Origin of the sequence: Streptomyces pactum (genome assembly GCF_002005225.1) — a bacterium.
In the GTDB taxonomy this organism is placed as follows: Bacteria; Actinomycetota; Actinomycetes; order Streptomycetales; family Streptomycetaceae; genus Streptomyces; species Streptomyces pactum_A.
The window spans coordinates 2,061,332-2,176,674 of record NZ_CP019724.1 but is presented as its reverse complement, the minus strand read 5'-3'; the positions used below and the strand labels follow the sequence as shown (position 1 = coordinate 2,176,674).

The 115,343-nt window shown below is 70.6% G+C and carries 72 protein-coding genes and 2 pseudogenes (2 of these 74 running past the window's edge); 49 read left to right on the top strand and 25 right to left on the bottom strand.

The features are described from left to right. Together B1H29_RS08980 and B1H29_RS08975 are read left to right on the top strand one after the other, a co-directional pair. Positions 1–634, top strand: partial view of an enoyl-CoA hydratase family protein gene (locus B1H29_RS08980; RefSeq protein ID WP_055419738.1) — the 3' portion only. The gene continues 194 nt to the left of window position 1, outside the view; 634 of the gene's 828 nt are visible here — the last part of the coding sequence; its start codon lies off the left edge, out of view; it ends in the stop codon at positions 632–634. Further along, positions 619–3,060 (top strand): bifunctional salicylyl-CoA 5-hydroxylase/oxidoreductase, encoded by a 2,442-nt coding sequence (locus B1H29_RS08975; protein ID WP_055419737.1) that lies wholly within the window; start codon positions 619–621, stop codon positions 3,058–3,060. The genes B1H29_RS08980 and B1H29_RS08975 overlap by 16 nt, the downstream gene beginning before the upstream one ends. Here B1H29_RS08975 and B1H29_RS08970 read toward each other — a convergent pair. The 3 genes from B1H29_RS08970 to B1H29_RS08960 form a co-directional block, all read right to left on the bottom strand. Beyond that, positions 3,048–3,950 carry a sulfotransferase family protein gene (locus tag B1H29_RS08970; RefSeq protein ID WP_055419736.1) on the bottom strand — a complete coding sequence of 301 codons (903 nt, stop codon included), beginning with the start codon at positions 3,948–3,950 and terminating at the stop codon, positions 3,048–3,050. The genes B1H29_RS08975 and B1H29_RS08970 overlap by 13 nt on opposite strands. An 83-nt stretch (positions 3,951–4,033) precedes the next feature. Then, a complete protein-coding gene (locus tag B1H29_RS08965; RefSeq protein WP_055419735.1) occupies positions 4,034–4,882 on the bottom strand; it encodes a PaaX family transcriptional regulator in 849 nt (282 codons plus the stop codon). A gap of 15 nt (positions 4,883–4,897) precedes the next feature. Next, complete coding sequence (locus B1H29_RS08960; protein ID WP_409350921.1) at positions 4,898–6,619, bottom strand: AMP-binding protein; 1,722 nt, start codon at positions 6,617–6,619, stop codon at positions 4,898–4,900. A 64-nt stretch (positions 6,620–6,683) separates the two neighbouring features. Between B1H29_RS08960 and B1H29_RS08955 the strand changes: the two genes are divergently transcribed. The 3 genes from B1H29_RS08955 (at position 6,684) to B1H29_RS08945 (ending at position 9,473) form a co-directional block, all read left to right on the top strand. After that, a complete protein-coding gene (locus B1H29_RS08955; protein ID WP_055419733.1) occupies positions 6,684–8,114 on the top strand; it encodes an acyl-CoA dehydrogenase family protein in 1,431 nt (476 codons plus the stop codon). Next, positions 8,111–8,509 (top strand): RidA family protein, encoded by a 399-nt coding sequence (locus B1H29_RS08950; protein ID WP_055419732.1) that lies wholly within the window; start codon positions 8,111–8,113, stop codon positions 8,507–8,509. Before B1H29_RS08955 ends, B1H29_RS08950 begins: the two co-directional genes overlap by 4 nt. A 136-nt stretch (positions 8,510–8,645) precedes the next feature. After that, positions 8,646–9,473 carry an alpha/beta fold hydrolase gene (locus B1H29_RS08945; protein WP_055419731.1) on the top strand — a complete coding sequence of 276 codons (828 nt, stop codon included), beginning with the start codon at positions 8,646–8,648 and terminating at the stop codon, positions 9,471–9,473. Between the two features lie 18 nt (positions 9,474–9,491). On the opposite strand, the gene B1H29_RS08940 is transcribed toward B1H29_RS08945, so the two are convergent. Continuing rightward, entirely contained in the window at positions 9,492–9,701 is a 210-nt protein-coding gene (locus tag B1H29_RS08940; RefSeq protein WP_055419730.1) for a DUF5999 family protein, read from the bottom strand. A gap of 238 nt (positions 9,702–9,939) precedes the next feature. Between B1H29_RS08940 and B1H29_RS08935 the strand changes: the two genes are divergently transcribed. Further along, a complete protein-coding gene (locus B1H29_RS08935; RefSeq protein WP_055419729.1) occupies positions 9,940–10,422 on the top strand; it encodes a DUF6299 family protein in 483 nt (160 codons plus the stop codon). Positions 10,423–10,903: 481 nt separating this feature from the next. On the opposite strand, the gene B1H29_RS08930 is transcribed toward B1H29_RS08935, so the two are convergent. After that, positions 10,904–11,770, bottom strand: coding sequence for a DUF2637 domain-containing protein (locus B1H29_RS08930; RefSeq protein WP_167392593.1), 867 nt, complete (start codon positions 11,768–11,770; stop codon positions 10,904–10,906). A 1,089-nt stretch (positions 11,771–12,859) separates the two neighbouring features. Here B1H29_RS08930 and B1H29_RS08915 point away from each other — a divergent pair. After that, positions 12,860–15,634 carry a glycosyl hydrolase gene (locus B1H29_RS08915; protein WP_055419726.1) on the top strand — a complete coding sequence of 925 codons (2,775 nt, stop codon included), beginning with the start codon at positions 12,860–12,862 and terminating at the stop codon, positions 15,632–15,634. 197 nt (positions 15,635–15,831) lie between these two features. Here the strand turns inward: B1H29_RS08915 and B1H29_RS08910 are convergent, their stop codons facing one another. After that, positions 15,832–16,854 (bottom strand): LacI family DNA-binding transcriptional regulator, encoded by a 1,023-nt coding sequence (locus B1H29_RS08910; protein WP_055419725.1) that lies wholly within the window; start codon positions 16,852–16,854, stop codon positions 15,832–15,834. A gap of 454 nt (positions 16,855–17,308) precedes the next feature. Beyond that, positions 17,309–18,313 carry a helix-turn-helix domain-containing protein gene (locus tag B1H29_RS08905; RefSeq protein WP_055419724.1) on the bottom strand — a complete coding sequence of 335 codons (1,005 nt, stop codon included), beginning with the start codon at positions 18,311–18,313 and terminating at the stop codon, positions 17,309–17,311. A 129-nt stretch (positions 18,314–18,442) separates the two neighbouring features. Here B1H29_RS08905 and lanKC point away from each other — a divergent pair, with 129 nt between their 5' ends. The 4 genes from lanKC (at position 18,443) to B1H29_RS08885 (ending at position 26,421) form a co-directional block, all read left to right on the top strand. After that, on the top strand, positions 18,443–21,184 hold the full coding sequence (gene lanKC, locus B1H29_RS08900; RefSeq protein WP_324611026.1) for a class III lanthionine synthetase LanKC: 2,742 nt from the start codon (positions 18,443–18,445) through the stop codon (positions 21,182–21,184). A gap of 315 nt (positions 21,185–21,499) precedes the next feature. After that, on the top strand, positions 21,500–23,266 hold the full coding sequence (locus tag B1H29_RS08895; protein ID WP_055419722.1) for an ABC transporter ATP-binding protein: 1,767 nt from the start codon (positions 21,500–21,502) through the stop codon (positions 23,264–23,266). Between the two features lie 11 nt (positions 23,267–23,277). Further along, positions 23,278–25,245: an FAD/NAD(P)-binding protein gene (locus tag B1H29_RS08890; protein ID WP_055419721.1), complete on the top strand. Its 1,968-nt coding sequence runs from the start codon at positions 23,278–23,280 to the stop codon at positions 25,243–25,245. A gap of 615 nt (positions 25,246–25,860) precedes the next feature. Continuing rightward, positions 25,861–26,421 carry a hypothetical protein gene (locus B1H29_RS08885; RefSeq protein ID WP_199832385.1) on the top strand — a complete coding sequence of 187 codons (561 nt, stop codon included), beginning with the start codon at positions 25,861–25,863 and terminating at the stop codon, positions 26,419–26,421. 399 nt (positions 26,422–26,820) lie between these two features. Here the strand turns inward: B1H29_RS08885 and B1H29_RS38020 are convergent, their stop codons facing one another. Both B1H29_RS38020 and B1H29_RS08880 read right to left on the bottom strand, forming a co-directional pair. Continuing rightward, the gene (locus tag B1H29_RS38020) at positions 26,821–26,991 is read right to left on the bottom strand and encodes a hypothetical protein (RefSeq protein WP_159027804.1); all 171 of its coding nucleotides are present in this window, start codon (positions 26,989–26,991) and stop codon (positions 26,821–26,823) included. Positions 26,992–27,062: 71 nt separating this feature from the next. After that, a pseudogene (locus tag B1H29_RS08880) lies at positions 27,063–27,251 on the bottom strand (MerR family transcriptional regulator); the annotation flags it as partial. 896 nt (positions 27,252–28,147) lie between these two features. On the opposite strand from B1H29_RS08880, the gene B1H29_RS39230 reads away from it, so the two are divergent. The 5 genes from B1H29_RS39230 (at position 28,148) to B1H29_RS08855 (ending at position 34,723) form a co-directional block, all read left to right on the top strand. Further along, positions 28,148–28,306: a hypothetical protein gene (locus tag B1H29_RS39230; RefSeq protein ID WP_234393080.1), complete on the top strand. Its 159-nt coding sequence runs from the start codon at positions 28,148–28,150 to the stop codon at positions 28,304–28,306. A gap of 176 nt (positions 28,307–28,482) precedes the next feature. Then, the gene (locus tag B1H29_RS08870; RefSeq protein WP_079160107.1) at positions 28,483–30,726 is read left to right on the top strand and encodes an MMPL family transporter; all 2,244 of its coding nucleotides are present in this window, start codon (positions 28,483–28,485) and stop codon (positions 30,724–30,726) included. Positions 30,727–30,843: 117 nt separating this feature from the next. Further along, complete coding sequence (locus B1H29_RS08865) at positions 30,844–32,370, top strand: streptophobe family protein (RefSeq protein WP_055419720.1); 1,527 nt, start codon at positions 30,844–30,846, stop codon at positions 32,368–32,370. A gap of 62 nt (positions 32,371–32,432) precedes the next feature. Further along, complete coding sequence (locus B1H29_RS08860) at positions 32,433–33,176, top strand: response regulator transcription factor (protein ID WP_055419979.1); 744 nt, start codon at positions 32,433–32,435, stop codon at positions 33,174–33,176. After that, positions 33,173–34,723 (top strand): sensor histidine kinase, encoded by a 1,551-nt coding sequence (locus B1H29_RS08855; protein ID WP_055419719.1) that lies wholly within the window; start codon positions 33,173–33,175, stop codon positions 34,721–34,723. The genes B1H29_RS08860 and B1H29_RS08855 overlap by 4 nt, the downstream gene beginning before the upstream one ends. A gap of 379 nt (positions 34,724–35,102) precedes the next feature. On the opposite strand, the gene B1H29_RS38015 is transcribed toward B1H29_RS08855, so the two are convergent. Further along, positions 35,103–35,537: a hypothetical protein gene (locus B1H29_RS38015; protein ID WP_159027803.1), complete on the bottom strand. Its 435-nt coding sequence runs from the start codon at positions 35,535–35,537 to the stop codon at positions 35,103–35,105. Positions 35,538–35,939: 402 nt separating this feature from the next. Here B1H29_RS38015 and B1H29_RS08850 point away from each other — a divergent pair, with 402 nt between their 5' ends. After that, positions 35,940–36,779 carry a DUF899 family protein gene (locus tag B1H29_RS08850; protein WP_055419718.1) on the top strand — a complete coding sequence of 280 codons (840 nt, stop codon included), beginning with the start codon at positions 35,940–35,942 and terminating at the stop codon, positions 36,777–36,779. An 816-nt stretch (positions 36,780–37,595) separates the two neighbouring features. Further along, entirely contained in the window at positions 37,596–38,651 is a 1,056-nt protein-coding gene (locus tag B1H29_RS08845) for a beta family protein (protein WP_055419978.1), read from the top strand. A gap of 49 nt (positions 38,652–38,700) precedes the next feature. Here the strand turns inward: B1H29_RS08845 and B1H29_RS08840 are convergent, their stop codons facing one another. After that, complete coding sequence (locus tag B1H29_RS08840; RefSeq protein ID WP_055419717.1) at positions 38,701–39,123, bottom strand: hypothetical protein; 423 nt, start codon at positions 39,121–39,123, stop codon at positions 38,701–38,703. 174 nt (positions 39,124–39,297) lie between these two features. Then, on the bottom strand, positions 39,298–40,059 hold the full coding sequence (locus B1H29_RS08835; RefSeq protein WP_055419716.1) for a DUF6338 family protein: 762 nt from the start codon (positions 40,057–40,059) through the stop codon (positions 39,298–39,300). Positions 40,060–40,340: 281 nt separating this feature from the next. Between B1H29_RS08835 and B1H29_RS08830 the strand changes: the two genes are divergently transcribed. From B1H29_RS08830 to B1H29_RS08815, 4 genes are all read left to right on the top strand, one after another. Further along, positions 40,341–43,061 carry a CHAT domain-containing protein gene (locus B1H29_RS08830; protein WP_159027802.1) on the top strand — a complete coding sequence of 907 codons (2,721 nt, stop codon included), beginning with the start codon at positions 40,341–40,343 and terminating at the stop codon, positions 43,059–43,061. Between the two features lie 277 nt (positions 43,062–43,338). Next, the gene (locus tag B1H29_RS08825; RefSeq protein WP_055419714.1) at positions 43,339–44,538 is read left to right on the top strand and encodes a serine/threonine-protein kinase; all 1,200 of its coding nucleotides are present in this window, start codon (positions 43,339–43,341) and stop codon (positions 44,536–44,538) included. Between the two features lie 104 nt (positions 44,539–44,642). Next, entirely contained in the window at positions 44,643–47,663 is a 3,021-nt protein-coding gene (locus B1H29_RS08820; protein ID WP_055419713.1) for an SNF2-related protein, read from the top strand. Position 47,664: 1 nt separating this feature from the next. After that, entirely contained in the window at positions 47,665–53,181 is a 5,517-nt protein-coding gene (locus tag B1H29_RS08815) for a hypothetical protein (RefSeq protein ID WP_055419712.1), read from the top strand. 45 nt (positions 53,182–53,226) lie between these two features. Here the strand turns inward: B1H29_RS08815 and B1H29_RS08810 are convergent, their stop codons facing one another. Together B1H29_RS08810 and B1H29_RS08805 are read right to left on the bottom strand one after the other, a co-directional pair. Further along, positions 53,227–53,412, bottom strand: coding sequence for a DUF397 domain-containing protein (locus tag B1H29_RS08810; protein ID WP_055419711.1), 186 nt, complete (start codon positions 53,410–53,412; stop codon positions 53,227–53,229). After that, positions 53,409–54,260, bottom strand: coding sequence for a helix-turn-helix domain-containing protein (locus B1H29_RS08805; RefSeq protein ID WP_055419710.1), 852 nt, complete (start codon positions 54,258–54,260; stop codon positions 53,409–53,411). The genes B1H29_RS08810 and B1H29_RS08805 overlap by 4 nt, the downstream gene beginning before the upstream one ends. Before the next feature lie 162 nt (positions 54,261–54,422). Here B1H29_RS08805 and B1H29_RS08800 point away from each other — a divergent pair, with 162 nt between their 5' ends. From B1H29_RS08800 to B1H29_RS08775, 6 genes are all read left to right on the top strand, one after another. After that, complete coding sequence (locus B1H29_RS08800; protein ID WP_055419709.1) at positions 54,423–54,881, top strand: ATP-binding protein; 459 nt, start codon at positions 54,423–54,425, stop codon at positions 54,879–54,881. 70 nt (positions 54,882–54,951) lie between these two features. After that, positions 54,952–56,232, top strand: a complete 1,281-nt coding sequence (locus B1H29_RS08795; protein ID WP_055419708.1) for a DUF262 domain-containing protein — start codon at positions 54,952–54,954, stop codon at positions 56,230–56,232. Next, positions 56,229–57,419: an AAA family ATPase gene (locus B1H29_RS08790; protein ID WP_055419707.1), complete on the top strand. Its 1,191-nt coding sequence runs from the start codon at positions 56,229–56,231 to the stop codon at positions 57,417–57,419. The genes B1H29_RS08795 and B1H29_RS08790 overlap by 4 nt, the downstream gene beginning before the upstream one ends. 55 nt (positions 57,420–57,474) lie before the next feature. After that, positions 57,475–58,434, top strand: coding sequence for a hypothetical protein (locus tag B1H29_RS08785; protein ID WP_055419706.1), 960 nt, complete (start codon positions 57,475–57,477; stop codon positions 58,432–58,434). An 89-nt stretch (positions 58,435–58,523) separates the two neighbouring features. After that, positions 58,524–65,339 carry a DEAD/DEAH box helicase gene (locus B1H29_RS08780; RefSeq protein ID WP_055419705.1) on the top strand — a complete coding sequence of 2,272 codons (6,816 nt, stop codon included), beginning with the start codon at positions 58,524–58,526 and terminating at the stop codon, positions 65,337–65,339. After that, positions 65,336–67,660 carry a UvrD-helicase domain-containing protein gene (locus tag B1H29_RS08775; protein ID WP_055419704.1) on the top strand — a complete coding sequence of 775 codons (2,325 nt, stop codon included), beginning with the start codon at positions 65,336–65,338 and terminating at the stop codon, positions 67,658–67,660. The genes B1H29_RS08780 and B1H29_RS08775 overlap by 4 nt, the downstream gene beginning before the upstream one ends. Before the next feature lie 1,054 nt (positions 67,661–68,714). Here the strand turns inward: B1H29_RS08775 and B1H29_RS08765 are convergent. Both B1H29_RS08765 and B1H29_RS08760 read right to left on the bottom strand, forming a co-directional pair. Next, entirely contained in the window at positions 68,715–70,244 is a 1,530-nt protein-coding gene (locus tag B1H29_RS08765; RefSeq protein ID WP_055419702.1) for a helix-turn-helix domain-containing protein, read from the bottom strand. A 75-nt stretch (positions 70,245–70,319) separates the two neighbouring features. Next, on the bottom strand, positions 70,320–70,517 hold the full coding sequence (locus B1H29_RS08760; RefSeq protein ID WP_079160105.1) for a DUF4236 domain-containing protein: 198 nt from the start codon (positions 70,515–70,517) through the stop codon (positions 70,320–70,322). A 359-nt stretch (positions 70,518–70,876) separates the two neighbouring features. Between B1H29_RS08760 and acnA the strand changes: the two genes are divergently transcribed. Then, on the top strand, positions 70,877–73,609 hold the full coding sequence (acnA, locus tag B1H29_RS08755; RefSeq protein ID WP_079160729.1) for an aconitate hydratase AcnA: 2,733 nt from the start codon (positions 70,877–70,879) through the stop codon (positions 73,607–73,609). 85 nt (positions 73,610–73,694) lie between these two features. Here the strand turns inward: acnA and B1H29_RS08750 are convergent, their stop codons facing one another. Further along, positions 73,695–74,627 (bottom strand): FG-GAP repeat domain-containing protein, encoded by a 933-nt coding sequence (locus B1H29_RS08750; RefSeq protein WP_234393078.1) that lies wholly within the window; start codon positions 74,625–74,627, stop codon positions 73,695–73,697. Positions 74,628–74,794: 167 nt separating this feature from the next. Beyond that, positions 74,795–75,793 (bottom strand): acetylxylan esterase, encoded by a 999-nt coding sequence (locus B1H29_RS08745; RefSeq protein WP_055419699.1) that lies wholly within the window; start codon positions 75,791–75,793, stop codon positions 74,795–74,797. A gap of 261 nt (positions 75,794–76,054) precedes the next feature. Between B1H29_RS08745 and B1H29_RS08740 the strand changes: the two genes are divergently transcribed. From B1H29_RS08740 to B1H29_RS08715, 6 genes and pseudogenes are all read left to right on the top strand, one after another. Further along, entirely contained in the window at positions 76,055–77,047 is a 993-nt protein-coding gene (locus tag B1H29_RS08740; RefSeq protein WP_055419698.1) for an ABC transporter permease, read from the top strand. Next, positions 77,041–77,922, top strand: a complete 882-nt coding sequence (locus B1H29_RS08735; RefSeq protein WP_055419697.1) for a carbohydrate ABC transporter permease — start codon at positions 77,041–77,043, stop codon at positions 77,920–77,922. The genes B1H29_RS08740 and B1H29_RS08735 overlap by 7 nt, the downstream gene beginning before the upstream one ends. A gap of 24 nt (positions 77,923–77,946) precedes the next feature. Further along, positions 77,947–79,593, top strand: a complete 1,647-nt coding sequence (locus B1H29_RS08730; RefSeq protein WP_055419696.1) for an extracellular solute-binding protein — start codon at positions 77,947–77,949, stop codon at positions 79,591–79,593. Further along, positions 79,590–81,104, top strand: a complete 1,515-nt coding sequence (locus B1H29_RS08725) for a GH39 family glycosyl hydrolase (RefSeq protein WP_079160104.1) — start codon at positions 79,590–79,592, stop codon at positions 81,102–81,104. Before B1H29_RS08730 ends, B1H29_RS08725 begins: the two co-directional genes overlap by 4 nt. Then, on the top strand, positions 81,101–81,784 hold the full coding sequence (locus B1H29_RS08720; protein WP_055419695.1) for a hypothetical protein: 684 nt from the start codon (positions 81,101–81,103) through the stop codon (positions 81,782–81,784). Before B1H29_RS08725 ends, B1H29_RS08720 begins: the two co-directional genes overlap by 4 nt. Positions 81,785–81,839: 55 nt before the next feature. Next, a pseudogene (locus tag B1H29_RS08715) lies at positions 81,840–82,110 on the top strand (beta-galactosidase); the annotation flags it as partial. Between the two features lie 92 nt (positions 82,111–82,202). On the opposite strand, the gene B1H29_RS08710 reads toward B1H29_RS08715, so the two are convergent. The 3 genes from B1H29_RS08710 to B1H29_RS08700 form a co-directional block, all read right to left on the bottom strand. Then, entirely contained in the window at positions 82,203–84,143 is a 1,941-nt protein-coding gene (locus B1H29_RS08710; protein ID WP_055419694.1) for an alpha-glucuronidase, read from the bottom strand. 4 nt (positions 84,144–84,147) lie between these two features. Next, entirely contained in the window at positions 84,148–84,678 is a 531-nt protein-coding gene (locus tag B1H29_RS08705) for a hypothetical protein (RefSeq protein WP_055419693.1), read from the bottom strand. 153 nt (positions 84,679–84,831) lie between these two features. After that, positions 84,832–88,638: a GH92 family glycosyl hydrolase gene (locus B1H29_RS08700; protein WP_055419692.1), complete on the bottom strand. Its 3,807-nt coding sequence runs from the start codon at positions 88,636–88,638 to the stop codon at positions 84,832–84,834. Positions 88,639–89,090: 452 nt separating this feature from the next. Here B1H29_RS08700 and ngcE point away from each other — a divergent pair, with 452 nt between their 5' ends. The 9 genes from ngcE (at position 89,091) to B1H29_RS08650 (ending at position 101,336) form a co-directional block, all read left to right on the top strand. After that, on the top strand, positions 89,091–90,539 hold the full coding sequence (ngcE, locus tag B1H29_RS08695; RefSeq protein ID WP_055419691.1) for an N-acetylglucosamine/diacetylchitobiose ABC transporter substrate-binding protein: 1,449 nt from the start codon (positions 89,091–89,093) through the stop codon (positions 90,537–90,539). Positions 90,540–90,624: 85 nt separating this feature from the next. Further along, entirely contained in the window at positions 90,625–91,551 is a 927-nt protein-coding gene (locus tag B1H29_RS08690) for a carbohydrate ABC transporter permease (protein ID WP_055419690.1), read from the top strand. A 3-nt stretch (positions 91,552–91,554) separates the two neighbouring features. Continuing rightward, a complete protein-coding gene (locus B1H29_RS08685) occupies positions 91,555–92,478 on the top strand; it encodes a carbohydrate ABC transporter permease (protein WP_055419689.1) in 924 nt (307 codons plus the stop codon). Positions 92,479–92,672: 194 nt separating this feature from the next. Next, a complete protein-coding gene (locus tag B1H29_RS08680; protein WP_055419688.1) occupies positions 92,673–93,884 on the top strand; it encodes an ROK family transcriptional regulator in 1,212 nt (403 codons plus the stop codon). Positions 93,885–94,017: 133 nt separating this feature from the next. Continuing rightward, entirely contained in the window at positions 94,018–95,121 is a 1,104-nt protein-coding gene (locus B1H29_RS08675; protein WP_055419687.1) for an ABC transporter substrate-binding protein, read from the top strand. A 165-nt stretch (positions 95,122–95,286) separates the two neighbouring features. Beyond that, positions 95,287–96,078, top strand: coding sequence for an ATP-binding cassette domain-containing protein (locus tag B1H29_RS08670; RefSeq protein ID WP_055419686.1), 792 nt, complete (start codon positions 95,287–95,289; stop codon positions 96,076–96,078). Beyond that, complete coding sequence (locus tag B1H29_RS08665; RefSeq protein WP_055419685.1) at positions 96,075–97,367, top strand: sugar ABC transporter permease; 1,293 nt, start codon at positions 96,075–96,077, stop codon at positions 97,365–97,367. The genes B1H29_RS08670 and B1H29_RS08665 overlap by 4 nt, the downstream gene beginning before the upstream one ends. 317 nt (positions 97,368–97,684) lie before the next feature. Beyond that, entirely contained in the window at positions 97,685–99,613 is a 1,929-nt protein-coding gene (dxs, locus tag B1H29_RS08655; RefSeq protein WP_055419684.1) for a 1-deoxy-D-xylulose-5-phosphate synthase, read from the top strand. Between the two features lie 136 nt (positions 99,614–99,749). Beyond that, positions 99,750–101,336 carry an amino acid permease gene (locus B1H29_RS08650; RefSeq protein ID WP_234393077.1) on the top strand — a complete coding sequence of 529 codons (1,587 nt, stop codon included), beginning with the start codon at positions 99,750–99,752 and terminating at the stop codon, positions 101,334–101,336. Positions 101,337–101,413: 77 nt separating this feature from the next. Here the strand turns inward: B1H29_RS08650 and B1H29_RS08645 are convergent, their stop codons facing one another. Further along, a complete protein-coding gene (locus B1H29_RS08645) occupies positions 101,414–101,791 on the bottom strand; it encodes a hypothetical protein (protein ID WP_055419683.1) in 378 nt (125 codons plus the stop codon). 79 nt (positions 101,792–101,870) lie between these two features. Here B1H29_RS08645 and B1H29_RS08640 point away from each other — a divergent pair, with 79 nt between their 5' ends. The 3 genes from B1H29_RS08640 to B1H29_RS08630 all read left to right on the top strand — a co-directional run bounded on the left by B1H29_RS08640 (position 101,871) and on the right by B1H29_RS08630 (position 108,420). Beyond that, positions 101,871–102,890, top strand: a complete 1,020-nt coding sequence (locus tag B1H29_RS08640; RefSeq protein WP_055419682.1) for a hypothetical protein — start codon at positions 101,871–101,873, stop codon at positions 102,888–102,890. A 119-nt stretch (positions 102,891–103,009) separates the two neighbouring features. After that, positions 103,010–104,134 carry a hypothetical protein gene (locus tag B1H29_RS08635; RefSeq protein WP_079160099.1) on the top strand — a complete coding sequence of 375 codons (1,125 nt, stop codon included), beginning with the start codon at positions 103,010–103,012 and terminating at the stop codon, positions 104,132–104,134. 338 nt (positions 104,135–104,472) lie between these two features. Next, complete coding sequence (locus B1H29_RS08630) at positions 104,473–108,420, top strand: bifunctional glycosyltransferase/CDP-glycerol:glycerophosphate glycerophosphotransferase (protein WP_234393076.1); 3,948 nt, start codon at positions 104,473–104,475, stop codon at positions 108,418–108,420. A gap of 151 nt (positions 108,421–108,571) precedes the next feature. Here B1H29_RS08630 and B1H29_RS08625 read toward each other — a convergent pair whose 3' ends face one another. Next, positions 108,572–109,480 carry an endonuclease/exonuclease/phosphatase family protein gene (locus tag B1H29_RS08625; RefSeq protein WP_055419680.1) on the bottom strand — a complete coding sequence of 303 codons (909 nt, stop codon included), beginning with the start codon at positions 109,478–109,480 and terminating at the stop codon, positions 108,572–108,574. 72 nt (positions 109,481–109,552) lie between these two features. Here B1H29_RS08625 and B1H29_RS08620 point away from each other — a divergent pair, with 72 nt between their 5' ends. Both B1H29_RS08620 and B1H29_RS08615 read left to right on the top strand, forming a co-directional pair. Beyond that, positions 109,553–111,007 (top strand): hypothetical protein, encoded by a 1,455-nt coding sequence (locus B1H29_RS08620; RefSeq protein WP_055419679.1) that lies wholly within the window; start codon positions 109,553–109,555, stop codon positions 111,005–111,007. Positions 111,008–111,055: 48 nt separating this feature from the next. Beyond that, on the top strand, positions 111,056–112,564 hold the full coding sequence (locus tag B1H29_RS08615; protein ID WP_055419678.1) for a hypothetical protein: 1,509 nt from the start codon (positions 111,056–111,058) through the stop codon (positions 112,562–112,564). A 67-nt stretch (positions 112,565–112,631) separates the two neighbouring features. On the opposite strand, the gene B1H29_RS08610 is transcribed toward B1H29_RS08615, so the two are convergent. Continuing rightward, positions 112,632–114,761: a 3-hydroxyacyl-CoA dehydrogenase NAD-binding domain-containing protein gene (locus B1H29_RS08610; protein ID WP_055419677.1), complete on the bottom strand. Its 2,130-nt coding sequence runs from the start codon at positions 114,759–114,761 to the stop codon at positions 112,632–112,634. Beyond that, on the bottom strand, positions 114,758–115,343 hold the 3' portion of the coding sequence (locus tag B1H29_RS08605; RefSeq protein ID WP_055419676.1) for a thiolase family protein. The gene runs 632 nt beyond the window's last position; the window shows 586 of its 1,218 coding nt (coding positions 633–1,218); its start codon lies beyond the right edge, outside the window; its stop codon occupies positions 114,758–114,760. The genes B1H29_RS08610 and B1H29_RS08605 overlap by 4 nt, the downstream gene beginning before the upstream one ends.

Genomic DNA, 115,343 nt, shown 5'->3' with positions numbered 1-115,343 from the left:
GGCCGGCGAGGGACGCGGCTTCTGCTCCGGGGGCGACGTCGAAGAGATCATCGGCGCGACCCTGTCCATGGACACCGCCCAGTTGCTGGACTTCAACCGCATGACGGGCCAGGTGGTGCGGGCCGTCAGGGAGTGCCCGTTCCCGGTGATCGCCGCGCTGCACGGCGTCGCGGCGGGCGCGGGCGCGGTCCTCGCGCTGGCCGCCGACTTCCGGGTCGCCGACCCGACCGCCCGCTTCGCCTTCCTCTTCACCCGCGTCGGCCTGTCCGGCGGCGACATGGGCGCCGCCTACCTGCTGCCCCGCGTCGTCGGACTCGGCCACGCCACCCGGCTGCTGATGCTCGGCGAACCGGTGCGGGCGCCCGAGGCCGAGCGGATCGGCCTGATCAGCGAGCTGACCGACGAGGGCCGGGCCGAGGAGGCCGCCCGGTCCCTCGCCCGCCGCCTGGCCGACGGCCCAGCCCTGGCGTACGCCCAGACCAAAGCCCTCCTCACCGCCGAACTGGACATGCCGCTCGCGGCGGCGGTGGAGCTGGACGCCGCCACCCAGGCCCTCCTGATGAACGGCGAGGACTACGCCGAGTTCCACACGGCCTTCACGCAGAAGCGCCCGCCGAAATGGCGGGGGCGGTGACCGTGCCGGCGAAAGGGACGCGGGGCAGTGCCGGTCGCGGGGCGCGGCCGGCCACGGACCACCCGCGGTCGCCGCACGAGACAGACCGCCCCCTGCGTGTGGCGGTCGTCGGCGGCGGCCCCGGCGGCCTCTACGCCGCCGTCCTCCTCAAACGCCTCGACCCCCACCGTCAGGTCACCGTCTGGGAACGCAACGCCCCCGACGACACCTTCGGCTTCGGGGTCGTCCTGTCCGACGAAACCCTGGGCGGCATCGAACACGCCGACGCGGTCGTCTACGCGGCGCTCAAGAAGGACTTCGTCCGCTGGGACGACATCGCGATCGTGCACCGGGGCACCCGCCACACCTCCCAAGGGCACGGCTTCGCGGCTCTCGGCCGACACCGCCTCCTGGAGATCCTGCACGAGCGCTGCCACGCCCTCGGCGTCGAGCTGCGCTTTCGCACCGAGGCACCGGACCCGGTCCTGCTGGCGGAGACGCACGACCTCGTCGTCGCCGCCGACGGAGTGCACAGCACCACCCGCGAGGCCTACCGCGACGCGTTCCGGCCCACCCTCACCGGCCACCGGTGCCGCTACATCTGGCTGGCCGCCGACTTCGCCCTCGACGCCTTCCGCTTCGAGATCGCCGAGACCGAGCACGGCGTGATGCAGCTCCACGGCTACCCGTACTCCCGCCCGTCACCCGGCCACGTTTCCGCGAGCAGGTCCGCCGGGCCGCAGGGCCGGTCCGCGTCGACCGTCATCGTGGAGATGCGCGAGGAGGTCTGGCGGGCGGCCGGCTTCGACGACATGGACGAAGGAGAGTCCGTCGACCGCTGCGCCAAGATCTTCGCGGACGCCCTCGGCGGCCGGCCGCTGAGGCCCGACAAGTCGACGTGGACCACGTTCCGCACCGTGGTCAACGAACGCTGGTCGCACGGCAACACCGTCCTCGTCGGCGACGCCGCCCACACCGCCCACTTCTCCATCGGCTCCGGCACCAAGCTGGCCGTGGAGGACGCCCTCGCGCTCGCCGCCTGCCTGGAGGAACAGCCCACCCTCACGCAGGCGCTCACCGCCTACGAGGAGGAGCGGCGGCCCGTCGTCGCCTCCACGCAGCGGGCGGCCCGGGCCAGCCTGGAGTGGTTCGAGGACCTCTCCCGGTACCTGGACCAGCCGCCCCGCCAGTTCGCCTTCAACCTGCTCACCCGGAGCCGCCGCGTCACCCACGAGAACCTGCGGCTGCGCGACGCCCGTTTCACCGGCTCCGTCGAGCGCGAGTTCGGCTGCCCGCCCGGCACACCCCCGATGTTCACCCCGTTCCGGCTGCGCGGCCTGACCCTGCGCAACCGCGTCGTCGTCTCCCCGATGGACATGTACTCGGCCACCGACGGCGTGCCCGGCGACTTCCACCTGGTCCACCTGGGGGCCAGGGCCCTCGGCGGCGCCGGACTGGTCATGACCGAGATGGTGTGCGTCAGCGAGCAGGGCCGCATCACCCCCGGCTGCGCGGGTCTCTACACCGGCCGGCAGGGCGAGGCGTGGAAGCGGATCACGGACTTCGTGCACGCGCGGGCGCCCGGCACCGCGATCGGCGTGCAGCTCGGGCACAGCGGACGCAAGGGCTCGACGCGGCTGATGTGGGAGGGCATGGACGAACCGCTCCCCGACGGCAACTGGCCCCTCGTCGCCGCCTCCGCACTGCCCTACAAGCCGGGTGGCCAGACCCCGCGCGCCCTGTCCCGGGCGCAGCTCACGGACGTCCGGGAGCAGTTCACGGCCGCCGCCGCCCGGGCCGCCCGGGCCGGTTTCGACCTGCTCGAACTGCACTGCGCCCACGGGTACCTGCTCTCCGGCTTCCTGTCCCCGCTCACGAACCACCGCACCGACGCCTACGGCGGCTCACCGCAGAAGCGGCTCCGCTTCCCGCTGGAGGTCTTCGACGCCGTACGCGCCGTGTGGCCCGAGGACCGGCCCATGACCGTACGCGTGTCCGCCACGGACTGGGCCGAGGGCGGCACGAGCCCCGAGGAGGCCGTGGCGATCGCCCGCGCCTTCGCGGCGCACGGCGCCGACGCCCTCGACGTGTCCACGGGGCAGGTCGTGGCGGATGAGCGCCCTCGATTCGGGCGGTCGTACCAGACGCCGTACGCGGACCGCGTCCGGCACGAGGCGGGCGTCCCGGTGATCGCCGTGGGCGCGATCTCCTCCTGGGACGACGTGAACTCGCTGATCCTGGCGGGCCGCACCGACCTGTGCGCACTCGCCCGCCCCCACCTCTACGACCCGCACTGGACGCTGCACGCGGCCGCCGAGCAGGGCTACGAGGGGCCGGGGGCCGTGTGGCCCGCACCGTACCGGGCGGGCAGCCGCCGGCCGGTGACCGGACGCACCGATGCCCCCAAGCCGAGGCTCACGCTGCGCGGCCCGCGTCAGGACGTGTAGCCCCAGGCCGCGCAGATCCCGCGCAACCGCTCGGGGACCTCGTCCTCCTTCGGCAGCGCGCGCCCCGGCTGCACGGTGCCGGTGCGGATGTTCTCCCGCCAGTCGCCGAGCCCGCGGACCAGCTCACGGCCACTCTTCCTGCCGTAGTTCAGCATCGCCGGCGCGTAGTCGACACCGAGGAACGCGCACAGGCGGCGCATCTCCCGCTCGGGGTCGGCGGTGACGTCCTCATAGCGCACGGTGAATCCCTCGGCGTCGGCCGCGCGGGCCTCCTCGACGGCCGTCATATAGCGCAGGACGTCGGTGACGGCCTTGTCGTACGGCCGCTTGACGGGATCGCTCTCGTGCCAGGAACGGGCGATCGACTCCGGGTGGCGCAGCAGGAAGACGAAGCGGGCGTCGGGCCAGCAGTCCTTGAGGCGTCGGTACATGTACGCGTTGGCCGGAGTCTTCTCGACCACGAAGTCCTTGCCCGACCTGACCAGTTCACGGTGCAGGACGCGGTCCCACAGCAGATGCTCCAGATCACCGCGCTCCAGGCCGAGGACGCCCATCGCGCGCTCGGAGAACCAGTTGGTGCAGGTGACCTCCAAGCGGCCGATGTGCAGCTCGTGCGGGGCGTGCAGCCGCGGGTGGGCGCCGAGCATCATGCGCAGCAGGGTGGAACCGGAGCGGATGGACGAGATGATGAAGACGGGCTGCCGCAGCAGCCGGTCGGTCGCCAGCTCCTCGGCCGACGGACACCGGTACGTGGCAGCCGGCCGCTCCGCGGGCTCCGGCGGCGGGGCGGCCCTCTTCCCCTTCGCGTCCTTAGCTGCCTGGGGGGCTCTCCGTACCTGGAGGCCGGTGGTGACGGTGAGGGCCCGGTTCAAGTTGCGCGCGAGACTCATGCGTCCGCACGGTAGGTGAGAAACCTGAGCAGAGGGTCTGAGAAGCCTGAGGGTTCCCTGATCCCGGAGAAGTGTGACGCGAGTCACGGGTCTGGGCGGTCCGTGGGTGCCCCGGGCGTCGCGTAGACCGCGCCCGCGTCGCGCAGCCGCTCGTGCAGGGCCCGGAAGACGGCCGCCGAGCGGGTGCCCGGCCAGTCCTCGGGCAGCAGGCGGTCGGGCAGCCCCGGGTCGGTGTAGGGCAGGTGACGCCAGGAGTCCAGGGCGAGGAGATAGTCGCGGTACGCCTCCTCGGGCGGGGTGTCGGCCCGGCGCTCCCAGTCGTGCAGCACGCGCGCGTGGCGGTCGAGGAACGCCTCGTGCTCCTTGGCGATCGCGGTCAGGTCCCACCAGCGGGCCGCCGCCTCGGCGGTCGGCGTGAAGCCCAGGTGCTCACCCCGGAAGAAGTCCACGTAGGTGTCCAGGCCCAGGCGGCCCAGCGCGTGCCGGGTCTCCTCGTACAGACGGGCCGGGGCGATCCACACACCGGGGGCCGCGCTGCCGAAGCCGAGACCGGCCAGGCGGGAGCGCAGCACGTGCCGCTTCTGCCGCTCCGACTCGGGCACGGAGAACACGGCGAGCACCCAGCCCTCGTCCGCGTAGGGCGTCGTGGCGTAGATGCGCCGATCGCCGTCCTCCAGCAACTGCCTCGCCTCGTCGGACAGTTCGTAACCGGCCGCGCCCTCGGCCGTGCGTGCGGGCAGGAGCAGCCCGCGCCGCTTCAGCCGGGACACCGACGAGCGTACGGAGGGGGCGTCCACCCCGACCGCGGCCAGCAGCCGGATCAGCTCGGCGACGGGCACCGGGCCCGGCGCGAAACGGCCGTACGCGCCGTAGAGCGTGACGATCAGGGATCTCGGGGCGTGCTGCGCGTGCTGGTCGGACACGTTGATCATCTTAGGTTGTCGTCATCACGCCTGGTCGCCCCGGGGATCGGGATCGGCATCGGGATGGTGCGGGGCCAGGAGCCGGTAGCGCTGCAGCTTGCCGGTCGCCGTGCGCGGCAGCGCGTCCAGGAAGACGATCTCGCGCGGGCACTTGTACGGCGCCAGCTCGGACCGGAGGAACGCGCGCAACGCGTCGGCGTCCCGCTCGGCGCCCTCCTTCAGTACGGCGTGGGCCACCACGACCTGTCCGCGGTGCGCGTCGGGCCGGCCCACCACGGCCGCCTCCACCACGTCCGGATGGCGCAGCAGCGCGTCCTCCACCTCCGGCCCGGCGATGTTGTACCCGGCGGAGATGATCATGTCGTCGGCGCGGGCCACGTAGCGGAAGTAGCCGTCGGGCTCGCGGACGTAGGTGTCGCCGGTGATGTTCCAGCCGCCGCGCACGTACTCCCGCTGCCGCGGATCGGCGAGGTACCGGCAGCCCACCGGCCCGCGCACCGCCAGCAGCCCGGGCTCCCCGTCGGCCACCGGCTCGCCCTTCCCGTCCTGTACGCGCGCGTGCCATCCCGGCACCGGGACGCCGGTCGTGCCGGGCCTGATGTCGTCGTCGGCCGCGGAGACGAAGATGTGCAGCAGCTCGGTCGCGCCGATGCCGTTGATGAGGCGCAGTCCGGTGCGCTCGTGCCAGGCTTGCCAGGTGGCCGCGGGCAGGTTCTCGCCCGCCGAGACGCAGCGGCGCAGACACGTCACGTCGTACGCGTCCAGCTCGTCGAGCATCGCGCGGTACGCCGTCGGCGCGGTGAACAGCACCGACACCCGGTGCTCGGCGACCGCGGGCAAGAGCTGCCTCGGGCCCGCCTGTTCGAGGAGCAGCGCGCTCGCCCCGGCCCGCATCGGGAAGACCACCAGCCCGCCGAGCCCGAAGGTGAAACCGAGCGGGGGGCTGCCCGCGAAGAGGTCGTCGGGGCGCGGCTTGAGCACGTGCTCGGAGAAGGTGTCGGCGATCGCCAGCACGTCGCGGTGGAAGTGCATGCAGCCCTTGGGCCGCCCGGTGGTCCCCGAGGTGAAGGCGATCAGCGCCACGTCGTCGGCCGCGGTGTCCACGGCCTGGTACGGCCGGTCCGGCGCGGTGCCGGCCTGCGTACGGGTGAGCAGGTCGCCGGCCGCGTCCCCGCCGTAGGTGGTGATCCGCAGCCCGGGGACCTCCGCCTCGGCGAGGTCGTCGACGGCCCGGACGTCGCACAGGGCGTGCCCCACCCGGGCGATCTCGCAGATGACGCGCAGTTCGTGCGGGCGCTGCTGGGCCAGCACGGTCACCGCCACCGCGCCCGCCTTCAGCACCGCCAGCCAGCAGGCGGCCAGCCACGGGGTGGTGGGGCCGCGCAGCAGCACCCGGTTGCCCGGGACCACACCGAGGTCGCCGGTGAGGAGGTGGGCGAGCCGGTCGACGCGGTCCCGCAGCCCGCCGTAGGTCCAGCGGTCACCGGACGCGGTGCGGAAGACCGGGCGGTCGTCGGGCGGGCCGGCGAGCAGCTCGGCGGCGCAGTTCAGCCGCTCGGGGTAGCGCAGTTGCGGCAGGTCGAAGAGGAGCTCGGGCCACTGGTCCGGGGGCGGCAGGTGCTCGCGCGCGAAGGTGTCGACGTGGGCCGAGCGGTGCGGATCTGCGCGGTGCGGATCTGCCATGGCGGTTCGCCCCCTTTGTCGTGGTGGGCTCGCGCAAGGAGCGTATCGTGTTGGTGACGACAGTCAACGGTGCGCGATAACCTCGGGCGTGGCCCAGTGGGCGGGGGAGCAGGGGAAGGGACCGGCGATGACCGCATTCTCGCTCGAACCGTCACAACTCGCTTGGTGCGCGGAGCTGCGCGCCCTGGCCGCCGGACGGCTGCGCCCGCTGGCCGAGAAGGGCGAACCGGGCCGCGTGAACCGCGCCCTGCTCACCGAACTCGGCACCCTCGGCCTGCTGCCCCGCCTGTTCACCTCGGGCGCGCTCGACCTGTGCCTGATGCGCGAGTCCCTCGCCCACGCCTGCACCGAGGCCGAGACCGCCCTCGCCCTCCAGGGCCTCGGCGCCCACCCGGTGCACGCCCACGGCACCGAGGCCCAGCGCGCCCGCTGGCTGCCCCGCGTGAGCGACGGCAGCGCGGTGGCCGCCTTCGCCCTCAGCGAGCCCGACGCCGGCTCGGACGCGGCGGCGCTGAGGCTCAGGGCGGAACCGGACGCGGGGCGTTCAGGCCCGGGACGACCCGCCACCGGGTCCCCCGGCCGGCAACGCCCGCCCTCCCCGGACGACACCACGCGCGCCGCCGCCGGCCACCGCGCGGAGGTGGATCCGCCGGTCCCGGACGCCGGGCGGCCCGCCGGGCGGGGCGATGCGGGGTCCGGTGCGGAGGCGGGCGCGTCGGCGGCGGACGCGGCGTGGACCGTCGCCGGATCACCCCCCGGGGAGGCGCGCACGCGGGGCGGCCGCGGCCCTGCCCCGATCCCCGTGGCCGCCGACCGCGACGGCCGCTCCGGCTGGCGGCTCACCGGTGAGAAGTGCTGGATCTCCAACGCCCCCGAGGCCGACTTCTACACCGTCTTCGCCCGCACCACCCCTGGCGCCGGTGCCCGCGGCGTCACCGCCTTCCTCGTCCCCGCCGACCGTCCCGGCCTCACCGGCACCCACCTCGACATGCTCTCCCCGCACCCCATCGGCGCCCTCGCCTTCGACGCCGTGCCGGTCACCGAGGACGACGTGCTCGGCGAGCCGGACCGCGGCTTCCGGGTCGCCATGGACACCCTCAACCTGTTCCGCCCCAGCGTCGGCGCCTTCGCCGTCGGCATGGCGCAGGCCGCCCTGGACGCCGCCCTGGCGCACACCACCGACCGTGGTGCCTTCGGCGGCCGACTGCGCGACCTCCAGACCGTCTCCCACCAGGTCGCCGAGATGGCCCTGCGCACCGAGGCGGCCCGCCTCATGGTGTACGCGGCGGCGACGGCGTACGACGACAGCGCGCCGGACGTCCCGCGACGCGCCGCGATGGCGAAGCTCCTCGCCACCGAGACCGCCCAGTACGTCGTCGACAAGGCCGTCCAACTGCACGGCGCCCGCGCACTGCGCCGCGGCCACCTGCTCGAACACCTCTACCGCGAGGTGCGCGCCCCCCGCGTCTACGAGGGCGCGAGCGAGGTGCAACGCGGCATCATCGCCAAGGAGCTGTACCGAACCCTGGACGCGACTACCGAGGAGGCCGGCGCATGACCGCCGAACGGGTGAACCCGCCCGAACTCTCCCCGCCCACCGGCTTCTCCCACGCCGTCGTCGCCACCGGCACCCGCGTCGTGTTCCTGGCCGGCCAGACCGCCCTCGACACCGACGGCGAGGTCACCGGCGACACCCTCCCCGCCCAGTTCCAGACGGCCCTCACCAACCTCCTGACCGCCCTGCGCGCCGCCGGCGGCACCCCCGCCGACCTCGCCCGCGTCACCGTCTACGCCACGGACGTCGCCGCCTACCGCACCCACGCCGCCGAACTCGGCCGCACCTGGCGCGAGCTGGCCGGCCGCGACTATCCGGCGATGGCGGTCGTGGAGGTCGTACGCCTGTGGGACGAACGGGCCCTGGTGGAACTCGACGGATTCGCCGTACTGCCATAGCCGCACTGCCGCAAGCCCTGCCGCGCCGCAAGCCCTGCCGCGCCGCAAGCCCTGCCGCGCCGCAAGCCCTGCCGCCGTGCCGCCGGCGCTGCGGTCCCTCCTGCCGTACGTCCCGTGCTCGCCCTAGAGTTCCGCCATGCCGGACATCCAACTGACCGCGGGAACCGTCGAGTACGACGACACCGGCGGCGACGGCCCGATCGTCGTCCTCCTCCACGGCCTCGTGCACGACGCGACCGTCTGGCGCAAGGTCCTCGCCGACCTGCGCACCGACCACCGGGTGATCGCGCCGACCCTGCCCTACGGCGCCCACCGCCGGCCCATGTCCCGGCCGCCCACGCCGGACCTGGTCAACGAACTGATCGCGGAGTTCCTCGACCGCCTGGACCTGACCGACGTCACCCTGGTCGAAAGCGACTGCGGACGGGCCCAGACGGTGGCGGCCAGGCACCCCGAGCGCCTCGCGCGGCTGGCGCTCGTCGCGTGCGAGGCCTTCGACAACTACCCGCCGGGCCTGCCCGGCAAGATGATCGGCGCCGCCTGCCGGGTGCCCGGCGGCGTGTCCCTGCTGGTCCGCACCCTGGGGTTGAAACCGCTGCGCCGCCTGCCCGTCGGCATCGGCGCGCTCACCAAGCGGCCCGTGCCGGACGCGGTCGTGGACGGCTGGCTGCGCCCGCTGCGTACCGACCCGGCTATCCGGCGCGACTTCAGGCACTACGGTACGCACGTCCGCCGCGGTGAACTGCTCGAGGCCGCCGAGGGGTTGCGCGGGTTCGACCGGCCCGCGCTCGTCGTCTGGGCGACCGAGGACCTGATGATGCCCCGCGCCCACGGCCGCCGCCTGGCCGAACTCCTGCCGCAGGGGCGGCTGGTGGAGGTCGAGGACACCCGGACACTGATCGCCGAGGACCAGCCGGAGCTGCTCGCCTCCCTGCTGCGGGAGTTCATCGCCGAGAAGCGCTGAGCGCCGCCCGGCGGGCGGTCAGACCGCGATCGCCAGGCGCCCCGCGGGCACCCGGTGCGGCGCGACGACACGGCCGTCGGGCCGCAGCTCGCCGGTGTCGTCGAAGACGATCGTGCCGTCGCACAGCAGGTGCCACCCCTGCTCGGGGTGGGCGGCGACGACGTGCACGGTCACGACCCGCGCGGCGGGCGAGCCGGCTGCGGGGCAGGAAGGCCGGTGGGCACACATGGCGCACCTCCACGTCGGGAGGCCGTCCCGTCGTCGGGACCGTCGCATGTACCGACCGTGCGCCCGGCGGGAAGTCATCGCCAAGGCCCGGGCGGCAAGCGTGACAACACCCGGACAACCCGGCGACGGTTCCACGACGGCCGAGGCGGACTCGCCACCGAAGGGGTGACGGTCACCGCCGCCGGCCCCTCCGTCCGGTACCAGTGGAACCCCCATTCCGACCGACCGGGAGGCCCCCATGCCCGTACGCTCCGCGACCCGCACCAGAGTCACAGCCACAGCCGCGGTCAAAGCCGCAGCCGCAGCCGCCGCCGGCGCCGCCCTGCTCCTGCTGTCCGCCCCCGCCGCCTCGGCTGCCCCCCACGACGCCCGCCACATCACGGAGTCGGTGACGGTCGACTCGACCGGCCGCCTCGCCGCGGACGGCACCGTCACCCTCTCCGGCACCTACCGGTGCACCGCCGCAGTCGGCGCCGTCTTCGTCAGCTCCTCCGTGAGCCAGGGCGACTCGTCCGTCGAGTACGGGATCGGCGGCACCTGGGCGGTCTGCGACGGCCTGGAGCACCGCTGGGTCAACACGGGCAAGTCCTCCGCGAACGACCTGAAGCCCGGCGCGGCCCGCGTGGAGGCGACCCTGATGGAACTGCGGCCCATCGGCGGCCTGCCGCTCCCCGCCTTCCACGCGATCCACGCCCAGAACGTGACCCTCACGGAGGCCTGACCCACCTGTAGGGACCCCTGGAGAGCCACGATTGGAGCGCTTGTCCCGGCAGAAGGGCGCGCGGACGGCGTGTCGCCGGGACAGACGCTCCAATTCCGGGCTCGGGGCCAGAGACGGAGGACAGCAAGGTTACGGTCCGGGGGGCGCCGTCGAGGTTCGGGGGACCAGGGTGGGCGTGGCCACCGGGCGCGACACGGCGTCCTGACCCGCGATCACCTCGAAGGGCGAAATGGCGTGCCACGCCCCGCTCTGCACAGGCACCGACATCGTGTCGATCCACATCTTCCCGCACTTCATCCGAGGCATCCACAGGCCGTCGGACGAGGCCGCTCGGATCGACGGCGCCAATTCCCTTCACCGGCTACCGGAAAATCATCACTACATTCCGTTCCTCCGAATGCCCTCGGAGTCCCGCAGCGTTACATCTACAACGGGCACGCCCATGGGGCCACCGAATAGCGGCGTCCGCGGTCGTCCCCGCTCAGGACCGCCCGCGGGGACCGGCGCCGGACCGCGGGGCGTGCGGGGGACGCCGCCGCTGGTGCGGCAGGGACAGCGGATCGGGGGCCGCGGTGCTCCCCGCCTCGTCGCCGGGCTCCGGCGCGGACGGGCGGCGCTGGCGGTGGCGCGGCACCGCTCGCCGGGGTGGACGGGTGAGCGTGATCTGGCGGACGATCTGCTGGAAGCAGACCAGCGACGCCAGCCCCGGCAGGGCCGCGGCCGCACCGTCGCTGAGTGTTCTGGGCGCCTGGGCGATGCACAGCAGCATCGCGATGGCGGAGAACAGCAGGACCACGGCCCAGGAGTGGACCGCGCGGCGCTGGTGCAGCGCGGACCGCAGGACGGCCAGCGACGCCACCAGCCAGGGCCCGTACACCAGCAGCGGCCACCAGGACACCACGCTGTCGCGGGTGCGGGTCGCGGCTGCCAGGCGCAGCGGTTCGTAGGCCACCATGCCCCCGAACAGGCTCACGGAGGCCGCGATGACCGCGGCGAGCGCCGCGATGAACAGGCTGGCGGCGCGCAGCCGGCTCACCTTCGGTTTGCGGACCCTGCGGTGACTGGCGGGGGATTCCCTCAACGGCGGCAGTTCCGCTGTGATTTCCTGCAGATTGCTCAGCGGCGTACCCGGCACGGGGGCGATCGCCGACGTGTCCGTCGCCCCGGGAACGACGCCGGTCTGCTGTTCCATCGCGTCCTGGAGGAGGAACGCGAGCTCTTCGGCCGGGTCCCAGCCGGGTTCCGGCGGGACCAGGGTCTCCTGGAGGTGCTGCTGAAAGGCGTCCTCGGGCGCCCGGTGGCGGCCGGTGCCGCCCGCGGAAGGGAACGAGCCTTCGCCGTAGGGCAGATGCTGGTGGGTCTGTTCCTCGTACACGACGCCCGGGTCACTCCGCCCGGTTGCACGTCAGAGACCCCTGAGAGCGCCCCCACCGTGCGGCGAGGCCGGTCTCCAGTTCGGTCATGACCTCCAGGAAGCGCTGGAGCACCGGCTCGGTCACCCGGAGTGGGACGGGGAGCCCGCCTCTGGTCAGAGTTCCGTCACTCGGTGACGGACAGTGATTCCTGCCGGGCCTGTAGATGTACGGCCCAAGCGTCACCAATTCCCCGTATTCCTCGGTCATATCCGAAGTAACGTCTGCCTACTCCGTCGGATGCGCGGCAGTCGAGTGAACGATTTATGCGATTCTTACCCCGTCCCGAATTCACACCGGATGGCGGAGGAACTGTACGAAAAACGTCAAATGATGCCGGGTCGGCCGGGGGATGCGCCATCGGGTCCGACCGGTGGTGCGGACCGGCGCGGTGGCCGGTGAGGAAGAGGACGCAGGTCAGGGCCGCGACCAGGACGCCGCCACTGTCGAGCGCCCGCCCGAGAATCAGCGGCGAGAACACCTGCGCCGCCGGACCGGCCTCGCGCAGCGCCTCGCCGAATCCCGGACGTGGATCTGTTCGCCCGCCCAATCGGGAGGCGCGCGGACAGTGAGCGGTCACTGAGCGGGCGGGAGCCGTGGCGGTGGAGCGGCCGGCGCTCAGCAGCCGCGTACACCGACGCCGTCCCCGCCGGCACGTAGTGCCCGAGCACGCGGCGACGGTATGCCGAGATGGTGAGAGCGCTGCCCTGAGAGCGCCCTCAGGGAAGCGCTCCCGGGCATGGCGGGAGCGTGCCCGCGCCGCGTTCGTCCCGTCGAGACTTGAAGAGATGACGAGGGCAAAACAGCGAGATACCCCTCATTCGGCTGTACAACTGCCCTGCCCTGCGCGATGTATTGACATCCGATTTCAGAAGTCATACTTTTCCGCCACCTGAGAGCGCTCTCAGCCGGGCTCCCCCACTCTCCCCGCAACGGTTCCGCCGCCACTCCCAGGTCACTCCACCCCCGGTTGTCGCGGCCGCCGCTGACGAGCCCGTCCCTCTCGACGACACGAGGTGCACCCCATGCCAACTCCCCGATCACGGCCGGCCGCCGCGGTGGTCCTGGCCGCCGCGCTGGCGGCCGTGGGCCTCGGCCCGGCCGCGTCCCCGGCGGCGGCCGCCACCGTCCCCGTAGGAGCCGGGAGTTACTCCGACACCCGGCCGGCGGGCACGACCGGCCCCACGACCAACACCGGTGCGCCGGTCACCCCGAAGGTCACGCAGGCCGCCAAGGGCAGACCCGTACCCACCAACGACTGGTGGTCCTCCCTCGCCTTCCAGCGTTACGGCGACAACCCGTACTCCACGCCCATGTACGGCCACCCGCTCACGTACCAGGCCGTCTCCGGCGGTCTGGAGGTCGGCTACCCGACCAGCCCCGCCGTCGTGGGCGAGGGCCGCCAGTACGAGTACGCGCACAAGCGCGACCTCACCCTCGGCCTGAGCGGGCTCAACTCGCCCGACACCAAGGCCGACGCCTGGTCGGACTGGACGGTCACCCCGTACTGGTCCGACGGCTCCCGCACCCTGCGGACCACCATCGGCCACGGCATGCCCTTCGTCTACGCCCAGGGCTCCGGCGGCAACGCCCAGATCACCACCGCGGCCACGCCGGCCGTCTTCTCCGACCAGGGCAACGTCGTCGGCATCACGGTCGGCGGACACCACTACGCCCTGTTCGCGCCGACCGGCAGCGACTGGAACATCTCCGGCACCACGATCAACGCCGGCCTCGGCGGCAAGGACTACTTCTCCCTCGCCGTACTGCCCTCCACCGACGCGCTCGCGACCTTCCGCAAGTACGCGTTCAGCTTCGTCACCGGATCGCAGGTCGACTGGAGCGCGTCCGGCGGCACGGTCGGCGCCACGTACAAGCTCACCACCGAGGCCAAGGAGGGCACCGAACGCGGCACCCTCCAGGCCCTCTACCGGCACCAGTGGCTGCACACCACCGACGCCCTCACGCCGTACACCTACGTCTCTCCCCGCGGCACCATGAAGGTCCGGGAGGGCACCTCCTTCACCACCCGTCAGAAGGCCGCACCGGTGCTGCCCGCGCTGCCGAAGACCGGCGCGGTCGACACGTCCCGGCTGCGCGGCTACCTGTCCGAGGTCGCCGACTCCTCCGACCCGTTCTCCGGGGCCTCGGACACCTACTGGACCGGCAAGGCGCTGGGCAAGCTCGCCCAGTTGGTGCCACTGGCCGACCAGATCGGTGAGACCGCGGTCCGCGACAAGCTCGTCGGCCTGCTCAAGGGCCGGCTGCAGGAGTGGTTCACCGCGGGCGGGGCGAGCGAGTTCTCGTACGACAAGGACTGGAAGACCCTCATCGGCTACCCCGCCTCCTACGGCAGCGACGCCGAGCTCAACGACCACCACTTCCACTACGGCTACTACGTGTACGCCGCCGCGATCGTCGCCCAGTACGACGCCTCCTGGGCCGCGGACTCCGCCTGGGGCGGCATGGTCAAGGCCCTGATCCGCGACACCGCCAACCCGAGCCGCACCGACGGCGCCTTCCCCTTCCTGCGGGGCTTCGACGTCTACGCCGGGCACAGTTGGGCCTCCGGCCACCAGGGCTTCGCCGCCGGCAACAACCAGGAGTCCTCCTCGGAGTCCACGAACCTCAGTGCGGCGCTGGTGCTCTGGGGCTCGGCCACCGGCAACACCGAGCTGCGCGACCTCGGCAGCTACCTGCTCGCCACCGAGGGCGAGGCGATCGCCCAGTACTGGTTCGACGCCGACCAGCAGGTCTTCCCCGGCTCGTTCACCCACGACACGGTCGGCATGGTGTGGGGCAGCGGCGGGGCGTACGCCACCTGGTGGACCGCCAATCCGGAGGAGATCCACGGCATCAACGTCCTGCCCGTGACCGCGGGCGGTTCCCCGCACCTGGCCGGACACAAGGACGCGATCCGGCGCAACATCGCGGAGATGGAGCGCGAGAACGGCGGGCCCGCCGTGGAATGGCGCGACATCCTCTGGGAGTTCCAGTCGCTGGCCGACCCGGCCTCCGCCAAGGCGAAGTGGGACGCGGGACACGCCGGATACACCCCGGAGCAGGGCGAGTCCAAGGCGCACACGTACCACTGGATCACCACCCTGGACGCGCTCGGTGCCCCCGACCCCTCGGTGACCGGCGACCTGCCCACCTCCGCGGTGTTCAGCAAGAACGGCACCCGCACCTACGCCGCCCACAACCACGGTTCCACGGCCCGCACGGTCACCTTCTCCGACGGCAAGAAGCTCACCGTGCCCGCGCGTTCCACCGCGACCGGGACCGGCACCGACAACGGCGGCGAGGACCCCGGCCCCTCCACCGGGAACACCTTCCGGCTCCGCTCCGGCGGCGCCCTCACCACGGCCACCGGCGGCACGGCCGTCAGCGACACCATCCCCTCGGCCGAGGGCCGCAACCACGACGGCACCCCGAACAAGCCGCTCGTCTACGAAGCCGAGGGTGTCAACGCCACCCTCAAGGCGGGCGCGTCCACCACGTTCCGTCTCCCGGTGGACGCCGGCACCGCGGTCGGCCTCGGCCAGCAGGCCCGCATCAGCTACGACCTCACCGGCGACGGCACCTTCGACCGGACCGAGACCTACCAGTACTTCGCCACCGACCCGGTCACGGGCTGGGAGGAGTACAACCAGACCCGTGGCCTGAAGGCCGCGACAGGCACCCTCGGAAACCTGAGCGGGGGAACGGTGCGGCTGGAGGTCTGGAGCGCCATCGGCAACGGGAGCGCGCTGCTGCGCACCGGCGGCGACACGTCCGTCGTGGTCATTCCCTACGAGTGACGCGGGCGGCGGCCTCCGGCGGATGACGGCGGCGGGCGTGGGGCTCCGGCCCCGTGCCCGCCGCCCCGTTCCTCGTGCGCCGCGGAGGTGCGGCCGGCCGGGCGGGAGGCCTCTCAGCGGTGGGCGCCGGTCAGTACTGAGCGCCGGCCAGCGGCGGGCGCCCGGCAGTACTGAGCGCCGGTCAGCGGTGGGCCCGGTCAGGCCGAGGCCCGGTGGACCAGTGTCGTCCGGGTGATCACGGAAGCGGGCACCTCATCGCCGGGCGCGTCGAGCAGACGCATCAGCAGCTTGACCATGATCCGGCCCATGCCCTCGATGTCCTGGCGGACCGTGGTGAGCGCCGGCTCCGCGGCCCCGACCACGGAGGACATGTCGTCGAAGCCGACCACCGCGACGTCCTCGGGCACCCGCGCCCCGCGCTCGCGCAGCGTGCGCAGCGCGCCCAGGGCCATCGTGTCGTTGGACGCGAAGACCGCGTCGATCCCGGGGCACCGGTCCAGAAGCTCGCCCATCGCGCGGGCTCCGCCCTCCTCGGTGAAGTCGCCCTCGCACAGCAGCCGTGGATCGGCGTCGACCAGGACATCGCGGTAGCCGTGGATCCGGTCCATCGCCGAGGTCTGGTCGCGCGGGCCCGAGATGTGCGCGATGCGGCTGCGGCCCAGGCGCACCAGATGGCGTACAGCGTCCCGGGCGCCGCCGCGGTTGTCGCAGTCCACGAGGGGAATGCCCAGGTGCTCGCTCCCGGCCGGACGCCCCCCGAGCACCGCCGGCACCCCGGTCCGGGCGATCAGGGACGGCAGCCGGTCGTCGTGGAGGGAGAACGCGAGCGCGCCGTCGACGTGCCCGCCCCCCAGATACCGTGCGATCCGCTCGTGGTCGCCGGAGCCCTCCGCCCACAGCAGCACCAGTTGCATGTCGTGCGCGGTCAGCTCCCGGCTGATCCCCCGTACCTGCTGCTCGAAGAACGGATCGGCGAACACCCGGAACTCGGGCTCCGCGATGATCACCGCCACCGCACCGTTACGCCGGGTGACCAGGGTGCGGGCCGCGTGATTGGGCACGTAGTCCAGTTCCTCGACCGCCCGGCGCACCTTGTCGGCCAGCGCGGGCCGCACTCCCGCGCCCCCGTTGACGACCCGCGAGGCCGTCGCACGGGAGACACCGGCGCGCGCCGCGACGGCTTCCAGCGTGGGACGAGCCCTCACGGTCTGCTCCGGCACGGCGGGCGCTCCTTCTGTGCGCGTCTTCGATGGATGACGACTGTTCTGCCGCGAATCCGTGTGCCCCACGATAGACGCAGGCGACGGCGTCTGAGAGCGCTTCCACGACGGCCCTCGTGCGGACGCGGGGCGCCCGGCGGGCGGCCGGCGACCGGCCACGCGCCGCTGGATGAGGATCCGGTCCATCCGCACGGCCCAGGTGTGAATGACCCGGGAGACATGCTCGACGAGCCGGTACGGGACGTCGAGCATGGAAGGGCCGGAACCAACAAGGCCCCGTTCACAGGCGATTCACCCCCGCGGGCCAGGATGAAAGAGGTTCATCGAGTGTCCCGGACCACGGGGGAACCTCACTGACCGGCGGCATCTCAACGAGTCACACGACGCACACCGGTTCCCGTACGACGCGCACCCGAGAACCGCGAAGCACCAGGGGTGCCTGAGGGGCGGTTCCTCACGGGCCGCAGCGGCTCCCCGTACGCGCGAGCCGGAAGTCCGACGGCGCGACCCCGTACGCCTTGCGAAAGGCGCGGCTGAAGTCAGCCGCGTGACGAAAACCCCACCGGGCGGCGATAGCGCTGATGGGGTATGTGGCCAGGTGCGGAGCGGTGAGGTCGCAGCATGCGCGTTCCAGTCGTTGCTGCCGTATCGAGGCGGCCACCGTGATGCCGCGCTGCTGGAAGAGGCGTTGCAGGTGACGGCGCGAGATGTGGTGTTCGGCGGCGACCTGGGCGGGAGTCAACTCGGGGTCCCCCAGACGCTGCTGGATGAACTCCTGGACACGCACGAACAGGCCGTCGTTGGTCCCCTCCGCCGTGGCGTCCTCGCTCGTCTGCGAACCGAGCATCCCGGTGAGGAGTTCCAGCAGAACCCCGGAGAGCCGGTGCCCCTGCGCGGCGGAGAAGCCGGCGGGATGGCGTAAGAGGTCGACGAGCAGGCGCGACAGGGTCAGGCCGAACACGTTGTGCTGCCGCAGGGGTGTATCCACCAGGGAGTCCATCAGGTCGGTCGGCAGCGGGACCAGTTCCTTGGGGATCTGGAGCCGCAGGGCCACCAGGGCCGAGGGCACCACATCGGGATGCTGGTGGGCGCGAGGGACGTCGGCGTGGAACACGGGACGACGGGAGGTGTCGGCCAGGAACATGTCGCCGGGTGTGAAGACCCTGGAACGGGTCGAGTCCCCCAACGTCACTTCGCCTTGCAGGGGGAGCACGAGGTGGTACTGGTCCGGGTCGCCCGCGGCCCCGCGGGGCGGCGTGCCCATCGCTGCCGCCGGCGGCTGGGCTAATCGGAAGAGTCTGAGGGCGCCGAGGTCGAGCCTGTCGGACAGCGTATGGAGGTGCTCGGGTGAGTCGATGGCCAGGTGGGACGGCCAGGGCATCGAGTTGATCTCGTCGTCCCACCGGTCGAACCGCTCGGATGTGGGGAGCTGATCGATACTCAATCGCTCGGCTTGCATGTGTTTTACACCTTCCCCCGAAATGATGGCGTAGACCAGATGACTGTACATGGCGCTTACCGTCAAGAAGAAGTCCCGCTCTGCTAAGGACTACGCCCCGACGCCTTGGCAGACTCGCTGACGTCGCCGATGGAGGCAATCCGGAATCTGCTGCTACGGAACGGGGGGGTTGATCCAATGGATCTCCGTTATCCGGCTTACTGTGTAGCCAACCCAAGATTTTACGAGACCCCGGAGAGAGTGTCTCTGGATGAGGGTTGGCTGGACTATGGAAGCCATATCGAAGCGCCGTCCGGATGGCGTCGCTCGATCGACGAGCAGTGGACCCGAATCCAGCCTCCGGTTGGGACACCGAAACTTCCCGTGCAGGGCTGGAAGATACATGTCTCCAGCACTCCGGAAAATGCCGTCGAAACCTTGAAGAAGGTAGCCGAATACTGCTTCCGCTACACGCTCCACTTCAAGTTCCTCCCGCACTCCCTGGTCATGCAGGCGAGAAGTGCGAAGTATGCGCCCCGCGAGGCCAGCGGAAAGTTCATCACGGTCTACACCAGGAGCCCCGCGGAGCTGCGCAGAACGCTGGAAGACCTTGATCGGGAGATCGGCGGCTGGCCGGGGCCGTACATTCTCAGCGACCTGCGCTGGAACGAGGGGCCGCTGTACATCCGGTACGGAGCCTTCATGCTCCGGTTCGCCCACGTGGACGACGGTACCCAAGTCGCCGCGATCGAACGGCCCGACGGGGTGCTGGTGGCCGACCACCGCGAGCCGCGCTTCGTGCTCCCCGAATGGGTCGAGGTTCCGGACTTCCTCGCGGAATCGGTCCATCCGCGAATGTCCGGTGAGCAGCCCTCGGAATTTCCGTACGATGTACTCGGAGTTCTTCATTTCTCCAACGGTGGCGGTGTCTACCGGGCCCGTCGGCTTCGGGACGGAACAGAGGTCGTCCTCAAGGAAGGCAGGCCCTACGCGGGGCTGGACCGCACGGGCGAGGACGCGACTGCGCGGCTGCGGAGGGAGTACGCGGTCCTGTCCGAACTGCAGGGACTTCCCGGCATCCCGCAGGTCTTCGATTACCACACGCTGGGCGGGCATGAGTTCTTGGCCATGGAACACGTCTACGGCCAGTCCTTGCAGAGCTGGGTCGCACAGAACTACCTCTTCCTCTCGGGAGCCGGCGATGGGAATGAGACTCGGGAATACCGGGACTCGGTGGACGTCATCATGGATCAGTTGGAGCAGGCGGTACGGAACGTCCACGAGAGGGGGTATGTGTTCAACGACCTGCACCCGGGTAACGTCATGATCGACGAAGATCTGAACATCTCGTTGATCGATTTCGAAGCCATGCGACGGGAAAGTGATGACGGGCCGCGACCACTCGGCGTTCCCGGATTCGCCGCACCCGACTCCTTACGTGGATTCCAGGCCGATCGCTACTCGTTCAACGCCATCCGCCTGTGCCTGTACTTTCCGCTGATCTCGCTCCTCGCGCTCTGCCCGGCCAAGGCGGCTACGTTCATCGACACGGCCCGGGACCGTCTGGAGCTGGACGAGGACGTGGTGACGGAGCTGCGCCGTTCCCTGGCGGCTCCCGGCCCGGCCCAGTCAGGCTTGCGACCCGCCGACCCGGAGCTGGCCTTCACCACGGCGGCCGGCCCCTGGCACCTCCAGGAGACCGCGCTCCAGGCGTCGATCCGCCGTACGGCCACACCGGACCGGCAAGACCGGCTCTTCCCGGGAGACATCAATCAGTTCTTCCACGGCGGCGGAGGAATCGCCTTCGGTGCCGCCGGGGTGATCGACGCCCTGCACACCGCGGGAGTCACCGGACTCGACCCCTACGTCGACTGGCTGGAGCACGACACCCTCACCAGCCGCGTCCCCCGGCTGGGGCTGTACGACGGAGCGGCCGGTATCTGCCGGGTCCTGCACCGGATGGGCCGCGCGGACACCGCGTTCGCGATCTACGACAAGGTCGCGGAGGAGAGCGCGGGGCTGTTCGGCACGAAGTTGTTCGACGGCCTGTCCGGAATCGGGCTGACGAGCCTGGACTTCTATCGTCGCTCGGCGGAGCCCCGCTTCCTCGACCACGCCGTCCGTGCCGCGGCCGTCGTCGAGGGGGCCGTCGACTCCGGCCGGTTCGCCGTGGGTGCGGGCTCCCTCTCCGCCGACTCACTGCTCAGGGACCGAAACGGAAACGCCGTCGAGAACTTCTGGGGCGGACTGCTGTACGGCTGGTCGGGACTGGCTCTCTTCATGATCCGGGTGTACGAGGTGACCGGCGAGGAACGCTGGCGGCGAGCGGCCGCTACCGCCCTGCACCGGGACCTGGACGAATGCGAGGCCATGCCGGACGGCACCCTCCAGGTGAAGAACGGTGCCCGGGTGCTGCCCTACCTCGCGACGGGCAGCGCGGGTGTGGCGATGGTGGGTGACCTGATCCTCCGTCATGTGAGCGACGAGCGTATCGAGGGCGCCCTGCCGGAGCTGAGCCTCGCCTGTGTCACCGAGTTCAGCATCGGAGCGGGACTGCTCAACGGGAGAACCGGGCTGATCGGCGCGCTGCACCAGGTGAAGCACCGCCTCGACTGGCCGGATGTGGACAAGCAGGTCGACGAGGGCGTGGCATCCCTCAACCTCCACGCGCTGTGCGACGAGTTCGGCCTCATCTTCCCCGGTGACCAGAACCTCCGCGCCTCCACAGACCTGGGTACGGGATCAGCCGGCGTGCTCCAGCTCATCAACGTACTCGCGGGGAGGACCAGCGAACTGCTGCCGTTCCTCGGCCCCGAACCGTGGACGCCTCCCCACCATGAGCCCTCGGCCACCGCGGCCGGTGCCGGTAGCACCACATCCGAGCACCGCTGACCGCACCTCGCGGCCGGTGCCGCACACGGCCGAGACCACCGCAGTCCTATCGGGGAAGGAGGTGAACACCATGGCGAACTTCGTACTGGGGCTCCAGGGAATGGAGTCCGAGGCGAACAACCAGGACGTCCTCGCGAGCAGCTGGACGTCGGTCTGCTGCAAGTGCAGCTGGGTCAGCACGAGCTGCTGACCGGACTCGGTCGCGCCGGGGGCGGGCTCACTCGCTGCAAGCCCCCGGCGTGGTCGGCCGGGCCATCGGTGGAACGTACGAGAGAGCAGGTGGGACGCCATGCCCTTCCCCTCGGAAGGACGACGATGAAGCAGGCCGGCCGGGTGCGGACTCGTGACCTCGTGCGCTACATGCGTGGGCACGCGCTCGCCATGGCCCTCGCGGCGGTACTCTCCCTCGTCGCCGCCGGCGGGACGCTCCTCCAGCCTGTGCTGGTGCGGTCGGTCATCGACGCCATCTCGGCGTCGCGGTCGACCGCGGCATCCACTGTCGCGCTCGTCGCGTTGCTGGTGGGCGCGGCCGTGATCAACGGGTTCCGGGACTACATGCTGCGGCGCGTCGGTGAGGGCGTCGTACTGCGGATACGACAGCGGCTCGCGGGGCATGTGCTGAGACTGCCCGTCGCCGAGTACGACAGCCGCCGTACCGGGGATCTGCTCTCCCGCATCGGATCGGACAGCTCGATGCTGCGGTCCGTCGTCACCTCGGGGCTGTTCGAGATCTTCACCGGGACGCTGATGATCATCGGCGCGGCGGTCGCCGCGTTCCTGGTCGACCCCCTGCTGTTCGCGGTCACCGCCGGGGGCCTCCTCGCCGGTCTCGCGGGAGCGGCGGTGATCGCGCACCGTACCCGCCCGGCCTCCGAACAGGCCCAGATGCTGCTCGGAGAGATGACGTCCGGACTGGAGCGTGCGATCCGCGGCGTACGGACGATCCGGGCCGCGCGGGGGGAGCAGCGGGAGACCGAGGCGATCGCACACAGTGCCCGCCGTGCTTACGGGATGGGACTGCGGCTCGCCCGACTGCAGGCGTTCACGGTGCCCGTGGCGCACATCGCCACGCAGGGCGTGTTCCTGCTGGTACTGGGTGTGGGAGGGGCCAGGGTCGCCGCCGGCGGGCTTTCGGTCGGTGACCTCGTGGCGTTCGTGCTGTTCCTGTTCTTCCTGATCATGCCGGTGGGCCAGCTCATCGGCGCCTACTCCCAGTTGCAGACCGGCCTCGGTGCGCTGCAGCGGATAGAGGACGTGCTGCGCGTGCCGACCGAGACGGAAGGGGACGTCGTACGCGTCGGGCCGCCGCGAGAGAGCCGGGGGGCTACCCCGGTCTTCGGCGCCGGAGCCGTCCCCGCGCTCGTCTTCGACCGTGTGACGTTCGGTTACGGAGAGGGGGAGACGGTCGTGGAGGACATCAGCTTCACCGTCTCCCAGGGCACCCGCACGGCACTGGTCGGCCCGTCGGGCGCCGGCAAGTCGACTCTGCTGGCGTTGGCCGAGCGCTTCTACGAGGTACGGTCCGGCGCGATACGGCTGAGCGGGGCCGACATCCGCGAGGTTTCACGGGACGAACTGCGCAGCCGGCTCGGCTATGTGGAGCAGGAGGCACCGATCCTCGCCGGAACGCTCCGGGAGAACCTGTCACTGTCCGCGCCGGGCCTGTCCGACGACGAACTCACAGACGTCCTGCGCCGCGTCAACCTTGACGAGATCGTGAAGCGGTCTCCGCTCGGACTGGACGCGCAGGTGGGCGAAGGCGGCGTCCTGCTGTCCGGCGGTGAACGCCAGCGCCTGGCCATTGCCCGTACGCTCCTCGCCGCGCCTCCCATCCTGCTGCTGGACGAGCCGACCAGCAATCTCGACGCCAGGAACGAGCAGGCGTTCCGCGCGGCGATAGACGCCGTCCCCACCGACCACACGCTGCTGATCGTCGCTCATCGACTGGCCACCGTGGTCGACGCCGACCAGATCGTCGTCGTCGACCAGGGAAGGGTGGTGGGCACGGGTACCCACCACGAGCTCATCGAGTCCAGCACGCTCTACCGCGACCTGGCCTCCCACCAACTGCTGGTGGCCTGAAGGGGGGACCGATGAACGAGAACCACCGCGCCCACGGCGCCGACGAAAGCGGCCCGGCCCCGTACCGGGCGGATAATCCGAGCATCGCGGTCATCGGCTGCGGACCACGCGGGACGTCCGTGCTCGAACGCATCGCCGCGAACACACATCTCCTCGCCCCTGAGGAGCGTTTCGACATCCACGTCATCGACCCGTATCCAGTCGGTGCCGGACGGGTGTGGCGCCAGGGCCAGTCACCGCTGCTCTGGTCGAACACCCGGGCCGACGAGTGCACGCTCTTCACCGACGACACGGTCACCTGCCAAGGCCCCGCCGTCGAAGGCCCCACGCTGGAACAGTGGGCGCGGGATCTCGCCGCGGGACGCCTCCACCTTCCGCCGGGCTACCAGCCCGCCCCGGGGACGCGGGAGGAAGCCGCGCGGGTCCACGCCGGCTGGTTCGCCACGCGGAAGCTCACGGGTGACTACCTCGCCTGGTTCTTCTGGCGGAGCGTCGCTGCGGTGGCGCCCCGCGCCCACGTCCGGACGCACCAGGCGTCCGTGCTGTCCCTGGGCGATCTGCCCGACGGCCGCCAGCGCGTCCGACTCGACGACGGCGAGACCGTGGACGTGGACCTGGTGATCCTGGCGCAGGGCCACTTCCAGGTGAAACCGCAAGGTCCGGAACCCCGGCTCGCCCAGCACGCGGCAGCCCACCACCTCAGCTACCAGCCGACCGCGTACACGTCCGACATCTCACTGGACGCGTTCCCCGCGGGCGAGCCCGTACTGATGCGCGGATTCGGGCTGACCTTCATCGACATCATGGTGCTCCTCACCGAGGGACGCGGCGGGCGCTTCCGCCGCGAGCCGTCCGGCGAGTTGCGCTACGTACCGTCGGGCCGTGAACCCACGCTGTACGTGGGTTCCCGCCGAGGTGTGCCGTACCGCTCGAAGTTCGCATACGTCCTGTCGGGGCCCCCACCGCGGGTACCCCGCTACTTCTCCCCAGCCGACTTCGCCGACCACTCCCTGGACTTCGCCTCCGACCTGTGGCCCGCCCTCGCACGGGAGCTGACCGTGGCCGGCTACCGGGAGCTGGCGCACTCCCATCCCCAGCGCCTCGGAGTCGACGCCGGAGAGTTCCTCGACCGGTTGGACGCCGCTCAGTGGCGGAGCCCCGAGTTCAAGGACCTGATCGAGCAGGCCGTGCCCGACAGCCGTGACCACATCGACGTCGACGGGTTGGACAGACCGCTGGCGAACCGCCGCTTCCCCGACGCCGCTGCCCTGCGCGCGTGGATGCTGCACTACCTCGCCGACGACCTCGAGAGAGGGCGGAATCCGCGGTACAGCGCCCACCTGGCCGTCTATCACGCCATCTTCTCGATCTCGCAGGCGCTGTGGGCCGTGGTCCAGCGGGGAGAGGTCGAGCCCGGCAACGGAAGCCACAGCATGACGGCCTTCTTCGACTTCTGCCGGTTCCGTACCAGCGGCCCGCCGGGACCACGCCTCGAACAGCTCCTGGCTCTCGCCCGCGCGGGCGTCGTCGACTTCGTCGGCGCGAACATGAAGGTGACCTGCAGAGGCGGCGTGTTCGAAGCGCGCACCAGCAGCTTGGACCGGGTCGTACAGGCCCGGGCGCTGATCGAGGCCCGTTTGCCGGGACGCGCCCTCACGCGCGTGGCCGATCCCCTGCTCCTCCACCTCGTCGGTGAGCGTGAGATCAGGGAGCAGGTGCAGACCGACCCGACCACCGGCCGACGGCAGCCCACGGGCCTCATCGACACACGCGGAGCCCGCCCTCTGGGTCCCGACGGCTCTCCGCACCCCAGACGCTTCGTCACCAGCCCGGGCGACTTCCCCCGGCCGCGCACCAACGACCCGTTCCTGCACCAGAGCGACGCGGTGGCCAGGGAGGCGCTCCGGGCACTCGTCGAGGCGCGAAGCGGATCCCGCCGTCGGGCTTCGCCGCCCTCTCCGACCTCACATGTGTACTGAGGTTCCCCGTCGTGGGAGCGGACTCGTGCGGGGTGTCCCGACATGTCGGGGTGGTTCGCCCGAAGGGGAGGGCTGGACGGTCGGCCATGACACTCGCTGGACGCTCCGGGCGCCCGCACGTGGGCCAGTGGGCGTGAGCACGTCCGATACTCGCCTCACTGACCGGCGTTGCGGTCTCGCACGAAGCCGTTGGTGGGGTGGGGCCCGCCATGCGGCCCGAAGTTCGACGCGCTGCGGCGGTTGGTCCCGTTCAGGCCCGGCGGTCGCCGTTGAGCGCTCAAAAGAACGCGTATTGCGGTGAATATCTCCTGCCCGGCGGGCACCCCGCCCGGTGGCCCGTGCGCCGGTCTCGCCGCGGATCCGGGTTGCTGGTGGGGCAGGCGGGCAGGCGTGCAGTGATGCGGCGGTCAGCAGGTGGCCAGGGAAATGGCGATGTAGGGCGCGGCGAAGGCTGCCACGGTCAACGCGTGGAACACCCGTGCGACGGGTGAACGCCGGTGCGGCTCCCAGGTCCCGCCGATTGGGCCGCCCCAAGCCGAGTAGCGCCGCCGATCCTGGGGAACGATCAGGGCTTCCGAACGGGCATCTCCGCTCGCCTACCCGCAAGGATCGCCAATGCTTCCTGAGGTCCGCCCCCACGTGTCCGCCCCGCTCGCAAACCAGTTGGAACACCAACTGGGCCTCGCTTCCGACCCCGAAGCCCGGCATCTCGATGTGGAGCGTGTCGCCGGTATCGCGGTCGTCGCGGCTGCCCACTCCGGCGGCTACGCGTCCATCGGCCATCTCCTCGGGCTGCTGGCCGCGCTCCCTGCCCCCACCGAGGCGGGCGAACGCTTCTGGTCGGACCTGTGGAGGTCCTCGGGCACCGCCTACCTGCTACCCGCCAACCTCAAGGCCGAGGTGCTGCAAGCCCTGGCAGGCGAAGGAACCTCCCTGGCCCGACAAATCCTCTCGGCTGTCGAGGAGATGACCCCGCCCCAACGCGTCGCGGCTGGGGAGGTGATCGGTCAAGCCCTCGCCGAGTCCGACCATCTTCCCGACCTCAAGACACAGGTCATCGGAGAACTGTGGCTCCGAGATCTCGAACTCACCGCCTGGCGCGTCCTGCACGCCGACCGCAGATCGGACGATCCTGCTGGGCGGAAAGCCTTCCTCGAAGCCTGGACGAGCGTCTGAACGTCTGCCCCTCCAAACGGCACGACAGCCGCACCGGGCGTGCGGCGCCCCAGCCGCCACGCGGCCCGCAGCCCCGGCCTCGTATCCCTACTCAGCCGGCCCGATGCTCCTGTCCCTTCCGAGCCACATCCTGGTCGCCGACGACCAGCACGCCGGCGACCAGGACCGCGGCGTCGTCGCTTCCGGTCTCGGCGACGGTTGACGCTCTCAGCCGACGCCGGCATCCAGGAGCTCTCGGCCGAGGTAGCGCCCTCCCCAGATGCACCTCGGGTCGCGCAGCCATGGCCGCGCGACCCCGACCCTGTCTGTGACAGGCCCTCTCCCCACCCGCGAGAAGGGCTCACCGCCGACTGACAACACCGCCCGCATAGCCACGGCAGCTACGGACGCGGCCATGTCTCAAGCCATCCAGCCGATGTACGCCTCCCGCAGCATGCGCAAGGCGGAGGTGGTCGCCTGGTTCCAGCAGCACAGCAGCACAGCAGCACAGCAGCACAGCAGCACAGCAGCACAGCAGCACAGCAGCACGCCCACGCCGAAGACGTGGGCGGAGGGGACCTTCCGAACCATGACGGCTGACACGGGCGCTGCACGCCCGTGCACCCTGTCGTCTGAGGCAATGACCAGGCAGCACTGCCTCAGGCTGCGGGTTGTTTGGACACTTCGGCGGCGCGGCGGTGTCCGCCTGCGGAGCGCAGCGGGGTGATGAGGCGGGCTTCGCCGACGGCGCGCAGGAAGCCCGGGGTGGTGCCGAGCATCTCGGCGTCCCGGCCCATGGTGTAGGCGGGGTAGTCGTCGTCGAGACGGCCGAACGAGTCGTCTGCTGTCATCGCACCTCTGGGTGGAACGCGTGGAGGGGCCCTGGTGCCATACGGCACCAGGGCCCCGAAGGAACTGCTACACCATCTGCCGACCCCAGTAATGCGCCGGCCTTCTGTTTCCGCGTGCCCGGCCTGAAGGCTGCCGGGGTTGCGGGGATCGCGGATGCGTGACCGGAGACCACCTCACTATCGATGTCCTGCGGTACCCGGACCCATTACTCGTCCGGGCGATCCTGGTGGCGCGGGCTCCTCCGTTCTTCCCTCTGATCAATCACTTGCCGAACCGGTACTGCGGTACTGCTGGTGGCCTGGAAGAAGCGCCACTCTTCGGCAGCCAGCCCCGTCGCCCGTCCTGCATCTGCTCTGGCTCAGAACCCCACTGCCGAACTTCCCGGTACGCGCGCCCGCAGTAAGACGCCTTTACCGGGGAACCACTGGAATACCCACTGCGGGTACTGCGGTACTGCTCATGGCGGCCCCTGATCACTGCGGGCCACCCGGTCCGGCCGTCAGTCCCGTCGCCGTCCTGCAACAACCCTGGCTTCGGAACTCCACCGCCGAACCGTCCTGCGCACTGCAACTGCGTACTGCTGCCCGGCAGTTCATTTCTGCCGGGCCCTTCTTGATCTCGCCTACGAAAGAAACCATAACTGGCCCGCCACTCAATGTCTACTCCAGCCAACACAGACTTTCGTGAGTCTGGCCGCGAGGCAGTCGCCCACGAAGGGAACAGCGAGGACATTGACGATTCACTGGAGGCGGGCGCGCCGGCGGCCGGCAGGCGGCCGGAGGACCGACGGTTATCCCCGTCGCGTACGGTTCCCCGCCGCACCCCCCCCGAGTCGCCCGCCACGCTCTCGTACCACGACCTGTGGTGGGTCCTGAACGACCCCTACGACTCGTACATGGCCAGCGGCATCCACGGCCAGCGGTTGTTCGTCTCACCCGGCCTCGATCTCGTCGCCGTCCACTTCGGCTCCCAGGTGATCTCGCCGGACGTGCCGGTCGCCCCGCTCGTCCAGGCGTTCCTGCGGATCGGCGTCCGTCTCGGTGCGACCCGGTGAGCTTTCTGTGAATCGGGCCGCCGCGGCGGCGACCCTGCCCGGGATCCGCCACTCCGGTCCCGCCGTGGCAGCGGATCTCTCAGGCAACTCCCAGGAACTCTCCGAGTCCTTTCAGGCCGGGGTGACAGCGTCGGTGGCTGTTCCGATGAGCCTCGACCTGACTGGGAGCCCTTGCTGTGGCCACGTTCCTTTCCAGGCTGGGCCGGTTCGCCTTCCGCAGGCGCCGGCTCGTCGCGTTGCTGTGGGCGGTGCTGCTCGTGGGGACGGGCGTGCTGGCGGGGAGAGCACCCGCCCCGCCGCCCAACGACTTCTCGATGCCCGGCACGGAGGCACAGCAGGCGTACGACCTGCTGGAGCGGAGCTTCCCGGAGCTGAACGCCGACGGTGCGACGGCGCGGGTGGTGTTCCGGGCCGAGGACGGCAAGGTCACCGACGCCGAGACGAGGAGGGCCGTCCAGGAGACGGTCCGGGAGCTCGGGGACGGGCCGCAGGCCGTCCGGGTCACCGACCCGTACGCCACCCGGTCGGTCAGTGAGGACGGCTCCACCGCGTACGCGCAGGTGTCGTACGAGGTGCCCGCCTCGGAGCTGGAGGAGCGCTCGCGCGAGGCGCTGCAGGACACCGTCGAGCAGGCGGGCTCGCCGGAGCTGACCGTCGAGGTCGGCGGCAACGCCGTAAAGGCGATGGCCGGTGGGCATTCGTCCGAGGCCCTCGGGCTGGCCGTGGCCGCCGTGGTGCTCGTCATCACCTTCGGCTCGCTGCTGGCAGCCGGGCTTCCGCTGCTCACCGCCGTCCTCGGAGTCGGCATCGGCGGTCTGGCGATCAAGGTGCTCGCGGAGCCGCTCGGCCTCGGCTCGACCACGAGCGGTCTCGCCACCATGATCGGCCTCGCCGTCGGCATCGACTACGCCCTGTTCGTCGTCTCCCGCCACCGCGCCGAACTCGCCCGCGGCAGGGGCCGGGAAGAGGCGGCGGCTCACGCGGTGGGCACCGCGGGGTCCGCGGTCGTGTTCGCCGGTCTGACCGTGATCATCGCCCTCGCGGGACTGGGTGTGGTCGGCATCCCGCTGCTGACGCAGATGGGTCTCGCCGCCGCCGGCACGGTCGTCATCGCGGTGCTCATCGCCGTCACCCTGATTCCCGCGCTGCTCAGCCTCTGCGGACGCCGCATCGGCCCCGCTCGTCCCCGCCCCCGGCGCGCGGCCGGCCGGCCGAAGCCGGCCATGGGCGTGCGCTGGGCCCGCTTCGTCGTCCGGCGCCCCGTCACCGTCCTCCTGGGCGCGACCGCCCTGCTCGGCGCGATCGCCGTACCCGCGGCGGCCCTGGAGATGGGGCTCCCGGGCGACGAGTCCAAGCCCGCCTCGACCACGCAGCGCCGCGCCTACGACCTGGTCGCCGAAGGCTTCGGCCCCGGCTACAACGGCCCCCTGACCATGGTCGTCCAGACCGAGGGCGGCGGCAGCGCCCAGGAGGCCGCCCGCGATGTCGCCGGAGAGATCAGCGCTCGAGAGGACGTCGCCGCGGTCGGACAGCCCCGGCTGAGCAGGTCGGGGGAGACCGCCGTCCTCACCGTCGTGCCGGCCACCGCGCCGGCGAGCGCCGAGACGGCCGACCTCGTGCACGCGCTGCGCGAGCCGGCCCTCGTGAGCGACAGCCACGCCCACGTCCTGGTCGCCGGATCCACGGCGATGAACGTGGACGTGTCGCAGAAACTGTCCGACGCCCTGCTCCCGTACCTGGGGCTCGTGGTCGGCCTGGCGTTCCTGCTGCTGATCGCCGTCTTCCGCTCCCTCCTCGTCCCGCTCAAGGCGGCCCTGGGCTTCCTGCTCTCGGTCCTCGCCGGGCTCGGTGCGGTGGTCGCGGTCTTCCAGTGGGGCTGGCTGTCCTCCCTCTTCGGGGTGGCGGTACCGGGACCGGTCATGTCGATGACGCCGATCTTCATGGTGGGCGTCGTCTTCGGCCTCGCCATGGACTACGAGGTGTTCCTCGTGACCCGGATGCGCGAGGCGTACGTGCACGGGCAGTCGCCGAGGGACTCCGTGGTCAGCGGCTTCGAGCACAGCGCACGCGTGGTGACCGCCGCCGCCGTGATCATGGTCTCCGTCTTCGCCGCCTTCATGGGCTCCGACGAGCAGATGCTCAAGACCATCGGCTTCGGGCTCGCCGCCGCCGTCCTCTTCGACGCCTTTGTCGTCCGCATGGCGATCGTCCCCGCGGTACTCGCCCTGCTCGGCCGGCGTGCCTGGCGCCTTCCCCGCCGGCTGGACCGGTTCGTGCCCGACCTGGACGTCGAAGGCGAGCGGCTCGAACGCGGCCTCGGCGGCCGCACCGCGTCGGCGCCCGGCGCTTCGCTCGACGCCGGTCCAGGCCCGGCCGTCGAAACAGCGGGCAGCGGCGGCGGCCGGGGCTCCGGCGGCTGAGCCGCCTTCGCCATGGCCCGCACCGGCGCCCGCGCCCGCGGGGGCGGCGGCCCCCTTCCGTCGCCCCCGCCTCCATCCCGTTTCCCCGTCCCTGCCCCCGGCCACAGGAGCCCGCCCGTGTCCTCCGCCCCGTCTCGCCCCGCTGCTCCCGGCTCGCCGTGGCGCCACACCCTCGAGGGAGCCCTCTCCGTCGCGATCGCGGTCCTGGTGATGGCGGCCGCCGCGTGGGCGGCACTCGCCGCCCTGGGCGCCGGCGCGATCGCCCCCGTGGCCCGCCTCGTGCCGATGACGGTGAGCATGGCCGTCGGGGGCGGTGTCACCGTGGAGTCGGCTCCCTCCGCCGGGGCCGCCGACGACGGCGGGCTGGGCGGCGGCCTCGGCGGGCTGCTCGGCGGGTCCGGCGGCGGTGGCGGTGGCGGGCTCAGCCTCGGCCTGAGCGGTGCGGCGGCGGTGACGCCGCTGACCCTGACGTTCCTCGGTACGGTCGTCCTGGCGGTCGGCTTCTTCCGGCCCCTGCGCCGGAGGCAGCGGCCCGCCCCGGCGCTGCTGTGGGCCCGGTGCGGCGGCGCGCTGGTGACCGCGGCCGCGGTCCTCCCCGCCCTGGCCGGCACGGCTCGGGGCACCGCCCGGCTGCCCGAGTCCGTGACGGAACGGTTCGGCAGGGGCGCGTCGTCCGGAGCGTTCAGCCGGATCACCGGAGGCAGTGAGGGCGGAGGTCTCACCAAAGGGCTGTCCTCGGTGGTGTTCGAGACCGATGCCGTGGCGACCGCCTTCCTCGGACTGCTGTGGGTGGGCGCCGTTCTCGCTCTGGGCTGCCTCGCGGCCCGCCATACGACCCTGCCGCGCCCCCTCGCCCTGGGCCGCCTGCGACGGAAGTGGAACGCCGTCGCCTCCACCCTGGCCGGGACCGCTGCCGTGCTGTGCTGCTCGGCCTCGGCCGTCGCGCTCCTGGCCGGGGCCGCGGCCCTGACCGGGAGGGAACGGGCGGCGGAAGCGGCCGGTCTGCTGCTGCTGATCGGCCCCAACCTGCTCGGCGTACTGCTCACCACCGGCCTCGGTACCTCCTGGGAGGCGGGCGTGCACCGCATCCAGCCGGACGGCGGCGGAATGCTCGGCATGCTCGGCGGCGGTGCCCAGGGCGGTGGGGAGGGCACGGACACGTCCGTCGACCTCGGCGGCTGGTCGGGCGTCGGCGTGCCCCTGTGGCTCCTCGGCATGTTCCTGACGCTGCTCCTGCTGGTGGTCGCCGGGTACGTCGCCGCCTCCCGCACCCCGACGCGTACTCCGAGAGAGGAGTCCGACGCCCTTCTCGACCGCCATGTGGAGACCGCACTGCGGATGGGCATCGCCGTCGGCGTCACGGCCCTGGTGCTCCCTCTTCTGGCCCGCGGGTCGCTGCGGATCGGCATCAGTCTCATGGGCAACGAGATGGGCGGCGTCACGGCCGGTCTCGACGCCACTTCGGGCCTGTCCGCTCTCACCGGGTTCGTCCTGGCCGCCCTCGCGGGCTACGGTGGCAGCCGCCTGCGGAGCCGAAGGGTCCGCCGCCGGGGTCTTGCGGCGCAACGGCCGGGCACGGCGCCCCGACGACCGGCCGGCGCACGGTCCACGCCGTCCCGGGTGACGTCCGACCCTACGTCGTGAGCGTCGTGTGATCTCCTCGGAAGACCCTGTCAGTCCTGTTCGTGAAGGCGGCGATCCCCACCATGGCGGCACCGACACCCCCCTCGCACCACTCTGCGGGTCGCCCCAACCACCTGCTGGTCGTCGACGACGAGCCCACGGTCCGGGAGTTGCTGCGCACCGCTCTGCGCTACGCCGGCTTCGACGTGGAGGCCGCCGCCACCGGCCGGGAGGCCCTCGACCTGGCCGCGCGGCGCACGCCCGACCTCGTCCTGCTCGACGTCATGCTCCCGGACATGGACGGCTTCGAGGTCATCCGCCGCCTGCGGGCCCAGCCCCGCTCACCCCTTCCCGGCCAGGGCGGGGACGTGCCGGTCCTCTTCGTCACCGCACGGGACGACCGTCAGGACCGGCTGCACGGCCTGCGTCTCGGAGGCGACGACTACGTCACCAAACCCTTCGACCTCGAAGAGCTCATCGCCCGCATCCACGCCGTACTGCGCCGTACCAGAGGCGAGCAGCCCGCCCGGCTCGCGGTCGGCGACCTGGTGCTCGAACCCGAGAGCCACCACGTCACCCGGGCCGGCCGCACCGTACGGCTGTCCCCGACCGAGTTCCGCCTCCTGCACTTCCTGGTGGCCAACGCGGGGCGCACCATGACGAAGAACCAGATCCTGCGGAGCGTGTGGGAGTACGACTTCGGCGGCGACCCCAGCATCGTCGACACGTACATCAGCTATCTTCGCCGCAAGGTCGACACGGGCGAGCCCAAACTCGTCCACACCGTCCGGGGCGTGGGCTACGTGATCCGCGAGCCGCGGCCGTGAAGCGCCGGGCCTGGCGGCCGACCGGCGGGCGGCCGAGCCGGCTGTCCCTCCGTGCCCGCCTCCTGTGCCTGTCCATCGCCCTGGTCGCCGTCGGCCTCCTCGGCACGGGGATGACCGTCACCACGGCCCTGCGCGGCTACCTCCAGGACCGGGTCGACGACCGGCTCGTCCTGACCGGCCAGATCGCCGCCCGACTGGCACCCCCCGCCGGCACCGGCACCACGCCGAGCGTGCGGACGCTGAGCGTCCTCGGCGACACCACCGTGACCTACCTGGACGACGACGGCACCACCCGCAGGGCGTTCGACGCGAGCACCGCGCCGCCCGGTGGCGGTCCCGAACTCCCCCCGCTCGACCGCGAGGCCGTCCTCGCCAGGGAGGGCCGCCCGTTCACCGTGAGCGCCCGGGACGGCGACCACGACTGGCGGGTCATCGCCCTCACCCAGCCCGCGCAGGTCTTCCCGCCCGGGCGGGAGGACACCCGCGGCAGTGTTCTCGTCGCCACCTCCCTCGACGAGGTCGACCGCACCGTCACCACGACCCGGAACCTCTCACTGACCGTGGGCGCCGCCCTGCTCGCGCTCCTGACCGCCGCCGGCTGGTTCGCCGTCCGCTCCGGACTGCGCCCGCTGACCCGGATCGAGGAGACCACCACGGCCATCGCCGCCGGCGACTACTCCCACCGCGTCCCCGAACTGGCCGCGCCGCACACCGAGGTGGGCCGCCTCACCGCCTGCCTCAACCAGATGCTCGCCCAGATCGACACGTCCTTCCGGGCCCGGGCGCAGGCCGAGGCGAGAACCAGACGCTTCTTCGCCGACGCCGGCCACGAACTGCGCACTCCCCTCGTAGGCATCAAGGGCTACACCGACCTCTACCGCATGGGCGCCCTGCCCACCCGGGACGACCTCGACCAGACCATGACCCGGATCGCCGAGGAGTCCGAACGCCTCGCCCGGCTCGTCGAGGAGATGTTCCTCCTCGCCCGCCTAGACGAGGACACCGCGCACGCGGGCCCGGACCGGGCACCGGCCTTCGCCCTCGACCTGGCCCCCATGGACCTGCGCACCCTCGCCGCCGACGCCCTCCATGACGTTCGTGCCCTGGACGCCACCCGCCCGGTGGCTCTCACCGGCCCCGGCGGCGGCAAGCCGGCGACTGCCCCCGCCGTCGCCGACGAAGCGCGCCTGCGCCAGGTCGTCACCAACCTCATCGGCAACGCCGTCCTCCACACCCCGTCCGGCACGCCCATCAGAATCGGCGTCGGCGTCGTCGGCGGCCGGGCCGTCATCGAAGTCGCCGACGAGGGCCCCGGCCTCACGCCCACCGAACGCGAACGGGTCTTCGACCGCTTCTACCGCACCGACGACTCCCGCACCCGCGCCACCGGCGGCTCCGGCCTCGGCCTCGCCATCGCCCACGCCCTCGTCACCGCCCACGACGGCCGCATCACCCTCGACACCGCCCCCGGCCAGGGCTGCACCTTCCGCATCGAGCTCCCACTGCCCGACCCGTCATACCGAGGGATCGCCGACGGGAAGGCGTGAGGCGGACGACAAGGGGCGCCGGACCACGCGCCTCACGCTTGCGGGCTGTCCTGTGCCTCGGGTTCCGTGAGCGTGCCCGGAGCCGGTGAGTATCTTCCCCGGAGCGCTTGATGCCCCAAGGCGGAGAGCGAGAGCACGTTCCCCGCGCGAGGCATGTGGATCCGGCGAGGCCGAGCAGGTACCAGGATCCTCGGCGCACCGCGTCCGGGCGGCTCGGCGCTCTGAGTGCTCAGTGACGCCCGGTTCAAGAGCGCAGCGACCGGGAGCCTTCGGTACCGGCCGAAAGTCCCAGAGAAGTTGCAGAAGGCGCCGCCACCTCCCCGTGGAGGAGCAGCCTTCAGCCCTTGCACTCGGTAACGAACTCATCGCATCCGAGGGTTCAGCGGCAGAACGTCGGCCTCGGCTTGACATGAGGAGCGCTGAGAAGAGCACTCACTACGACTCCTCCGATTGCCGACCCTTTCCAACTGGGCTGAGAGACGTCGTCATCACCACTGCTGCTGCAGTCCGATGATGGTTCGCACGGGGAAGTGTCCTCTTCTTCGGTGGGAGAGTCTCCTGCGTCGAAGCTTCCGGGGTCGGCTTTCATGTCAGCCTTGAGCGCCTCCGCCGTCTCGTCGCTCCAGGTGCGCGTTTCCCAGCTGGGGTTGTACTGTGCGTAACCGCCAGTGCCACGCGAGTGGTACTTCTCCTCCGCGTACTGCTGCCCCTTCTCGGTGAGCCCATATGCGCCGGGGCTTCCGTACAGGTACCCGTGGAGCTTGAGGAGCTCATTCATTTCGCGAGCCGTTCGGGTGAACTCCCAGCCCAGCACCCGCGCTGATTTTCCCATGGAGTGAAGCTCCCCGCTTGGCAGTAGCCTGAGCGCGGAGTGCATCGTATCCGCGCAATACACGGCGCCGTAAGCCTGACGGTCGACGCCCGAACGGGGCCAGCGGGCTAGCTGTGGTAGGTACGGGCCGCACGGCGTTCATGGGGGCTTCCGTTGCTCTGCTCTTGATTTCTCAGGCCGCTCGACGAGTTTCGACTTCTCGAGCTGCGCGCCAGCCCGAACCGCGGGACCAGGGGGCGTTGGTACGCCAGCCCACCCAGCGGTCGCTGGCATGTTCGGAGACGATAGAGCCAGGTCGGATCGCGCATGACGGCGATCCCGACCTGCGACTACGTTGCTGAGGAGTGACCCGTAGTCGCAACGAAGCGATCCCAGGAGCCGCTGATGTCCGGGAACCCGAGCAAGGAGCAGCCGCCGGTCGTCGACCGCGCGACCTTCGAGCAGCAGTTGGAGGGGCTGCGGGCGAGGGAGAAGGCCCACACCCGCGAAGGCGACGCGATCGCCGCAGCACGCCGCAGGCTCCCGATGGTCGAGGTGGCCGCGGACAGCCCGTTGCTGGGGCCGGACGGCCCCATGACGCTCCTGGACGCGTTCGAAGGGCGACGTCAGATGATCGCCTACTACTTCATGTGGTGGCCCGGCCGGCCGGCCGCTGAGCAGTGCGAAGGCTGTACCTGGGTGATGAGCCACGTGGGCGAGCTGGCTTATCTGCACTCACGCGACATCACCTTCGCCGTGTTCTGTCAGGGGCGGAACACGGCCTACGGCTACGGGGATGCGCAGACGTCGTACGAGGAGAGCCTGCGCTACCGCGCCTTCATGGGCTGGGCGATGCCGTGGTACTCCGCCCAGCCCTCGCTCGAGTCGCTTCTTGTCGGCCGGGAGCTCGGCTTGTTCCACCTGGTGTGCTACCTGCGCGACGGCGACCGTGTCTTCGAGACGTTCTGGACCAAGCGTCGCGGGGCCGAGGCGGTGGACTACAGCTACGCGCTCATGGATCTTACGGTGTTCGGGCGTCAGGAGGACTGGGAGGACTCACCGGCAGGCTGGCCGCGCCTCGGGCAGGCCACGCGGACCCTGGGCGGGGCTCCCGACTGGCCGCCGCTGTGGGAGTGGCCGGGTGGGCGTCCCACAGCGCAGTGGCCGCGCGTCGACGCCGACCGCTCCGATGACCTGGGCGCCACCGGCACCGGCCCGGCGACCGAGCCCGATCACTGCCACTGATCGTGTGACGCGTGACCAGGCAGCAGCGGCCTCCTCGCGTTCGACCAGGGCCCGGGTTCCGAACCTGGCGCCCGCGCGGACCAGGGGCACCGGGCGAGCGCCGGTGATCGCGCGCCACCGCTCCATCCTGGCGCACGAGCTGAGCCTTCAGGAACACGCCGAGAGATCCGCTAAAGGCGGCCGTCTCCTACTTCTCCAGCCCCTACGCCGTGATGGGCTGCGGGCCGGTGCCGATGACGCCGGGTGCGGAGCGTTTCGGCTTCGAACTGGAGGTCGCCGCTGTGGTGGGGCGCGGCGGCCGCGACCTGACCGCTTTCCGATGAGCGGGTCACGTGACGTGCATGGCACTCAGAAACTCCGCGCTCGGCCCGGCCAGAAGTCCCAGGAAAGTCCCAGGGGCACCTGCGAGTTCCCCCCTGCCCCGCATCTGTGCAGTTCAGGAGGGGTTTCGCGCTGCTTTCCCTCCGAGCTTCAGATGTCCCGGGAGGGACCGGCCAGCGCCATGACCTGCAGTGATAGTCGATCACGGGGCGCTGACCTGCGCGAATGGGCTTTCGATTGCTTCACGTTCGTGCCTGTTGATGCAGCCGGAAGTCCCAGAAAAGTCCCAGGGGACTCCCCTTGCTCATGGCCGACCACCCTTCAAGCGGTCTGACCGACCACCGAGCATCACGAAGCGGACACTCGCGTCACACCCTCACCAGGTACTTGCCCGCATCGGCCACGCGGGCCGAAATCGCCCTCTTTTTAACTGCTCCGAGGTGTATGGACCCTGGCGGGAAGGGATGCGCACGGACGGTGCCGAGGGGGACCGCGATGTCCGGACCGCTCTACGTTCCCGTTCTGCCGACGAAGCCGCACGCGGCCGGGGTCTTCCGGCGGCTCTGGCCGGACGTCCGGGCCGTGATCAGGCCGCTGTGGAACCTGCCGCCATTGCCCGGGGTGCTGCCGGAGGCGCTGGGTACGGTGATCGGTACGTACGTCGATCGGGTGAGTGCCGTGAGCCGTCACGGCGGATGGATCGACGCTCCCTTCGGTGAGGACGCTCAGGCTGCCGCCCTCGCCGAAGCGCTGGCCGTCTACTGCGAGTTGGGATGGCTGCGACCGGTCACCGGGCCGGAGAGGACCGCGGAGCAGCAGGCGGGGGCCGTGGAGACGGCCCGGCGCTGCCTGCGCGGCCTGGGTGTGCGGGTGCGGGTCACGGGGGAGTGGGACGGCCGCCTCGGGGAGGGCGTCCGGGGCTTGCTCGCGCTGACCGGTCCGGAGATGCCCCTGCATCTGCTGGTCGACATGGGCGCGGTCCTCGACGACCGGCCCGACGCTGGCAAAGAGGCGCTGCGCACCCTCGACGCGCTGATGCCCTTGGCCGTTTGGCGGAGCGCCGCCCTGCTCGGAGGCGGCTTTCCGCGGGCCACCGCCGACATGCTGGAGGAGGGATCGTGTGAGGCGTCGCGGGCGGAGTGGCGCATGTGGCACGAGGTGCGCGCGACGGGGCGGGCCTACGTCCCGCTGCTTGGTTACGGCGATTACGGAGTGCAGCCCCCCGGCGCTCTCGCGCAGGCCCCGACGCCAGGGAGGAAGGGTGGCCCACCCTGGGGGGCGCTCCGTTACACGACCGACAGCGCGTACTTCGTCGTCAAGACGCTGACCCGAGGGCCGGACCGGGTCGCCGTCAACCGCGCCGCGGCCCGCCGGATCATCGAACTGGCTGAATTTCGGGGTTCTGGGGCCGGGCCGGGTGAGGAGTGGCTGAGTGACTGTGCGAACGGCCCGCTCACGAGCAGTGAGGGTGTGGGCGGGCCCACGGAGTGGCTGAAGGCGGGAAACCTTCAGCACATGACGCACATCGTACGGAGCCTGTCCGACGGTTGAACGGGCCGTCGGCCAGGCTCCGAGGAACCCCGGCCGTCCTGCGCGCGGCTCAGTCGATCAGCGGTGCCAGCGCGTGCTCGCCCGACAGGATCCGCCAGGCGGGCACCCACACAGTCCGGCTCACCGGGCAGGGTTTGGCGCCGTGGCCCCCGGAGGGCAGGTCGGTGAGCAGGTCACCTCGCGCGTGGAGGAGCCGGAGGTACCGCGCGGGGTCCGTGCTGGGTCTCGGTCCAGGGTCGTTGAGCACCGCCGTATTCTCGCCGGCGTCGGTGAACAGCAGGTCCACCAGGTGCCCGCCCACCAGCACGGTTCGCTCCAGATCGGTGATCCCCCGTCCGGTCAGGTACCGCTGCAGGCGGTCGGCGAGGTCCTCGCGGGCCTCGGCCGCAGGGCCGGGCGTGCCCGCTTCGGCTGGAGCGCCGTCGTCGCCCGCTTCCAGCGGCGCCGAGCGTGCGGGGAGGAGGGCCGGCAAGCCGCTCTGCTCCCTGCCACAACGCGAGGCTGCCGACGGTGAGCAGCTGCGACTTGGCCCGGGTGACCGCCACGTTCCACAGGTCGACCTGGCTCGCGACCCAGTGCCTGGTCCGGGGCGGGGTGTTGAGCGCCGCGTCATTCTTCGTCGGCCGTGCCGGCGCCGTTGTCCGGCTCAGCGGTCGGAGCCGGCGTCGGCGGAGCTTGAGTCGGCTCGGGCCGATTGCCGACGGGCCGGTACCCCCTCTTCCCGTTGGGGTCCAACTGTGGTCGTGTCTCGGTCACCTGCCGTGTCCCCTTCTTCGGCCCCGGGAAGTACCTCGATGAAGTCGAGGAACTCCACATCATCCATCCGAATATAGATTCCGCCGGAACGCGGCAGTGGACGTTCGAAGGATCCGGCGCCGGACATGGCCCATGCGGTCTGCAAGTACAGGTCTGCGGCTTCCGGATAGCCAGAGCTGTAGGACCGCTCCCCGTAGTACCCGCCCGCCCAGAGGCCGCTCTTCAGACGGGCGCGTACCAGACAGTGGCTCCTGCGCTGGAAGACCTTGTCCCATGCGGTGGGGGTCGGGTCGTAGGTGGACCGGCTTCCTCGCGAGCCCAGCCATGAGGTGAGCCAGGCGGCAGCGGCCGGCACCACGATCAACAGGGTCGTCGCCGTCAGCGCGGCGACGCGAGGGTTGTCGGCCGCGCCGGTCAGCCAGCCCCGGCGACGGTCGTAGACGAGATGCACCAACCATGGGCCGGCGAGCAGGACGTAGAGGGTGTCGAGAGCGATACCCGCGGTCACGGCTCGGAGTATGCGCTCTCCGAGGTCTCTGTGACCCGGGACCGGGCCACGGGCGCGTTCGCGGACGAACTGGTAGGTCACGCCGGGGAGCACCAGAAGAAGAACGATCACTACCTGGGTGACTGTGGTGGGCGCGTGCGGCATCGTCGTATGCCCTTCCGAACAGCGGGTGCAGGATCCTCGCGACCTGATGGCCCAATGTCGCCTGATCCCAGGATGACTTGCAGGTACCACAGACATACTGGCGTGATGATTGCCCACTGTTGGGGAGGCTGGGACAACTGATGCATGACCATCTGCTGCGCCTACGCACTACGTGGGTTGACAGTCTCGCAGCTCGGGTCTGTCACGGTCTCAGGCCCGAGACATGCCGCTCCGACATGTTCCCCTCATGGGTCGCGGATGATCAACTGACACTCGCCACTGTGCTGACCCGCGTCGCGACGGACGACATTGAGTGCCGCTCTCCACAGACCATTAGCGATCGACTTCGATCGACCGGCCTCGTCCTCCCAGGAGTACCCGGATCGGTGGTGGCCCGCGACCTTGTCATGCCGGTCCTCCGCACGGTCCGCAAGGGCGGCGTGCCGTGGGAACAGTGGTGGGCTGTGTACGGACTGCACGCCTTGCTGATCGAGTTGTGGGCGGGACGCCGACTGTCGACACATCCACAGGAGAAGGTCCGCGACGAGCTCAAGGCAGTCTGGTGCCTTGAGGATGACCGGGTTGTAGACGCCGTCCTGGACAACACGGAGGACCCCTTCACCTTCCTGCCTACGGATCTCCTGCACGAGTCCGCCACCGGAACGGCGAGGGGGTGCACGCAGTTCCTCGTCACCAGAGGCTTGATGAAGATCACCCTCCCAGACGCCTTCCTGAGCACCAGGCCAGGGCTGGCCGACAGACCGGAGCTCACGGAGGTTCTGAAACGCTGGTACCACCGCGTCGATCTAGAAGAGACTGTGCAGCGTGTCCGGGGTCTTTCGCCGCACCTCTTGATGGGTTTACGCAGAGATTTCGAAGCGTGGGATGCCCGAATGGGCCAGATGGCCTCTCACTTGACGGCACAAGAGGTCAAGCTGTTCACGCCCATGACGGAGGATGAACGGTACGGCGAGGAGTGCCTTCGGGCGGGCTGGGGCCTGCATCGAGCCGAACTGGACCCAGACGACGCTTTATTATGGCAACCGGATTCCGTCGCCCGGGACTCCTCGGTGCCCGATTGGATGGCCGAGGAAATCATCACGTGCGGTACCCGCTTTTTCCACAGGCAGGCAGGTCCTCACCCCGTCTGGTTGGCCACAGTGGAGACGGACGCGCATATGGCGGCCGTGCGAATGCTGATGGAGCCGCCAACACGGTACGGCTTCGGGGTCGAAGACTACGATGACGGTCTGAGACTGTGGTTCCAGTTCCCCGCACATCCGGCCGACCCCGACCCTCCCTTCCGGGCCCCCTACACCTACTCCCTCTCCTGGGTGGAACATGCTCTGGAACTCCTCCATCTTGCGACCGTTGGGTACGCCCGTCTCAGCGTCGTCCGGCTGGTAGGCGACGGTGAGCTCAGGGCAGTGGGCAGTATCCGGCTCGGTCTGCCGGAAGAGGTGTGCGCCCGGGCAAAGGAAGCCTCGATCGCAGCGCTTCGTCGGCTGGTCGGTGACGAGACGCAGACGATAAGGCAGAGGATCGCCCTTGAGGGCCGGGACCAGGCCGCAGAGGTCGCCTTCCAGACCTGTGAAACCGCCAAGGGCGAGGACATTCATGACGAGCTAGCCCTGGAGTCCGACGCCCCTGAGTACCAGTCCTTCATCGCAGCCGCACGCCATCTCGCCTGGCTTCGCTCTCGGTATGCCGCCGACCTGCTCGACGGGAAAGGTCCGTTGGAGGGAGATACGGAACTGAAGGCCGCTGCCGAGGACAGGCAGAGAGCTCTGGAACTGCTTCGGGCGACCACGGGGCATGGGAAGGGCAAGCCACGATGGACTGACCGCTCCGACAGACCCTCCGTGGACGAACAGAGTGCGTTCGTCCACCTCATCAACCGGTACGGAACTCTCCAGCTTGCGGTGTGCCGGACCCGTGCGGGCCACTCGCACTTCGATCTAGTTACGTGTGAGGGGTTTCCCCTCGTACCGCTCGCCGGTGCGGTCGATGAATGGACGCGGCAAGCACCGGATCACCCCCAACGTAAGTGGCACGACTACCTGGAGCAGTTGGTTACTGAGTGCGGTGGGCCGGCACAAGCCATCATCGAGACGGTTACGCCCCATGAAGTCCGTCGGTTGGTGCTCAGCCCCACAGCTCCGCTGGAGCTCCTGCCCCTTCACGCAGCTCCGCTCGGCAGCGCGCGCACCTCCACCTTGATCGATGCTTTCGAGCAGGTGGTCTACGCCCCTACGGCTCGACTCGTGTCCGCCATCGAGAGTTCCCAGCGGCAAGCGGCTGTGGTCGAGGTGCTGGTAGTGGCACACGGCGGTGGTCACCTCCCCGGCCTCGAGCTGATTGGCGGCCCACTGTGCGAAGCCCATGTGATCGAAGGTCTTCACGACAGCGTGGAAGTTGTCATGGAAGAGGAGGCGACTCCGGCCCGCGCTTTGCACATGATGCCCATGGCCCGGATCGTCCACGTCGCGGCACACGGCTTGACCCACCCGAATCGCTGGGCCGCCGGACTCGCCCTGCACGGCGGTTCGCTCGGGAAGGCCATGCTCACTTCCAGTGGGATCCTCGCAGACGGGATCTTCTCCAGTGTCGACCTGGTCATCCTGAACGCTTGCAGAACAGGCACGCACGAAGGCACCGGCCGTACCGTGCAGACCTTGCGCAGCATCGAGTCCGCGTTCCTCGCCTGCGGCGCGAAAGCGGTCATCTCCACCCTGTGGGACATCACGGACCTGCAGGGTGTCGTGTTCTCCGCCGTGCTTCACGCACACCTCGGTGCTGGATTGGACTCCCACAGCGCTTACGCCGACACCATCCGCTACCTACGTGAGTATCGGTGGCACGTGCCCTCTGGGGCAGGTCCGGCGGGCGCCGCCGAATCAGCCATCGACACGATACTTTCGGACTGGCGGAGCCACCTTGACCAGCAGGTCGCCGAGAATCCGCTGTTCTGGGCCGCATTCAAGATCACTGGAGTCGTCTGAGTCACGCGCTCACGGTCGCAGCTTCGCGCGTGCTGTTCAGCACGGAGAGGGAAGTCTCAAGGAGAGCGGTGTCCGGTCCGGCTGTGATGGATCTCGACCTGAATTGCCACGGTGTGGCCGCGGTATTTCGCCTCGGTCAGGAGTTGAGCGAGCGGGCCCGGCGTCCGCACCTGGCGGCGAACGTGCAGCGCGCGGCCTTGCATAGACTGGCTGCGTTCTGGGCCGGTCCGCCTTCCAGAGCAGCGGTCGCAGGTCACGCAGGGGAGGCTTCGGCGACGTGGAACCACTGAGGGACGAGGACCCGAGGGAGATCGGGGGCTTCTCGCTCGTATGCCGGATCGGGTCCGGCGGCATGGGAGAGGTGTTTCTCGGGGAGTCCGCGGCCGGCCACCAGGCCGCCGTGAAGGTCATCAAGCCGTCGGTCCTCGATGAGGACACCCGGGCGCGCTTCGTGTCCGAAGTGAACAGTCTGCGCACGGTGTACGGGCCGTTCGTCGCGGCGTTCGTGGGCGCGGACGCGGACGCGGACCAGCCCTGGCTCGCCGTGGAGTACGTCCCCGGACCGGACCTGCGCACGCTCGTCACCGGACATGGTCCGCTGCCGCTCGCCGAGACCGCCAGCCTGGGCGCGTTGCTGGCGGAGGGGCTCGGCACGGTGCACGACGCGGGGCTGCTCCACCGGGACCTGAAGCCGCCGAACATCCTGCTGTCCCCGTACGGTCCGAAGGTGATCGACTTCGGTCTCGCCGTGCTCGCGGAACGCCGTACCACCCTGACGGCGACCGGCTTCGTCGTCGGCAGCGTGCTCTGCATGCCGCCGGAGCAGGCCCGGGGCGAGCACCGGCTGGACCGGTCGGCCGACGTCTACGCACTGGGTGCGGTACTGCTGTTCGCCGCGACCGGGCACTACCCGTACGAGGGGCCGACCTGGCAGGCCGTCGCCCTGAAGATCGAGGACCCGCACACTCCGCCCGACCTCACGGGTGTCCCACCGGAGCTGGCACCGCTGATCACGGACATGCTGGCCTCGGATCCGACTGCGCGGCCGGCCCTGCCCGAGGTCATCGAGCGGTTGGTACGGGCCATCCGGGACCAGGGGCTGACCGCTCTCCAGGCCAAGCGTCGCCTGACCGACCTGACGCCCGAAATCGTCGTGCCCCACCTTCCAGCGCCGCCCCCCGGCCAGGCGTCCGGAACCGACACCTACGCCTACACGCCCGGCGCCATCGACCCGACGGCGGCCGAGGACGGGGAGCGGCTGGACGCGTCGGTGCCCGCCGGGGCCGGGCGGCATGACGCCGACGCCGAAGCCGGCGAGGAAGCCGGGAACGCCGTCTCCCTCGCCCCGCGGGAGACCGTTTCCGAGGAGAGCGGGGCCCCGCCGCGAAGCCGCGGGGCCATCGGCGTCCGCCCCTCGGCACCCCTGAGGATCGCCGAGCGGATCCGCGCCGCGTACGCCCGAGAGGCACGCTTCTGAGTAGCCGCGGTCCGCGCCCCGAAGCCCGTACGGACCCCTCCGCCTCCGTGACAGACTTGCCGTCGCAGGACCGCACGACGCACGGGAAGACGAAGGGGCCGCGGGTGACCGACCAGGGGGCGACACAGGAGGGGACCCGGTTTCCGCCGGGGGCGCAGATCTCCGTACGGGACGAGGAGTGGCTGGTTCGCAACACCACCACGACCGACCACGACGGGGAACGGATCGAGGCGGTCGGCGTCTCGGAGTTCGTGCGTGATGAGGAGGCCGTCTTCTTCAGCGGCATCGACGAGGTGGAACTGCTCGATCCGGAGAAGACCCGCCTGATCCCCGACACCTCCTCGTACTTCCGCAGCAGCCGCCTCTTCCTCGAAGCCGTCCTGCGCAAGACCCCGCTGCCCCAGTCGGAGCGCGGCCTCGCCCTCGCAGACGGCTTCCTGCTGGACCCGCTCGTCTACCAGCAGCGCCCCGCCGAACTCGCCCTGTCGATGCGCAACCTGCGCCCCCGGGTCCTGATCGCCGACGTCGTGGGCCTCGGCAAGACGCTGGAGATCGGCCTGACCCTCGCGGAGCTGATCCGCCGCGGCCGGGGAGAACGCATCCTGGTCGTGACCCCGCAAAGCATCCTGGAGCAGTTCCAGCACGAACTGTGGACCCGCTTCTCCATCCCGCTCGTACGGCTCGACTCGCTCGGCGTCCAGCGCATCCAGCGCGAGCTGCCGGCCGGCCGGAACCCGTTCACGCACTACAAGCGCGTGATCATCTCCGTGGACACCCTCAAGAATATCGGCCAGTACCGGCACCACCTGGAGCGCATCCGCTGGGACGCCATCGTCATCGACGAGTCCCACAACCTGATCAACCCGGGCAGCCAGCGCCGCGCCCTCGCGGAGATCCTCGCCCCCCGCACGGACGCCCTGCTGCTGGCCAGCGCCACCCCGCACAACGGGGACAAGCGGTCCTTCGCCGACCTGATCTCGCTGCTCGACCCGGCCGCTATCGCCGACCGCGACCACTACGACCCGGTCGAGGACCTCGGCCACCTCTACATCCGGCGCACCAAGATCAGCCGCGAGGTCCGGGACGAGCTGGGCACCGACGAGTGGCCCGACCGCGGCCGCACCGTCTCCCTCCACTGTGCCGCCACCGAGGCAGAGGAACGGGTCTTCGCCGAACTGGCCGAGCACTGGATTCCCGCCGCGCCGAGGAGCACGGAGTTCGGCACGGCCGACGAGGACCGCACCTCGGTCGCCACCGAGGCGGTCTTCGCCTACAACCTGCTCAAGACGTTCCTCTCCTCGCACGTCGCCCTCGGCGAGACGGTCGCCAACCGCGTCACCGCGCTCGGTGAGAGGACCCGCAGGGCCGAGGAGAAGGGGCTGCGCCCCGATCCGGCGATTGCCGGCGAGCAGGCCGCCCTCGCTCGGCTGCGGGACATCGTCACCGGCATGGGTGACGGCACCGCACCCGGCGACTCCGCCAAACTCGACTCGCTCGTCGAGCAGTTGCGGGAGATCGGCGTCGGCCCCCGGTCCACCACACGGGCCGTGGTCTTCTCCGAACGGGTCCGCACTCTCAAGTGGCTGGCCGAGGTCGTCCCCGCCCGGCTCGGCTTCCCCGTCGCGGCCGACGGCACGGCGAAGGCCGTGGCCGTGATGCACGGCGGCCTCAGCGACGACGAACAGGGCAAGGTCCTGGAGACCTTCGGCCTCGCCGACACACCGGTCCGGCTGCTGTTCACCGGCGACGTCGCCTCCGAGGGCGTCAACCTGCACCGCCAGTGCCACCACCTGATCCACTACGACATCCCGTGGTCGCTGATCCGCATCGAGCAGCGCAACGGCCGCGTCGACCGGTACGGGCAGCGGCACGAGCCCCAGTTCCGGGCGCTGATCCTCACCTCGTCCGTACCCGGCGCCAAGGACGACCGCACGGTCGCCGAGAAGCTGCTCCACCGGGAGGAGGAGGCGCACAAAATGGACGGCACCGCCGAGGCCGTGTCCGGTTTCTACCGCGCCGAGGAGGAGGAGCGCCGGCTCATCAAGGAGCTGGTCCGCGGCGGCACCGTCGAGGACTTCCTGGACGACGCTCCCGGCGCCGACGACACCGCGCTGGCCGACCTGTTCGGCCAGGTCGACACGATCACCGAGCAGGAGCTGCCCGCACGCGCCGAGCTGATCTCGCTCTTCGAGGGCGACACCGCCGCCTTCGTCTCCACCGCCCTCGACGAGGTTTACCAGGAGCGCGCCGAGGACGCGATCGGCCTGTCCTCGGGCACCGACGCCAAGGGCGGCGCCTACTTCTCGCTCTCCCCGGCGCTGGCCCCCGACCTGCTCCACCGTCTCAAGGCCCTGCCGCCCTCCTACCTCAAGGAGCAGCGCGTCGCCGAGCGGATGCTGGTCACCTTCGACCGCACCCTCGCGCAGCGCAAGCTCACCGAGGCCAGGGACAGCAGCACCAGCATGTGGCCGGAGGTCTCCTTCCTCACCGACATCCACCCGGTGGTGGAGTGGCTGACGGACAAGGTCCTCGTCGAGTTCGGCCGCCAGGAAGCCCCGGTCATCACCACGCCGCACGTCGACGACCCGGTCTTCCTGGTCCAGGGCATCCACTCCAACGCCCTCGGCCGCCCCACCGTGGTCCGCTGGATGGCCGTCACCGGGCTCGGCGCCGACGGCACCGGCACCGGCACACCCGAGGTGCGGCCCATGGCCGACGCGCTGCGCGATGCGAAGGTCGGCCCCCGGCTCGCCCGCACCGGTGGCCCGCGCGACCTGGACCGGCTCCAGACCCTCGTGCCCGCCGCCGTCGCCGCGGCCCGCCACCACCTGGACGAGGGAAGGGCCCAGTGGGAGGAGCGGATCAGCGAGCCTCTCGCCGCCTACCGCGCCCACGTCGCCCAGTGGCGCACCGACTCCCTGCTGCCCGGAGTCACGGGCCGCCGCGAACGCGTCGTCGAGGAAACCGCCGACGAACTGGCCCGGCTCCTCGACCAACTGCACACCACCGGCCGCCCGCTGCTGCGCGTCCTCGCCGTCCTCGCCCGCCCCGGCGGCCCGGACACCCCCGAAGCCGACGAGCCCGCAGCCGACGCCCACCCGTCCGACGCTCAGGCGGAGAACTGACGTGACGTACGACTCGCTGGTCAACCACGGCGACTACCTCTCGCCCCACTATCTCGCCGAGGTCCTCCCCAAGGATCTCAAGGCGAAGGACGGCCTCCTCTCCCGCTGGGCCGCCTTCGAGGAGGACGAACGCCGCCGCCACGCCGACGCCGTCGCCGAGGCCGATCGCCAGGGCCTCGGCCGCGACTCCGTACCGCCGCGCGGCCGTACCCCCCGCGAGGGCCTGCGCGCCCTGCACGGCCCCTACTTCGCGGGCCGCGCAGCCCTCGCCAAGGACGCGGAAACCCTCGCCGAACCCGGCGCTCCCCAGCCCGAGGGCTGGCGCAAGCGCTTGACCGAATCGCATCTGGACACCCTGCACGCCCTCGGCTATACCGCCGCGCACGAGCAGCTCGTCACCGTCCACCGCACCGACCACGCGTACGCCGTCCAGGTCGTTCACGCCGAACCGGGCCTCTACGCGGTCTCCTGCGGCTGGACCACCCAGCCCGACGCCGCCCTCGACCCGGACGGCGCCGGCCGACTGCTCCACCCCGTGACACTGGAGCAGTCGGCGCCAACCCTCCAGGACGCCAAGGCCCTCACCGACTTCCTCTTCGCCTGCGACGCGCCTCCGCGCTACGTCCTCCTGCTCGTCGGCGGCGTCATCGTCCTCGCCGACCGCCTCGCCTGGCCAGAGGGCCGCTACCTCGCCGCCGACCTCGACGCGGCCCTCCACCGCCGCGACGACCGCCACGGCGGCGAACTCGACACACTCGCCGCCCTCTTCGGCGCCGACGCGCTGCGCGTCCCGACCGAGGGCGGCACCGCCCCCCTCGCCTCCTTCGTCGACCGGTCCGGCAAGCACGCCGTCGGCGTCTCCACCGAACTCCGCGAGGGGCTGCGCCTGAGCGTCGAGTGGATCGCGAACGCCGCCCTGGAACGCCTGCGCGACCCCGAGAACGGCATCACCCCCGCCGACCTCGACGACCCGGCGCGCCTCGCCAAGGAACTCAGCCGAGAGTCCCTGCGCTACCTCTACCGCATCCTGTTCCTGCTCTACGCGGAGGCCAGCCCCACCCTCGGCATTCTGCCCTCCGACTATCCCGAGTACGAGCAGGGCTACGGCCTCCAGCGCCTCGGCGATCTCGTCCTGCGCGACCTCGTCGGCGAGCGCTCCCGGCGCGGCTTCCACCTGTACGAGTCGCTGGACCTGCTCTTCGACAAGGTCGAGAAGGGGCACCGCCGCTACGGCACCGAGCCCGAGGACCTGGCCGCCGAGGCCGCAGCCCGCGAGGCCGCCGAGGCGGAGCGGGAGGCGGCGCGGCTCCTCGCGGCCGGCGAGATCACCCCGGCCGAGCACACCGAACGCGTCCGCGAGGCCGACCGCGCCCGCCGCGCCGCCGCCCGCAGCACGAGCGCGGGCCTGCGCTTCGAGGCCCTGCACTCCGAGCTGTTCACCAAGGACGCCGTACGCCTCATCGCCAACGACCGCATCGAGAACCCCGCCTACCGGGGCGGCGAAGGGGAGAAGCGGCGCCCGTTCCTGGACACCCGGCTGCGCAACGAGACGCTGCACAAGGTGCTGCGCCGCCTGATGCTCACCAAGGGCCGGGGCAAGGAGCGCGGCGGCTTCATCTCGTACGCCCAGCTCGGCATCAACCAGCTCGGCGCGGTGTACGAGGGCCTGATGTCCTACACCGGTTCCATCGCCGAGGAGGAGCTGTACGAAGTCGCCAAGAAGGGCGACGCCTCGGGCGGCAGCTGGACGATCCCCGCCTCCCGCGTCCAGCACTACGACGACAAGGTCTTCGTCACCCGGACGGACGAGGAGACCGGCCGCAGGGACCGCGTGGTCCACCCCACGGGTTCGTTCGTCTACCGCCTGGCAGGCCGCGACCGCCAGACCTCCGCCTCCTACTACACCCCGAAGTCCCTCACCGAGGTCACCGTCGAACTGGCCCTCAAGCACCGGCTGGACCAGCACGGCACCGTCACCCCGGCCAGGGAGCTCCTGGCCTGGACGATCTGCGAGCCGGCCCTCGGCTCCGGCGCCTTCCTCAACGAGGCCATCGACCAAGTGGCCGCCGAGTACCTACGGCGCCGCGAACGCGAGCTGGGCCGCCGCGTCGACCCCGAGCTGCGACAGCTCGAACTCCAGAAGACCAAGGCCTACATCGCCCTGCACAACGCCTATGGCGTCGACCTCAACGCCACTGCGGTGGAACTGGCCGAGGTCTCCCTCTGGCTCAACTCCATGCACCCGGGCATGCGGGCCCCCTGGTTCGGCCTGCACCTGCGGCGCGGCAACTCACTCATCGGCGCGGGCCGCAAGGTCTACAAGGCGGACGCTCTGCCGGGCGGCGGGTGGCTGGCGAAGAAGAACACCCTCCCGCCGACCGACCTGCCCTTCCGCGCCGGCCCGCTGCCGGACGGCGCGGTCCACCAGTTCCTGCTGCCCGCCATCGGCTGGGGCGCGGTCGCGGCAGAGACCGAGGCGAAGAAGCTCGCGGAGGACGCGGCCAAGGCGCTGGGGGCGTGGCGCAAGGGCGTCCAGAAGGCTCCCAAGGCGCCGAAGCCGTTCCAGGAGCGCGGCGCCGAGACCGCCGAGGTCCGGCAGAAGCGCTACGACCGGTGGCGCAAGGCCGCGGACAAGACCGAACTCGGCCGGTTGCAGGCCCTGGCCCGCCGCGCCGAGTTCCTGTGGTCGCTCGTCGCGACGCGCCTCGAACTCTCCGAGCGGGCGGTCTCCCGCCGTATCGACGTGTGGGGCGCGGACTGGCTGGAGCAGACCTCGCGGGCGGAGGCGGAGGACAAGCAGAAGGTCCTCGACGACCTCACCCGCCACGGCACGCCGTACTGGCGCCTCAAGACCGTGATGGACGCGTGGTGCGCGCTGTGGTTCTGGCCGCTGGACAAGGCAGGCGAACTCGACGGTACGGACCCGGTGTACGAGACGGGCGGCACGCTGGTCGACGAGTCGTCGGTGGCGGGGCTGCTCGTCTCCGCCGTGCGGCCCGTGGAGCCGGTGGAGTCTCCCGTGGACCGTCGCTTGTGGCGGGCGGCCGGGCTGTTCGACCATCCGGACGGTGAGCAGGGCGAGTTGGGCGCGGTGGACGAGGAGGCCGGCCTGGAGACCCGGGGCAAGCGCGGTACGACGGGCCGCGAGGCCCGGATCACCGACCCGCGCCGGCCGTGCATCCCCTTGCGGAACATGGGGGACTGGCTGGACTTCCTGGAGGCCCTCCTCGGCACCAGGGACCCGGAGGGCTCGCCCCTCGAAGGCATCGAGGACATGCCGGTGGACCGGGCACTGGAGTTCCTGTCGGACATCGAGGTACGCCTCGACGGCATCCTCGGCATGGACGCGCCCGGCCGCCTGCCGTTCCGTTTCCCCTGGCTGAACACGGTCGAGGACATCGCGGGCACGACGGAGAAGGACATAAAGGCGGAGGACGGCCACGGCTTCTTCCACTGGGAGCTGCACTTCGCGCATGTGTTCCGGGGGCCGGGGGGTGGGTTCGACCTTCAGGTGGGGAATCCGCCTTGGGTACAGCCAGAGTGGCTGGAGAGCCAGGTATTGGCAGAGGCTGACCCATGGTTCGTACTTGCGGAGCAACCTCCGGCGACGGAGCGGCGTGAGAAGAAGGATGCACTGCTGGGGGATGCTGGGGCACTCAGGTACTACCTGCGTGAGTTGGCAGCGATCAGCGGGGTCTCTGAGATGCTGGGGTCGTCTGCCGCTTACCCGGTGCTTGCCGGAACCCGCCCAGACCTCTACCGAGCCTTCATGAGCCAGGTCTGGGACCACCTTGGCCAGGGTGGTATGGCGGGCCTCATCCATCCGGACACCCATTTCGGAGGCGTAAAGGACGGGCGGCTGCGTGGCGAAGCCTATCGGCACCTGCGGCTGCACGCTGGCTTCATCAACGTCGGCAACTGGGCCTTCGAAGCAAGCCGGAACACTGAGTTTGGCGTGCACATTTACGGCAGCCGCCGAGAAGCGATCCGGTTCAAGAATCTCAGTCGCTTGTACGGCGTTGAGCCACTAGCGGCGTCTCTGGCTCACGACGGCCATGGCGAGGTGCCCGGCATGCGGCATGCCGGGACTTGGGACCTGCGCCCGCACAAGGCGCGAGTCATCGAGATCAACGATTCTGTGTTGTCGGAATGGCGACGACTGACAGGGGACATGGGCATCCCTGAGTATCAGGCTGCGTTGCTTCAACCGACCACCACGGGGGAACAGGGGGCGATTGAGGCCCTGTCAGCTGTTGGTGAGCGCCTTGGGCGGCATGAGCCGCGCATCAGCCAGGGCTACAATGAAACAAACGCCAGGAAGGACGGGTTCATTGCCTGGTCCACAACCCAACCAGGCTCGCTGTCCGAGCTGGTCCTTCAGGGGCCGCACTTTGGCATCGCTACTCCGATCAGCAAACAGCCGAAGGTGCCGTGTCGAGGCAATCACGACTGGACGAGCTTTGACCTAACCTCTCTTCCAGCGGACGCCGTACCAAGGACGAACTACGTCCGCCCCGAGTCGTGCTCGCTCAAGAGGTACGAAGGCGAACAAAACCGCTGGCTGGACCGAACGCGGCTCAGGGCGGACTGGCAGCCGAGCACTGAAGAATGGGCGGGCCGCAGCGAAATTCTGGCAGAGGAGGAGCTGGAGCTGGGTGAGGTCGAGCAGCGAGAGCTACTGCGTCAACGGGTGTGGGTCTTCCAGCCCTATACGACGTTCTATCGTCTGGCCTGGCGCGTCATGATCCCGTTCAATACCGAGCGAAGCCTGTTTCCAGCCCTTATTCCGCCAGGTCCGGCGCATGTGGACGCCGTCAGCTCAATGGCCTTGGCAGACAACCGGGGTACTGCCTTGAACGCGGGCTTTTGGGCGTCATTGACGTTCGACTACCTACTTCGCATCACTGGTCGTTCGCACCTACGTGTCGCCGAGGCCCTTGCAATGCCCTACGCCGACCCTGCTCATCCCCTCGCTAGTCCTCTCCTCCTGCGTACTCTTCGCCTCAACTGCCTTACCGACGCCTACGCGCCCCTCTGGGATGAGCTTTATGATGCGACCTGGCCCGGCTACGAGGACTGGGCGGTGGAATGGCCCCACCTTGCGTCGCTGGCCAGCGGGATCACGACGGAATGGGGATACGGCACCCCTCTCCGCACCGAGTATGAGCGTCGAGCTGCCCTCGTGGAGATCGATGGCCTGGTGGCGGTGTGGCTCGGAATGAGCGCAGACGAGCTGATCGCCATCCACAAGGCGCGGTACGCGATCCTCGCTGACCGGGAGTCAAAGATGTGGTTCGACGCCAACGGTCGCCAGTTGGCCAAAGACCCGTATGCCCACGGTCGTGGCCAGACCAAGGACCACTACGAGCAGTTCCTCGCCTACCAGAAGAAGGGCCGCTCCGAGCCTCCCGAGGGCTACACCGCCCCCTTCTACAAGGCCGAGCGCGAGAAGGAAATGCGCGAGGCGCACGCCTACTTCACCGCGCGGCTACGGGAAGCCACGGACAAGGGCAAGTGAACGGCAGCGCCCCGCGTCGGACGGCTCCGGCGCGGGGCGAGAGGGTCAGTTCTGGGCGGCGTAGGAGACGAAGTCGCTCCACGCGGCGGGGGAGAGGGCGAGTTCGGGGCTCCGCTGGTCCTTGGAGTCCCGGACGTGGATCACGTGCGTGCCGTTCGCCACCTCGATGCAGGCGTCACCGTCGGAACCGCTGTAGCTGCTCTTGAACCAGGCCAGTTCGGACGTGCTCATAGCGCTCCTCGCAGTTGCTTCAGCAGGCCTCTGGAGTCCTCGGGGGTGAGGGCCTGCGAACGCAGTGTCGCATACCGCTGGAGCATGATGCTGACCTCTTTGGGGTCCGGAATCAGCATGCCGCCGCGCTGTCCCTCGGCGTAGCCGAACCACTTGTTGTCCGGTGACTCCAGAAGCATCAACGGGCCGTCAAATCCCGCGTGATCCGGCTGGTATCGCGGCATGACCTGCAACTCGACGTTGAACTGCGACGACCGCTCCAAGAGGCTGTCGAGCAGTTCTCGCGTCACGTCGGCTCCGCCCGTGCCGCGTTCCACAAGTGCCTGCTCGATGACGAAGCTGAACGAGATCGGTGGCCTGCGCGCGAACAGTTGCTGGCGGTCCAGCCGAGCCGCGACCTGCTTGGCCACCTGCTCCTCGTCCTTCACGGGCGGCACGCTCTCGGTCACGGCACGCGCGTACCGTTCGGTCTGAAGCAGGCCTGGAACCACTCGGCAGTCGTAGGTCCACAAGGTGACCGCCTGTGCCTCCAGCCGAGCCCACTGCCGGAACCAACTGGCCAGCCCCGCCTGCCGCGACAGATGCGGCGCGGCCCGCCGCAGCGCTCCCGTGTTGCCGAGGGCCTCCTCCGCGCGCTCCACGAAGTCCCGGTCCGGCATCCGGCGGCCCTGTTCGACCGAGGCGACCGTGTGTCTGGAGAAGCGGACCAGGCCGCCGAACTCCTCGCGGCTCAGGCCCGCGTGCTCCCGCAGGGCCTGGACGACCGCGCCGAACGTGCGCAGACTGTCCGACGCCCCCGGTTCCGCGCTGCCCGCCCCCGTACCGCCGTCCGTACATTCGTAGGCCACCGTCGGCCACCTCCCGCGCACCCAGCACGCCCGTGCCGCTTCTGACTCGGCTCTATCGTCACGCCGAGTGACACGTACTGTCCACCAAATGTGCGCGTACGCTGACTCTGCGTACGCGGACCGCTGCTGGTATACCTCCTGATTCGCCGCCACATTGGGCATATGACACCACCGTCCACCCCCGCGGCCGATCAAGAACCCGTCACCGTACGTGTGTTCGTCCAGCGGTTCAGCTCCACCCCGCGCGGGGCCCGCCTCGCCCGTCGGCTCGTCCTGCACCAGCTCGACACCTGGGGCGTCCCGCACGGAAGTGAGGCGTCCGACACCGCCGCCCTGCTCGTCGCGGAACTCGCCGCCAACGCCGTCACGCACGGCCGGGTTCCCGGCCGGGACTTCGAGGTCACCGTCAAGCTCGTCGGCCGGACCCTGCGTATCGAGGTCTCCGATACCCGGGGTGAGCTCCGGCCCCCGGTTCCCGGCGTCGCCCGCCCCGAAGCGGGGCCGCTCTCGGAGAACGGCCGGGGCATGCTCCTCGTGGAGGCGCTCGCCGACCGCTGGGACGTGCTCGATCGCGTCCCCGTCGGCAAGACGGTCGTCGCCGAGCTGGACCTGTCGCGCTGACAGGCGGGAAGGCCCGTCTATAGGCTGGACCGGTTACGGCATTGGGCAGCGGCGAAGGGCTACGGCGACCATGACGGACCTGGAGGGCGGTACCGGTGGTGAGAGCGCCGGGCGGGACCGGTCCGTGCGGCGCCGAGGGTACGCCACGGCGGCGGACATCGACGAGCCGGATGCCCTCGGCATGCCGCTGGGGGTGCCCGTCGAAGTCGGCTCCGACGGCCGGCCGACCGGCGTGGAACTGGAGCTGCCGGACGACGAGGAGGGCGAGGACGGTGACGACGACTCCTCCGCGCCGTTCCAGCCGGACAGCATCAGGATCCGCACGCAGACCACCACCGTGGACCTCCTCCTCTCCCGCCTCCGGGAGGGCATGATCGACCTCGCGCCGGACTTCCAGCGGCGGGCCGGGATCTGGAGCGACCGCAGGCAGAGCCGTCTGATCGAGTCGCTGCTGCTGCGCATCCCGATCTCCAACCTCCACATGGCCCAGGGCGACGCGGACAAGTGGGCCGTGGTGGACGGCGTGCAGCGGCTGACCGCTGTCGCCCGTTTCATGGAGCCGGGACTCACGGGCCTCAGCCCGTTGACCCTGCGGGGCCTGGAGTACCTGTGGAGGTTCAACGGCAACACATATCAGGACCTGACCGGGCGACTGAAGATCCGGCTGCGCGAGACGCAGATCACCGTGCACATCCTGGAACAGGGCACGCCGGAGGCCGTCAAGTACAACGTGTTCTCCCGGATCAACACCGGCGGCGTGCCGTTGAAGCCGCAGGAGCTGCGGCACGCACTGGTGCCGGGACCCGTCCGGGACTACCTCGCCGACTTGGCCGAGCACCCGGCGTTCGGCGAGGCCACCCGCTGGAGCGTGTCCAACGAGCGGATGGCCGACCGGGAGATGGTGCTGCGCTTCCTCGCCTTCCGGATGAGTAGTCCCTCGAAGCACACCGAGAGGGACTTCGACAGGTTCCTCATCGGCGCAATGGAAAGGGTCAACGAACTCCCCGATCATCGGCGGGAGCAGTACGCCCGGGAGTTCCGGGCGGCCATGCGGTGCGCGCAAGAACTGTTCGGCGAGCACGCCTTCCGCAAGTGGGATGGTGGGGAACGCAGTTCCCCAGTGATCAACAAGGCGCTGTTCGAGACAATCTCCGTCACTCTCGCCCTTCTTGACGATCACGGGCGGGCGCGGCTGGTAGCTTCTCGGTCGAAGGTCCTCGACAGGTTCTTCGTGCTCATGAACAACTGGGACTTCGACCGGGCGATCTCCGTGGGCACCGGGAACCCGGCGAAGATCCGCACGAGATTCCAGCACGTAGAGCCAGTGTTCCGAGGGGTGGCCGAACAGTGATCGACCGACTGACGCTGCGCAACTTCAAGGCATTCCAGGACATGTCGCTTCCGCTCGGTCCCCTCACTCTCCTCACGGGGCTGAATTCTTCCGGCAAGAGCAGCGTCCTCCAGGCAATCGCCTTGCTGCGCCAGTCCTACGAGGCGGGCGACCTGGAGGCCTCCCGGTACCTGCCCGAGGCGCGGAAGTCCGGCCTGCGTACCACCGTCGCCAATCAGGGCTTCCTCCTCAACGGTGAACTCGTCGGCCTCGGCACCGGAGAGGATGTGCTGTGCGAGGGCGACGCACTGTCGGACGAGACCCGGATCGCCCTCGCCGTCGACGAAGGCCCGTACCACTACGGCTGGACCGTCGAGTACGAGGCCGGACAGAACCTGCTGCCCCTGCTCGGCGTGGAACTGCCACTTGACTCGGAGGGCGTCGCCGCGCCCGTCGGGCCCGAGGCCGTGACGCCCGCGTTCCTCACCGCCCCCTTCCAGTACTTGCACGCCGACCGGATCTCGCCTGCCGAGTTCTACCCGCGCGACCACCACGCGGCCATCGGCCGCGGCTTCCTCGGCGTACGCGGTGAGCACACCGTCAACTTCCTCCGCCACCATGCCGACGACCCGGTGCCCGAGGGGCCCCTGCACCATCCGCGTGCCCGGTCCGCCGTGCTGCGCCACCAGGTCGCCGCATGGATGGGCGACCTGTGCCCGGGGGTGAACGTCCAGGCCGACGCCATCGAGGGCGCCGACGCGGTACTCCTCTCGTACGACTTCCAGGGGCCGCTCGGTCGCACTCGTCGCCGACGCCCCGGCAACGTCGGCTTCGGCCTCACCTACGTCTTGCCGATCGTGGTCGCCTGCCTCACCGCCCGGCCCGGTTCCCTGGTCCTCCTGGAGAACCCGGAGGCACACCTCCACCCCCACGGGCAGACCCGGATGGCCGCGCTCGCAGCCGCGGCCGCCGCGCAGGGGGCCCAGGTGATCACGGAGACGCACAGCGACCACGTCATCAACGGCGTGCGGCTCGCCGTGAAGCAGGGGCACAGCGCCCCCGAACAGACGGTGTTCCACTACTTCCGCAGCGTCGGCACCGGCGTGGAGGTCGTCAGCCCGCGGGTCAACCCTGCAGGCAAACTCGACCAGTGGCCCGACGGGTTCTTCGACGAGCTGGAGAACACGCTCGACCAGCTCATCGCCTGATACCCGCCTGGGGAGGGCGGAGTCGAGGCGCACACATCATCGCGGAGGGGGACACGTGCCGCAGCTGTTCCTGAACGAGAAGTCCTGCGAGACGACGGCCGAGCCGGACCGTGTCAACCGGGCCATGAGCACCATGGTTGAGGCCGTCCTCGCCATCGCCAGGGAAGACCCCAAGGGCACGGCGCTGGTCACCCACGCCAGCTCCCTGATGGCTTTACAGCTGGCCCAGGGACATCCCATCAGCAAGTGGATGGGCGCCCCGGACACCAAGGACCTGCGCGTCCTGCTGAAGAAGCTGGAGGACAAATCGCCCTACGAGACGGTCTTCCCCGAGGGCGAGACCTTCTCCGACGTCGCGTGTCGGCACGACGGCGATCCGGTGGACGGGCTGCGCTACGCGCATCTGCTGGGCGGCATCGGCATCTCCCTCCCGCTGGAAGCTCGTTGGAACGCCGACACGCTCACCCTGGTGCGGGAACAGCTCGTGGACGACGAGGACACGGGGTCCGTGCTCACCGAGGTCGAGGTCAGGCACGTCGCCGGCACCGAGCACGTCGCGCCGCACCTGCCCTGGATCCGACGCGGTGCGGACGCCGGCCGGCAGAAGGCGGTCCAGGGCCTGCGGTCCGGTGCCGAACTGTGGCGCCTGCGCTCGGACCTCTTCCCACTGCTCCAGTTCACGACGCTGGCTGAGCAACACTTCACCGAGCTGCCGGAGACGTGGGTGCGACCGGTGGGTGAGCGGCTCGGAGAACTGCAGGACGCGGTCGGCGACTGGGACCAGGCCCTGCGGCCCATCTGCCCCCAGTGGCGTTCCTACGTGCGCACCGAGTTCGAGAACCGGCGGCGCCTGTGCTGGTTCGAGGACACCGACGGCGAGACGCGTCTGTTCGACTGGCACAGCGAGTTCCTGCCGGAGCGGGGGCGCATGCCGGGCCGCCTGCACTTCCGCCTGCTCCACGAGGAGCGCACCCTGCGCATCGCGTACGTCGGGCGGAAACGCGGCAACAGATGATCCACCCCGGAGCCCGCCCGGCCGCCCCGGCTAACGTAGGCCCCTGACCGGCCGCTCACCGGCCCCACCAGCACCAAGGAGGACCGCGCGTGCGTCCCACCCTCGCCGCCGACCAGGTACGGGCCAGCCTGAGCCAGTACCTCGCGACGACGTACGCGCTGGCCGACGAGAGCACCCGCCGCGCCCTGGAGAACTTCCTCGGCGACCCCGAGGACGGCATCTTCCGCGGCCCCTACCTCCGCGTCCGCACCCCCTTCCGCACCGCCGTGGGCACGGACTGGAAGCGGCATCTGACCTGGCACCCCGAGCTGACCCCGTACCGGCACCAGGAAGCCGCCTGGGAGCGGCTGTCGACCCTGCACGGCCCGGCCCGGCCCACCCTCGTCACCACCGGCACCGGATCCGGCAAGACCGAGTCGTTCCTGGTCCCGATCCTCGACCACTGCTACCGCCAGCGGCTGGCCGGGCGGAAGGGCGTCAAGGCGATCCTGCTCTACCCGATGAACGCCCTGGCCACCGACCAGGCCCACCGCATCGGCGAGCGGCTGAACGACCCGAAGGACACCCGGCTGCGGGACGCCGGGGTGGGCGCCGGGCTCTACATCGGGGACCGGCCGTCCCAGGAGTTCAAGCAGGCCAATCCGGCGATCACCGTGGACCGGGACGAGATCCGGCGGACCATGCCGGACATCCTGATCACCAACTACAAGATGCTCGACCTGCTCCTGCAACGGCCCGAGGACCAGCGGCTGTGGCAGGACTCGGCGCTCGCCTACGTCGTCCTCGACGAGTTCCACACCTACGACGGCGCCCAGGGCACGGACGTCGCCATGCTGCTGCGCCGCCTCGGCTCGGTCACCGGGCTCGCCGAACCCGGACGGCCACTGGGGCCGGTCTGCCCCGTCGCCACGTCGGCCACCCTCGGCGAGAACGGCACCGGCGCCACCGACAGCGGTGCGCGGGGCCCGGCGGCCCGCCCCGGCAGCGGCCCCGGCATGCTGGAAGTCGCCGAGCAGGTCTTCGGTGTGCCGTTCCCGCCCGACGCGGTCGTCGGGGAGGACCGGCGCTCCACCAGGGACTTCACCGGCGAGAGCGACTTCAGCCTGCCGTTCCCCTCGCCCCACGAGGTCGCCGGACTCGGCGACCCCACCCGCGACCCGGGCGCGATGGACGACCTCGTCACCGCCTTCTCCGGGCTGAGCGGGCCGAGCCCGGAGGACCTCGGGGCCGTGCTGCGCCGGCACCGGCTGACCGCCGCCGTCCTGGAGATCCTCGACGGCACGCCCAGGACGATCTCCGAGATCACCGAGGTCCTGCCCCGCTACGCCTACCACTGGGGCATGGCCGTACAGCAGCAGCCGCGTGTCGCCGCCCAGGGCCTGGCCCGGTACATCGCCCTCCTGTCGTACGCCCGAGACCCGGACCACCCCGGACGGCCGCTGCTGTCCATCGAGATCCACCACTGGGTACGCTCGGTCTCCCGTGTGCTGCGGGGCATCAGTGCGGCCCGCGCCGAGTTCCGCTGGGACGACGAACGGGTGACCTCCGGCGGTGCGCTGACCCGCAAGGTCCCCGGCCCGGCCGCCCGGCCGTCCCCGTACGACGGGGAGGGACCCGCCGTACCCCTCGACGCCGCCGAGCAGGCCGCCGTACCGGCCGACGACAGCGCGCCGCCGCCCGCCGAGGTTTTTCTGCCGGCCGTGTTCTGCCGCGAGTGCGGACGCTCCGGCTGGGCCGCGTACTCGCCCGAGGTAGACCCCGCCGAGCTCGAACTGAACGCCACGAAGATCCGCCGCGCCTCCGTCGGCCGGGACAAGCGTCGGGTGCGCAACATGATCGCCGCGACTCCGCGAGAGGTGCACGAGGCCGCCTTCGGGGCGGGGGCGGAGCGTCGGCGCGGCGGCCCCTCCGTCATGGTGCTGGAGGGCCACGGCGGGCGGCTTCGGCCCCTGTCACCCGACGCCGACTTCACCGCCCCGACGGACGGCGAGGGACCGCGCCGGCCACGCACCCTCCACAACGCCGCGTTCGTCCACGCCGACCTCGACGGCGACCGGGCCGCCGAACGCGACCAGTGCCCCGCCTGCCGCACCTTCAACTCCGTCCGCTACCTCGGCACCGGCCTCGCCGCGCTCGCCGCCGCCGCCGTCACCCAGCTCTTCACCGGCGGCGAACTCGACAAGAACCTGGGGGAGGACAAGACCCTCCTCTTCAACGACTCCGTACAGGACGCCGCCCACCGCGCCGGATACGTCGCCAGCCGCTCGTACACCTTCTCACTCCGTGCCCTGCTCGCCAGCCGTATCGATGAGGACGAGCCGATCACGCTGAACGACCTGGCCGCCGACCTGATCGCGGACGTCGTCGACAGCAAGGCCGTACAGGCCGCCGTCATCCCGCCCGACCTGCACCTGGTCAGGGGTGTGGACACGCTGCTCTCCGGCCGCAGCCGCGGCTCCCGGCCCACCTGGGAACTGATCGCGCAACGCCTGGCGTTCGCCACCGTGATGGAGTTCGGCCTGCGCTCCAGGCAGGGCCGCACCCTGGAACTGACCCGCACCGTCGCCGCCGACGTGCCCCTCCAGGACCCCGACGCTGTGGCGGAACTCGTACGGGAGACACTGCTCACCACGCCGGGAGAAATCGCCCTGCCCGACGGGTCCGTGCCCGGATACGACCGGCATATCGGCTTCGTCCGGGGCCTGTTGGAGCGCATGCGCATCCGGGGAGCCGTCCGGCACGCCTGGCTGGACCCCTGGCTGGACCAGGCCGGGGTCCGTCGATGGGCGATCTGGGGCGGACGCGAGAACGGGATGCCCGCCTTCCCCCGGGGGGTCTCCGCGCCCGCCTTCCTGCTGGGCAGCCCCAAGCAGGGCAGCGAGGACTTCGACGTCCTCACCGGACGGCTCGGCTGGTACCAGGACTGGGCCGTACGCTCCCTGGGCCTGCGCCCGGAGGCCGCCGCCACGTTCCTGAGCCGGCTGCTGCCCGCGCTCGCCGAGATCGGTGTCGTCTCCGCGCGCACCGCGCTCGACGGCGCCACCCGCGTCTACGGACTCCAGCCCGGCCACATCCGGGTGCGCAGACTCGCCGACGACACGCTGCCTGACGCCACCGCGCACTGCCCGCGCTGCTTCTGGGAACAGACCATCCACCCCGACCTGGCCGGCCAGTGGCACGGTCAGCCCTGCCCCCGCTACCGCTGCGGCGGCACTCTCGGCACCGGCCGCGACCTGGACAGCGGACTGAGGCAACGGGACTACACCGACGACTTCTACCGGCGCATGTACCGCGAGGCCGGCGTCTTCACCATCAACACCGCCGAACACACCGGCACCCTCAGCCGCGCCCGGCGCGAGGCGGTCGAGAAGGCCTTCCGCGACGGCACCCGCGTCCACTACGCCAACCCGCAGGTCCTGTCCTGCACCCCCACCCTCGAACTCGGCATCGACATCGGCGACCTCTCGGCGGTCGTCCTCGCCTCACTGCCCAAGGGACCGGCCAACTACATCCAGCGGGTGGGCCGCGCGGGCCGCTCCACCGGCAACGCCTACCTGCTCACCATGGTCGACCGGGGGCCGCGCGACCGCTACTACCTCGAAGAACCCCGCCTCATGATCGCCGGGGAGGTTCGGCCGCCCGGCTGCTACCTGTCCGCGGCCGAGATCCTGCGCCGCCAGTACCTTGCCCACCTCCTCGACCTCGCCGGCGCCGGACGGCTGACCGCCCCCGACGGGACACCGCTGCGCCCGCTGCCCGGGCGGGCCACAGAACTGTTCGGCGCCTCTGCCTGGCAGGCCGACTTCACCGAGGCCGCGCTGGCCGACGGCGAACGACTCGTCCGGGGCTTCCTGGACCTGTTCCCTCCGTACGACGAGAGCCGCGGCACGGGCGTCAGCCCGCAGGCCCGTACCGCCCTCACCGCCTACGCCACCGACCCCGGCGAGGAGGGACTGGCCGGCGCTCTGGTCGCCGCGTGCAGGCGCTGGGAGGAGCGCCGCGCGGACCTCCAGCGCCGCACCGAGGCCATCGACCGGGCGCACGGGCTGCTCGTCGCCGGCGACCCCGACCACGCACGGCAGGGGCGCGAGTTGCGGGCCGAGCGGCGCGAGGTGGGCCGCATCTCCCGGGAGATCAGCCGCACCACCGCGCACGGCGCCCTGGTCGACCTCGGCCTGCTGCCGAACTACAGCCTCATCGACTCGGCCACCGAGCTGGAGGCCACCCTCACCTGGACCGAGAAGACCGACGACGGCGGCCGCGAGAACCACAGCAAGACCCTCCGCCACAGCCGCCCCGCCCGCCTCGCCCTCACCGAGTTCGCGCCCGGCAACCACTACTACGTCCAGGGCTACAAACACCGAGTCACCGGAGTGGACATCGGCGGGCCCGGCCGCCCGGCCTGGCTCTGGTGGCGCGTGTGCCCCGACTGCGGCCACGTCCGCACCCACCTCGCCGAGGACGACGCGTCCCCCTGCCCTCGCTGCCGGTCCGCGGCCATCGGCGACGTCGGCTGCCTGCACAAGGTGCTCGTGCCGCGCCGCGTCACCTCCCGGGACGAACGCGACGACGTCCGCGTCCGCGACGACAGCGACGAACGGGAGCGGCGCCACTACACCGTCGTTCCCGCCGTCGACATCGACGCCGACGACATCGAACAGGCCTGGAAGCACGAACACGCCACCTTCGGCTGGGAGTTCACCCGGCAGGCGCACGTCCGGCATCTCAACGTCGGCGCCGCCCGCGTGGACGGCGGCGCGGACACCACCTTCGCCGGACAGGAGGTCCGCCTCAACCCCTTCTGGGTCTGCGATGCGTGCGGCTACGCCGACCCGGACGGCGGACCCGCCGCGCACGACGCCGGTGACGCGTCGGCACACGCCAAGTACCACCGGCCGTGGTGTCCCAGACGGCGCGCCGGAGCCGACGCCGTACGACGCGGCGAGCGGGTGCTGCTCGCCCACGAACTGCGCACCGACGCACTGCGCGTCCTCATCCCCGCCGTCACCGCGCACACCCGGGAACGGCTCGCGTCCTTCAAGGCGCTGCTGCTGGCCGGCATCGCGCGCAGCTACGGCGGCGACCCCGACCACCTCGCGGTCGTCACCGACTCCATGCCCGAGGAACGCGGTGAGACCCCGCTCCGCCGCCACTTCCTCGTCCTGTACGACACGCTCCCCGGCGGCACCGGCTACCTGCACCGCCTCGCCGGCCGGGACGGTCTCAAGGGTGTCCTGGACGACGCCCGGCAGGTGATCGAGACGTGCGTGTGCGTGGGCCAGGGCCGGTCCGCGTGCCACCGCTGCCTGTTGCGGCACGTCACCGACGGCGAGTACGAACTCGTCTCCCGCGAGCACGCCCTCGACATGCTCGGCGACCTCTTCGGCCGCACCGCGGACCACTGGAGCGTCGGACCGGTCGCCACCACCCGGGACATCACCCTGGTGCACCAGGTGGAGAGCGAGCTGGAGGCACTCTTCCGGCGCGGGCTGCTCGAATGGGCCGAGCGGGTGGACGACGTCAGCGTCCGCACCGCTCTCACCGCCGACGGCACCCGGGACACGACCCTGCGCTTCACCGCACCCGACGGCACCGTCCGCGGCTGGCAGATGGAAACCCAGACCCCGCTCGACTACACCCGGCCGGACGTGGTCTTCCGCAGCACCGACGACGACCGCCGGGTCGCCGTCTACCTCGACGGCTACCGCTACCACGCAAGCCCCGAGCACCTCACCGCCGAGGCCGACGCGGTCAAGCGCACCCGGCTGCGCGCGGAAGGCTGGCAGGTCTTCCAGCTCACCTGGGACGACGTACAGGCCTGGACCGGCCGGACCACGCCCCGGGCCGACCCGCCGTGGAAGCCGTACCCGAACACCGCGCAGAAGACAGCCATGGACGTCCACCGGCGCATGCACGCCGGAGACACCCGCGACCTGCCGAGGCTGGTGTGGGCCAACCCGGTCGAGACGCTGATCGGCTACCTCACCGACCCCGACCCGGACGCCTGGCGGCGCCGCACCCAGAGCGCCCTCGCGGGCTTCGCCGCCGTGTCGGCGACCAGCAGGGCCCTGGCCGCAGGCAAAGAGACCGGGCTCAGGATCAGCGAGGCGCTGCACGGTCACCGGCTGGCGCAGGGACAGGGCGCCGTCCAGGTCATGGCGACGCGGGACGCCTCGGGGTGCCCTCTCACCATCGCGCTCGACCTGCGCGGGGGCCAGAGCGCGGCCGCCTGGACGGCACTGACCGTCCTCGACGACAGCACGGACACGGTCGACGCCGACGAGACCGCCCACCGCAGACGCTGGCAGGCTTGGCTCTACTGGAGCAATCTTCTCCAGTTTCTCGACTTCGGGGAGGGCGACGGGGTTCAGCTCACGACCGGCATGCTGCCCGGATTCGACCCGGCCGAGCTGGCCGTCACCGGTGGCACCGGATGGCTCACCTCCCGGCGACACCGGCACGAACCCGCGGCGGACGGAGCACAGCCGGTCGCCGGGCAGCAGTCGGCCGCGCCGGGGCAGGACGCCGAGGGGGCCTCCGCCGCCGTGCGCGACCCCGCCTGGGACGAAGTCATCGAGTACCTCGTCGACGAACCCGGCCTGCCCGCCCTCGCCGGGGCTCTCGCCGACCGGGGCCTGCCCGCGCCCGAGGCCGGCTACGAGCTGGGGACGGCCGCCTGGCCCGCCGAACTCGCCTGGCCCGGCCCCCGCGTGGGCATCGTTCTCGCACACCGCCCGGACCCGGCCACCCGGCGCGACATCGAAGCCGAAGAACGGGACCGGGCCTACCGGGACGCGGGCTGGCAGGTCCGTACCGCGGCGGAATGGGACGTCGACGAACTCGCCGCGCTGGCCGGCCACGACGCGGACAGAGCAGCGCACCACTACGAGGAGAACGAGCGATGACGGTCACCGGCGCGCCGAGGACGGGCGTGACGCTGCGCCTGCTGGACAAGGCCGACAAGGAGATCGTCAAACTGGACCGCGCGGTCCTCGGGGCGTTCTACAAGTTCCAACACGACTTCCGCCGCAACCCCGACGCCGGCGGCTTCGACCTCAAGCAGTTGGAAGGCCACGACCGTCTCTGGTCGGCACGCGTCAACCGCGAGTGGCGGGCCCTGATGATCCGCCTCGGCGGTGACGACTGGCTGCTCGTCTCGGTCAAGCACCGCAGCCACGTCCACAAGAACCTGGACCGGCTCAACTACGGCATCAACCACATCACCGGCGCCATCGAATACGTCGACCTCCAGGTCGTCGAGGAGAGCGTGCTGCGCCGCGGACTCACCCCGCCCGCCGCTCCAGTCCCGGCTCCGACGCCCGTGCCCGCCCCGGAACCGGCCCGTCCGAAGCCGTCGGAGGAGCCGGAAGGGCTGGAGGAGCCGGAGAAACCCCTCTTCGGGGCCTACACCGACGAGGAACTCGCCGATCTCGGCGTCGCCGAACCGCTCATCCCCATCGTCCGGAAACTCACCACGGACGACGAACTGCTCGGCCTCGCCGAGTATGCGCCCCGCCACACCGGGGAAGTCCTCCTCCGGCTGCGCGACGGTGCTTCCTACGAAGAGGTCATGGACGAGGTCACCGCGCCCGTCGCGGTCGAAGAGCCGGAGCGCAACCTCGACTCCGCCGACTGGCAGGCAGCCGTCGACCGCTCACAGACCGTGGCGATCACCGACGATGAATTCCTGCAGAGCATCCTGGAGGAGGGCGACTTCGGGCGCTGGAAGATCTTCCTCCACCCCACCCAGGAGAAGCTGGTCCACCGGCGCTACTCCGGCCCGGCCCGGGTCGGTGGTGGCCCGGGAACGGGCAAGACCATCGTCGCCCTCCACCGTGTCTGCCATCTGGTGCGACAGCTCCCGCCCGGCCACACCAAGCCTGTCCTGTTCACCACGTTCAACCGGAATCTTGCCGCCGACCTCCGCTCCCGGCTCCTCTCCCTCGGCGGACCCGACGTACTGGCCAGGGTCGACATCGCACACGTGGACCAACTCGCCACCCGCATCGTCAGCGAGGCCGACCCGGGCAACGCCAAGCGGCGCATCGACGACACGACGGCGCTCCGCGAGTGGCGGGACCTGCTGGTGGAGGCGGGAGAGACCCGTTGGAGCGCCGAGTTCCTCAGCGACGAATGGAACCAGGTCATCCTCGGCCAGGCCGTGGCCTCCCGGAGCGACTACTTCACCGTCCGGCGCGCCGGCAGGGGGCGCAGCGTCACCCGCGCCGAGCGCGTCGGCATCTGGCAACTCGCCGAACGCTTCACGCAACGGCTGGAGACCAAAGGGCTGGAGACCCACCGCCAGGTCGCCGAACGGGCGGCGCGGCTAGAGATGACCCGAAAGGCGAAGATCGACAGTCGGTCACGGGAACGCGAGGACCGGAGCGGCCTGGACAACCTCCATGTCGAGGCCGGTTCCGGTGCCCGGCTGCGCCACCGGTACCGGCACATCGTGGTCGACGAGGCCCAGGACCTCAGCGCCGCCCACTGGAAGATGCTGCGTGCCATGGCGCCGTCCGAGGCCGACGACATGTTCCTCGTGGGCGACACGCACCAGCGGATCTACGACAACCAGGTCACCCTCGGCAGCCTTGGCGTCCACATCCGGGGCCGGTCCTCCCGGCTGACCCTCAGCTACCGCACAACCCGGGAGATCCTCCGCGACGCGATCCGGGTGCTGGGCGACGCCGACTACGACGACTTGGACGGTGACAGCGACACCCTCGCCGGGTACCGCTCGGTCCTGCACGGCCCGGTCCCGTCGTTGCGCGGTGCGCGGAGCTGGGACGAGGAGATGGACCTCGTCGTGCAACAACTGCGGGCCTGGCACGACGTGCCCCGCGAGTCCACGGCGATCTGCGTCCCGACCAACGACATGGTCACCCAGCTCGCCGAACGCCTTGCCCGGCACGGCATCACCCCGACCGAGATCACACAGGACGGGCCGCGCGGCGACCAGGGCGTGCACATCGGCACCATGTACCGCTTCAAGGGGCTTGAGTACCGCTGCCTGGTCATCGCCGGGGTGGCCGAGGGCCTCGTTCCCCGCGCCTCCGTGGACACGTGGGAGCACACCGACCCGAGCCGCCACCGGCGAGAGCTGCACCGGGCGCGTTCGCTGCTCTTCGTCGCGGCCACCCGCGCCCGTGACGCCCTGGCCATCACCTGGCACGGAGAACCGAGTCGCTTCCTGGCGCCGCTGCTCCCGCCCCGAAGCGATACCTGAGGCGGACACTGAGCGCAGTTGCTGTGGCTACATCCAGGTGTCTGGCCGAGACTCTGAATCCGGAGATCACAAAAAGTTTGCTATACCAGGCTGACTTCGATCTCCGATGCAGGCAGTCTGATGCCCGGCGCCGAGGCTCGGGAGCGCGAAAAGTACCACCGACGGTACAGACTTTCACCCTCTGTGCGGAGACTCCGGCGCCCGATGCGAGGAGGCGACTCAATGGGTTGGATAGCCGTGGGGTGCGGGGCCGTCTTGGCGCTGTGCGTGATGCGCATTCTGCTCCGGCAGGTACGAGGAATTCTTCTTGACGGAAGTGCTCTCGTCCGTGCTTGGGGGGATTCGTAACCGTTGTGAGAGGCGCGAGGCGGGCTACTCGCCGTTGAGATGCGGTGCATGTGCGCGTGTTCCGGACAGTCGTGAGTGGGGGCTAGTCGCCAAATATGCCCATGTCTTTCGTCCGATGACTGGGAGGGCGATTTACGAGGTGGTGTGGCCGCACGGCGTGCCACCTGTGAGGACTTGGGGATACGGGGAGCCGAGCGCGATCACATCCGCCGGAGCCGCGTGTGCAGCCCGGCATGGCCATCATGCAGCCGCCCGGGCGCGGGAGGGGAGCTACGGGAAGGCCTCTTCCCATACGACGCACGGCTGCGGCCGACGAGGGTGCGCAGCGCTGGCCTCAGCTCGAGGAGCAGGTCCTGGTTGAGGTAGCGGGGCGGATCGTCGTGCGGCCCCTCGTCCAGGGTGGTGCGGTAGCAGGCCCATACGCTGGGGCGCGGCTTGCCCAATTTGTACAGGTCATCCCCGACCAGGCCCTGTGCCAATGGCAACTCGGTAGTTCCCTGGGGCGGGCCGTGCAACTCGTCCCGCTCCTCCGGCAGACGCCGTAAGAACTTCTCCCGTACAGCGCGAGATCCTCGGCGACCGCGTCCGCATTTCCTCGGTCCGACCCAAAAAGTCCCAGAGAAGTCCCACAGATGGAGCCGAGTCCCCTCCTGGCTTGCATACGTGCAGGTCAGGAGAGGATTCGCGCTACCTTTTCCTAGAACTTTCAGATGTCCCGGAAGATCTCGATCTGCGCCCCGATCGAGTTCAGCCGCTCCGCCAGGTCCTCGTACCCGCGGTTGATGACGTAGACGTTGCGCAGGACGGACGTGCCCTCGGCCGCCATCATCGCCAGCAGGACCACCACGGCGGGGCGCAGGGCCGGCGGGCACATCATCTCGGCGGCGCGCCAGCGGGTGGGGCCCTCGACCAGGACGCGGTGGGGGTCCAGCAACTGGAGGCGGCCGCCGAGGCGGTTGAGGTCGGTCAGGTAGATGGCGCGGTTGTCGTAGACCCAGTCGTGGATGAGGGTCTGGCCCTGGGCGGAGGCGGCGATGGCCGCGAAGAAGGGGACGTTGTCGATGTTCAGGCCCGGGAAGGGCATGGGGTGGATCTTGTCGATCGGCGCTTCGAGTTTGGAGGGGCGCACGGTCAGGTCCACCAGGCGGGTGCGGCCGTTGTCGGCGCAGTACTCGGGCGTGCGGTCGTGGTCGAGGCCCATCTCCTCCAGGACCGCCAGCTCGATCTCCAGGAACTCGATGGGGACGCGACGCACCGTCAGCTCCGACTCCGTCACCACGGCCGCGGCCAGCAGGCTCATCGCCTCGACCGGGTCCTCGGAGGGGGAGTAGTCCACGTCGGCGTCGATGACCGGCATGCCGTGCACGGTGAGGGTGGTGGTGCCGATGCCCTCCACTCGCACGCCCAGGGCCTCCAGGAAGAAGCAGAGGTCCTGGACCATGTAGTTGGAGGAGGCGTTGCGGATGACGGTGACGCCGTCGTGCCGGGCGGCCGCGAGGAGCGCGTTCTCGGTGACCGTGTCGCCCCGCTCGGTCAGCACGATCGGGCGGTCCGGGCGCACCTGACGGTCGACCACCGCGTGGTAGTGGCCCTCGGTGGCGGCGACGTCCAGGCCGAAGCGGCGCAGCGCGATCATGTGCGGCTCGATGGTCCGGGTGCCGAGGTCGCAGCCGCCGGCGTAGGGCAGCCGGAAGCGGTCCATGCGGTGCAGCAGCGGGCCGAGGAACATGATGATCGAGCGGGTGCGGACGGCGGCCTCGGCGTCGATGGCCTCCATGTCCAGCTCGGCCGGCGGCACGATCTCCAGGTCGGTGCCGTCGTTGATCCAGCGGGTGCGTACGCCGATGGAGTGCAGCACCTCCAGGAGGCGGTAGACCTCCTCGATGCGGGCGACCCGGCGCAGCACCGTGCGCCCCTTGTTGAGCAGTGAGGCGCACAGCAGGGCCACGCAGGCGTTCTTGCTGGTCTTGACGTCGATGGCGCCGGAGAGGCGCCGGCCGCCGACCACACGCAGGTGCATCGGACCCGAGTAGCCGAGCGAGACGATCTCGCTGTCCAGCGCTTCGCCGATGCGGGCGATCATCTCAAGGCTGATGTTCTGGTTGCCGCGCTCGATGCGGTTGACGGCGCTCTGACTGGTGCCGAGCGCCTCCGCGAGCTGTGACTGCGTCCAGCCACGGTGCTGCCGGGCGTCACGGATGAGCCTGCCGATGCGTACGAGGTAGTCGTCTGCCATGTGGTTGAGGCTATCTCAGATATGAGATGGCGCCTTCCGGGGGGTCCGCCCGAGTGACGGGCCGTCAATGCCGCCTCAATGATGCCTGGTCGAGCGGGTGCGCCGCCATCCGAAAGGTCCGGGCAAATCCATCGATGTCGTACGACGTCCCGTGCTGCTGCGGGTGTGGCGCGGGCCGTTTCGGCCGCCGGTCGTGATGGACCAGGAACGTTTGTTGATGTTCAGTCGTACTCCGGGGAGGATCCGGAAGCTCTTGCGGAACGTGAGGGGCATCGTGCCTCCTTCCGAGTCGCGCCGGGTGTTCCCGGCGCAAGTCGGATACCCCCGTTCCGCGTACTGATGGCCGCGCGGGTCACCCGGGAGGAGTCCCGGACGGGTTCCGGACGGGTCCGGGGCGGTCCTGGATGGTCCGGGGTGGGGTGCACGCCACACCGCGCCCGGGCATGACCGGCGCGCCCCCATGTACTAGAGTTATCTCGACATCGAGATATCTGCCGAGGCGCACCGCAGTCGCACGCCGCTATCGGGTCTGGGGGTAAGGGTTACCTAACTTAGCCCTACCTTAGCGGATCGGCCAGGGCGGCGTGGCGGCAGGATGCGGTGGTACGCGCACATAAATGAAGGAGACTGTCGTGTCGGCGAACAGCTTCGACGCCCGCAGCACACTGCAGGTGGGCGACGAGTCGTACGAGATCTTCCGGCTGGACAAGGTCGAGGGCTCCGCGCGCCTTCCCTACAGCCTGAAGGTGCTGCTGGAGAACCTGCTCCGCACCGAGGACGGCGCGAACATCACCGCCGACCACATCCGCGCCCTCGGCGGCTGGGACTCGCAGGCCCAGCCGTCGCAGGAGATCCAGTTCACGCCGGCCCGCGTGATCATGCAGGACTTCACGGGAGTGCCCTGCGTCGTCGACCTCGCCACCATGCGCGAGGCCGTCAAGGAGCTCGGCGGTGACGCGGCGAAGATCAACCCGCTGGCACCGGCCGAGCTGGTCATCGACCACTCCGTCATCGCCGACAAGTTCGGCACCAACGACGCCTTCAAGCAGAACGTCGACCTGGAGTACGGCCGCAACAAGGAGCGCTACCAGTTCCTGCGCTGGGGCCAGACCGCCTTCGACGAGTTCAAGGTCGTCCCGCCCGGCACCGGCATCGTCCACCAGGTGAACATCGAGCACCTGGCCCGCGTCGTCATGACCCGTGACGGCAAGGCCTACCCGGACACCCTGGTCGGCACCGACTCGCACACCACCATGGTCAACGGCCTCGGCGTCCTGGGCTGGGGCGTCGGCGGCATCGAGGCCGAGGCCGCGATGCTCGGCCAGCCGGTCTCCATGCTCATCCCGCGCGTCGTCGGCTTCAAGCTGACCGGCGAGCTGACCCCCGGCACCACCGCCACCGACCTCGTGCTGACCATCACCGAGATGCTCCGCAAGCACGGCGTCGTCGGCAAGTTCGTCGAGTTCTACGGCGAGGGTGTGGCGGCCACGAGCCTCGCCAACCGCGCCACCATCGGCAACATGTCGCCGGAGTTCGGCTCCACCGCCGCCATCTTCCCGATCGACGGCGAGACGCTGAACTACATGCGCCTGACCGGCCGCAGCGACCAGCAGGTCGCGCTGGTCGAGGCGTACGCCAAGGAGCAGGGCCTCTGGCTGGACCCGAAGGCCGAGCCGGACTTCTCCGAGAAGCTGGAGCTCGACCTCGCCACGGTCGTGCCCTCCATCGCCGGCCCGAAGCGCCCGCAGGACCGCATCGTCCTCGCGAACGCCGCCCAGCAGTTCAAGCAGGACGTCCGCAACTACGTGGACAGCGTGGACGAGGCCGGCCAGGAGTCCTTCCCGGCCTCCGACGCCCCGGCCGTCACGCCGAACGGCGCCCCGTCCAACCCGGTTCCGGTCACCGCCCCCGACGGCACGACCTACGAGCTGGACCACGGTGCGGTGACGGTCGCGGCCATCACCTCCTGCACCAACACCTCCAACCCGTACGTCATGGTCGCCGCCGCCCTGGTGGCCAAGAAGGCGGTCGAGAAGGGCCTGACCCGCAAGCCGTGGGTCAAGACCACCCTCGCCCCGGGCTCCAAGGTCGTCACCGACTACTTCGAGAAGGCGGGCCTGACCCCCTACCTCGACAAGGTCGGCTTCAACCTGGTCGGCTACGGCTGCACCACCTGCATCGGCAACTCCGGCCCGCTGCCGGACGAGGTCTCCAAGGCCGTCAACGACCACGACCTCGCCGTCACCTCGGTGCTCTCCGGCAACCGGAACTTCGAGGGCCGCATCAACCCCGACGTCAAGATGAACTACCTGGCGTCGCCGCCGCTGGTGGTCGCCTACGCGCTCGCGGGTTCCATGAAGGTGGACATCACCAAGGACGCCCTGGGCGCCGACCAGGACGGCAACCCGGTCTACCTGAAGGACATCTGGCCCACCGAGGCCGAGGTCAACGACGTCGTCGCCAACACCATCGGCGAGGACATGTTCTCCAAGTCCTACAGCGACGTCTTCGCGGGCGACGCCCAGTGGCAGGCGCTGCCGATCCCGACCGGCGACACCTTCGAGTGGGACGGCGAGTCCACCTACGTGCGCAAGCCCCCGTACTTCGAGGGCATGCGGATGGAGCCGGCCCCGGTCGAGGACATCGCCGGCGCCCGGGTGCTCGCCAAGCTGGGCGACTCGGTCACCACCGACCACATCTCCCCGGCCGGTGCCATCAAGGCCGACACCCCGGCCGGCAAGTACCTCACGGAGCACGGCGTCGAGCGCCGCGACTTCAACAGCTACGGCTCGCGCCGCGGCAACCACGAGATCATGATCCGCGGTACGTTCGCCAACATCCGCCTGCGCAACCAGATCGCGCCGGGCACCGAGGGCGGCTACACCCGCGACTTCACCCGGGCCGCCGAAGGTGACGGGGGTGCTCCGGTGTCGTTCATCTACGACGCCTCCCGCAACTACATCGAGCAGGGCACCCCGCTCGTCGTCCTGGCCGGCAAGGAGTACGGCTCCGGTTCGTCCCGCGACTGGGCGGCCAAGGGCACCGCGCTCCTCGGCGTCAAGGCCGTCATCGCCGAGTCCTACGAGCGCATCCACCGCTCGAACCTCATCGGCATGGGCGTCCTGCCGCTCCAGTTCCCGGAGGGCCAGACGGCCGACTCCCTCGGCCTGACCGGCGAGGAGGCCTTCTCCGTCTCCGGCGTCACGGAGCTGAACGAGGGCACCACCCCCCGCACGGTGAAGGTCACCACCGACACCGGTGTCGAGTTCGACGCGGTCGTCCGCATCGACACCCCCGGTGAGGCGGACTACTACCGCAACGGCGGCATCCTGCAGTACGTGCTGCGCAGCCTGATCCGCAAGTAGGCGGCACCGCGCGACAGCCGAGGGCCGTACCCCCGTCGCCGGGGGTACGGCCCTCGTCCGCGTCTTCGGGAAGGCGCGGTGTGCGTCAGAAGAGCAGGCGGTACGTGTTCCAGCCGCCGCTGCCGATCTTCACGCGGGACTCGTACGGGGCGGAGCCGTTGCCGGTGCCCTTGTACAGGTACAGCGCGCCGTCCTTCTCGCGCGCGACCAGGTCGGTGACCCCGTCGATGTCGATGTCGCCGACGGAGACGACGTTGTTGTAGGCGTTCCAGCCGCCGCCGATGCGGGTGCGGGAGGAGAACGGCGCCTTGTAGTCGCCGGTGCCCTTGTACAGCCACAGGACGCCCGAGGTGTCCTTGGCCACGATGTCGGCCTTGCCGTCGCCGGACAGGTCGCCCTTGCCGGTGATGTGCGTGTAGGCGTTCCACCCGCCGCCGACCCGGTAGCGCTGGGTCAGCTCGCCGTTGCCGTAGCCGAGGTACAGCCACAGCACGCCGGAGTCGTCGCGGGCGAGGAGGTCGTCGGCGGCGGCGCCACCGACGTTCGCGGGCGAGAAGAGCTGGTTGTAGATCTTCCAGCCGTTGCCGACGAACAGGTGGTCGATGCTGCCCCACTCGGCGTAGTAGAGCTGGCCGCCGGACGTGACGTGCCAGATGCCGTCCGACGAGCCGTCGGCGTCGTGGTCCACCTGCGTCATGGCGCGGGCGGTGTTCCAGCCCTCGCCGGACTCCCAGCGGTCGTCCAGGCCGCCCTCACCGGTGGGCGGGTAGCCCCACAGGTCGCCGTTGCCGTCGACGCCGTACAGGGCGTTGACCGGGGCGTCGCCGGGCAGGGCGGAGGCGTTGTACTTCTCGGCGCCCGACGGCTTCACGTCGACGGGCACCCGGGACGCGGTCGGTCCCGGCGCGTCGGCGGCGACAGCGGCACTCGTACCGGTCGCCACCAGAGCGGCGGTGAGCGCCGCAGCCGTGGCACGCGCCAGGGCGCGACGCGTGTTCAGGCCGGAGCTTTTGGCCACGTGTGTCCTCCATTTGGTCATGCCGAAGGGATCGCGGGCCGGGGTACGGCCCAGCAGGATCCGGGTAACTCCGTGATCCTTACACATAGCCTTTACATGTCAATCAGATTAAGTGAAATTGATAGGGGAAGCTTGCGCAAACTGGCTTATACGGCACTGAAGTTGCCTCAGCCGGTCTCCCGCATCCCCGCCAACCACCCCAGTTGGCGCCGCACATGCACCGCGTCGCCACCCTCGTGCCCGTTGAACGGATAGGCGTGGATCTCCTTCGGCGGCTTGACGCCGGACAGTTCCCCGTACCGGTTGAAGGCGGCGTACGCCCCGCTCGGCGGACACACCGTGTCGCGCAGGCCCACGCCGAAGTGGGCCGGGGCGTGCGCCCGGCGGGCGAAGGAGACGCCCTCCACGTACGACAGGGTGCGGTAGGCGGCCTGGACGGCGTGATCGTCCCGGCGCACCGACAGATACGCGGTGATCTCGCCGTAGGGCCCCGCGTCGGTGAGGTCCAGTGCCCGCCGGACGCCGCACAGCAGCGGGGCGGAGACCAGCACCGCCGCCAGGTCCGGCACCAGGCCCGCGACGGCCAGCGCCAGTCCGCCGCCCTGGCTGTTGCCGACGGCCGACACGTGCCCCTCGTCCACGCCGGGCAGCGCCCGCACCGCTGCGACGGCGCGCACCGCGTCCGTGATCAGCCGGCGGTAGTGGTAGGCGTACGGGTCGAGCAGGCCCCGTACGGCCGGTCCCGGACCGCCCGGCACGCCGGTGTGCGGGTCGGGGGTGTCGCCGCCGCAGCCGTACCGGTCGCCCTGGCCCCGGTTGTCCATCAGCAGATGCGCGTATCCGGCGGCCACCCAGGTCAGCCGCTCGTGCGGCAGGCCCCGCCCGCGCCCGTACCCCGCGTACTCGACGACCGCCGGCAGTGGCCGGAGCGCCCCGGCGGGCCTGCTGAACCATGCGCGCACCGGATCGCCGCCGAAGCCCCGGAAGGTCACGTCCCAGGTCCGCGTCAGCCGTAGCCCGGTCTCCACCGGGTGTGCCGACACGAGCGGGTCACCGGCCGCCGAATCCGCGAGGGTCCCGCGCCAGAAGTCGTCGAAGTCGTCGGGTTCGTCGGGGGCCGGACGGTGGTGCCGCAACTCCGCCGGCGGCAGGTCGAACGCGGGCACGGGGGCACCTCGCAGCGAGCTCGGGGACGATGGGCGACCGATAGTTGCGGTCACGTCTCAGAAAGATGCGACCGACCGTAACAGCTCACCCGCGTCTGCCACAGGTGCAGGTCAGTCCTTTCCGAGGACGTGAACGCTGCAACATCCCGGTGTGCCGGGGTCATTGACAGTGCTTTTCCGCAGCCTCTAGGTTGCCGCGAAGTTACCGGTAAGCGCTCGAAAGTTTCGGTACCGCGTCCCACGCCACGGGGAGGCCCGAGCATGAGCACCTCCACCACACCGGCTCCACCACCCGGCACCCAGGGCCCGTCCCCGGCGCGGGCCGCGCCCCGGCCCGCCCGGCGCCCCGCGCCCACCGGCCGCCGAAGGGCGCTGCGCCGCGACTGGCAGTTGTACTCGCTGGCCGTACTGCCGCTGCTGTTCTTCCTGGTCTTCCGCTACCTGCCGATGATCGGCAACGTCATCGCCTTCCGCCGCTTCGAGCCCGGCGGTTCGATCCTGGGGGAGCAGTGGGCCGGCCTGCGCTACGTCGAGATGTTCCTCACCGACCCCACCTTCTGGCAGGTGTTCCGCAACACCCTCTGGATCGGCGGCCTCACGCTCCTGTTCTGCTTCCCCGTCCCGATCGTGCTCGCGCTGCTCCTCAACGAGGTGCGCACGCGGGCGCTGAAGCGGTTCGTGCAGTCGGTGTCGTACCTGCCGCACTTCCTGTCGATCGTGATCGTCGCCGGCATCACCCTGCAGATGCTCGCCACGGACGGTCCGGTCAACCACGTCCTGGGCTGGTTCGGCCAGGACCCGGTCCGGTTCATCCAGGAACCCGAGTGGTTCCGCACCATCTACGTCGGCTCGGAGATCTGGCAGACCGCCGGCTGGGGCACCATCCTCTACCTGACCGCGCTCACCACGATCGACGACGACCTCTACGAGGCGGCCCGCATCGACGGCGCGAACCGCTGGCGGCAGATCTGGCACGTCACGCTGCCCGGCATCCGGCCCACCATGATCACCCTGCTGATCCTCAACATCGGCACCTTCCTGGCGGTCGGCTTCGAGAAGATCCTGCTGCTCTACAACCCGCTGACCTACCAGACCGGTGACGTGATCTCCACGTACCTCTACCGCACCGGTGTCGAGTCCAACAGCTTCAGCTACGCCGCCGCCATCGGCCTGTTCGAAGCGGTCATCGGCCTGGTGCTGATCACCTCGGCCAACCTGCTCTCGCGCCGCACGGTGGGGACGAGCCTGTGGTGACCGTCGACCGCCCCACCCGTGGCTACCGCGTCTTCCAGGGCGTCAACGGGCTGATCCTCACCGGCGTCGTCGTGGTGACGCTCTACCCCTTCCTCAACATCGTCGCCCGCTCCTTCAGCGGCGAGCGCCAGATCCGCGCGGGCGAGGTGACGCTGTGGCCCAAGGGCTTCAACCTCACCACGTACGAGATCGTCTTCCAGGACGCCACCTTCTGGCGCAACTACGGCAACACCGTGTTCTACACGGTCGTGTCCACGGCCGTCGCGATGCTCCTGACGACCTGCTACGCCTACGTCCTGTCCAAGAAGCACCTCAGGGGACGCGGCATCCTCGTCGGCGTCGCCGTGTTCACCATGTTCTTCTCCGGCGGCCTGATCCCCACCTACGTGCTGATCACCAGCCTCGACCTGAAGAACACGGTGTGGGCGCTGGCCCTGCCGAACGCGATCAGCGTCTTCAACCTGCTGGTGATGAAGGCCTTCTTCGAGAGCCTGCCGGACGAGCTGGAGGAGGCCGCGCAGATCGACGGCCTCAGCACCTACGGCACCCTGCTGCGGATCGTGCTGCCGCTGTCGAAGGCGGTCGTGGCGACGATGGTGCTGTTCTACTCGGTGTCCTTCTGGAACTCCTGGTTCGGCGCCTTCCTCTACCTGGACCGGGCCGAACTCATGCCGGTCACCGTCTATCTGCGCAACCTCATCGCGGGCGCCACCGGCGGAACCGGCGCCGGCGCGGGCACCGAGCAGCTCACCCAGGTCGCGGCCAACATCCAGGCCGTCACCATCGTGCTCACCGCGCTGCCCATCCTCTGCGTGTACCCGTTCGTCCAGCGCTACTTCGTGTCGGGCGTGATGCTCGGCGCGGTCAAGGGCTGAGTCCCAGCCACCGAGGGAGTAACCGTGAAGAACGCAGGACAGCTCTCACGACGTCAGATCCTGGCAGCCGCGGGCTTCGCCGGCCTCGCCGCGCTCACCGGCTGCGGCGGCGACGACGGCGGGGACTCCAAGGACCTGTCGAAGAAGCGGAACGGCGCGATGAAGGAGTACCGGGCCGGACAGCGGTTCAAGGCGGCGAAGCCGCTCACCTTCTCGCTGCTGAACCTCAGCAACCCCGTCTACCCGCCGAAGGACGACTGGCTGTTCTGGAAGGAGCTCACCAAGCGCACCGGCGTCACCTTCGAGACCACCGACGTGCCCTACAGCGACTACGAGAAGAAGCGCAGCCTGCTCATCGGCGCGGGCGACGCGCCCCTGCTCCTGCCCAAGACCTACCCCGGGCAGGAGACGCCGTTCGTCTCGTCGGGATCCGTCCTCGCGGTCAGCGAGTACGTGGAGCTGATGCCCAACTTCCGAGACAAGGTGCGCAGATGGAAACTGCAGCCCGAGGTGGACTCACTGCGCCAGTCCGACGGCCGGTACTACCTGCTGCCCGGCCTGCACGAGCGGGTCAAGGCGAATTACTCCCTGGCGCTGCGCACCGACGTCCTCGACCGGCTGGGCCTGAGCCGGCCGTCGACCCTGGACCAGGTGGCCGACGTCTTCCGGGCGATCCGGGCGGAGTACCCCGACCGCTACCCCTTCTCCGACCGCTGGAACCAGCCCGAACCGGCCGGAGCCCTGCTCGGGTACGTCGGCCAGGCCCACGGCGTCCGGGCCGGCTGGTCGTACCTGAACACGAGCTGGGACGCCGAGGGCGAGGAGTTCGTCTTCACCGGCGCGACCGACGAGTACCGTCAGATGATCGAGTACCTGCGGAATCTGGTCGACGAGAAGCTCGTGGACCCCGAGGGCTTCACCCAGAGCGACGACGACGCGGTCAAGAAGCTGCTCTCCGAGCGGTCCTTCGCGATCAGCGCCAACCCGCAGGAGCTGGTGCAGAACTACCGCTACAACCTCCAGCGGCAGGTCGACGGCGCCACGATCGAGATGATCCCGGCCCCGCTCGGACCGGCAGGGCCGGTGGTGCTCGGCGGCTCCCGCCTGGAGAACGGCATGATGATCGCCGGCGACGCCCTCAAGCGCGACGACTTCGTCGCGCTCATGCAGTTCGTGGACTGGCTCTGGTACTCCGACGAGGGCCAGGAGTTCACCAAGTGGGGCGTCGAGGGCGTCACCTACACCACCTCCGGCGGCCGGTACCGGGTCGCCGACGGCATCAGCCTCATGGGCTCCGACCCGGGCGCGCCCGAGGACCTCCAGAAGGACTACGGCTTCCACAACGGAGTCTTCTCCTACGGCGGAAGCTGGGAACTGGTCTCCTCCTCCTTCGGCCCGGACGAGCAGAGGTTCCAGGACGCCATGTCCGGGCGCGAGCAGCTCCCCGTCGACCCGGCCCACCCCCTGCAGTCCGTGGAACAGGAACAGGCCACCCTCTGGGACACCCCGCTCAGGGACCACGTCCGGCAGAACACCCTCCAGTTCATCCTCGGCAAGCGCCCGCTGTCCGAGTGGGACGCCTACGTGACCGAGCTGAAGGCCAAGAACCTGGACCGCCTCATCGACCTGCACAACAAGGCCTACGACCGCTTCCGGAAGGAGCACGGGTGATCCGCGTCCCCGCCGAGCCGGCCGGCCCCTTCCCCGACGCCTGGCGGTACTGCGTCGGCACCGGCCGCCTCGACCTCGCCCTGCGCCGCGACCACCAGGACTCCCTCGCCCTGCTCCAGCGCGAGATCGGCTTCCGGCACATCCGCGGCCACGGCCTGTTCAGCGAGGCCATGGCCGTCCACCGCCCCTACACCCACCTGGGCGCCCGGCACGTCCACCACTCCTTCACCCACGTCGACCAGGTCGTCGACGCGTACCTCGCCGCGGGCATCCGGCCCTTCCTCGAACTCGGCTTCATGCCGGGCGGCCTCGCGAGCGGCGACCGGACGGTGTTCTGGTGGCGCGGCAACATCACGCCGCCCCGCGACCGCGCCGAGTGGGCCGCGCTGGTCCGGGCGACCCTGGCCCACCTCGTCGACCGGTACGGCCTCGACGAGGTCCGCACCTGGCCGGTGGAGGTCTGGAACGAGCCCGACCTGCCCGCCTTCTGGCAGGACGCCGACGAGGGCGCGTACCACCGGCTCTACGAGGCGACCGCGCACGCCGTGAAGGACGTGGACGCGGACCTGCGAGTGGGCGGCCCGGCGCTGTCGCCGGGCGCGGGGCCGGACTGGCTGGAGCGGTTCGCCGAGTTCGCCGAACGCCGCGACGTACCCGTCGACTTCGTCTCCCGCCACGCCTACAGCTCCGGACCCGCCCAGCACGTGCCGTTCGGCGTGCACCAGACCCTCGCCCCGGCCGGGACGCTGCTCGACCAGTTCGCCGAGCCGCGCCGGACGCTGAAGGGCACCCGGCTGGCGGACGTGCCGGTGCACATCACCGAGTTCAACTCCTCCTACCGGCCCGACAACCCGATCCACGACACCGCCTTCCACGCCGCCTACCTCGCCCCGGTCCTGGCGGCCGGCGGGGACCTGGCCGACTCCTTCTCGTACTGGACGTTCAGCGACGTCTTCGAGGAGACCGGCGTCCCCACCGCCCTGTTCCACGGCGGCTTCGGGCTGCTCACCCACCGGCAGGTCCGGAAACCGACGTACCACCTCTACGCCTTCCTCGCCCGCATGGGCCCCGGCCTGCTGGCCCGCGGCGACGACCACCTCGTCACCCGGCACCCGGATGGCCGGGTCACCGTCCTGGCGTGGGCGCCCGTGGACCCGTCCGGCGCGACACCCGGCCCGGACGGGCACACGCTGCGCCTGTCCCTGCCGGCAGGCGGCCGGGGCGAGGCCTTCGTCCGGCGCCTGACCGTGGACGAGGAGCACGGCAACGCGTACACCGCCTGGCGCCGCATGGGCAGCCCCCGCTCACCGCGCCCCCACCAGCTCGACGTCCTCCACGAGGCCGCCGAACCCGCCCGCACCCACCGGCGCCTGCCCATCGAGGACGGCCGCGTCGAACTGGCCCTCACCCTCACCCGCCACGAGGTCGCCTTCGTCGAGCTGAGCCCCGTCGACGACGAGACCCCGCCCTGGTGGGACGAGCGCCGCCTGCTGGGCCGGGAATCGGAATGAGTACCGCCCCGGCCGCCGGCTTCGGCACCGGCGTCCTCTCCCGCGCCGCCGCCCTGATCCACACCCTGCTCACCGTGGAGGCCCTGCTGCTCCTCGCCACCGCACCGGGCCTGGCCGGCCTGTTCCTGCTCGCCCCCGACCCCGCCAACCTCCCCCTGGCGGCCCTCTGCCTGCTGCCCCTCGGACCGGCCCTGTCCGCCGCCGTGTACGCCCTGCACCACCGCGGCGGCGACCTCGCCGAACTCCACCCCGCCCGCACCTACTGGCGCGGCTGGCGGCTCAACGCGCTCCCGGCGCTGCGGCTGTGGGCGCCCCTGCTGGCCTGGCTCACCGTGATCGCCTTCACCCTCACCCACTTCACCGCCACCGGCCTGCCCGGGTGGTGGGCGGTGCTGCTCACGGCCGTCGGCGCCGGCTCCCTGCTGTGGGGCGCGCACGCCCTCGTCCTTACCTCCCTCTTCGCCTTCCGCGCCCGCGACACCGCCCGTCTCGCCGCGTACTTCCTGCTCCGGCACGCCCGCGCCACCCTCGGCGCCGCCTCGCTGCTGATCCTGACCGCCGCCCTGACCGCCCTGCTGACCGAGGCCCTGCCCGCCCTGCTGGCCGCCCCGCTGCTGCTCTCCCTGCTGCACAGCGGCCGCCCGGTGATCGCCGAGACCCAGGAGGACTTCACCGCATGACAGCGCCCCGCACCCCGAGGATCCCGTACGGCGGCGACTACAACCCGGAGCAGTCATGGGTCCGTACCGCCCCCTCGACCACCACCGCTGGGCGCCCCACCCCGACTTCGCCTCCTGGGACTGCCACCCGCCCCTGGACGCCCCGCCCACCCGGGCCGCCCTCGGCCACGACCTGACGCGCGGCCTCAGGGACGGCGCCCCCTTCCGGCTGATGGAGCAGACCCCGTCCACCACCGCCTGCCGCGACGTGAACCCCCTCGGACGCCCGGGGGGAACTGCGCCTGGCCACCTTCCAGGCCATCGCCCACGGCGCGGACGCCGCCCTTGACCGCCCACGCCACCGACCTGCTCGCGGGCACGCTGTTCACCGAGGGCGGGCCCTCACCCTCGACCCGCTCGGTGTCAGGGTGCCGCGCCTTCAGTGAATGGTCCGCCCCCGCTCGTCCGGCACCCCGGACTTGCGCAGGAAGTAGCTGTTGACCTGGTCGCGCCACTCGCGAGCGCAGCGCACCTGCTCCTCGTACCGGTCGGCCACGCGGGCGTGTTGGGCCGGGTCGACCAGGTCCGTGAGGCCCGCCCACACCCGGCGGGCCTCCTCGGCCTCCTCCACGCCCTCGAAGTGCGTGTCGTAGATGTGCTGGATCACGGTCTTCCCGCTGTGCAGCACATGGCCGTAGGGCACGTGGTGGAAGAACAGCAGCAGGTCGTCGGGGCAGGTGTCCGGTGACTCGTACAGCTCCGACCAGGGCTTGGCGTACTGCGACGCGTACCCGGTGCCGGTCGCCGCGCTGCGGTCCACGCCGACGCCGTCGCGGTCGGCGAAGTGGTAGGTGCCCCAGGGGCTGTACTCGTAGCCGTCCACGCTCGGCCCGTAGTGGTGGCCGGGCTGCACCATGAAGCCGACGCCCAGCGGCGCGGTGTACTTCTCGTACGTCCGCCAGGAGCCGTCCAGCACGGCGCGCAGGCCGGCCTCCAGCCGCGCCGGCGCCTCGGGACGGGTCAGCGCGATCCACTCGCCGAGGACCGCCCGCGGGTCGGCCGCCGGGTCCCAGGCCAGGCGTCCGAAGGTGTACAGGTTGGCCTGGGCGAGGGGGTGGCCGGTCCAGAACGGGTCGTCGCCCACGTTGGACACGGCCACCAGCCCGTCCGCGAGCCGCCCCGCACTCACCTCGCCGTCCGGGCGAAAGCGCAGCGCCTCGCTCCACATCGGGCCCAGCCAGCACACGTGCCGCTGCTGCCCGGTGTACTCCTGGGTGGCCTGCACCTCCACCGCGAGCCGGGTGCGCGGCATCGCGCCGATCAGCGGTGAGACCGGCTCGCGCACCTGGAAGTCCATCGGCCCGTGTTTGACCTGGAGCACCGCGTTCGCGGCGAACTCGCCGTCCAGCGGCACGAAGTGGTCGTACGCGGCGCGGGCCCGGTCCGTCGTGCGGTCCCGCCAGTCCTGGCGGTGGTCGTAGACGAAGGCCCGCCAGTGCACGGTGCCGCCGTGCGGCGCGAGCGCGGCGGCCAGCAGGTTGGCGCCGTCGGCGTGCGTGCGGCCGTACGCGAACGGGCCCGGCCGGCCCTCCGAGTCGGCCTTCACCACGAATCCGCCGAAGTCGCCGATCGCCTCGTACACCCGCGCCGTCGCCCCGGCCCACCAGGCGCGCACCCGCTCGTCCAGCGGGTCGGCGGTGGGCAGCCCGCCCAGCACCACCGGCGCCGCGAAGGTGACCGACAGGTGGGTGCGGATGCCGTAGGGCCGCAGCGCCCCGGCGATGTCCGCCACCTCGCCGATCCGGTCGGTGAGCAGACGCGCCTCGGTCTCGTGGACGTTGACGTTGTTGACGGCGACCGCGTTGATCCCGCAGGCGGCGAGCAGCCTGCCATAGGCCCGCACCCGCTCCAGGTCGCCGCGGGCCCGGCCGTCGGACCAGAACAGCGAGCCGCCCGCGTAACCCCGCTCGACCTGGCCCATCACCGGGTGCACGGCCACGTTGTCCCAGTGGTCCAGCATGCGCAGCGCCACCGCCGGGCGGTGCTCCTCGCGGGCCCGCTCGCCCCGGAAGGCGTCCTCGCCGAGCCGCACGACGTGGAACAGGCCGTACAGCAGCCCGGGCCCGCCGGAGGCGGTGACGGTGGTCGTCCCGTCCGCGCGGACGCAGGCGAAGCCCTCGTCGCCGGTGTCACCGGTCAGCTCCAGGACCAGGTCGGCCCGGGCCTCCTCAGGCACCATCCGGCCGCCGAACCGTTCGCACGCGGCCGCCACCTCACCGCGCACCGTGTCCACGAGCGGGCCCGCCCCGCGGACCAGCGTCCTGCGGCCGCCGACCGCGCGGAAGGCGGCGGGCGGCAGCCAGGCGGGGTCGATGTCCATGCCGTCAGGCGACCGCCCCGCCGGTGCCGCGCGCCGCGGCGATGTAGTCGGCGCGGCCGGCCCCGTCGTACACGGTGATGTCGACGTAGGCGCCGTCCGGGATGGCGAAGTCCTTCACCGTGAGGTCGACGGTCTCCGAGGTGCCCGGCGCCGAGAAGGTGCCCAGGTCGTGGTACGAGCCGCCGGAGGAGTAGCCGACGGCCACGTAGAACGTGTCGCCGTCGTTCCTGGTGTCGTAGATCCAGAGCTTCTCGCCGCTCGGGTGGAACTCGACCTTGCCGATGAACCAGCCCGCGTCGTTCAGCTCCATCTTGACGGCGGTGCCGCCCGCGTCGTGCGCGAAGTAGGTGTCGTCGAAGGGGTCGGTGAGGCTGCCGCCGCTGCACGGGCAGGTGTCGGTGTCGCGGTAGTACGCGAAGACGCCGGGATCGGGGTCGTACGCCTGGGCCGGCGCCGCCGTCGCGAACAGCGCCCCCGCCGTCAGCAGCGCGCCCGTGACCAGTCCCGTGAACCGTTCGCCGATGCTCGTCCGCACGTGTTCCCCCTCCGACGCGGTGTGAGGCGCCCCCCGGCCTCCCCGGCGGCGCCCGCTCATTCTGGTGCATCCGTCACGCACGGGGAATGGGGCGGCACACGGGAGTGGCGGGTTCAGGCCGGAGCCCGGACCCGCCACCCGTGTCTCATCCGCTCAGGACAGCAGCTCCACCTCCGCGAGGGTGTGCTCGCCGTCGAGAACCAGGCGGTACTTCTGGTACGCCCCCGGCGACTTCACCGAGAACGCCCGGGTCTGCCGGTCCCAGGCGAAGGACTCGCCGGAGCGCTCGTCCAGGGTCCGCCAGGCCGTGCCGTCGGCCGAGCCCTGCAGCTTCCAGCCCGTCGGGGCCTTCGCGCCTTCCGCCGGCGACGTCAGCGTGTACTGGACCGCCTCGGCGCCCTTCTCCGGCACCGGCAGGTCCACCGACGTCACGGCCGCCTCGGTCGCCGACGTGTCGTCGAACAGGGCGCCCTCGCCGTCGATCGCGTCCGCGCGCGGCGTCGGCACCTCGTCGTCCTTGGTGATCGACACCGGTGCCGCGTTCTCACCGGTGCCCCACGAGGAGGGCCGCGGGCCCATGTCGAACTCCAGGACGCCGCCCTTCGCGATCAGCGAGTGGGGGAGCGAGGTGGAGTTCCAGCGCTTGCCGTTGACCTTCAGCCCCTGCACGTAGATGTTCTCCGTGCTGTTCTTCGGCGCCTTGACGACCAGTTCGCGGCCGTTCTCCAGCTCGACGGTCGCCTTGGTGAACAGCGGGGAGCCGATGGCGTACTCGCCGCTGCCCATCACCAGCGGGTAGAAGCCGAGCGAGGAGAAGAGGAACCAGGCCGACTGCTCGCCGTTGTCCTCGTCGCCGTGGTAGCCCTGGCCGATGTCGCTGCCGGTGTAGAGGCGGGAGAGCACCTCGCGGACGTTCTTCTGGGTCTTGTGGGGCTGCCCGGCCGCGTCGTACATGTACAGGGCGTGGTGGGCGACCTGGTTGGAGTGCCCGTACATGCCCATGCGGACGTCGCGCGCCTCGGTCATCTCGTGGATGACACCGCCGTAGGAGCCCTTGAACTCCGGTGAGGCCGTCTCGGGGGTGGACAGGTACTCGTCGAGCTTGTCGCCGAGGCCGTCCCGGCCGCCGTACAGGTTGGCGAGGCCCCGGCTGTCCTGCGGGGCGGTGAAGGCGTAGCCCCAGCCGTTGGTCTCGGTGTAGTCGTAGCCCCACACGCGCGGGTCGTACTCGTCGGAGTCCACGCGCCAGTCGCCCGCCAGGTCCTTGCCCTGGAAGAAGCCGGCCTTCGCGTCGAACATGTTGACGTAGTCCTGGGCGCGGTTCAGGAAGTAGGCCGACTCCTCCTGGTACCGCTTCTCGCCGGTCTCCTCGTAGAGCTTCTCGCCCATCTTCGCGATGCCGTAGTCGTTGAGGTAGCCCTCCAGCGCCCACGACATGCCCTCGTGCGTCTCGGTGCTGGTGTAGCCGAGGAACGGCGAGGTCGCCATGCCCTTGCGGCCCACGCCCGAGGACGGGGGCACGACGGTGGCGTTCTTCACGGCCGCGTCGTACGCCGCCTTCGCGTCGAAGTCGACGCCCTTGACGTACGCGTCGGCGAAGGCCACGTCCGAGGAGGTGCCGGTCATCAGGTCCGCGTAGCCGGGGGAGGACCAGCGCGAGGTCCAGCCGCCGTCCTTGTAGTGCTGCACGAAGCCGTCGACCAGCTCACCGGCCTTGGACGGGGTCAGGAACGAGTACGCGGGCCAGGTGGTCCGGTACGTGTCCCAGAAGCCGTTGTTGACGTAGACCTTGCCGTCCACGATCTTGGCGCCGGTCTCGGTCGGGGTGTCCTCCTTGACCGCCTTGGAGAACGGGGAGGCGTACTTGTACTTGCCGTCGACCTTCTCGTGGCCCGCGTTCGGGTACAGGTACAGGCGGTAGAGGCTGGAGTACAGCGTGGTGAGCTGGTCCTGCGTGGCGCCCTCGACCTCGACCTTGCCGAGGATCCGGTCCCACTGCTTGCGGGCGTCGCGCTTGACCTTGTCGAAGGAGGCGCGCTTGGGGATCTCCTGGCGCAGGTTGTCCTCGGCCTGGTCGACGCCGATCAGGGAGGTCGCGATGCGCAGCGTCACGGTGCGGTCCCTGCCCGCGTCGAAGCGCAGGTGGCCCTTGACGCCGGCGGAGTCGCCGCCGGTGACCTTGGAGTCGAACTCGCCGTAGACGAAGAGCCGGGTGGCGCCCGTGGACAGCCCGGACTTGACGTCCGAGTAGCCGCTGAAGGTGCCCGTCTCCTCGTCCAGGGTCAGGCCGGCCTGGTCGTTGACGTTGTCGAAGATCACGCTGGCGTCGTCACCGGGGTAGGTGAAGCGCATCATCGCCGCGTGGTCGGTCGGCGCCATCTCGGCCTTCAGGCCGTTCTCGAACCGCACGCCGTAGTAGTACGGCCGGGCGGTCTCGTTCTCGTGCCGGAAGGCCAGCTCGCGGGCGTCCCGGCCGGTGTCCGGGGTGCCGGAGGCGGCGGACGGCATCACCTGGAAGGTCTGGCGGTCGCCCATCCACGGGCTCGGCTCGTGGCTCGCGCCGAACGCCTGGAGGGTGGGCAGGTTGTCCGCGTTGTTGCCGCGCGCGTAGTCGTACAGCCAGCTCAGGGAACCGGCGTTGGTCACCGGGGTCCAGAAGTTGAAGCCGTGCGGCACGGCGGTCGCCGGGATGTTGTTGCCGCGCGAGAAACTGCCGGTGGAGTTGGTGCCGCGGGTGGTGAGCGCGTAGTCGGACAGGTGGGCCTTCGGGCGCTCGGGCGCGGCCCGCTCGATCTCCACGTCGTCCAGCCAGCCGCGGAACTTCGCCGGGCCCTTGGGGGAGTCGTACGCCACCAGGATCCGGTCGACGGTCTTGCCGGCCGCGACCGAGCCGATGCCCGACCGGACGCTGTTCCACTGGTTGACGTAGAGGATCTTGGCGTCGCCCTGGCCGCGCGGCGTCAGCGGGAAGCCGTGCTGGTCCGTCGCCTTGAGGTCGCTCAGGTAGGTGCCGTCGGTGAAGGCGAGGTCGACGGAGACGTTCGTGGCGTCGTAGTCGAGGTCGCCGTCGGCCATCGACGGGAAGATCTTGTAGGAGAGCTCCGTGCGGCGTTCGACCCTCACGTCGACGTCGAAGACCTTGTTGTAGGAGTAGGCCCGTCCGTCCGCGGTGTGCCGGCCGGCGTACTTGAGGGCCCGCTTGCCGGTGAAGCCGGCGCCCGCCTTGGCGGTGGGCGAGCCGCTCGGGCCGCGGTCGACGAGGGAGAGCATGTCCTCGGGGACGGGCGTGTCGGTGGCGGCGGTGGCCAACTGGACGTCGGCGAGCTGGAGCACGTCGCCCGCCCCGTTGTTCTTGGTGATCTCGAGCCGGAAGTGCCGGAACTCGGCGTCCTCGGCGAGGTCGTACGTCTTCGTCTGGAAGCGCTCGCCGAAGGACTCCCCGGAACGGGTGTCCAGCGTCTGCCAGTTCTCGCCGTCCGCCGAGCCCTTCAGCGTCCAGTCCACCGGGTCGCGTTCGTCGTGGTCGTTGGCCGAGGTGAGCGCGTATTTGGCGATCTTCGCCGGTTCGTCCAGGTCGAACTCGACCCAGCCGGTCGGCGCGAAGGTCAGCCACTTGGTGCCGGGCTCACCGTCGACGAGGTTCTCCTTCACCTCCCCGCCGCCCGTGTTCTCGGCGCTGGCCCGCACCCCGGTGACGTGGTCGGTCACGTTGCCCGGTATGCCGGTGCTGTATCCGCCGTCCACCCCCGCGGACCGCTTGCCGCCGTCCGGGCCCGTCTCCACGGTGTTGAGCCAGTCCGGAACCGGGTCGTCCGCCTCGAACGAGGAAGCGAACTCCCGGTCGGCCTTCGCGGGGGCCGTGGGCAGCGCCACCGCCGCACCCTGTGACCCGACCGCCAAAGCGAGGGCGGTCGTCATCACGACCGCCGGACCCCATCTGTGCCGAACTCTGTACTGCATGCCCTGGCCACCCTCCCTGCGCTGCGGACAACGTTGTCAATTCAATCGCGCAAGGACCAGTAGGGGTCAAGTGGCATGTGATGTCAAGGGTGTTGGATGTGGCGTTCGGGGCTTATGCCAGGGATTCTTCCGGCAAGTGGTGCATGGGCCACCCACATTTCCGGGAGGTCTCAACTCGGAAAAGACGTACTGCCAACCTTGCATTCGATCTTGCTCCGCTGGCGGGAAGTGGACTATACCTGTCGGCCACCGGGGGTTCCGGGGGAACCGGGAAAAGGAACCGTCAGAGCGCCCGAACAGCAGTGTTCTGCAGCAGTACCCACACGCGGTTCCAGCACGACGTACCCGCACGGCAGTACCCGCACTTCCTGCACAACCCAGCGTGACCCGATCGCGGTGCCGGGGAGGATCCGGTTCACCGCCTGAGTCCTGGAGAAGGCGAGGACTTGAGCATGGGATCCACTTCCGCCGAGAACAACGGTAGGGGCGTCGGCCGCCGCGATCTGATCAAGCGGTCCGCGGCGCTCGGCCTGATCTCCGTACCGACCATGAGCTTCCTCTCCGCCTGCGCGAGCGGCGGCGGGGACGACCAGGAGAAGGCCGAGGCGGGCAAGAAGTCCGCCGAGAACCCGCTCGCGGTCAACGAGAGCGCCAAGATGGAATTCGTCCTCTTCGACGGTGGCTTCGGCAAGGAGTACGCCGAGGACGCTGTGAAGCTGTACGAGAAGGCCTTCCCGAAGGCAGAGGTGGAGTTCTCCGCCACGCAGAAGATCCAGTCCACCCTGCAGCCGCGCTTCAACGGCGGCAATCCGCCGGACCTGGTCGACAACTCCGGTGCCGAGCAGATGGACATGGGCGTCCTGGTCGGCAAGAAGCAGCTCACCGACCTCACCCCGCTGCTGGACGCGCCCTCCTACGACGACCCGGACAAGAAGGTCCGCGACACGCTGCGGCCGGGCATCGTGGAGATGGGCCAGTTCGACGGGGACCCGGTCTGGATCCTGTACTACGCCTACACGGTCTACGGCAACTGGTACTCCCAGAAGGCCCTGGACTCGCTCGACGCGGAGTACCCCAAGACCTGGGACGAGATGCTCGCGGTCTGCGCCAAGGCCAAGAAGAAGGGCATGGCCGGCTGGACGTACGCCGGCAAGTACCCGTACTACATCCCCTTCTCGATGTCCCCGATGATCGCGAAGGTCGGGGGCCGCGAGGTGCTCGACGCGATCGACAACCTGGAGCCGAACGCCTGGAAGCACCCGGCGGTCAAGGCGGTCTTCGAGGCCTGGTACGAGCTGTACGAGAAGGGCTACATCCTCAAGGGCACCCCGGGCCTGGACCACATCCAGTCGCAGACCGCCTGGGCCAAGGGCGACGCCCTCTTCATCCCCAACGGCTCCTGGGTGGAGAACGAGTCGGCCAAGGTCATCCCCGCCGACTTCGACCTCGCGGTCTCCGCCCCGCCCGGCATCGACGACAGCGACAAGATGCCCTTCGGCACCATGTGGGCCTCCGGCGGCGAGCCCTTCATCGTCCCGGCCAAGGCCGCCAACGGCGCCGGCGGCATGGAGCAGCTCCGCATCATGCTCAGCGAGGCGTCCTCGAAGAACTTCACCAGCAAGGTGAAGTCGCTGAGCGCCTACAACGGCGGCACCGACGGCATCGAGCTCACCCCGGGCCTCAAGTCCGGTGTCGCGGCGCTGGAGCTGGCCGGCGACAACGTGGTGAACCCGCGCATGCAGGACTGGTACGTGCAGCTCCAGAAGGAGAAGATCGGCGTCGGCTGCCTGGGCGAGATGATGGCCGGCCGGCTCACTCCGGCCGAGACCATCAAGAAGATCCAGGGCTACGCCGACGACGCCGCCAAGGACTCGTCGATCAAGCACTACAAGCACCAGTGAGGACGCGTCACCAGGGCCTGTCCGGCGCCGTCGTGCCGGGCGGGCCCTGGCGGCGCCACCCGCGCGCAGATCGGGGTCGGTAGCAATGCAGCACGGCAAGTACCGGTTCATCGTGGGGTTCCTGGCGGTTCCCCTGGGGCTGTACGCGCTCTTCGTCATCTGGCCGTTCATCCAGTCCATCTACTACTCGTTCACGGACTGGACGGGCCTGAGTCCCGAGTTCTCGATGGTCGGCTTCGACAACTACTCGCGGATGCTCGACGACGACATCTTCTGGAAGTCGTTGCAGCACAGCGTGATGTTCGCCCTGCTGGTGCCGCTGGTCACCCTGGGTCTGGCGCTCTTCTTCGCCTTCATGATCAACGTGGGCGGACGCCGTCGAAGGGGCGGTCCGGCGATCACCGGAGTCCGCGGCTCCGGCTTCTACAAGATCGTCTACTTCTTCCCGCAGGTGCTCTCCATCGCGATCGTCGCCCTGCTGTTCCAGTTCGCGTACAACCCGGACAGCGGCGCGGTCAACTCCCTGCTGCGCGGGATCGGCCTGGACTCCGTCCAGCCGCTGTGGCTCGGTGACCCGAACCTCGCCCTGTGGTGCGTGATGGCGGTGCTCGTCTGGTCCACCGTCGGCTTCTTCGTGGTCCTCTTCTCCGCGGGCATGGCCTCCATCCCGGCGGAGCTGTACGAGGCCGCCCTGCTGGACGGGGCGAACCGCGCCGCCACCTTCTTCAAGGTCACCCTGCCGCTGCTGTGGGACACCGTGCAGTCCGGCTGGGTCTACATGGGCATCCTCGCGCTGGGCGCCGAGTCGTTCGCGGTCGTGCAGATCATGACGACGGGGCCCGGCGGACCCGACTACTCGACCACGGTGATGGTCCTGTACGTGTACCAGAAGGCGTTCCGGGACGGTCAGGCCGCCTACGCCACCACGATCGGCGTCGCCCTGCTCGTCGTCACGCTGGCCTTCGCGGCCCTCGTGATGAAGCTGGGCCGGCGCGAGCGGCTGGAGTACTGATCAATGAAGACGACCGAGACCCCCGCCCCCGTACCGGCCGAGTCCGGCGCGCCCGTCCGCAAGAGCGACGCACCGCCCGGCGGGCCCCGGAAGGGGAAGAAGGAGGGCACCACCCTCAACGTCTTCTCCCACGGCGTCCTCGTCATCTGGGCGATCATGGTCGGCATGCCGCTGGTGTGGGCGGTGATGACCTCTTTCAAGGACGACGCCTCCATCTTCGGCTCGCCCTGGTCGCTGCCCGACAAGCTGAACTTCGACAACTGGTCGCGCGCCTGGTCCCAGGCCCACATGAGCGACTACTTCCTCAACACCGTCATGGTGGTGGGCGGCTCGCTCGTCGGCACCCTGGTGCTGGGTTCCATGGCGGCCTATGTACTGGCCCGGTTCGACTTCCCGGGCAACCGGTTCATCTACTACTTGTTCATCGCCGGCATGAGTTTCCCGATCATGCTCGCGCTGGTCCCGTTGTTCTACGTGGTGGACAACATGGGGATGCTGAACACCATCCACGGGCTGATTCTGGTCTACATCGCCTATTCGCTGCCTTTCACGGTGTTCTTCCTGACCGGATTCTTCCGCACTCTGCCCAGCTCGGTGGCGGAGGCCGCGTTCGTGGACGGGGCCTCGCACACCCGGACGTTCTTCCAGGTCATGCTGCCGATGGCCAAGCCGGGCCTGATCAGTGTGGGAATCTTCAACTTCCTGGGGCAGTGGAACCAGTACATGCTGCCGACCGTGCTGAACACGGACCCGGACAAGCACGTCCTCACCCAGGGCCTGGTGCAGCTCGCGGTCAGCCAGGGCTACAAGGGCGACTGGTCGGGCCTCTTCGCGGGCCTGGTGATGGCGATGCTGCCGGTCCTGGCCGCGTACATCATCTTCCAGCGCCAGGTGGTCCAGGGACTCACGGCGGGCGCCCTGAAGTAGCGCCGCCGTCCCCGTGTGCGTGCCGCTCCCGGAATGCCGGGGCGGCACGCACACGTGTGTGCGGTTATGTGCGGAGGGCACCCGGATGCGGTTCAACCTCTTGACGGGAGGCGACCCGAACGGCTCAGCTTAGAGTTCACTAGTTGGACATGGACGGGGCCTCATCGAAGCGGCCCCGCGCGCAGGAGGTCGTCGTGGAGACTCCCGGGTCGCAGTCGTCGCTGCACCGAGCCAACCTGGAACGGGTCGTACGAGCGGTACGGCTCGCCGGGTCGCTCACGCAGGCGGAGATCGCGAGGACGACGGGGCTGTCCGCGGCCACGGTCTCGAACATCGTCCGGGAGCTGAAGGACGGCGGAACGGTCGAGGTCACACCCACCTCGGCGGGCGGCCGCCGGGCCCGCAGCGTCTCGCTGAGCGGGGACGCCGGCATCGTCATCGGCGTGGACTTCGGGCACACGCATCTGCGCGTCGCGGTGGGGAACCTCGCCCACCAGGTACTCGCCGAGGAGTCCGAGCCGCTGGACGTCGACGCCTCCGCCGCGCAGGGCTTCGACCGGGCGGAGCAACTGGTCGACCGGCTGATCGCGGCGACCGGCATCGACCGCGCGAAGATCGCCGGAGTGGGCCTCGGCGTGCCCGGCCCGATCGACGTGGAGTCCGGGACGCTGGGCTCGACCGCCATCCTGCCCGGCTGGGGCGGCACCCGGCCCGCCGAGGAGCTGCGGGGGCGGCTCGGCGTGCCGGTGCACGTGGACAACGACGCCAACCTCGGAGCCCTGGGCGAGCTGGTCTGGGGCAGCGGGCGGGGAGTGCGGGACCTGGCGTACATCAAGGTCGCCAGCGGCGTCGGCGCCGGCCTGGTGATCAACGGCAAGATCTACCGCGGGCCAGGCGGCACCGCGGGCGAGATCGGGCACATCACACTCGACGAGGCCGGTCCCGTCTGCCGCTGCGGAAACCGGGGCTGCCTGGAGACCTTCGCCGCCGCACGCTACGTGCTCCCGCTGCTCCAGCCGAGCCACGGCACCGATCTCACGATGGAGGGCGTCGTGCGGCTGGCGCGGGACGGCGACCCGGGCTGCCGTCGGGTGATCGCCGACGTCGGCCGCCACATCGGCAGTGGAGTCGCCAACCTCTGCAACCTCCTCAACCCGAGCCGAGTCGTCCTGGGCGGCGATCTCGCCGAGGCCGGTGAGCTGGTGCTCGGCCCGATCCGGGAGTCCGTCGGCCGCTACGCGATCCCCAGTGCGGCGCGTCAACTCTCCGTGCTGCCCGGGGCACTTGGGGGCCGTGCGGAGGTGCTCGGAGCGCTCGCCCTCGCCCTCAGCGAGATGGGCGATTCGACACTTTTGGACGGAAGTGTGAACGGCGCTCTGCCGGCGGCCACCCCTGCCTTCACTTAGAGCACGGATGGCACCGTTGTCATCTCGTTAAGGATTTACTTCTTGACGTCGCACGTGTGGCCGAGTTGACTTCCAGCCACCTCGGCCGCAACGACGCGGCCTCGTCAGGGAGGTTAGTGAAGTGAACACGCGTATGCGTCGTGCCGCCGTTGCCGTTGCCGCCACCGCGATGGCGGTCTCGCTCGCCGCTTGCGGCAGCGCCGCGGAGTCCGACGGGAACAGCGACTCGTCCGACTCGGCCGCCAAGAAGGGCGACGACATCAAGGTCGGTCTGCTCCTGCCGGAGAACCAGACCGCGCGTTACGAGAAGTTCGACAAGCCCTTGATCGAGAAGAAGGTCAAGGAGCTCACGAACGGCAAGGGCGAGGTCGTCTACGCCAACGCCAAGCAGGACGCCACACTGCAGGCGCAGCAGGTCGACACGATGATCACCAACAAGGTCGACGTGCTGATCGTGGACGCGGTGGACTCCAAGGCCATCGCCGGCTCGATCACCAAGGCGGAGCAGGCCGACATCCCGGTCGTCGCCTACGACCGCCTGGCCGAGGGGCCGATCGACGCCTACACCTCGTTCGACAACGTGACGGTCGGCAAGACCCAGGGCGAGGCCCTGCTGAAGGCGCTGGGCGACAAGGCCAAGGACGGCCAGATCGTCATGATGAACGGCTCCTCCACCGACCCGAACGCCGCCCAGTTCAAGGAGGGCGCGATGTCCGTCCTCAAGGGCAAGGTGAACATCGGCCGCTCCTACGACACCAAGGAGTGGAAGCCGGAGAACGCCAACTCCAACATGCAGGCCGCGATCTCCGCCCTCGGCAAGGACAAGATCATCGGCGTCTACTCCGCCAACGACGGCATGGCGGGCGGCATCATCACCGCGCTGAGGCGCGCGGGCATCGCCGACATCCCGGTCACCGGCCAGGACGCCGAGCTCGCGGGTGTGCAGCGCATCGTCACCGGTGAGCAGTACATGAGCGTCTACAAGTCCTACCCGCAGGAGGCCGCGGTCGCGGGCGAGATGGCCGTCGCCCTCGCCCAGGGCAAGTCGCTCGACTCCATCGCCAAGGAGAAGGCCGACAGCGCCACCACCAAGGGCATCCCGACGACGCTGGTCCCGGTCGTCTCGCTGACGCAGGACAACATCAAGGAGACCGTCGTCAAGGAGGGCTTCTACACGATCGACGAGATCTGTGGCGGCAAGTACAAGGCGGCCTGCGACAAGATCGGTCTCAAGTAGGCGGAACCCGTCTCCCGTACCGCGTGAGCGCGTACGGGACCGGCCGCACGCAGCTTCCTCCGGTGCCCCGCACTCAACAGCCCCGCAAGCTAGGCGGGGCGCCGGACGGAACACCCCCCCCGAAAACTTCTGCACAACCTCCCGCCGGGTCAGGCGGCGAAGGAGATGGTTCACGTGTCCGCTACGCCCGTGCTGGCGTTGCGCGGGGTCTCCAAGCGATTCGGTGCCGTCCAGGCGCTCACCGACGTAGAGCTTGAGGTCCACGCCGGTGAGGTGGTCGCCCTGGTGGGCGACAACGGAGCCGGAAAGTCCACGCTGGTCAAGACGATCGCCGGCGTGCACCCCATCGATGAGGGCTCCATCGAATGGGACGGCAAGGCCGTCTCGATCAACAGGCCGCACGACGCCCAGAACCTGGGCATCGCGACCGTCTACCAGGACCTCGCGCTGTGCGACAACATCGACGTGGTCGGCAACCTCTACCTGGGCCGCGAGATCATCAAGCGCGGCGTCCTGGACGAGGTGGAGATGGAGCGCCGCTCCCGCGAGCTGCTGGACACGCTGTCCATCCGCATCCCCAGCGTCCGCATCCCGATCGCCTCGCTCTCCGGCGGTCAGCGCCAGGTCGTGGCGATCGCCCGGTCGATGCTCGGCGAGCCCAAGCTGGTCATCCTCGACGAGCCCACCGCGGCCCTCGGCGTCGAGCAGACCGCACAGGTCCTCGACCTCGTGGAGCGGCTGCGGGAGCGCGGTCACGCCGTCATCCTCATCAGCCACAACATGGCCGATGTGAAGGCGGTGGCCGACAAGGTCGCCGTCCTGCGCCTCGGGCGCAACAACGGCGTCTTCGAGGTCAAGTCGACCTCGCAGGAAGAGATCATCTCCGCCATCACGGGCGCCACGGAGAACGCCGTGACCCGTCGTGCGGCGCGCACCAATGGGGAGATCAAGAAGTGAGCATCGACAAGACCTCCACCCCCGCCGAGGACCACGCGGTGGAGAACCCCGACGCCCCCGCCGCCGCGGCCACCGCGGTCGACCCGCGGCTGCTGGTCCGCGAGCAGGGCTTCGCGGGCTATCTCGGCGAGTTCAAGCGGAAGATGAAGGCCGGCGACCTCGGGTCCATCCCGGTCGTCGTCGGACTGCTGGTCATCTGGGCCATCTTCACGGGCCTGAACTCCAACTTCCTCACCGCGGGCAACTTCTCCGACATGTCCGTCGCCATGGTCGGCACGGGCATGATCGCCGTCGGCATCGTCTTCGTCCTGCTGCTCGGCGAGATCGACCTGTCGGTGGGCTCGGTCAGCGGCGTCGCGGGCGCCACCTTCGCCGTGCTGAACATCACGCACGGGATGAACGAGGTGCTGGCCCTGGTGCTGGCCATCCTCACCGGCACCGTGGCCGGCGCCATCCACGGCTTCTTCTTCGCCCGCATCGGCGTGCCGGCCTTCGCCGTGACACTGGCCGGACTGCTGTTCTGGCAGGGCTTCATGCTGCAGATACTCGGCAGCAACGGCACCATCAACCTGAACAGCGACGGCATCGTCGTCAAGCTGACCAGCTACTACTTCAGCGATGTGGCCGCCGCCTACGGCCTGGCGATCGTCGTCACCGCGGGGTACTTCCTCGCCGCCTTCTTCGACAACCGCCGCCGTGAGGCCGCGGGCGTGCCGTCCCGGCCGCTGAACGAGATCATCGTGCGCACGGCGCTGCTGGCCGTCCTGGCCTTCGTCGTGGCGATCGTCTTCAACCAGTACAAGGGCCTGCCGCTGGCCGTGGTGATCTTCCTCGCGTTCCTGCTGCTCACGGACTTCGTGCTGCGCCGTACCTCCTACGGCCGCAAGGTCTTCGCGCTCGGCGGCAGTGTCGAGGCGTCCCGCCGTGCCGGCATCAACGTGGAGCTGGTCCGGATCTCGGTCTTCGCGATCGCCGGCACCTTCGCCGCGATCGGCGGTCTCTTCGTCGCGTCGAAGATCGCGTCCGCCAACCAGGGCGCGGGTACCGGTGAGTTCCTGATGAACGTCATCGCCGCGGCCGTGATCGGCGGCACGTCCCTCTTCGGCGGCCGCGGCCGCACCTGGGACGCGCTGCTCGGTGTGATGGTCATCGTCTCGATCCAGTACGGCCTCGCCCTGGAGGGCATCGCCTCGCCGGTCCAGTACATGATCACCGGCGGTGTGCTGCTGGCGACCGTCGTCATCGACGCGGTCACGCGCAAGACCCAGAAGACGGCGGGGCGCGCGTAGCCACGCACCGCCCGTCCGGGCGCACCACCCCGCCGCCCGCCCGAGCTGAGCCCTCGGGCGGGCGGCGGGCTGTCCGCCCGCTCCGCTCCGCTCCGCTCGTCACCTGGGCGGACGTGCTCGTACGGGGCTCTTCGCGTACGGGACGCGGGGGTGCGCCGGGAGGCCGCGGACGACGGCCGGCGGTGCAGTCGTAGAACGGACCGCCGATGGGTAAAGCCGAACGCGTGACGTACGACGCACCGCCCGGACATGTTCCGCCACGGCGGAACATTAGACTCGGGCAGGCCCGGCAACAGCTCTACTGCAAGGAGGCACGGGTGCCGCTGCTGACCCGCATCACGGGACCGCGCGATCTGGACCGGCTCAGCCTGGAAGAGCTGGGCCGGCTGGCAGAGGAGATCCGCACGTTCCTCGTCGACGCCGTGTCCAAGACCGGCGGCCATCTCGGCCCCAACCTCGGAGTGGTGGAGCTCACCCTCGCCCTGCACCGGGTCTTCGACTCGCCGAAGGACAAGGTGCTCTGGGACACCGGCCACCAGTCCTACGTGCACAAGCTGCTCACCGGCCGTCAGGACTTCTCCAGGCTGAAGATGAAGGGCGGCCTGTCCGGCTATCCCTCGCAGGCCGAGTCCGAGCACGACGTCATCGAGAACAGCCACGCCTCCACCGTCCTCGGCTGGGCCGACGGCATCGCCAAGGCCAACCAGGTCCTGGACCGCGACGACCACGTCGTCGCCGTCATCGGCGACGGCGCGCTCACCGGCGGCATGGCCTGGGAGGCGCTGAACAACATCGCCGCCGCCAAGGACCGCCCCCTGGTCATCGTCGTCAACGACAACGAGCGCTCCTACGCGCCCACCATCGGCGGCCTCGCCAACCACCTGGCGACCCTGCGCACCACCGACGGCTACGAGCGCTTCCTGGCCCGCACCAAGGAGCTCCTGGAGCGCACCCCGGTCGTCGGCCGCCCGCTCTACGACACCCTGCACGGCGCCAAGAAGGGCCTGAAGGACTTCATCGCCCCGCAGGGCATGTTCGAGGACCTCGGTCTGAAGTACGTCGGCCCGATCGACGGCCACGACCTCGAGGCCCTGGAGTCCGCCCTCACCCGCGCCAAGCGCTTCGGCGGCCCGGTCATCGTGCACTGCCTCACCGAGAAGGGCCGCGGCTACCAGCCCGCCCTGGCGGACGAGGCCGACCGCTTCCACGCCGTCGGCAAGATCCACCCGGACACGGGCCTGCCCATCTCCACCTCCGGCGCCGACTGGACGTCCGTCTTCGGCGACGAGATGCTCGAGCTCGGCAAGGAGCGCGAGGACGTCGTCGCCATCACCGCCGCGATGCTCCAGCCGGTCGGCCTCGACAAGTTCGCCAAGGCCTTCCCCGACCGCGTCTACGACGTCGGCATCGCCGAGCAGCACGGCGCCGTCTCCGCGGCCGGCCTCGCCCACGGGGGAGTGCACCCGGTCTTCGCCGTGTACGCCACCTTCCTCAACCGCGCCTTCGACCAGGTGCTGATGGACGTGGCCCTGCACAAGTGCGGCGTGACGTTCGTGCTGGACCGCGCCGGTGTCACCGGCACCGACGGCGCCTCCCACAACGGCATGTGGGACATGTCGATCCTCCAGGTCGTCCCGGGCCTCAGGCTCGCCGCCCCGCGCGACGCCGAGCAGGTCCGCGCCCAGTTGCGCGAGGCCGTCGAGGTGGACGACGCGCCGACCGTGGTGCGCTTCTCCAAGGGCGCCGTCGGCCCCGCCGTGCCGGCCGTCGGCCGCGTCGGCGGCATGGACGTCCTGCGCACCCCCGGCACCGACACCCCGGACGTCCTGCTGGTCTCGGTCGGCGCCCTCGCGCCGATGTGCCTGGAGGTGGCGGACCTGCTGAACAAGCAGGGCATCTCCACCACCGTGGTCGACCCCCGCTGGGTCAAGCCCGTCGACGAGGCCATGGCCCCGCTCGCGGAGCGCCACCGCGTCGTCGTCACCGTCGAGGACAACTCGCGGGTCGGCGGCGTCGGCTCCGCCGTCGCCCAGGCCCTGCGCGACGCGGGCGTCGACGTACCGCTGCGCGACTTCGGCATCCCGCCGCGCTTCCTCGACCACGCCTCCCGCGCCGAGGTCATGGCGGAGATCGGGCTCACCGCCCCCGACATCGCCCGCCAGGTCACCGGCCTGGTCGCCAAGCTCGACGGCCGCTACGAGCGCACCGGCGCCGACGCGGACTCGGTGGAGGCCGCGCGCGACTGACGCAGGACCGAATGGGTCGGTCTCTCCACTCGTTGCGGTGGCGAAACCGACCCATCCGCGTGAATCCGCTCATGCCGGGGCATACGCAGTACGCCCCCTCTCGATCATGTCGGGGACGACAAGCTCGGAGGTACCCGTGAGCAACAGCAGTCTCTTCAGGACCAAGAAGATCGAGCAGTCCATCCGGGACACCGAGGAACCGGAGCACGCGCTCAAGAAGTCCCTGTCCGCGCTGGACCTGACCGTCTTCGGCGTCGGTGTCATCATCGGCACCGGCATCTTCGTACTGACCGGCACGGTCGCCAAGAACAACGCCGGGCCCTCCGTCGCCCTGGCCTTCGTCGTCGCCGGTGTCGTCTGCGCGCTCGCCGCGCTGTGCTACGCGGAGTTCGCCTCCACGGTCCCGGTCGCCGGCTCCGCGTACACCTTCTCCTATGCCTCGCTCGGTGAACTGCCCGCCTGGATCATCGGCTGGGACCTGGTCCTGGAGTTCGCGCTCGGCACGGCGGTGGTGGCCGTCGGCTGGTCGGGCTACATCCGTTCGCTGATGGACAACGCGGGCTGGCAGATGCCCGCGGCGCTCGGCGGCCGGGACGGCGCCGAAGGGTTCGGCTTCGACATCCTCGCCGCCGCCCTGGTGCTGGTGCTCACCGGCATCCTCGTCCTCGGCATGAAGCTGTCGGCGCGGGTCACCTCGGTCGTCGTCGCCATCAAGGTGACCGTCGTCCTCATCGTGATCATCGCGGGCGCCTTCTTCATCAAGGGCTCCAACTACGACCCCTTCGTCCCGAAGGCGCGGCCGGTGGAGGCGGGCGGGGGCCTCGACTCGCCACTGATCCAGTTGATGTTCGGGTGGGCGCCGGCCAACTTCGGAGTGATGGGCATCTTCACCGCGGCCTCGGTCGTCTTCTTCGCCTTCATCGGCTTCGACATCGTCGCCACGGCCGCCGAGGAGACCAAGAACCCGCAGCGCGACATGCCCCGCGGCATCCTCGGCTCCCTGTTCATCTGCACCGCGCTGTACGTCGCCGTGTCGATCGTCGTCACCGGCATGCAGCACTACAGCGAGCTGTCCGTCGACGCCCCGCTCGCCGACGCGTTCAAGTCCACCGGGCACCCCTTCTTCGCGGGCGTGATCAGCTTCGGCGCCGCCGTCGGCCTGACCACGGTGTGCATGATCCTGCTGCTCGGCCAGACCCGGGTGTTCTTCGCGATGAGCCGCGACGGGCTGCTGCCGCGCTTCTTCTCCCGCGTCCACCCGAAGTTCCGGACCCCGTACCGGCCGACCATCCTGCTCGGCGTGCTCATCGCGATCGTCGCCGGCTTCACCAGCCTGAGCGAACTCGCCGAGCTGGTGAACATCGGCACGCTGTTCGCCTTCGTCATCGTCGCGCTCAGCGTGATCATCCTGCGCCGGAGCCGTCCCGACCTGCCGCGCGCCTTCCGCACCCCGCTGGTGCCGCTGCTGCCGATCGTGTCGGTGGGCGCCTCGCTGTGGCTGATGCTGAACCTGCCCGCCGAGACCTGGGTGCGGTTCGGCGTCTGGATGCTGATCGGCGTCGTCGTGTACTTCCTCTACAGCCGCTCCCACAGCCGTCTGGCCCGTGGCGAGGAGGCACCGGCCGGTCCGTCCGGCACGTCAGGTCCGTCCGGCACGTCAGGTCCGTCCGGCACGTCAGGTCCGGCCGGGCCGTCCGGTCCGTCGGGCGGAAGCACCCCGTAGCCACCGGCCGCCGCTCCGGCCCCGTGCCCCCGCCCGGGGCCCGCGGGGCCGGACCCGTACGCGGGCGGGGGGTGCCGTCACGCGGGCCGCACCGTCCGCGGCCCCGTCACCTCCGCGCCCAGTGCGGTCACCCGGCGGCGCAGCTCGCGGTCGGCCGTCACGACCAGGACCCGGCGGTCCTCGGCGGCCCGGGCGACCAGCCCGACCATGTGGTCGTCCCCGCTGCCGGGGGCCGACTCCACTCGCACGCCGGGCACGGAGCCCACCCCGCGGGCCGCGCCCTCGACGACCAGGACGATCTCCACCGGGCCGGCACGCCCCGGCACACCGTCCGCCGCCAGCCGGTCCCGCAGCCGCTTCGCCGCCCCGCGCCGGTCGTGCCACCACCCGTCGGGCACCGACCCGACGACGTTCGCGGCGTCGACGATCACGAGCAGGGGAGCGCTGTCGTCCATGCCGTCAGGGTCGCACGGCACCGCCGCGCGGGCCGTACCCGAGCGACGCGGACCCGGCGGCCCCGCTTAGAGTGAAGCGGTGAACGGCGACTGGCTTCTCCTCGGCCGCGACGGCCGCCTCAGTGTCTACCTCCCGTCGGACGGTGCCGCCCTGTGGCGTGCCGAACGCGCGCCCGCCGGGCCCTGGGAGGCCCCGCGCAGGATCGGCGGCGACCAGGAACTGCTCCCCGGCCTCTCCATCGGCCGGGGCCCCGACGGCTACGGCCACCTGGTCGCCTGGCGGCCCGTCGGGACGGACCGGTCCGACCTCGTGCACACCACGCACTTCCGCCCGCTGCTCGCGCCCCTGGACTGGCAGCCGGCCGGCCACCCCAACAAGCAGGGCGCCCGCACCGGGACACCGGCCGTCGCCGTCGACGCGCAGGGCCGTGCCCATGTCTTCGTCCGCAACGGGGGCGGCGGCATGAGCATGGTGGCCCAGAAGGAGAAGGGCGGCTGGGAGCCGTGGCGGGACCTGAAGGGACGCGGCGTCCAGGAGGAGCCCGCGGCCGTGACGGGGGAGTCCGGCAGGGTCGAGCTGTACGCGGCCGTCACCGGCGGCATCCGGCACTGGCGGCAGGAGCAGCCGGGCGCGCGGCCCGTGCCGGGGGAGGGCGTCGACGCGGCGGTCCGCCCGGGCACCCTGCGCGCGCTGGCGACCTCCGAGGAGTCCACCACCGTCCTCTTCACCGACGACGACAGCGGCGAGCTGTGCGCCTGGCGCCCCGGCGAGAAGCCGATGCCGCTGGTGGCCGCGGCGGGCCCCGGCCCCGTCTCCGCCGTGCGCTGCGTCATCGACGGCCACGACTGCACGCTGGTCGCCCAGCGCTCGACCAGTGGCCGGGTCGCCTTCGCCGCCTACCCCTCACAGCAGGAGGCGCTCGGCGCCGTGTGGACGGAGTCGGGCCCCGAGCTGCCGGCCGACGCGGTGGTGTCCCTGGCCCTGGACGCCGACGGCCGACTGGTGGCGGCCACGCTGTCGCCGTCCACCGGGCAGCTCCGCCTCGCCCGCCGCAAGGACGAACCGGGTCTCGCGCTCGGTCCCTGGCAGGCCGTCTGACGCCCCCTCGGCGGCCGGGCGGCCGAGCCATGGGGAACTGGTGAACGAACGGCATATGATGTTCCGCGGTCAACGTCCCTGTCCGTGACACGGCGGGCTTCAGGAAGGTGCAGCAGGCCATGCGGAGAAGGTCGGCAGACCCCGTCGGCGCCGCTCGTGAGGTCGGGCCGGGCACCGTGGACAGAGGGCGGGGCGGCGCGTCCACAGCCGCCAACGGCGACTGGCTGACCCTGGGCAGGGACGGCCGGCTCAGCCTCTACGCGCCCGCCGACGGCGGTCTGGTGCGCTGGACGGAGACCGTCGCGGGCGGCCCCGGCTGGAGCGGACCGCATTTCGTGCCCGTGGCGGGACTGACCCACCTGACGGTGGTGCAGGGCGCGGACACCTATGTCCACTTCCTGGGCCGCAGGGAGCGCGTACGGGCCGACGGCGGATGCGGCGCGGACGTCGTGCACGCGATCCAGTACCAGACGGGACTGGCCTTCACCGAATGGCGTTCCCTCGGCAATCCGCACCGCGACCCTGAGCAGGGCCGGGAGCTGGGGCCGCCGGCCGGTGCCGTCGCGGCCGACGGCACCGTGCACGTCTTCGTACGGAACGCCGGCGGTGGTCTGTCGCTGCGCCGCGAGTTGCCGAGCGGCAAGTGGCGGGCCTGGGAGGACCTGCGGGGCGGCGGGATCGACGGCCCACCGGCGCCGGTCGCCCTGGCCGGGGGGCGGCTGGAGGTCTGCGCCGCGGCCGCGTCGGGCACCCTCGTCTGGCGCCAGACGGCGCCCGGCGGCGACTTCGACGGCCCCCGCGGTTTCGCCCTGCGCCCGGTGCCGGGGACGGTCACCGCGCTGGAGACCGGGCCGGAGCGGGTCACGTTCTTCTGGACCGATGCCGAGAGCGGCGGGGCGGCCGCGTGGCGGGAGGGCGACTGGCCCGCCGCGCTGGGCGGATCGCCGGCCGGGCAGGGGTACGCGTCCCTGCGCACGGCGGTGGACGGCTACGACTGCGTCGTACTCGCCCACCGGGACCGGGACGGCTCGGTGATGCTCGGCATGGGCGGCACCGAGAACGAGGCCGGCGGATTCTGGTGGTACGCGCTGGCCGAGTCCTGCCAGGGGGCACCCGCTCTCGCCCGGGACGGCCGCGGGCGGGTCGTGATGGCGCTGATCGGACCCGACGGCGCACCGAGGGTGGCCCGCCAGGAAACCGGCGCCGGCCTCTCCTTCGCCCGGTGGCACACCCTGGGTCACTGAGCGGTTCCGTCGTCGCCCGACCGGCGGCGGATACCCCGTCACCGTGCGGTCGTGCCGGTACGAGAACCATCCGTGCCTACGCACAGCAATATAACGAGCCGGGAACCATAGCGCGTCACAGCGATGGACGCCACATTAACTGACCTTGACCATCCTTAAGGGTGACATAAGATGTGGCGGGCCTGTGGCCGTGGTGAGGGGGGCTTCGCCAGCGGTCAGGGGTACTGGTGAGGCCAAGGCGGTCGAGGGGGCCGCGGGTGCACCAAGCAGGGGTGGGGCGTCCAGTAGGGACTGTCGGTGGCCCGCTGGGCGAAATGTCTTGGTAGGAGTACGAGTTGGTGGATCACCCGCGTCTGAGCATCGTCGTGCCCTTTCAGGACGTCGAGACCTATCTCGCCGAATGCCTGGAGTCGATCGCGCGCCAGTCGTTCCGCGACTTCGAGGTGATCCTCGTCGACGACGGCTCCACCGACGGCTCCTCGCGGATCGCCGCCGACTTCTGCGCAGCCGACCCGCGCTTCCGGATGATCCGGCAGGAGCCGCACGGCCCGGGACACGCACGCAACACCGGGCTGCGCGCCATGCACCCCCAGGGCGAGTTCCTGGCCTTCGTCGACGGTGACGACGTCATCCCGGAGTACGCCTACGGCCTGCTGGTCCGCACCCTGGAGGCGTCCGAATCGGACTTCGTCTCGGGCAACGTGCAGATGATGAACTCCACCAAGAAGTGGCAGTCGCCGCTGCACAAGGGCCCGATGCAGAAGAACCGGCGCGGCACGCACATCACCAGGTTCGAGGCGCTGATCTACGACCGCACGGTCTGGAACAAGATGTTCCGGCGCTCCTTCTGGGACTACCACTACATCGCGTTCCCCGAGGGCGTCATGTACGAGGACTCCTGGGTCAACATGTACGCCCACTTCCGCGCCGCCAAGGTCGACGTCATCACCGACATCGTCTACTTCTGGCGCCGGCGCGAGGGCGGGGCCGCGCCGTCGATCACCCAGCGCCACACCGAGCTGTCCAACCTGCGCGACCGGGTCGCGGCGGTGCAGTCGGTCAGCCGCTTCCTGGCGGACCGGCGCTCGCGGCAGTACGAGGAGAGCAAGCGCAAGTACGACTTCGCCTGTCTCAAGTCCGACCTCATGCTGCACCTCAAGGTACTGCCGGACGCGGACGAGGAGTACCGGCAGTCGTTCATGCGGTGGGCCAACGAGTTCCTCGACGAGACCGACCTCACCATCATCGACGAACTGCCCGCGGACGCCCGGGTCAAGTGGCTCCTGGTACGCGAGTGGCGGCTGCCCGAACTCCTGGAGGTCATCGAGTTCGAGCGCCGGGGCGGCCCGATGCCGGTCCAGCGGCGCTTCCACCGCTACCTGAAGTACCCCTACCTCGGTGACCGCGGTGTCGGCCTCGACAAGAAGGCGTTCCGGCTCGACAAGGAACTCTCCCTGCACGGTTCGCTCAGCGGGGCCCGCTGGAGCGCCAACGGCCACCTGCTGACCCTCACCGGCAACGCCTACGTGCGCTACATCAACGTGCACAAGCGGCACATGTCGGTGAAGGCGATCGCCCTGCGGAACAAGAAGCAGGGCCGCATGGTGATCACCACGGCGAAGACCACCTACGCGCCGCAGGCCACCGAATCCTCCGCGCAGAATCGTTACTGCTACGACTGGGCCGGCTTCGAGGCCCGCATCGACACGACCCGCCTCAAGCGCAAGGGCCAGTGGGCCGAGGGCACCTGGGACGTGGCCACCGGGGTCCTCAGCCGGGGGCTGTTCCGCTACCGCGGCATCGACCGGGGCGGCGCGGGCAGCGCCGCCAACCCCCCGTACCGGTACGTCGACAAGAACACCCGCATCCTCCCGGTCTTCCTCCAGGGCAAGCTGAAGCTGCGGGTGGAGATCGTGCGCTGCCGGATCACCGGCCACCGCGTGGTCGGGGACCAGTTGGAGCTGCGCGGGGTGTACCTCGGCCCGAAGGTGCCGGAGTGGGGCAAGCTGCGCGTCACCAGCCTGAGCGGCTCGGGCCAGCACGACGGGCGGGTGTACTTCACGCCGGGCGGCGAGGGCTGGTGCACCTTCGCGGCCAGGCTGCCCCTGCGCTCGCTGGTACCGGCCTTCCGGGGCGACGCCCAGGCCGACACGGAGATCCCGCAGTCCTGGAGCATGGGCAGCAACGGCTGGAAGACGACCCTCCACGTGGAGGGCCGCAAGACGGCCATCTACCCCGTCATGGCCGAGGAGACCCCGGACGGGCACTACCGCATGCCCGCCTCGCTGCAGACCCGCGAGGGCGACCGGGAGGTCGTCGTCCACCGCAACGGCTCGGGCTACCTGGTGCTCTTCGAACGGGCCACCCTGCCCACGGCGACGGCGTTCGCCTGGCACGAGGACGGCTCGCTGGAGATCCACGGCCGGTACCTGGCCGCCGACCGGCTGTCGCCGCGGGAGTACCAGGACGCACACCTGGTGGTCCGCTCGCGGGCGCACGGCGCGGAGCGCGAGGTCGGGGTCGAGTGGAACGGCAACGAGTTCCGCTGCCTGCTCTCCCCGGCCGCCATGCGGACGCTGGCCGGGGACATCCCGCTCGCGGCCGGCCGCTGGGACTTCTTCCTGCGCCGGCAGGACCTGTCGGCGGTGGCCCGCGAGGACCGCCTCGAGGACCTGATGGTGAAGACCGAGCAGGACATCATCGGCGCCCTCCCCGAGGAGTACGAGGCGAACGAGCGGCGCTACGAGCTCCAGGCCGAGGCGTACGACCGGTTGTCGCTGCTGGTCCACTCGGCCATGCCCGACCACGCCCGCGGCCCCTACCGGCAGAAGCTGCTGCGCACCAAGGCGTACCCGGCGGCCCGCCGGCAGCGGGTGCGCCCCGCCGTCCTCTTCGACGCCTTCAAGGGCACCCAGTACTCGGACAGTCCCCGGGCGCTGCACGAGGAACTGCTCCGGCGCGGTACCGACCTCGAACACCTGTGGGTGGTGCGCGACGACCAGGTGGAGGTGCCGCCCACCGCGATCCCGATCCGCATGTGGTCGCCCGAGTGGTACGAGGCCCTCGCCACCAGCCGGTACGTCGTCGCCAACAACCACCTCCCGGACTGGTTCCAGAAGCGGGACGGCCAGATCGTCGTCCAGACCTGGCACGGCACCCCGCTGAAGAAGATCGGCCACGACATCGAGTCCATCCACTTCGCCGACCAGCGCTACCTGGAACGGGTCGAGAAGGAGGTGCAGAACTGGGACATGCTGGTCTCGCCCAACAGCTTCTCCACCCCGATCCTCCAGCGCGCCTTCGGCTTCCCCGGCGAGATGGTGGAGTCGGGCTACCCGCGCAACGACATCCTGCGGCTGCCCGGCACCGAGGAGCGGGAGCAGGAGATCCGGCGCCGGATCGGCCTGCCCGAGGGCAAGCGGATCGTGATGTACGCGCCCACCTGGCGCGACGACCAGTACTACGCGCCCGGCAAGTACAAACTGGACTTCCGCATCGACCTCGAGGACGCCCGCGCCCGGCTGGGTGCCGAGCACGTCCTCCTGGTCCGCCGCCACCCCAACGTCGTGGACCCGGTGCCGGGCGCCGGCGACGGATTCGTCTACGACGTCTCCGACTACCCGGACATGGCCGACCTCTCCCTGATCACCGACGTGATGATCACGGACTACTCGTCCCTGATGTTCGACTACGTCAACACCGGGCGGCCCATCCTCTTCTTCACCTACGACCTGGACCACTACCGCGACACCCTGCGCGGCTTCTACTTCGACTTCGCGGGCAGCGCCCCGGGCCCCCTCCTGGACACCTCCGAGGACCTGGTGTCGGCCGTCGAGCAGATCGAGCGGATCCAGGAGGCCTACGGCGAGCGCTACCGCTGGTTCCAGCGCGAGTTCTGCGACCTGGACGACGGGTACGCCTCCGCGCGGCTCGCCGACCGGATGCTGGTGGCGGGCGGCGACCTCGCGCCCGGGCAGGCGCAGGCACCGGCCGTCGGGACCGTCGACACCCGGCAGACCGCCCGCGCCATGACCCCCGTCCAGGGGAGGGCCGGGAGCTGGTTCACCGCGCCGCGCCGGCCGGCGCAGCCCGGGTCCGACGCGGCGCGGACGGTCGGGGCGGTGCCCGCGCAGCCCGGCCCGGCGCACGACGGCACGCCTTCGCGACAGCCGCAGTCGCACCCGCAGGTGCCGCGGCTCATGCCGGCGGGGTACGAGCGGCCGGCCGGACCGGCCGGGCAGGCGCCGCCCGCCGGAGGCCGGACCTACGAAGGCGCGACCGTATGACGCCGATGGCTCGGCCGGCCGGCGGCACCGGGGTGTGCGCGGCCGCGCCGGAAGGTACCGGCGCTCCATGACCGCACCGTCGTCCACTTCCCCGGCGCCCGGTCCGTCCCGCATCCACGGTGCGGGAGCCGAGCGCCTCTTCGGCGTTGCCTCAACCGGTGTCCACCCGCATCAGCAGCGCCCGGTGGTCGGAGACCCCGGTGTCGCGCACCGTGCAGGAGGACCGGGGCAACCCGGTGAAGAGATAGTCGAGTTTGTGGCCGGACACATGGGTCGCACGGCCCGACCGGTCGCCACCGGACGTCTGGTCGCATTCCCGGAAAGCGCCGTAGGCGGCGGGCGGCCACACCCAGCCGGACGGATTGCGGGCACCCGGCGGGTTCAGGTTGAAGTCGCCGCCGAACACGGTGCGCGGTCCGGGCGCCGCCGTGATCAGCGTCGTCAACTGGTCGTCGCGGTACTCCCGGCCGGGATGCGCCCGGTCGCTGCCGGGCAGGCTCAGATGGGCGTTGCACACCCGGACGTCGACCGCCGCGACGGTCGCGCACAGGATGCCCCGCCGCAGTCCGACCTCCGGCCGGCGCGAGGGCACCGACCGCACCGAGGACAGCGGGTGGGCCGAGAGGACGGCGAGGCCGGCCGTGCCCTGCCCGCGGCCCTCGCAGCGGACCGTTCCGGTGCGCCCGGCGCCGTCGCGCCAGGTGTAGGGCCGGAAGGACAGCCGCCAGGAGCCGCCGAGCGCCTCGCGTACCGACTCGGCGTGCGTGGCGCAGGCCTCCTGCAGCAGCACGACGCCGGCCCCCGCGTCGACGAGCCGCTCCACCGCCAGCCGCTTGGCGGAGGCACTGCCGGTGTCCGCGCAACCCCACTGCCGGACGCCGCACATGTTCCAGGTCGCCACCGTCAGGGTGCGGTCCGCGGACAGGGACCGTGCCGTGCCCGGGGCGGTCCGCACCAGCACCGCGGCGAGGACGGCCGACAGCGCGAGTACCGAGGCCGGCGCGATCAGTCCGCGGCGCCGGCGAGGGCCGGGCGGGAGCGCGGGGACCACGAGAGGCATCCCGACATCATGTCCGACCAGGTGATTCGGAGCCAATCCGACGATCTGTCCCTGAAAACTGGAGTTCCGTACATGTCCCAAGCACCCACGAGCGGGCGGAAGCTGTTCAACGGGATCGAGGCGTCGGGTACGTTCCCGGTCGAGTACCGGTTCTCCCACGCCAAGAGCGGCAACCGCCACCTCGTCGTCGTGTTCGCCAACTTCTCGGCGCCCGAGGACTACGGCTGGTCCAACGGCGTCTTCGACAACGTGCGCGCCAACATCCTGTGGATCCGCGACCGCTTCGACGGGATGAACGCCTACTACCTGTGCCGGAACATGGACTTCGGCCTGGCGGACTCGGTGCAGACCCTCATCTCGAACGTCACGCGGTCGCTGGCGCTCACGCCGGACCAGGTCACCCTGTGGGGCGGCTCCAAGGGCGGCAGCGCCGCGCTGTACTTCGGACTGCGGTACGGCTACCGGAACATCGTGGCCATCGTCCCCCAGTTCCTCGTCGGCGACGCCCTGGAGAGGCGGCACCCGAAGGTCTCCGCCTACATGCTCGGCGAGGGGGCGCCGGCGCACAACGCACGGGTCCTGGACGCGCTCCTGCCCGACCTGGTGCGGAGCCGGGCCAACCCCGGGGCCAACATCTACGTGCTCTCCTCGCCGCAGGACGAGCACTACGCCGTGCAGGTGGAGCCGTTCCTCGGCATGTTCCAGGGCTACGAGAACTTCAACTTCATGTACAGCGAATCGCCCACCATCACCGGCCACGCCACGGTGACGAGGCGGAACGTCCCGGCGCTGGTCGGCCTGCTGAACCTGCTGGCCGACGGCTACGCCCCCCGCCTGGGGTTCGTGCGCCATGCCGCCGAGGAGTTCGACCGCGACCAGTCGGGCATCGACGCCTACCTCTCCGCCACCTCGAAGGTCCAGGACGCCGACACGTTCGCACCGCCGGTGATCACCTCCCCGGGCTACAACAGCGAGGTTCCCGTCACCGGCCAGCACTTCGCCGGGTTCGCCCCGGGCGCGGTGCGGGTGAGCATGTGGCGCAACGGCAAGTTCGTGGCGTCGCCGGAGGTCGCGGCCGACGGTACCTGGTCCTGGCAGCCGGCCAAGCCGTGGGCCACGGGGAAGCACCTGGTCAAGATCTTCGCGGTGGATCCGGCGGGCTTCCACTCGAGCCGGGTCGAGCTCCCCTTCACGGTGGTCGACGGCCCCGGTCCGACGGGGCCGATCCCGCCGGTCGTGTCCGTGCCGGGCCCGCGGCAACAGGTGGGGACGTCGGTCGCCTTCCACGGCACCGCGCCGGGCGCGTTGCAGGTGGGCTTCCGGGAGAACGGCGTACTCCTGGGCGCGGTGGCGGTCGCGCCGGACGGAATCTGGGGCTGGGACCCGGGCTGGTCGTGGCCGGAGGGGCCGCACCTGGTCGAGGTGGTCGCGGTGGACGCCAGCGGTGCGGAGTCGGCCCCCGCCCCGGCCGGCTTCACGGTCCTGAACGCGTCCGTGCCCGCCGGTCACCTCCCGCCGCGGTACTGAGCACCGACGGCCCCCGACGACGAACAACTCACGAGTGGAAGCGCACACATGGCGAACGCACCGACGAAAACACGCGAGCTGATCACCGGGATCGACACCTCGGGTGCCTATCCCGTCGAGTACCGGTTCACGCACGCGAAGGGCGGCAACCGCCATCTCGTCGTCGTGTTCTCCAACTTCGGCGTCCCCGACGACTACGGCTGGTCGAACGGCGTCCTCAACCCGGTGCGGGCCAACATCCTGTGGATCCGCGACCGGTTCCGCGGCATGAGGAGCTACTACCTGTGCGAGGGGATGGACTTCTCCCTGGAGCAGTCCGTGATCGGGGTCATCTCCAAGGTGATGAACGCCCTTGACCTGACCCCGGACCGCGTCACGATGTGGGGCGGCTCCAAGGGCGGCAGCGCGGCCCTCTACTTCGGCCTGCGCTACGGGTTCGGCAACATCGTCTCCATCGTGCCGCAGTTCCTCGTCGGCACCTATGTGAAGACCGTGCACCCCAAGGTCGCCGGGTTCATGCTGGGTCAGGGGGTGCCGGAGGAGAACGTCCGGATCGCCGACGCGCTCCTGCCCGACCTGGTGCGCTCGGGCGCCGGGCGGCAGTCGAACATCTACCTGCTCTCCTCGCCGCAGGACGAGCAGTACAAGGAACAGGTGGAGCCGTTCCTCGGGCTCTTCCAGGGGTACGACAACTTCAACTTCATCTACAGCGAGTCCCCCTACATCACCCGGCACTCGGAGGTCACCAGGCGCAACGTCCCCTTCCTCATGGGCCTCGTCAACATGCTCGCCGACGGGCTTCCCCCGCGACTGGGCATGGTGCGCAACGGGTACGAGGAGCCGGACCGCGACACCGCGGGCATCAAGGCGTATCTGTCCGCCACCTCGGCCCAGAAGCCCAGCGGCATCGCCATGCCGGTGGTGACCCACCCGGCGGCGCACACCGAACTGCCCACGGACGGCGTGTACTTCACCGGCATGGCGCCCGGCGCCGTACGGGTGAGCCTGTGGGAGCACGGCAAGTTCCTGGGCTCGCCGACCGTGGCCGCGGACGGCACCTGGTCCTGGAAGCGCGACAAGCCGTGGAGCAGGGGCAAGCACCTGGTGAAGGCCGTCGCCTGGGACCCGGAGGGACGCAAGACCAAGGGCACCGTCATCCCCTTCACCACGGTGGCCGGTGCCTCGGCCGCCGCCGCGTCCGCGATCCCGGCCCAGCCCCCGGCGCGGTTCGACACGCCGCCCATGGGCGGGCAACTGCCGGCGCCGACGGTCCAGTCCCCGGTGGCGTACGAGCAGATCGCGGTACCGGCCGTGCGGTTCACCGGCCTGGCCCGGGGAGCGGCGCAGGTGGGGTTCAGGGCCGGCGGCACTCTCCTCGGCGGGAGCCCGGTCGCGGTCGACGGCCGCTGGGCCTGGGACTCCGGCTGGCCGTGGCAGGAGGGCCGGCACACGGTGGAGGTGTTCGCCGTGGACGCGGCGGGAAACGAGTCCCCGGCCACCCCGGTCCCCTTCGCCGTCGCGCCCGCCCCGGCGGGCGCGACGCCGTACGGCTACTGACCCGGCCCCACGGCATGCGAGGGGGCCCCCGCCGCACGGCGGGGGCCCCCTCGTCGTCGTACGGAGACTACGCGGGCACGCTCGCCACGCCCGCCTCCAGGAACCGCTTCCCGTTCACCCGCTCGGCGACGCCCGCACGGTCCAGGTACGGCGTGATGCCGCCCAGGTGGAAGGGCCAGCCGGCGCCGGTGATCAGGCAGAGGTCGATGTCCTGGGCCTCGGCGACGACGCCCTCGTCGAGCATGAGGCCGATCTCCTGGGCCACCGCGTCCAGGACGCGGTCGCGGACCTGCTCCTCGGTCAGCACGGTGTCGCCCTGCTTGAGCAGCGCGGCGACCTCCGGGTCCAGCTCGGGCTTGCCGCTGTCGTAGACGTAGAAGCCGCGCTTGCCCGCCTCGACGACCGCCTTGAGGTTCGGGGAGACCGTGAAGCGCTCCGGGAAGGCCCGGTTGAGGGTCTCCGAGACGTGCAGGCCGATCGCCGGGCCGACCAGTTCGAGGAGGACCAGCGGGGACATCGGCAGGCCGAGCGGCTCCACCGCCTTCTCCGCGACCTCGACCGGGGTGCCCTCGTCGATGACGTTCTGGATCTCGCCCATGAAGCGGGTCAGGATGCGGTTGACCACGAACGCCGGGGCGTCCTTGACCAGCACCGCGGTCTTCTTCAGCTTCTTGGCCACGCCGAACGCCGTGGCCAGCGAGGCGTCGTCGGTCCGCTCGCCGCGGACGATCTCCAGGAGCGGGAGGATCGCGACCGGGTTGAAGAAGTGGAAGCCGACGACCCGCTCGGGGTGCTTCAGCTTCGACGCCATCTCCGAGACGGACAGCGAGGAGGTGTTGGTGGCGAGGATCGCGTGCGCCGGGGCGACCGCCTCGACCTCCGCGAACACCTTCTGCTTGACGCCCATCTCCTCGAAGACCGCTTCGATGATGAAGTCGGCGTCCGCGAAGCCCTCGGCCTTGTCCAGGACGCCGGTCACCAGTGCCTTGAGGCGGTTGGCCTTGTCCTGGTTGACGCGGCCCTTGCCGAGCAGCTTGTCGATCTCGGCGTGGACGTAGCCCACGCCCTTGTCGACGCGCTCCTGGTCGATGTCGGTCAGGACGACCGGGACCTCCAGGCGGCGCAGGAAGAGCAGCGCGAGCTGGGAGGCCATCAGGCCGGCGCCGACCACGCCCACCTTGGTGACCGGGCGGGCCAGCGACTTGTCCGGGGCGCCCGCGGGACGCTTGCCGCGCTTCTGCACCAGGTTGAAGGCGTAGATGCCGGAGCGCAGTTCGCCGCCCATGATGAGGTCGGCGAGGGCCTGGTCCTCGGCGTCGTAGCCCTGCTGGAGGTCGCCGTTCTTGGCGGCGGCGATGATGTCCAGGGCGCGGTAGGCGGCCGGGGCGGCGCCGTGCACCTTGGAGTCGGCGACGAAGCGGCCCTTGGCGACGGCCTGGTCCCAGGCCTCGCCGCGGTCGATCGCCGGACGCTCGACGGCGATCTCGCCCTTGAGGACGGACGCCGTCCAGATCAGCGACTGCTCCAGGAAGTCGGCGCCCTCGAAGATCGCGTCCGCGATGCCGAGCTCGTAGACCTGCTCGCCCTTGAGCTGCTTGTTCTGGTTGAGGCTGTTCTCGATGATGACCGAGACGGCCTTGTCGGCGCCGATCAGGTTCGGCAGCAGCGTGCAGCCGCCCCAGCCGGGGACGAGGCCGAGGAAGACCTCGGGGAGGGAGAAGGCGGGAAGGGCCGCCGACACCGTGCGGTACGCGCAGTGCAGGCCGATCTCCACGCCGCCGCCCATCGCGGCACCGTTGTAGTACGCGAAGGTCGGCACGGCCAGTTGCGACAGCCGCTTGAAGACGTCGTGGCCGCCCTTGCCGATGGCGAGCGCGTCCTCGTGGCGCTTGAGCAGCTCGACGCCCTTGAGGTCGGCGCCGACCGCGAAGATGAACGGCTTGCCGGTGACGCCGACGCCGACGATCTCGCCGTCCGCGGCCTCCTTCTGGACCCGGTCGATGGCGGCGTCGATGTTCGCCAGCGACTGCGGGCCGAGCGTGGTCGGCTTGGTGTGGTCGTGCCCGTTGTCCAGGGTGATCAGGGCGAAGCGGCCCGCGCCCAGGGGAAGGTCGAAGTGGCGCACGTGCGCCTGCGTGACGACCTCGCCGGGGAACAGCTCGGCCGCACCCTTCAGAAGCTCTGCGGTGGTGCTCACTTGTCCCCCTCGAAGTGCGGGTTCTCCCAGACGACCGTCGCGCCCATGCCGAAGCCGACGCACATGGTGGTCAGGCCGTAGCGGACGTGCGGCTGCTCCTCGAACTGGCGGGCCAGTTGCGTCATCAGGCGGACGCCCGACGAGGCGAGCGGGTGGCCGAAGGCGATGGCGCCGCCGTACTGGTTGACGCGCGCGTCGTCGTCGGCGATGCCGTAGTGCTCCAGGAAGGCGAGGACCTGGACGGCGAAGGCCTCGTTGATCTCGAACAGGCCGATGTCGTCGATGGACAGCCCGGCCTGGGCCAGGGCCTTCTCCGTCGCCGGGATCGGGCCGTAGCCCATGACCTCCGGCTCGACACCCGCGAAGGAGTACGAGACGAGGCGCATCTTGACCGGCAGGTCGTTCTCTCGGGCGAAGTCCTCGCTCGCGATGAGGGAGGCGGTCGCGCCGTCGTTCAGACCGGCCGCGTTGCCCGCGGTGACCCGGCCGTGCACGCGGAACGGCGTCTTCAGGCCCGCCAGGTTCTCCAGCGTGGTGCCCGGACGCATCGGCTCGTCGGCGGTGACCAGACCCCAGCCGGTC

Bases quoted from the DNA above. Each gene is read 5' to 3' on its own strand.
- B1H29_RS08975 (WP_055419737.1), top strand. From the start codon at position 619: ATGGCGGGGGCGGTGACCGTGCCGGCGAAAGGGACGCGGGGCAGTGCC.
- B1H29_RS08970 (WP_055419736.1), bottom strand. From the start codon at position 3,950: ATGAGTCTCGCGCGCAACTTGAACCGGGCCCTCACCGTCACCACCGGC.
- B1H29_RS08965 (WP_055419735.1), bottom strand. From the start codon at position 4,882: ATGATCAACGTGTCCGACCAGCACGCGCAGCACGCCCCGAGATCCCTG.
- B1H29_RS08955 (WP_055419733.1), top strand. From the start codon at position 6,684: ATGACCGCATTCTCGCTCGAACCGTCACAACTCGCTTGGTGCGCGGAG.
- B1H29_RS08950 (WP_055419732.1), top strand. From the start codon at position 8,111: ATGACCGCCGAACGGGTGAACCCGCCCGAACTCTCCCCGCCCACCGGC.
- B1H29_RS08945 (WP_055419731.1), top strand. From the start codon at position 8,646: ATGCCGGACATCCAACTGACCGCGGGAACCGTCGAGTACGACGACACC.
- B1H29_RS08940 (WP_055419730.1), bottom strand. From the start codon at position 9,701: ATGTGTGCCCACCGGCCTTCCTGCCCCGCAGCCGGCTCGCCCGCCGCG.
- B1H29_RS08935 (WP_055419729.1), top strand. From the start codon at position 9,940: ATGCCCGTACGCTCCGCGACCCGCACCAGAGTCACAGCCACAGCCGCG.
- B1H29_RS08915 (WP_055419726.1), top strand. From the start codon at position 12,860: ATGCCAACTCCCCGATCACGGCCGGCCGCCGCGGTGGTCCTGGCCGCC.
- B1H29_RS08905 (WP_055419724.1), bottom strand. From the start codon at position 18,313: ATGCAAGCCGAGCGATTGAGTATCGATCAGCTCCCCACATCCGAGCGG.
- lanKC (WP_324611026.1), top strand. From the start codon at position 18,443: ATGGAGGCAATCCGGAATCTGCTGCTACGGAACGGGGGGGTTGATCCA.
- B1H29_RS08895 (WP_055419722.1), top strand. From the start codon at position 21,500: ATGAAGCAGGCCGGCCGGGTGCGGACTCGTGACCTCGTGCGCTACATG.
- B1H29_RS08890 (WP_055419721.1), top strand. From the start codon at position 23,278: ATGAACGAGAACCACCGCGCCCACGGCGCCGACGAAAGCGGCCCGGCC.
- B1H29_RS08885 (WP_199832385.1), top strand. From the start codon at position 25,861: ATGCTTCCTGAGGTCCGCCCCCACGTGTCCGCCCCGCTCGCAAACCAG.
- B1H29_RS38020 (WP_159027804.1), bottom strand. From the start codon at position 26,991: ATGGTTCGGAAGGTCCCCTCCGCCCACGTCTTCGGCGTGGGCGTGCTG.
- B1H29_RS39230 (WP_234393080.1), top strand. From the start codon at position 28,148: ATGGCCAGCGGCATCCACGGCCAGCGGTTGTTCGTCTCACCCGGCCTC.
- B1H29_RS08860 (WP_055419979.1), top strand. From the start codon at position 32,433: ATGGCGGCACCGACACCCCCCTCGCACCACTCTGCGGGTCGCCCCAAC.
- B1H29_RS08850 (WP_055419718.1), top strand. From the start codon at position 35,940: ATGTCCGGGAACCCGAGCAAGGAGCAGCCGCCGGTCGTCGACCGCGCG.
- B1H29_RS08845 (WP_055419978.1), top strand. From the start codon at position 37,596: ATGTCCGGACCGCTCTACGTTCCCGTTCTGCCGACGAAGCCGCACGCG.
- B1H29_RS08835 (WP_055419716.1), bottom strand. From the start codon at position 40,059: ATGCCGCACGCGCCCACCACAGTCACCCAGGTAGTGATCGTTCTTCTT.
- B1H29_RS08810 (WP_055419711.1), bottom strand. From the start codon at position 53,412: ATGAGCACGTCCGAACTGGCCTGGTTCAAGAGCAGCTACAGCGGTTCC.
- B1H29_RS08800 (WP_055419709.1), top strand. From the start codon at position 54,423: ATGACACCACCGTCCACCCCCGCGGCCGATCAAGAACCCGTCACCGTA.
- B1H29_RS08795 (WP_055419708.1), top strand. From the start codon at position 54,952: ATGACGGACCTGGAGGGCGGTACCGGTGGTGAGAGCGCCGGGCGGGAC.
- B1H29_RS08775 (WP_055419704.1), top strand. From the start codon at position 65,336: ATGACGGTCACCGGCGCGCCGAGGACGGGCGTGACGCTGCGCCTGCTG.
- B1H29_RS08765 (WP_055419702.1), bottom strand. From the start codon at position 70,244: ATGGCAGACGACTACCTCGTACGCATCGGCAGGCTCATCCGTGACGCC.
- B1H29_RS08760 (WP_079160105.1), bottom strand. From the start codon at position 70,517: ATGCCCCTCACGTTCCGCAAGAGCTTCCGGATCCTCCCCGGAGTACGA.
- B1H29_RS08740 (WP_055419698.1), top strand. From the start codon at position 76,055: ATGAGCACCTCCACCACACCGGCTCCACCACCCGGCACCCAGGGCCCG.
- B1H29_RS08720 (WP_055419695.1), top strand. From the start codon at position 81,101: ATGAGTACCGCCCCGGCCGCCGGCTTCGGCACCGGCGTCCTCTCCCGC.
- B1H29_RS08710 (WP_055419694.1), bottom strand. From the start codon at position 84,143: ATGGACATCGACCCCGCCTGGCTGCCGCCCGCCGCCTTCCGCGCGGTC.
- B1H29_RS08700 (WP_055419692.1), bottom strand. From the start codon at position 88,638: ATGCAGTACAGAGTTCGGCACAGATGGGGTCCGGCGGTCGTGATGACG.
- ngcE (WP_055419691.1), top strand. From the start codon at position 89,091: ATGGGATCCACTTCCGCCGAGAACAACGGTAGGGGCGTCGGCCGCCGC.
- B1H29_RS08690 (WP_055419690.1), top strand. From the start codon at position 90,625: ATGCAGCACGGCAAGTACCGGTTCATCGTGGGGTTCCTGGCGGTTCCC.
- B1H29_RS08685 (WP_055419689.1), top strand. From the start codon at position 91,555: ATGAAGACGACCGAGACCCCCGCCCCCGTACCGGCCGAGTCCGGCGCG.
- B1H29_RS08675 (WP_055419687.1), top strand. From the start codon at position 94,018: ATGCGTCGTGCCGCCGTTGCCGTTGCCGCCACCGCGATGGCGGTCTCG.
- B1H29_RS08670 (WP_055419686.1), top strand. From the start codon at position 95,287: ATGGTTCACGTGTCCGCTACGCCCGTGCTGGCGTTGCGCGGGGTCTCC.
- B1H29_RS08645 (WP_055419683.1), bottom strand. From the start codon at position 101,791: ATGGACGACAGCGCTCCCCTGCTCGTGATCGTCGACGCCGCGAACGTC.
- B1H29_RS08635 (WP_079160099.1), top strand. From the start codon at position 103,010: ATGCGGAGAAGGTCGGCAGACCCCGTCGGCGCCGCTCGTGAGGTCGGG.
- B1H29_RS08625 (WP_055419680.1), bottom strand. From the start codon at position 109,480: ATGCCTCTCGTGGTCCCCGCGCTCCCGCCCGGCCCTCGCCGGCGCCGC.
- B1H29_RS08620 (WP_055419679.1), top strand. From the start codon at position 109,553: ATGTCCCAAGCACCCACGAGCGGGCGGAAGCTGTTCAACGGGATCGAG.
- B1H29_RS08615 (WP_055419678.1), top strand. From the start codon at position 111,056: ATGGCGAACGCACCGACGAAAACACGCGAGCTGATCACCGGGATCGAC.